We start from the raw sequence: 92,539 nt of genomic DNA, 5'->3' as shown, positions 1-92,539 counted from the left end.
CTGACGGTAGCGTTCGAGAAACCCGCCAAGCGACTGGCGGTCGTTCTTCACCCGGCCGGAGCGCAGCGTCTTGCCACCGCTGTCCTGGACCACCAGGTGGCTGTAGGATTTGTGATAGTCGACGCCGATATGATAATCATAAGAGGCAGTCATGCTTCCAACTCCCTTGTTGAGATCCGCAAAACCCCAACAGGATAAGCCGAAAGGCCGGAAGTGTGACTGTCCCTCAATCATTCGCAGTGATCCGTTCTCTCCGGAGGCGACCTCTTTCATGTCACCTCCCTTACAAATTAGCTTCCAGGGTGCGCGCTCGCATCGCGCCTACGTCGCGACCGGTCGGCGTCGAGCTCAAATACAGTCGACGAACGGCGGCGAACGCAAGAGGCCGCGTACGAAATCGCCCATATCGTCTTTGTATGACAGTATTTATTAAGGGAGCAGGTGAGGCTCGCCCGAGCTATAGTCTCGGGCGGAGACCAAAAGGACTCAGGCCGCCAATATGGTGATCCCATGGGCGTTGGCTGCGGCATTCATGCGGTCCCGCGTTTCCGCTGACGGCGCCGCCTTCGGCGGTTCCTGCGAGCCAGCTGCCTCCAGAAATTCCACCATGTCGCTGTCGACGATAGCCGAGAAGATGGCGGCCTGATGGCCGGGATTGGAGTAGGCGTGCGGCTGGTTCGCCTCGATGCGGACGATGTCGCCGGCCGTCGCCTCGAACTCGTCGATGCCGTTCTCCGTCGCGCGGCGGATCGTCAGCCGACCCTCGATGATCCTGAAGACCTCGGGACTGGCGTGGCGGTGCAGCGGCGTCCGGCTGCCCGCCGGCACGGTAATGTCGAAGATGTTGAGCCAGGCTCCTTGCAGACGAGCCCGTCGCTCGATCCGATCGCCCAGCACGAAGAACACCTTCGCGCTCGCCTGGGCAGGCGCTTTTACAAATGAGTTGGACATCATGTCTCGCTTTTCTTTTTCTTGGCGGCGAGCCCGTTAGACCTTTCCAAGGTCAATGGCAACTGGCTTCAAGTCCGTCGTGGTTGGCGTTTTCAGCGTCGGCCGGCATATGGGCAATGATCCTGTCGGCATCAAGATGGTGCGGCGTATCGCCCCTTTGCGGCTCTCTTCGTCCGAGAGCGGCCACATGTCCAGCATAGCTGGCGGAGTATCAGCGACGAGCCGGGCCAGATGTTCGGGACCGTCACACCTGGAGGCTGCGAGCAGCTGTTCATCGACATCGAAGCACTCAATGCCGATACGCCCGAGAAAATTGCAGTGATCGAGGCGCGCCTGGGGATCATCAACGATGTGACGCTGGCCCTCAATTTGGCGAGCGTGAAGCAAGGATAGGTTACCGGCACGGCATTGGCGCGCCTACCGTTTAAGGCTGCAGCACTCTCCTGGCCCTCGCTCTGCGCCGCCAGAATGCGTTTGGCGACTTCCCCCAAAGCCTTTGCATTGTCCTTGGCGATGGACGCCGCGATGGCCTGCAGCGCTGCAATATGAATCGCAACCACAGTAACGCTACAAACTGCAGCACTCGTTTTGATTGAAGTCGGTTGCGGTCGAGCCGTCAGAACTGCGTGATGACACTGATCCCGACTCCTTCGGCCTGATCCAGCGTCATCAAGCCCGGGATCGCCTCTTGAAGCGTGATGCGCCGGCCGATTAGCTTCTGTGGCGCGATCTTGCCTGACGTCAGCATCGACAGCATCGCATCGTAGCGCCAGGCCTGCATGCCGTGGCTGCCGTAGATCTCCAGCTCGTGGCCGATCACCTGCGCCATCGGGATCTGCGGTGCCGCATATTCGCCGACCATGAGGCCGACCTGCACATGCCGCCCGCGCCGGCGCAGGTTCTTGATCGAGTTGAAGCAGGTGACGGGGTGGCCGAGCGCGTCGATCGAGACATGCGCGCCACCCTTGGTGATCTCGCGAACCGCTTCCGCCACATCGGCGACGCTCTTCGCATTGATCGTCGCCACCGCGCCGCAGTCGCGCGCGAAGGCGAGCTTCTCGTCGGAGAGATCGATACCGATGGCGTTGGCGCCAAGCGCCGTTGCGATCATGATCGCCGATAGGCCGACGCCCCCGCAGCCGTGAATGGCGATCCATTCGCCGGGACCGGTGCGCGCCTGGTCGGCAACGGCGCGAAACGACGTCGCAAAGCGGCAGCCGAGGCTTGCCGCCGTCGCATCATCGATGCTGTCGGGAAGGTGCACGAGGTTGGTGTCGGCATAATCGATCGCCACGTATTCCGCAAACGAACCCCAATGCGTGAAGCCGGGCTGGAACTGGTTCGGGCAGACCTGCTGGTTGCCGGAATGGCATTCGCCGCAATGGCCGCAGCCGGACACGAAGGGTACGGTCACGCGATCGCCGACCTTGAAGCGCGCGACGCCCTTGCCGGTTGCGACGACCTTGCCGGCCAGTTCATGGCCCGGCACATGCGGCAGCTTGATATCAGGATCATGGCCCATCCAGCCGTGCCAGTCGCTGCGGCAGAGCCCGGTCGCGCCGACGGCAATGACCACGCCATCCTCGCTGGGCGTGGGGTCGGGCAGGGCGCGAATTTCGGGAGCCTTCTCAAAGGCGTCGTAGAACATGGCTTTCATCGATTTTACTCCCTATCAGCCGCAGCGATTCCAACGGATGATGCCACGCCGTGGGTGTCGCATCCAATCGCGCCATCCATGATTTTCCGTGATATACCCATCGATGGCGCGCAAGGGATCGCGCACGAATATTACGCCCTGGAAAGCCTCGTCGCCATTTTCTTGCGTAGGGTTCCAGGCCGCGGATTTCCGCTTGACCGGCTCTTCGCGCGGGGATTTTGCTCTTCGGACTTTTCAAGGAGAATGCCCATGGCCGTCGACACATCGCCCCGTTCAACCACCTGGACCTACGTCGAGGGAGAGTGGCTCACTGGCAATCCGCCGCTGATCGGGCCGACCTCGCATGCCATGTGGCTGGCCTCGACGGTCTTCGATGGGGCGCGTTGGTTCGACGGCATCGCGCCGGATCTCGACCGGCATTGCCAGCGCGTCAATCGCTCGGCGATCAACATGGGCCTGAAGCCCGTCAAGACCGCTGAGGAGATCGAGGCGCTTGCCTGGGAAGGCATCAAGAGGTTCGACGGCAAGACGCCTGTTTACATCAAGCCGATGTATTGGGGCGAGCATGGTTCAGCCGGCAGCGTCGTCACCGTCGACGGTGAATCCACCCGCTTCGCCCTTTGCCTGTTCGAAGCCCCGCTCGGCAACAATGCGCCGAATTCGCTGACCGTCTCGCCCTATCGCCGCCCGTCGCCGGAAACGGCGATGACGGATGCCAAGGCCGGCTCGCTCTATCCGAACAGCGGCCGCGCCATTGCCGAGGCCAAAAGCCGTGGTTTCGACAATGCGCTGATGCGCGACATGAACGGCAACGTTGCGGAAACGGCGTCCTCCAACATCTTCATGGTCAAGGACGGCATCGTCTCGACGCCGATCGCCAACCGCACCTTCCTTGCCGGCATCACCCGCGCCCGCGTCATCGGCCTGCTGCGCAAGGCGGGTTTCGAAGTTCGGGAAGTGACGCTCTCGGTCGAGGATTTCATGAACGCCGACGAGATCTTCACGACGGGCAATTACTCCAAGGTCGTTGGCGTCAATCGCCTCGATGGCCGCGACTTCCAGCAAGGGCCGGTCACGCGCAAGGCGCTCGAACTTTATATGGATTGGGCCTTCGGCCGCAGCGAAAGCGACAGCTAAGTCTGTTGCCTCGGATCTGAATAGAATGGCCGCGCTTGCCGCGGCCATTCGCTCGGCTGTAGGGAGGAGAGCCGACATCTCTTTGTTCGAACGACCGAGAAGCCCGCGTCATGATCGTGCGCCCCCGTCCCAGCCTGCTCAAACTGTTCTTCATTATCCGCGGCTCGATCATCAAGCAGGTTTTTCCGCAGATCCTGCTGACCGGCTTCCTGTCCTCGCTCGTGGTTCTCGTCCACAGCGTCTGGCCGGGTGTCCTGCCGGTTTTCAGCGGTGCGCCTTTCGCGCTTCTCGGCATCGCGATCTCCATCTTCCTCGGCTTCCGCAACAACGCCTGCTATGACCGCTGGTGGGAGGCGCGCAAGCAGTGGGGACAGATGATCTTTTCGGCGCGTCACTTCGCGCGGCAGACGCTGATCCTCGAAACGGCGCATGGCGAGGCCGGGGCCGAAGCGCGCAGACGCCTGGTCACGCTCGTCATCGCCTTCATCCAGTCGCTGGTGCCGCATCTGCGTGCTGGCAGTGGCCGCGAAAAGGTCGAACGCCTGCTGTCGCCTGAGCTGAAAGCCCGCTATCACGCGAGCCGCACGCCGCCGGAGGCGATTTCGCTGGAAATTTCCCGGGAGCTTGCCGATCTGCGTGCCAAGGACATGCTGTCAGACATCTCCTATCAGATACTCGACAAGACACTCGGAGAGCTGACGCTGGCGCAGGCCTCCTGTGAGCGTATCCGCTGGACACCGGTGCCGTTCGGCTACACGCTGCTGCTGCACCGCACGGCGCACCTCTTCTGCCTGCTGTTGCCGTTCGGCTTCGACGACGTCCTCGGCTGGTTCATGCCGTTTGCGACGGCGCTGGTCGCCTACACCTTCTTCGGCCTCGATGCGCTCGGCGACGAGCTGGAAGCGCCCTTCGGCAACCAGCCGAATGCGCTGCCGATCGGCGCCCTTGCCGACACGATCGAGATCAATCTGCGCGAAGCGCTGGGAGAGACCGACCTGCCGCCTCTCCCGGTGCCGGTGGACTACCTTTTGATGTAAGCTCTCCGGCCTCCGTAGCGCTGAAAGAAGTCAGGGCAGGACAGGCGTGCCGGTCCGGTTGGCGGCGGCCAGATAGACCTCTGGGGCGAAAAAGACGCCGTCCTGTTCGAAGGCCAGCAGTTGCTCGGCTCGTAGCGCTTCTCTCACCCTTGGCCGTTCGCCAACCCGCTTCATGAAAGCGGAAAGCGCCGGCCATTGTCTGAGGTCGATAGCGATCCATGGTGACCAGTTCAGGCAGACGAAGAGATAGGCATCGGCTACGGTGAAATTCTCGCCGGTCAGGTAGGCCCCCCTCATGCGTTTATTCAGCCATTCCAACCGTTTGAGGATGAGGGCGTGGATGGACTCGTGCGCGCCTCCATAAGCCGCATCGAAAAACATAACCATCGGCTTGTGCAACTCGGAGCTTATGAAGTTCAGGTAGGATTGCACCTGGCTGCGCTCGAAGGTACCCGCTGCTGGCAGCATCGATGTCCCCTCAGGCGCGGTCTCGGCAAGAAACTGGGCGATGACAGGCCCCTCGGTCAACACCTTGCCATCGTCGAGTATCAGGGCCGGCACATAGCCGTTGCCGTTGATGGAAAGGTAGTCGTTGCCATTCTCTGCCCGGTGGTTCGCGGGGTCGACGGCGATCAGTTCCACATCGATTTCAAGTTCGCGGCAAACGATATGCGGCGAGAGCGAACAAGCGGCAGCGCGCATGTAAAGTTTCATCGGATTTCCTCCTCCGCAGACCGGCATTGACGTGCCGGTATCAATTCATTGGACATTTGTACTGTTTCGCATAAAAATAAATCAGTCAAGAATTTAATGCGAAGAGGTACAAAAATATGAAGGATGAGAAAAAACGGGGCCGACCGCGCGCTTTTGATACGAGTGCGGCGATCGGCAAGGCGCGTGAGGTTTTCTGGGATCGGGGATTTTCCGCGGCGTCGCTGGACAATCTGAGCGCTGCCACGAGCCTCAACCGGCCGAGCCTTTACAATGCCTTCGGCGACAAGGAGGATCTCTATCTGGATGCGCTGGAGGGCTACCGGATGGACAGCATGGTTGTCCTCGAGGAGGCGCTGGATGCGTCCTTGCCGGTGCGCGAGAATCTGGCGCGGATCTACGATCGCGCGCTTGCGACCTACCTTCACGGCGATACGGCGGCGCGCGGCTGCTTCTTGATCAGCACCGCGGCCGTCGAGGCCATCCAGCACGAGCGCGTGCGCGACGTGCTGGGCCGCAGCCTCGCCGATTTCGACCGCGCTATAGAGGAACGCCTCGTTCTTGCGGTTGAACGCGGAGAGCTGCCGGACAAGACCGATCCGAAGGCATTGGCCCGGTTGGCCTCGGCGATCATGCACTCGCTGGCCGTGCGGGCGCGCGCCGGGGAAACCCGGGAGGCGCTGGAAGCACTGGCGCGCTCCGGCGTAGAGCTTATCTGCGGCGCGCCGTAACGGCATTGTGCGGCCGCACGAGCCAGGCGTAGGCGGCGCCGGCGATCAGCAGCACGCAGGTTCCGAGGAAAACCGCCCGCATGCCGATATGGCCGCCGACGAAACCGCCGAGCACGGGACCGGCGACCTGACCGACATATTGCGAGGAGACCGACAGTCCGAGGATGCTGCCGGCCGCACTGTCCGGGACATTATGGCGGATGACCGCGGAGATGCAGGGCAGAAGCCCGCCGAGCGCGATCCCCATCAGGAAGCGCAGGATGATCAGCTGCCAGGAACTGGTCACGAATGCCTGCGGGATCAGCAGCAGGCCGGCGACGGCAAGGGCGCCCGCAATGACCGGCCAGTGGCCGATCCGGTCGGCAAGCTTGCCGAGGCGCGAGGCCGACAGGATGCTGCCGAGCGCTGCCGCGGACATGACGATGCCTGCTATCATCGTCACCCTGCCGGGATCTTCCGCCAGCTGCGCGACGTAGACGGTGATGATCGGCTCGATCGACATGTTGGCGAGCATCAGCAGCATGCCGGTGGCGAGCATCGCAATGACGGGACCCTTGTCGCGGATCGAGGCCCAGCCGCCGCTTGCCTTCGCGGTCTGCTTGCGGGCAGGGGACTTCTCTTCCTTGATTAGGAAGGTGGTTGCAAGGAACGCCAGGAAAATCATCCCACCGGCGGCGAGGAAGGTGTTGCGGATGCCGATCAACGGCGGCAGCGCGCCGCCGATCAGCGGCCCGACGAGGTTGCCGGCCATGATGCCGGAGGCGAGCACGCCGAGCGCCCATGCGGATCGATCCTTCGGCGTCTGCGTCGCGACCAGCACCATCGAGCCGGAGGAGTAGCCGCCCGCAAGGCCGACGAACAGGCGCAACGCCATCAGCTGCCAGACGTTGTCAGCCATGCCCATCAGCGAGATCGCGACCGTCATCCCGGCGCTGGCGCGCACCAGCATCAACTTGCGCCCGTAGATATCGCCAAGCCGGCCCCAGAGCGGCGCCACGAAGGCGGCGGCCAGAAAGGTCGCGCCATAGGCGATGCCCGACCACTGCACGATCGCCGCGTGGTTACTGACCCCAAGCTCCTCGACATAGAGGGGCAGGAAGGGCAGCAGCAGCGTCATCGCGACAATCGTCGTGAAGGAGCCGAGCAGCGAAATGACCAGATTACGCTTCCAGTAGATCGAGCCGCTCTCGACAACGGCTGCGTCCCATTTGGTATCGGTCATTTCGTGGCCTTTGCATTGATCGTATAGGTCAGTTCAGCCGCGCCGGAGGCAAGGATATGTCCCTTTGCGGCGGCAAGAAAATCGGCGCGGGTGAAGGCGTCGGGTAGCGTGAGCCTGTCGATATCGAGCGCATAGACCGTTACGCGGTAGCGATGGATGCGGAGATCGTTCCACGGTGGGCACGCGCCCATATAGCCGCCGTAGGGACCATCCTTCAAGAACCCAGCGAAACCATTCTGGCCGCGGCGGCCATGCTCGGTCATCTCCAGTGGCAATCCGCCCGGCGGCAAGCCGTCGCCATCGGCTCCTTCGGCGAGCTTTGTGACCGTGGCCGGGATGTCCGCAAGGATCCAGTGCGTGAATTCCATCCGGGGCAGGTCGTACGCGATCACCGTTCCGTCCTTGTTGAGCAGCGAGAGGTCTTGCGGCACATCCGGATCGGTCATGGTAAGCGCATAGGACCGCGTGCCCGCCGGTCGCTTCGACCAGGAGAAGGCCGGGCTCTTGTTCTTGCCAGCCGCCGCCTTGCCGCCGGCCGCGATGCAGGAAGCGTTCTCCTCCGGCAATGTGCCGCCCTTGCCGCTCTCGAAGGTGACCTTCAAGTCCGCGGCGAGGGTCGGCACAGCGCCGAGAGCAAGAATGAGGGTCGCTGCCGTTATCGTTTTACGCATGAGCGTGTCTCCTTTTCGATGAGACAGCTCTAACAATCGCGGTGATCGCCTGATGCGCAGAAACGCTCAAAGAATTGTCGGAAAAGCTCAAACATTTGCCACATGCTGTCTGGCCCGCATGCGCTCGGCGAAGCGTCGCGGCGAACGATAGCCGGCCGCAAGCGCCGCCTCGCGGAGCGAAACGCCTTCCTCCGAGAGCAGCGTTGCAGCAAGGTCCACGCGCACCTCGGTCAGCAGGTCGCGCAAGGACGTCGATTCCGCCGTCAGCCGGCGCCGCAACGTCGCGTTGCTGGTGCCTAGTTCGGCGGCGATCGCATGGGCGGTCCAGGACTTGTCCGGTTGCCAGCGGATAAGCGAGCGTACGGCGTCGCTCGTTGTCTTCGACTTGACCGGCAGGACGCCGCGCATGCCAAGCACCGTCAACACCTCCATCACGCGATGTTCTATCAGCAGGGCAGGCAGCGTCCCGCTCGTCAGGCCCTCGCCGGCATGGTGGATCGCGGCAGCAAGGACCGTGTCGAGCGGCAAATCGATCGGCCGAACCGCCCGCTGCGGCGGGAACGAACGCGCCGCCCGCGCGACAAGTTCGTCGGGGAAGCCGATGAAGATCGCCCGGTAGACGCCGCTGGTAGGATCGGGGTCATTGACGACATCGCCGCGCCAACCGCCGGGCAGGACCAGAACGGTGCCCGCGCCAAAGCGCATCTGCCGTCCCATGGTCACGAGTTCCTTCGAACCCTCGACGATGACCACGATCGACGCGCGCGGAAACGCGCAGCCGGCGATGCGTTCGCGCTCGCGTGTCACGAAAGTAAAGAGCGTGGAGAACTGCTCCGCCACCTCAGGCAGCGCCCGCGGGCGGTTGTCCTTGGCGGCAAGCTTCTGCAGCCGCTCCAATATGGTTTGCGCTTCCGACATGCGATCGTCCGTCGTCGATGATGGCGATGATCTTGAACCATCGCCGGAGACTTTCCAAGCCGCCAGTGGTGCCGCAGTTGCCGCAATGGGCTTGAGATGCTATAAATCCGATTGCAAAATGCAATCGGACTTTGGGGCGAGGCCACTGACGCCGAAAGGATTTGTGCCATGGACACCCTGCAAACATCGCGCGAGCAGACCGTTCGCGGGCTCTACGATGCCTATCTTCAGGGCCGCAAGGATATCGCGGCCGGGATGATGACGGAGGACTTCACCTTCTCCAGCCCGCGCGACGATCACATTGATCGCGTTGCCTATTTCAGCCGTTGCTGGCCCGAGCCGCCGCCATTCCGCGATATCGAGATCGAGCACCTTGAGATCGCGGACGACGAGGCCGTGATACGCTACCGGGCCGAAAAGCATGACGGCGGGGCATTCCGCAACATGGAGGTCATGCGGTTCAGGGGCGACAGGATCGCCTCGGTGGACGTCTATTTCGGTCGCAACGTCTAGAACATGCCCCCCCAAAGGGGACCGGGGCCGAGGCATCGGCAAAAGGGAAAACAGAACGCGGTAGCAGGCCCGCGCCAAACGTCCTGGTCTTGCCGCCGAACACGATATTGGCGATCCGCGACGGAGCGTCGTCAGTCTGTCGTTCTCTCTCGGCCCGCTCTCCAAATCCGGTACCGGATTTCCACGTCGACGGGTGCAAACACCACGAGGGGAAGCCTGCTGTTGTATCGCAAGAGCGGCTCGTCCGAGCTCCGCACGAACGTTTTCTTCTTGGTATTATCCGGGCACGCCATCCGCGTACTCGCGACCACGCCAACTCCGGTAACGACGTAGTAGTCATATCCCCAGCCATCGACCGTGCGCTTCTCCAGCTGGGAGCCAAAGGTATGTCGATTGCAGTCCACCAACTCGGTTCGACCGACGATCACGCCAACCCGGCGCGCATCTTCGTCGGAACGCTTCGCCAGGAAGATAACGTGTCGTTGCTGGCCCGCTGGCGCCTCGGGAAATGCCTTCAACTCGTCCCGCGCCTGACGGGGCTCCGCCGCAGAAGCCCCACTCACCGCAAGCGACAGAAAAACCAGAACTGAAATTGAGTATTTCGCAGCTTTACCCGCCCAAAATGAAGTTGCCATTTTTCACCCTTTTGCCCGCAATGGTGGTCGAGGTTGGGTTGCCGATAGAGCTATCGCTTTCACTTGACGCCCGTCCAGCTTGATGCCCCAGACCAAGTGCCCGTAGATTATCCAGAAAGGCCATGTTAGCGTCGGGTTGTATTTCAGCGCCTTGAGATGGAAAAAGCAATGTTTCGTTTAGGCCGGAAGTATAATCGCTTAGCGTCATCGGCGAGTTGCGGATGTGCAAACCCCGAGCTCCACAGGGTCTCGAGCCACCTCCGGATTACTCTCGCAGAAGTTTTCTGAAGACTGTCGGTTCGGCCGCGATAGCGGCAGGCCTACCCGGTCTGGCAAGCGCGCAGTCCTCGCCCCCGCAAAAGCTGATGCTGCGACAGGCTCGTCTGTTTGACGGCAAGACAACTACCCTGCGAGATTCGGTCCAGATACTGATCGAAGGCAATGGTAGTGTCGTCCATTGACGCGAACGGCAATCCTCCGCCCGCCGACGCGACCGTCATCGACTGCGCTGGCAGCGTCGTGATGCCGGGCCTGATCGATGCCCATTGGCATTCGATCTTTGCCGCGGTGCCATTGAACGTACTTCTTGCAGGTGATCCCGGTATAATTTACGCCGCGTCGACTGCCGAAGCAGACCGGACCCTCATGCGCGGGTTCACCACCGTGAGAGACCTGGGCGGGCCCGTCTTCACCTTCAAACAGGCAATCGACACCGGCATCATTCCGGGTCCCCGCATCTTTCCTGCGGGGGCAATGATCACCACGTCCGGGGGGCACTGCGACCTCAGGATGCCGTAGGAAATACCCGCGAAAGATGGCCAACTCAGTGTCGGCGAATTGCTTGGCGCCTCGGCGATCGTCGATGATATCGGCTCCCTGAAGCGGCGCGTCCGCGAGCAACTCCTGCAGGGCGCGTCCCATATCAAACTGGTGGGCGGCGGCGGTGTCTCCTCGCCTCGCAGCCCTCTCGACATGACGACGTTCAGTGAAGATGAGATCCGGGCCGCCGTCGAGGTGGCCAGGGATTGGAACACCTATGTCACGATCCACGCTTACGCTCCCCGTACCGTGCAGCGCGCTATCGCGGGGGGCGTCGCCTGCGTCGAGCACGCCCATTTGATGGATGAGGTCACGGCAAGAATGTTCGCGGACAAGAACGTCTGGCTGAGCACCCAGCCGTTTCTGAGCATGGAAGCGTCGCAAACGGGTCCGGGTGTTGAGCGCGTCAAACAACTCTTTGCCGGCACGCCGAAGGTGTACGACTACGCCAAGAAGTACGGCATCAAGCTTGCCTGGGGATCGGATGTCCTCTTCTCGCCGCAGCTGACGCCCCGTCAAAACATCATGCTGACCCATTTGTCCAACTGGTTCAGCAATGCCGACGCGCTGATGATGGCAACTTCGGTCAATGCCGAGCTGCTCGCTCTTTCAAATTTGCGAACACCCTATGCGGGGAAACTCGGGGTTATCGAAGAAGGGGCACTCGCGGATGTGCTGGTATGGAACGGAAATCCGCTTGACGATCTTCGATTGATCGAAGCGCCGGAAAAGAATTTGTCCGTCATCGTCAAGGATGGCCGTGTCCACAAGAACCTACTGTAGTCACGCCACATCGGCGGCGGAGAGTTTGCGCGTATCACTCGCCTCCGTTCTAGGCCGATTTGCGCCGCCACAAGCAGACATCGTACCATTTATGTATGCAGGTCACTCGCGTAGCTATTGCTACGCCCGATTTCGGGCCGGCTCGCTCGCTCTGGAAAAAATGAGTTACAGAGGTGCAGCATAATTTGGATATCTTGCTTGGTGTACTCTGCAATTCGCTATCAAGGCCATCCCTATGCTTTTTCACTCGCTCAGCGGCGTCCTCCGGAGACTTTCCAATCTCAATGAGGCCATTCTTTCCTTTCTCGTACAGGAAGTTCGCCTCTGAGGTATGAAAGGCTTCGGCGTCCGAAAAACCTGTTTTCCTGTAGACTTCGGCCAGCTTCATATGGACGGCCGCGCAATAGAAGAATTGATATTTGGCAAAACGACGCTTGTGTTCTTGCGCGGCCGAGACGGCTGGCAAGATAATTAGAAATACTGCAAGCAACCGAAATTTCACATCGCCTCTCGACGCGCAAAAGTGGAACGGCCCGACGCGGCCGAGACCAGATGTCAACGCCCGCTGCGCGAGTTTGTCGCTTGAACCTTAACTTTCGATTGCGATTGAGGCGTGGCTTTTGTCTGATGCACGTGGCGCGTTTGATGGCCGCAAAGGGCCGAAAGGCGACGCCGATACGGACATCTCTTTCGCGCTACAAGGGGACGTGTCGCCGTCGCAGACTTCTGAAGCCTCGCACTCCACCCGATTGCACCGTGAACATAGCGAGTGGTGCCGTGGCGTGATAGGTGTTGGACTTGGATCAAGCCCAGCATTCACCTGAACTCCTAGCAAAGGACAAATGCCATGGGAGACCAGAAGCGCCCGCTCCAACCAGGGGAATACGCTCCCGCCTTCGCACTTCCGTCGGCAAATCAAAAAGGAACGGTCTCACTCGCGAGCCTCCACGGTCACCCTTTTCTGATCGCCTTCTTCCGCGGGCTGCACTGCCCGTTCTGCCGGCGTCAGGTGGGACAACTCGGTAGTCTACAGCCTGCCCTGCGCGCCGCGGGGGTGGAAACAGTTGCCGTGATCAACACGCCGGTAGAGCGCGCCCGCATATATTTCGAGCACCGGCCGACGCCGGCCGTGCTCCTATGTGACGAGGATTGCTCGACGCACCGGGCCTTCGGCGTGCCGCACGGTGAGTTCCTGCCCGAGGGCAGCGGCGAGAAACCAGTATGGCCCTATCGGGCAAGCATGGAGCAATTCGAGGCCGCTCGCATTAACCCGACGGGTGAATTGCCGGAAGCGTTACACCCGATGGCGGCCAACGCCTTACTCAACGCCCAAGACGGCTTCGAGCTTACTGAAATCGATCATGCCATCTTCGCAAGCCACCCCACACAGCTTGTCGGGCACTTCCTCATCGACGGCGATGGCATCGTTCGCTGGGTGCAGATTGAAGCGCGCGTCGGGCCTGACAGCCTCTGCATCTTTCCAAACGCGGCGGAAATGCTTGCCGCTGCCAGCAGCCTCCGACGCTGAAGGCGTTGCATCTCCGACATTCGTCACGCATTTGCGCCGCTACCGGACACCTCATGGTCGCAAGGCAAGCTCGCCGAGGTGACTGCGGACCCATTTCACCTCCTCTGAGGCGGTGCGGCGGAAGTGCCTTTTGAAGTCGCGGCTGAATTGGGCTGGGCTGAGGTAACCAACCGACAGAGCGGCCTCTGCGATCGTTTTTTCCTGGCGCGCCATGATCAGCCTTGCTTCGTGAAGCCGCATCGCTTTGACGTATTGCATCGGGCTGCTGCCTGTCAGCGCCTTGAAATGTGCGTGATAGGAGGGGACGCTCATGCCCGCTTCCTGTGCGAGCGCCGTCACTGAAATCTCCAAGCTGTAGGTTTCGCGCAATCGGGCGAGGCTTTGGACGATCTTGCCGGAGGTGCCTTTCTGCTGTAGCGCCGCAATCATCTGTGCGCCCTGCGGGCCGACGAGGATGCGATAGTGCAATTCGCGCAAGATGCCCGCGCCCAGAACCACCATCTCCATGGGATCGTTGAGCACTCGCAACAGGCGTAGCACGACATCCTCGATGTCGGGCTCCATTCTGCTGGACATAAGACTTCTCGCCGCGGTGCCTGTCGGTCCGGAACGCCGTGCCTCGACGTCCGAGGCGATCTCGGCCGCGAGCTGCATGTCGAATTCGAGATAGACCGCAAGCAGGGGGCATTCTGCGCTGGCGACGGATTCCATCCGGAACGGAACCGGGACCGAGACCGCCAGATAATGCTCCTCGTCGTAGAGATAGACCTCGCCTTCAAGCATTCCCTGCTTGCGACCCTGCAGCACGAAAACCGCACCAGGCTTGTAGAGGACGGGTATGTCGTGGAGGACCTCTTCGGTCCTGAGGATGCGGACGCCGTGAAGCCCCGTCGGATTGTAGCCGTGACGCGGGGCGAGGCGTCCGGCCAGTTCCACAAGCTCCCGGCGCCTTGATGGCGCACCCTTCGCATTTATAGGATTTGGCAAGACATTCATAGTTTCCGCAATCGATGAACCTGTACGGAAAGATTATCAGTCAAATGATCATCACCAATCAAGAAGAGATTGTCCACCATGTCACAGAAGACTTTCTTCATCACAGGCGCGAATTCCGGGTTCGGCCTGGCAGTCGCGACGGCAGCCAGCGAACAGGGACATACCGTCATTGGCACCGTCCGCTCCGAAGCCTCGCAAGCAGGGCTTGCGGAACGCCTGCCGGCGGTCCGTTCCGTCCTTTGCGACGTGACCGAATTCGACAGGATACCGGACGTCGTCGAGCAGGCTGAGAAAGACCACGGCCCGGTCGACGTCCTGATCAACAATGCCGGTTACGGTCACGAAGGGCTCCTCGAGGAGTCGCCGCTCGACGAAATGCGTCGTCAGTTCGACGTGAACGTCTTCGGCGCCGTTGCGGTTGCCAAGGCTTTCCTGCCGCGGTTTCGCGAGAGGCGCCGCGGGTTCATCGTCAATGTCACGTCGATGGGCGGCATGATCACCATGCCCGGCATCGCCTATTACTGCGGCAGCAAGTTCGCGCTTCAGGGAATATCGGAGGTGATGCGTACGGAAATGGCGCCGTTCGGCGTCCACGTCACCGCACTCTGCCCCGGCTCGTTCCGGACCGACTGGGCCGGCCGCTCGATGGTAAGGACTGAGCGGTCCATCGACGACTACGACGCGCTGTTCGATCCGATCCGAGAAGCGCGGCAAGCAAAGAGCGGCAAGCAGCTTGGCGATCCCAACAAACTCGCGGCAGCCGTGCTTAGCCTCATCGAGTCTGCCAATCCTCCACCGCAACTCCTGCTTGGAAGCGATGCGCTCAAACTCGTGTCTGACAGGATCGAGTGCCTGCAGCAGGAGATTGAGGCTTGGAAATCCGTCACGGTCTCCACCGACGGGCAATAGCGCAATGACAAAGGTGGCCGCGGTTCGAATTTCCGATCACGCGGTCTGCCGCTCTCCTCATACTGAGGAGCGTTTCGAGCCGTAAGCAGTCGTTGTTGGCACTCGTTGCGTGTTGCCGAGAACAAGGCGCGGCAAGAGAATCGGAAGATCGCCACGTGCTTTAGGGCATTGGCAGGCTGCCTATTTCGTCTTCCTGGACACCACCCCCACAGCCGGCGCTACCAGCGCGAATTCCTTCATCTCGTCGGGAGACAGGTAGTAGAGCCTGTCGGGGGGCGTTTCCATGGCGTGGATCCAGAGGTCCGGCTTGATTCCCATGTCGTCGAGATGTCGGGTGATATCGGCGGTGGTGCGTTGGGCTTCGGACATGGCGAGATCAGGCGACAGCTTCTCCCTGGTGGCGTTGAAGACCTGATGTACGCCGATGACAGCATCCTTGTCGGCCGTACGGACGACGCCGCCGGCCATGACGATCGGGCAGGAGGAAACACAAAGCGCGCCGCTGGCGACGCTGGTCGCGATCTTGCGTTCGCGGATAACCGTGGAGATGGCGATCGCGTCGCCAATCGATCCGCCCGGCGAATCGAGCGCGACTGTTTTGACGTACTCGCCACGGGCCCGGATTTCGGCGTCAAAGCGTGCGGCCGCGCCGGGTTCGATCGTGCCCTGCGCAAGGAGCACGCCGTCCGCCCGCAGTTCGAAGCGGATCGGCCTCATCAGGACCTCGGGGTCCGCGGTGATCTCGGCAGGTGCGTTTTGGGGTTTGCCCTGCGTGAGAGCCGGCGGAAGCATGGGCAGGGCACCCGGCGTAAGTGGATCGGAGGCCGGACTGTTGGGACTGTCGGAGCTGATTTCATGCCAGTCTATCACCACGAAGACGGCGGCTGCGGCGAGGAGAGCGTGGAAGGCATGCCGCATCAGCGTGCCGTCATCGGCGGAGAGCACGTAGTCCTTCAACCTTTGCCCCGCCGTTTCCAGTCTCATGCCGGCGGTCCTTTGCGTGGTCCTTTGCCTGACAGGTCGAAGCTCGCGACATTCGACTGGTCCGCCGCTTCACTGCGCTCTGCAGCATCCATGGCGGCCTCGACGTCGGCACCCTGCTGCTGGATCTCACGCCTCACTTCCAGGGCCTGCAACAGTTCGGCCGCGGTAATCCGTTCGGCGAAGGGCAGGCGCTGCTCCTGCTGGCGCAGCGTCGAGTGGACGATCGACAGCATGAAGATCAGCACCGCCGGCAAGATATCGATCGAGATGGCGCCGGCCCAGCTGGGGATGAAGTCGCCGGCGTAGCGCAGCACCGCTTCGGCCGAGGAGAGTGGAACGAACCGCCGTTCGGACACCGGCTTGCGCTCGAGGATCTGGTCGGCTGCCTGTGAGAGCACCTTCGATTGCGCCGCGACGGAGGATCGGATCGTTTCCATCACCTGGTCTTGCCGGGTGACAAGATCCGCCTCGCGTCCATCCGCCACCGGAGCGATGAAGCCGAGCGACAGGTCTTCCGCCGCGCGCTTGACCGACGGCGCGATCGAGGTCTGCTCCAGCGAGGTGATGACGCCGGAAAGCCCGACGACTTCGGCAGCGAACTGATCGGCGCGCGGATTGATCGCGCCCGGCGCCGACACCAGCGTCCGCATCGTCTCGAGATGCTTGCGGCCCGCGTCGAAGAGCGTCGTCACCCGTTCGCGCGAGGCGTTGATGCCGTTTTCGAGCTCGGTCAGCTGCGAGGCCATCTGCGACAGGAGCTGCACGACGCTGCCGGCCCCGGTCGTACCTGTCAGCGCGCCGGTCTCGCGTTCCTGGTCGGCGAGGCGCTGGAACCGTTCCTGCGTGCGCTGGATGTCGGGCAGCAGGCTCTGGGCGGCAAGCGCGTTCTGATGCGCCTGGTCGAGATCGGCCGTGTAGTCTTCCAGCGTTTCGGCCAGATGCTGTTCGAGCGCCGCGGAACCCGCCAGCGCGGCCGCGTTGAGCCAGCTCGACATGGCGATGATCATCGCGCAGCCGAGCGCCATGACACCAAGCATGGCCGTCCGCCCGCCTGTACTGGTCACGTGCGGATAAAAACGGGCCATGTAGGTCCAGAAGGCGTAGATCGCCACCGAGACGGCGCTGGAATAGATGAGCGCCGCGAAGAACACGGCGGTTGCCGATCCGTCGAGGATGCTCCGCACGCCGAGATAGGTGTAGACGCCGGAGGCGAGCGCCAGGATCGCGAACGCGAACCGGGTCATGGTCTCGACGGATTCGATGCCTTCCTGCAAGCGATGCGACGTGCCGAGCGCCATGGTCTCCTCCGGGCCAATGCATGCCTTCCGAAAGCGCGCAGCCGTTCGAGGCAAGGACATGCACATGAACAAAGACCCAAGGCAGGTCGCGTAAGTCTTTGTTCACGCGATCGGCCTTAGCCCTTTAAGAAACCAATATAATACCGGCAAAAGCAAGGCTTGGCATCAGGCCGAAGCCTGACGCCGTCAAGCCTTATTCGGCGGGCGTGCTGTCGGCCGACGGCGCACGCAACGACTTTTCGGAGATGTCGATCATCGGTGTGAAGCCTGCCGCCGGCATGCGGACTTCGTCGCGTTCCTCGAGGGCGGCGGTGGGGACCACGACGCCCGGCCGTTCGCTGCGTGCGACTTCGAGCTGGCCGGTCAGGATGGCGCGCTCGGCGCGCAACTGCCGGATCTCCGACTTGGCAATCTCCAGGCTGGTGCGCAGCTGGCCGATTTCGTAGCGATCGGAATCCATGCGCGTATCGATGTCGCGGCGCAGCGCATCGGCATCCCGGTCGCGGCGCACGCGCAGGCTCTCCGCCTCACGCAGCTTCAGCGTCAGCTCGTTGGTCTGCGTGGCGAGTTCGCGGCGGGCGGACTCGCTCTCGGCGCCGGTCGTGCGTGCGCGCTGCAGTTCCTCGGCAAGGCGCTCCGAGCGGGAGAGGGCGGTGACGAGTTCCGATTTGACGCGCTTGAGATCGGCGCGGGCTGCCTGCAGTTCCTCATCCGTCATCTTGTTGCGGCCGTTTGCCGTGACGAGTAGCTTCTCCACGAGTTCGGCCTTGGAGCCGATCGCCTCGTGCTTCGTCGTCAGGTGGGCGATCTCGAGCGCCGAGGAGGCCTGCAGGGTCTCGTGCTCGACTTCGAGCCGCTTGTGGCGCTCCTCGAAGAGGGCGAGGTCCTGCTTCAGGCTCGCAACGGCCATCTGCAGGTTGCGCACCTGGGCTTCCTGTTCGATGAGGCTGGATTTCAGATGGCTGCGTTCCTCGTTGAGACGGGCCATTTCGCGCGCCTGGGTGCCGTTTTCGCGGCGCGAGGTTTCGATGAGCAGCTGGTGCGCCGTCGTCTCGTTGTCGAGCTTTTCGCGGGTGGCCGAGAGTTCGCGGCTGCGCTGGTCGAGCTCCGTCTGAGCGCGCTTCAGGAGTGTCGAGGCTTCATCGAATTGGATGGCGCGATCCGTCAGTTCACGTTCGGCATCGAGCAGCCGGTTTTCGATGATCGTGAATTCTTCGCGCGTGACCTGATGCACGCTCTGCAGCCTTGTCAGCTCGTCGCGGAAGGCGTCGATCTCGGAGCGAAGCTGCGCGTTGTCGGCGTAAAAAGCCTTGTTCTCGGCAGTCAGGCGAAGATTGTCCTGGTCAGCCTTTTGACGCGCATGGCTTTCGTAGTCGAGAAGCGAGCTGATGCGCGCGCATTCGGCGCGGAGCGCACCGGTCTCGTTCAGCGACTGGCTGTGAGTGCCGAGCAGCGAGGAAACGCGCTCCTGCAGCGATGTGAGGCTCGACAGCAGGTCTTCCGACGTCCGCTGGTTTTCCTCCAGTGCGGAACCGAAAGCAGCGAAATCGTTGACGTCAGGGATAGCATAGCGCAGCGGCTCTTCGGCGGCCGGGCGATGATCCGCTATCGAAGCGGGTCGGTATCCTGTTGTCGACAGCGACTTGCCGCCGTCTTCTGCGCGACGAAAAAAACTCATGACCATGACTTATGCCCCAAAAGTACTGTCAAAACGCCGGCGAAATATGGATTTCAGCTAATTAAGCGAACCTATCGAAAATTGCCTTGATTCCGTACACGCATGCTGTGCGTGCATCTAGAAACGGCGGCGCGGTCGCTGTCAAAATACGCAAGATGACAATCAACAGGTTTGAGGGGCCGACTTGTGACATTCGCGCAACAGCCGCCTGGCGACCTTATTCCTCAGGGAGAATCCGCATGCCGTCCGTCTCAAGCTCGCTGCCGAGTTCGACACTTTTCGTCTGCTTGTCGTAGACGCAAAAGTAGCTAACGAAGCCGTTCGCGCCCTTCGGTTTGCCGGTTACAAGGGCGATGCCGTAGTGCTCGCTGCCGAACGGATCGACGACCGCATGTGGAAACTCGATCGAGGCGCGCGCCGCCTGTTTGCACTTGGCTTCAACCTCGGACGCGAACTCCTGCCAGGCGTCGCCTGAGGAGGCGCGGGCGGTTCCCGCCGCAGCGATTGCCATGGCAAGTATGCAAAAGCGGATTTTATTCCTCTGCATCTGAAAAGCCCGTCTTCCAGCTGTTGTAAAACTCGCCCATGATCAGCGATTTAGGGCTGCAAAGCCAAGTGCTTGGCGAAGGCAATTTTTCCTCTCTGCCCGTCTTTTTTGATATTTCGCAGGTTGCCTCTCCATGCTTGCGCTCCTATGTTCCGCCTCACCTGCCGATTACGCAAACTATTGCCAAGAGGAGACCCACAATGGCTTTCGAATTGCCCGAACTTCCCTATGACTACGAAGCGCTCCAGCCCTTCATGTCGAAGGAAACCCTGGAATTCCATCACGACAAGCACCACAAGGCTTACGTCGACAACGGCAACAAGCTCGCGGCAGAGGCAGGCCTTTCCGATCTCTCCCTCGAAGACGTCGTGAAGAAGTCGTTCGGCACCAATGCCGGCCTCTTCAACAATGCTGCCCAGCACTATAACCACGTCCACTTCTGGAAGTGGATGAAGAAGGGCGGCGGCGGCAACAAGCTGCCGAGCAAGCTCGAAGCTGCCATCAATTCCGACCTCGGCGGCTACGACAAGTTCAAGGCCGATTTCATCGCTGCCGGCACGACCCAGTTCGGCTCGGGCTGGGCATGGGTTTCCGTCAAGAATGGCAAGCTCGAAATCTCCAAGACCCCGAACGGCGAAAACCCGCTCGTTCACGGCGCGACCCCGATCCTCGGCGTCGACGTATGGGAACACTCCTATTACATCGACTACCGCAACGCGCGTCCGAAGTACCTGGAAGCTTTCGTCGATAGCCTGATCAACTGGGACTACGTCCTGGAGCGCTACGAAGCCGCAGCGAAGTAATCGGCTCGCACAAAAAAAGATGTCAGCACCCGGCGCCTCGAAACGCCGGGTGTTTTTGTTTTCGATGACTGTCACAAGCTTGTCATGCCGCGCGCCTAAAGCGCTGACATGACATCCTTTTCCGATCTTCCCATTCTCCGTTTCGGCGTCGTCGCAGATTCGCAATATGCGGCGAGGGAGCCGCATGTCGGAATGAACCGCGACTATGCCAGAAGCCTTGCCAAGCTCTCCGCGGCGGTTGAGGTTTTCAATGGCGAGGAACTGAGCTTCGTCATCACGCTCGGCGACATCATCGATCGGGACTTCGAGAGCTTCGACGACATCCTCCCCGTCTACGACCGCCTGAGACACGAAAATTTCTTCCTGCTCGGCAATCATGATTTTTCCGTCGCAGCCGATCGGTTGGCCGATGTCGCCGCCCGCGTCGGTCTGGCATCGACTTACTACAGCTTCGCCAGGCAGGGGTGGCGGTTCATCGTTCTCGATGGCAACGAGGTCAGCACCTTTGCGCCGCCGGAAGGGCATCCCTATCGGGACATAGCCGCCCGTCGGCTCGCCGAGCTTAGGGCAGCCGGCGCCATCAACGCGCAGGAGTGGAACGCCATGCCGAGCGACGAGCAGGTCGCCTGGCTTTCCGACCAGATTAACAAAGCCCGTGCTGCAGGCGAGCGGGTTATCGTCATGAACCATTACCCCGTCTATCCGCCGAACGCGCACGACTGCTGGGACCGCGAGCGCATCATCACTCTTCTGACGGCGCACGAACATGTCGCGGCCTACTTCAGTGGCCACAACCACGCCGGCAATTTCGGCACGCTCGAGGGATGCCATTTCCTCAATTTCAAGGGGATGGTCGATACCGAGACCGAGAATACCTTCGCTATCGTGGAAATCTGGGCCGACCGCATCGAAGTTCACGGTTTCGGCCGTGAGGACAGCCGGACGCTGAAGCTCCGCTAGGCTGCCGCCAATCGTTGCCTGGATAGGGCCGGCAAAGGGTGCCGCCTTCAACCCATCGGTAGGGCTTGCTGCACCTGCTGTGCTATCTCGCTTCGATCCATCGCGCTCAAAAGGCCGTCCTTTGTGTCGCAGCCATCTTGGAAAAGATCGAAGAGCGTTGAGGCGGCTCGGCAGCCTTCGAGGCTATTCGGGTCTTTCTTGTGCAGGTAGCACCACTCCGAAAGAGCCTCGAACACGACATTGATGTCATCTGTAAAGGAGATCACGTTTGATAGGTCTGTCATTTCATTCGATGCTCCGCTCAGGCAGAAGCACGAAACTCCCAAGCGGCCGTTGCCAACAGATGCCGACCGATCATGGATGATACTGCCTGCGACGCAGCATGGCTATTAATTAAGACATAGCGGGCCTCCACCAAACGCGCTGGCCTCAGAAGTCCGGGGGAATTGATCTGATCTCTCGCAGATAATGTGCGATTGGCGCCAGTTCGACGACGCTAGGCATGCTTTGGACGATGTCCTCCGGTTGGCACCACGGATAGGGGAGCGATGTGATCCAATCCATGACCGCTCCCAAATGATCCGCCGAAATGATCTCCATCCGATCGATGCTAATGACTAGCCTTTGGACAAGACCTTGGGTGTCGGAAAAGTACCAATCGTAGCGGCCGCAGCCAATTCGGATGTCTCCGTTATTCTTCGCCGACATGCCGACGAGCCAATGGCATGGAAAATGGCGTCGATTGGCGTCTGTGGGGCGCGCCAGGCAGAAAGTATAGACATTTTCGAAGTCGTTCGCGAAACGCCGGCAGAGAATCTGTTCGATCTCAGGCAGGCCCTTGGCTGAACTTGGAAAGGAGATGGCGTCGGTCTTGACCACCATCTCCAGCGCAATATCCTCGGCGAAGGCGTGGCGCATCAGGAACGGCCGGTTCCCGTCTTTCGCATGGAAGTACGCACTGACGGCTTCGAACGGACTTGGCATGGCGTAACCTCCGCAATAGACCCGCATCACCCTATCCTATTTTGCTGTTACGGTGGGCGACGGAGGCGCGGTCGTGGTCGTGATAACAATCCCGTCGCCCATTCAATCCGAAGCGGACTTTTTGGAGGCTGGACTTTAGCGTCTGGCTTTCCATTTCCCTTCGATCGAAACCCATCGAAACGTGCCTCGGCCATTGAAGATTGCGACCTACAACGTCAACGGCGTGAACGGACGCCTCGAGATCCTTCTTCGCTGGCTGAAGGAGGACAAGCCCGACGTCGTGTGCCTGCAGGAACTGAAGACGGAAGACGCCCGGTTTCCACGCGGTGCGCTCGAGCGGGCCGGCTACGGCGCAATCTGGCACGGACAAAAGAGCTGGAACGGCGTCGCGATCCTATCCAGGGGCTCGACGCCGATACTGACGCGGCGCGGTCTTCGGAGCAATCCTGATGACACGCACAGCCGCTACATTGAGGCAGCGATCGACGGCATCCTTGTCGGGTGCCTCTATCTTCCGAATGGAAATCCGGCCCCTGGCCCGAAGTTCGATTACAAGCTCCGTTGGTTCCGACGGCTGCACGAATATGCAGCCGAATTGCGCGACCTCGAAATTCCGGCCGTTTTGGCTGGTGACTTCAACGTCATGCCGACGGAAATCGACGTCTACAAGCCGGAGCGCTGGCTGGATGACGCCTTGTTCCGGCCGGAGGTTCGCAAGGCCTATGCCGATCTGGTCGCACAAGGCTGGACCGACGCCGTAAGGCACCTGCATCCGAACGAGCGCATCTATACCTTCTGGAAGTACTGGCGAAACTCCTTCGAACGCGACGCGGGTCTCCGGATCGACCATTTCCTGCTCAGCCCGATGATCGCCCCATGGCTCAAGTCGGCGAGCGTGCGCAGGAAGCCCAGGAGCTGGGAACATACGAGCGACCATGCGCCAGTGATGATCGAGCTTGAGGTTCCCAAGCGCGAAGACGACGCGTGAACACGAGCGATGAAACTGGAAGGAACGCAAGATGGATGCCGACCTCGATACGATGTCGCACAACGAATTGATCACGGAGGCGAAGCGCCTCCGCGACGCGATCAGAAAACACCGCGACGCCACAGGTCACGACCTCTGTTGGCATCATCCTCAGCTCTGGGAAATGCTGCCGGAAAAGCTCAATCCTGACATCGCGGTGCCTCCCTGGCCGAAGTTCCTCCGAGGTTGCGTCCGCTATCGTGAGAGTTTGGATCGGCAGAAGCCTGACGCCCCTGTCCTGGACGAAGAGTTCGAAACCTGATCCGCGCCAACTTCACCGACCGTGAAACTCGGGCAAAGCGGAGAGCACTGGCGCGCACCTTTCATCCACTCAGGCGGTTGCGGTGGCTGGCGTGTTCATCCACTCGCTCGTCCAGAGCTGCCGCAACCGGTCGCCTTCGCCTCGGAAATAGGCGTCTGCCGCTTCGCAATGCTCCACACGATCGCTGCGGAAATTGCGGATTGCCTGACGCAGCTCGCACCAGGCGACAATGTTGGCGGTCTGCGAGTAATAGATGAGGGCGATCGGCTGGATCCTGCGCTCCGTCGCGCGGCCGAGTTCGTCGCGGTAGTCAAGTTGCAGCTTCTGTTCGTCGCGGATGGCGCGACGAACCAGACCAAGATCGAGCCCGACAGGAGATTGGGCAACCGATCCCCAGGCGTAGAGCGCTTTTCGTTCCATCGCCTGGCGCAGCGGCGCAGGCACGGCGCCTGTTATCTTCTGGTTGACACCCTTGGCCGCCTGCTTGAGTTCCTCGTCGCCGGTTCGATCGAGCAAAGCCAGCGACAAGACGATGGCCTCCATTTCCTCGACCGAGAACATCAGCGGCGGCAGGTCGAAGCCCGGCCGCATGATGTAGCCGATGCCCCGGCCGCCCTCGATCGGAACCCGCATCGCCTGCAAGGCGGCGATGTCGCGATAGATCGAGCGCACGGTCACCTCAAGCGTCTCCGCCATGGCCGCCGCCGTCATCGGTCTGGTCGCCAATCGCAGGATCTGGATGATCTCGAAAAGCCGTGAGGCCTTGCGCATTTTTCGCCTCCGTTGGTCCAGGCTCCTGACAATACACTGTCAGTTGGGCAGTCGTATAGCTTTCCCTATCGAATTGAAAATCAACACGGTCTTGGAAATCGACCTTGAATTGGATAGCGGGCAACTGACATGACTTACAGCGAAAATCTCTGGCTCTACTTCACCCTTCTCTTCGGCATCATCATTGTCCCGGGAATGGACATGCTGTTCGTGCTGGCCAACTCCCTGAGCGGCGGCAGGCGCACGGGCATTGCTGCGACCGCCGGCATCGTGGCGGGCGGGGCGGTGCATTCGCTCTATGGCGCTATCGGTGTCGGTGTGCTCGCCGTCCTCCTGCCGACCCTGTTCAACCCGCTGCTCTTTGCCGGCGCCGCTTACATGGCCTGGATCGGCTTCACGCTGATTCGCAGTTCGATCACCGTGGAGACCGTCGGGGCGGGCGGTCTGGGCTCGGGCTGGCGGGCATTCCGCCAGGGCGCGGCGACCTGCCTGATGAATCCCAAGGCCTATCTCTTCATGATCGCCGTCTACCCGCAATTCCTGAAGCCGATCTATGGACCGATCTGGGCGCAGGGCCTGGTCATGGGCTTTATGACGATGGCGACCCAAGCGGCTGTCTATGGCACTCTAGCGCTGACAGCGGCGCGAAGCCGCACTTTGCTGGTGTCCAATCCCAAGGCGACGATCCTCGTCGGACGGGTCGCAGGCGCCCTTCTGATCGCCGTCTCAATACTGACGGCATGGCATGGCTGGCGCGTGTCCCTATGAGGAGGGCGCCGCCACCTGACGGTCCATCTTTCCTGATGTCTCACCCACTTGTTACTTTTTTGGTCTGAAAAATTTGCAATGATGCCGCCCGTCCAGCGAAGCCGGGGCTTTGAGGACCTTTGGTAATCAAACAGGAGTGCAGACATGAGACTGAAAGCTATAACCGCGGCAGTGCTCATCGCCGGTCTGGGGGTGATAGGCGTTGCGATTGCAGCGGAGGACGGCACGCACGAAGCACGTTCTGCGCTGATGAAGAAGGTCGGGGGCGCGGCAGGGGCAATGACAGCGATCGCCAAGGGCGAGAAGCCTTATGACGCGGAAGCGGTGAAGGCTGCCCTGATGACGATCTCGGAAACGGCAAAGGTTTTCCCGGATCAATTCAAGCCAGGCACCGAAACCGGGGATAAGGCAGCAAGTCCGAAGATCTGGGAAGATCACGAGGATTTCAAGGCTCGTGCGGCGAAGCTTTCAGCGGATGCCGACAAGGTTCTCGCCCAGCTTCCGACCGACGCAGCCGGAGTCGGCGGCGCCCTGAAGACGCTTGGCGGCAACTGCGGCGGCTGTCATGAGAAATTCAGAATAAAGACCGAATAGCGATCCAGGCATTTTGCTCGAACGATCCGTGCCAGCCTTGCCGCCGGTGCGGATCGTTTTATGTTTTCCGCAAAGCGGTTGGCAACAGGAGCGGTGAATGATCCGCAGGTTCGTCCGGTATTTGCTCTGTCTCGTCGGTGTATTCGTCATTGGCGGGGCGGTCTTCTATTTCATCACCGCGCCCACCGCGCTCCCCGAAAGCCACTGGGCCAACCTCGGCGACCCCGACCTGAAGAACGGCGAGATGGTCTTCTGGACGGGTGGCTGCGTCAGTTGCCACGCCGCGCCGGGATCGGAGGGCGATGCCAAGCTCACCTTGTCGGGCGGCCTGGCGTTGAAGAGCCCCTTTGGCACATTCCACGTGCCCAACATCTCGCCCGATGAGAGGGCGGGTATCGGGACATGGACGCTGGCGCAGTTCGGCAATGCGATGAAGCGTGGCGTCTCGCCGAACGGACAGCATCTCTATCCGGCCTTTCCCTACAATTCCTATGCCCGGATCAGCGACAAGGACATCAACGATCTCTTCGGCTATCTGAAGACGCTGCCGAAGAGCGGGAACGTCGCCCCGCCGCACGACTTGCCTTTCCCTTATAACATCCGGCTGGCGTTGGGCGGCTGGAAGTTCCTCTATTTCAACGACGAGCCGCGCGTCGTGCTCGCGGCCAATGTCGACGACAAGGTCAAGCGCGGCCAGTATCTGGTCGAAGGCGCCGGCCACTGCGGCGAATGCCACACGCCGCGCGATCGGCTTGGCGGCTTCGTGGCAAACACCTGGCTGTCGGGAGCACCGAATCCGGAAGGCCGGGGCCGCATCCCTAACATTACGCCAGGCTCGAAGACCGTCGGCTCATGGAGCCAGGACGATATCGCCAACTATCTGGAAACCGGCTTCACGCCCGACTTCGATACGGCAGGCGGCTCGATGGCGGAGGTGCAGCGCAACCTCGCTCGTCTGCCGAAGCCGGAGCTCGAGGCGATCGCAGCTTACCTGAAGGCGGTTCCGAGCCATTAATATTAGCGATATCTCAAAAATGCCGCATTGCAGCACTCCACTCGGCTCCACGCACTGGAATGCCCTGTGGCGAACCCCGGTTCGCTTTCCGAACGACGCCCAAGAACGTCTTCCGAAAGGACAGCCGCATGCATGTTACGTCGGTCAACTCTGCGGATGATCTCGAAACTGTTGCCCGCAAGGGCGGCAAATTGCGGCGCATGGTCGCCCGGTTGCCGACCTACATGGCCGACATCCGCGAAAATCCTTCCTGGCTGCCGATGTTCCTGCTGGCGCGCACCGTCCCGGCGCGCAAGGTGCATTGGCTGACCGCGCGGCGCAGCAATGGTGCGATCGAGAATCTGCCGACGCTCTTCAAGGGCGTGAATCATGCAGATGCCGTCGCGTCGCTGCGGCGCGACGGGATATTTCCGAACCTGAGCCTACCCGAGGCGATCACCCGTGAAATCGCCAGCTTTGCAGGCGCGACCCCATGCTTTGGAAATTTCGATCGCAAGATCGAGTTCCTGGCGTCCGATCACCGAGCCGTGGAGCAGCAATGGGGGCGGCCGATCCTGAGCGGCCACCATTTCGAGCGAGCGCTTGATTGCCCAGCCGTTCGTGCTGTCCAGCGCGATCCGGTTCTGTCGGAGATTGCGCGCTGCTATCTCGGTGCGCAGGCCCGGCTGATCACCACCCGCACCTGGTGGAGTTTTCCGACGAGAGCAAGCGAAGCCGACCGCAGCCTGGCATCGCTCGACAAGTATCACTTCGATCTCGATGACTGGCGGATGCTGAAGTTCTTTTTCTATCTCGTCGATGTCGACGAGGGCACCGGTCCGCATGTCTATGTCAGGGGCAGCCACAACAAGCGGCGCCTCAAGCACCAGTTGACCCTTCTGGTCGGCCACCCCGCGCACGAGATCCTCGAATTCTACGGCAAGGAGAGCGTGATGACGCTGACCGGCGCGGCCGGCTTCGGCTTCGCCGAGGATCCCTTCGGTTTTCATCTGGGCACGGTTGCCAAGACGAAGCCGCGTCTGATGATGGAGGTGGGCTTCGGTGTTTCCAAGCCCTCACGCCGCCGCTTCCACGGTGAGCCGGTCCTTCGATAAGACAAGCGGCGCGTCGGCCTAGGCCGCCTTCGGCTGGTGCTCGGCGCCGAACATCAGGACATATTGATCGAGGTCGTCGCCTGCGTGCCCGAGGGCGCGGTAGATTTCAGCAGCAAAGGTCATCGGTGCCGATCCCGGCGCCGTCACCAGCTTTCCGGCGCGCACTGCCTGCGGGCTGTCCTTGTAGTGCGCCTGGCCGGCATAGCCCGGCGCGCTGGCGATGAAGTCGGCGGCGTTGCTGGTATGGTCGGTCGCATTCAATGCTCCGGCGCGCGCAAGCGCCAGAGTCGCGCCGCAGATTCCTGCCACGAGCTTGCCATGCGTAGTGAAGTCGTCGATCACAGGCTTCAGATCGGGTGCCTTTTCCGTTTCCCAGATCGTGCCCCCACACAGCACCAGCCCGTCGAAGGCATTGGCATGCAGGTTTTCCGCGACGGTGTCGGACGCAACGCGCATGCCGCCCATCGAGCGCACCTCAGCGCCGTCGGGCGTTGCGATCACCACGTCGAAGCCGAAATAGGAGCGCGCGGAGGCCGTCAGTTGGGCGACCTCCCAGTCGGCGAATCCATCGGTGAGGACGATTGCAAGTCGGGTCATCCGTTTCTCCTTGCAGGCTGTCCGGGGCGATCAATGCCGCTCATGCCAAAGCTTGCATATAGCGCATGCCGGTGACCGGGCGAGGCACGAAGTCCATATTCTCGTAGAAGCGATGGGCCTGTACATTGCCGGTGGCGGCGCTGACTGAGAGATAGCCGCAGCCTGCACTGCGGGCCGTGTCGCGGGCGCGGTTGACGAGATGCTGACCGACGCCATGGCCGCGATGGCCGTCCCGCACGAAGAGATGATGCAGATCCATGCCGCGAGCACCGTCCTGCGCCCTGTAGAGCGGCACAAGAATGGCGTAGCCGATCAGGCCTTCATCGCTTTCGGCAACCAGGGCGCTGATCCATGGAACCGGACCGAACAGGTCACGCTCGAGCTGCTCCGGGCTCGAGGCGGCCGGATCGCCGTGGTACTTGGCGAGCAGGCCGATCATTTCGTTGAGTTCGGGCAGGTCACGCGGCTTGGCGGCGCGGATATTGATCACCGGCGGGCGGATCAATGAGATTTCGGTGTCTTCGATTTCAAGCATGGTCTTCGCGTCCTTGTGTGGTGTTCTGCCGTCAGGACGCTGCCGATACAACAAAGCCGCCTGACGGCGGCTTGTTGACAATATGATCTGTCCGGCCGCCCCTTACAGGTACAGCCAAAAATACGAGCTGGTGATGTGCGCGTTCTTGATCATGTGTTGATAGATCATCCAGAACGCGGTGTTTGTCAATGGGTTTTATGAGCTCGCGCTTGGAAGCGAACAGCGTTGCCTGACGCAGCCGTCCGATCGCTCGGTCACCGACATCGAGAGCTAGATCGGCAAGTGTCATGCCGATCTGTAAGCCGCCGCTGATCGCTCTTGGCGCCGAAATCGCGAGGCCGTTGATATCGCTTTTCATCTCAGGGATACTTGTATATAGGGTACCCCCCTATGCTAAATGGATAAGCTTATGTCCCACACCACGCACCAGAAGAAGAAGCTGCTGGCTCGCGTCAGCCGTCTGAAAGGCCAACTGGAGGCCGTCGAGCGCGCGCTGGAGGCGGAGCGACCCTGCGGAGAGATCTTGCAGCTGCTTGCCTCGATCCGCGGCGCCCTGAACGGCCTGACCGGTGAAGTGCTGGACGACCACCTTCACGAGCATGTCCTGCATGCCGCCGATGAGAAGGCCCGGATGGAGGCCGTCGAGGAAATATCCGAAGTTCTGCGAACCTACATTCGCTGAGATAACCGACATGAGGAGCGTGCGATGGCCGCACAGACCCAAACACTTGAGCACGACCACGTTTTCCTGGGTGCCGACCACGACCGCAACGCCCGGCGCGTTTGGTTCGTCATTGCGCTCACCGCCGTCATGATGGTGGTCGAGATCGGCGCCGGAACCTACTACGGCTCCATGGCGCTGGTCGCCGATGGCTGGCACATGTCGACGCACGCGAGTGCGCTGCTGATCTCGGCGGTTGCCTATCTCTATGCCCGCCGTCAGGCGCACAATCCGCGCTTCACCTTCGGCACCGGCAAGCTCGGCGATCTCGCGGGCTTTGCCAGCGCCATCATTCTGATGCTGATTGCGCTCCTGATGGCCTGGGAGAGCTTCCTGCGCATCACCCATCCCGTGCAGATCAGTTTCGCCCAGGCGATCGGCGTCGCTGTCGTCGGTCTGTTGGTCAATCTGGCGAGCGCCTGGCTCCTGAAGGACGACCATCATGGCCACAGCCATGGTCATTCCCACCATCACGAGCATCACCATCACGGCGATCATGCCCACCATGGCGACCATGCACATTCCGCACATGCCTCGGACAACAACATGCGCGCCGCCTACGTCCATGTCATCGCGGATGCGCTGACCTCGGTACTTGCCATCGCCGCACTGCTGTTCGGCAGCCTCTACGGTTGGCTCTGGCTTGATCCGCTGATGGGCATCGTCGGGGGCCTTATCATCGCCCAGTGGTCGTGGGGCCTGATGCGGTCGTCCGGCCGCGTGCTGCTCGATGTCGTGCCGCAGGAGGCAGATCTACAGGACGAGATCCGTTCGGCGCTGGAAACGGGCGGCGAGCGGATCACCGATCTCCATGTCTGGCAGGTCGGTCCCGGCCACCACGCCGCGATCGTCGCTCTGGTGACGCCACAGGTGGAAAGTCCTGCCTTCTACAAGGCAAAGCTCGGACCCGTTGCCGGCCTCTCGCATGTTACCGTCGAGGTCACGCAGTCCGCAGCCGCTTGACGCGACTCATCGGGGCCACAATCAGTCTCTAGCCAAGTGTTCGTTGATTTGAGGCAGAGGAATTTTCATGCGTGGCTTTTCGATCCGTCGCCGGACCCTTCTCGGTTCGGCATTGCTTTCACCTGCCTTTCTCCTGCCGCGCGTTGCGTGGTCGGAAGACAGCGACGATGAAATCAACCGGCGGATGGACGCGCTCGAAAAGGCGATCGGCGGTCGCATCGGCGTGTCGGCGATCGACACGGAGACCAACATCTCCTTCGGTTACCGCGAGACCGAGCGCTTCCCCCTCTGCAGCACCTTCAAGGTCCTGGCTGCGGGGTTGGTGCTGGCGCGTGTCGACAAGGGACAGGAAAATCTCGAGCGGCGCGTCGTCTACGAGCAGGACAAGCTCGTCACCTATTCGCCGGAAACGGAAAAGCACGTCGGCGGCGAGGGCATGAGCATCGGCGAACTCTGCGAGGCGGCGATCACACTGAGCGATAACACGGCAGGCAACCTGCTGCTGGAGAGCTTCGGCGGACCGGCCGAGTTGACCAAATGGCTGCGCACGCTCGGCGATCGATCGACGCGGCTCGACCGCTGGGAAACGGCGCTCAACGTAGCCAAGGACGGCGACCCGCAGGATACGACCACGCCGGACGCGATGGTCGACACACTCGGCAACCTGACGCTGGGCTCGGCCCTGTCGGAACCGTCGCGTGACAAGCTGGTGGCGTGGATGGTGGCGAACACGACAGGCGGCGCGCGGCTGCGCGCCGGCCTGCCGGACACGTGGAAGATCGGCGACAAGACGGGCACCGGAAACAACGGCAGCGCTGCCGATATCGCCGTCGTCTGGCCGCCCGGACACGGTGCGATCCTGGTCGCGGCTTACGTGACGCAGGCCAAGGCGCCGGTCTCCGAGATCAACCCTGTCTTCGCCGAGGTCGGAAAGATCGTGGCCGATATGGTCGGATAGCGCTTTCTTCTCAAAGAGATGCTACGGAAACGTGAATCTCCGTCGCATCGATCTGAATCAGTTTGTGAAGGCTTCATCGCTGAACTGAAGCGTTGTGCCAGGCAGGTTTCGTGAAATGTGTCGCCACTGGTCCTTTGGCAACTCAACATGACCGCTTTGCGCCGAAAGCAGCCGCCCTGTTGTCGCCTATCGCCATACTCACGCGATCGTTGCGAGCAGATCCTCCACCGAGGCAGCGCGGACGAAGGACTGCGCCGCCGCGGCAAGATCAGGGTCCAGAGTAACCAATGCGTCCGCTTGGAGCTGCGCGACGGCGATGTATTCGGCACAATAGGTATTCGTCCATTCGAGTTTGCTGGCGATGTTCCACGCGTACCGCTGCAACACGCGGTCGCCGAGCAGTCGAATTCTCAGACCGCGAAGATAGTCCAGCTGATCGTCAGCTTCCCTCTTGTCCAGATCGCCATTACGAACCGCCGAGTAGAGGCGGGCCAATACCTGGGATCGCAAGAGCGTCGGGGCAACCAAGTTGTGGCTGTCAGGGACCTCTGCGGCGTTCTTCGCGAGCAGGAGCGCAGCGTCTGCCGCGATCGCAAACCGCTTCTTCATCACGATCTTCCCTCCCTGGACATTGATGCGGATCCAGCTTGTGCGGTTAGATCATCCTCCCTCCAGTACCGACAGCAAAAAATGCCCCAATCCGTCATCGAGCCCGCTCTGCCGCCTTCTGGTCGTCAGAAACGGTCCGCCGGATCGACCGGCTTGCAAAGCGCGACTACGCCAGCTCCGCATCTAGGCACCGATGATCGTGTCGGTGCTCGGCTGGTCCTTGCTGTCGCCGTCGCCGGTCAGCTGCCGCTTCAGCTCGTCGGCAATCTGCTTTTCGATGGCCTCGCGCTGTTCTGGCGCCATCGCCTTGAGATCGTCCTCGGTCAGGCCGAGCCGCTGAAGGACCTGGTCGCGGATCCGCTCCGCCGGAGTCTGGTCGGCGAGATCGGTAAACTCGGAGACAACAGCGTCATGGCGTGCTTTCGCGGGATCTTCGGTGCCGTCCATGGTCACGGTGGCGCTACTCTGCAGCGCCCACATCGTGCTGGAGATCGACGTCGGCGTGCTGCTTGGCTGCAGTGCCGCGCCGCTCTGGCGAACGCTGAGTTCGATATCACCCGTCTGTTGCTTGTTGCGTTGGCCGGATTGGCTGAAGAGGTTGCTCAGTCCATAGGTGCTGGAAATGCTGCTGCCGATCTTCATGAAAATTCTCCTTTGAGCAATGCGCGGAGAATGGCGCGGCAGTCCTGCCCGGAGCTTGTGTCGGCGGGCTCGGATGGCCGGGACAAGTGGCGGCCATCCAATGGGTCTCGAGGCGTCAGGGCAGGGCGTAGCCGATCACATAGTCACCGGCCTTGGTGCCGACCGAGCCATGTCCGCCGGCGACGATGACGACGAACTGCTTGTTGTCGCTGGTCGTATAGGTCATCGGCGTCGCCTGGCCGCCGGCCGGCAGACGGGCCTGCCATAGTTGTTGGCCGTTGGTGACATCGTAGGCTCGCAGGTAGTTGTCGACGGCAGCCCCGAGGAAGGCGACCCCGCCCTTGGTTAGCATCGGGCCACCGATGCCGGGTACGCCGACCTTGAACGGCAGCGGCAGCGGCGTCATGTCGTGCACGGTGCCGTTCTTCAGCTTGTAGGCGATCTTGCCGGTGAGGAGATCGACGCCGGCGACGTAGCCCCATGGCGGCGCCTGGCAGGGGACCTTGAGCGGTCCGAGGAACGGTCCCATGAATACCCCGTAGGGTGCGCCGTCGTTGCGGTTGAGGCCCTGTTCGCTCCCTTTCTCATCCTGCCCCTTCGGCGGGATGTCGGAGGCGGGAACCAGCCGCGAGGTGAAGGCAAGATAGGTCGGCATGCCGAACATGATCTGCCGCTCCGGGTTGACAGCAACGCTGCCCCAATTGAAGGTGCCGAAATTGCCGGGGTAGATGATCGAGCCCACGAGCGAAGGCGGTGTATATCGCCCTTCATATTTGTATCGGTGGAAATCGATGCGGCAGGCGAGCTGGTCGAGCAGAGTCACCCCCCACATGTCCTTCTCCTGCAGCGGCGGCGGCGAGAAGGTGAGGTCGGAGATCGGCTGCATCGGCGACGTATGATCCTCAGGGATGGCACCTGATGGCGCGGGGATTTCCTTGAAGGGAATGATCGGCTCACCGGTACGACGGTCAAGCACGTAGATGTCGCCCTGCTTGGTCGGGCCTACCAGCGCCGGCACGACGGTCCCATCGGGCTTCTTCATGTCGAAGAGCACCGGCTGGGCCGGCACGTCCATGTCCCAGAGATCGTGATGGACGAACTGTTGAACCCATTTCAGCTGCCCGGTGTTGATGTCGAGCGCGACGATCGAGGAGGAGAATTTCTCGACGTTCTCGCTTCTGTTCATACCGAGCTGGTCCGGCACCTGGTTGCCGAGCGGGATGTAGACCATGCCGAGCCCGTCATCGACGCTGAAGACCGACCAGCTGTTCGGAGAGTTGGTCGTATAGGTCCGGCCTTGGGGCAGGGGGGTTGTCACATCGGGATTGCCGGAGTCCCAGTTCCAGATCAGAGCACCTGAATTGATGTCGAATGCGCGGATGACGCCGGACTGCTCTTGCGTCGAATAGTTGTCGTTGACGGCCCCGCCGATGATCAGCTTGCCGGCGACCGCGACCGGCGGCGAGGTCGAATAGTAGTAGCCGGCCGGATTGTACTTCATGCCCTGCTCAAGATGCAGCACACCCTGATCCGCAAAGCTCGTGCAGACCTTTCCGTCGAGCGCATCGAGAGCGATCAGCCGCGCATCCGAGGTCGGCAGGTAGACCCGATCGACGCAGGGCTGGCCGGCGGCCGTCGCCGTATCGTGGTAATAGGTGACGCCGCGGCAGGTCTGGTGCTGCCGGTCAGGGTTCATGCCGGAATTGGCGTCGTATTTCCATTTTTCCTTGCCGGTCGTCGCGTCGAGCGCGATCGCCCAGTTATGCGGCGTGCAGAGGTAGAGCGTGTCGCCCACTTTGAGAGGTGTCACCTGGTAGGTCGTTTCGCCGACATCATCGGGTCGCTTCACGTCACCGGTCTGATAACGCCAGACCTCCTTGAGATCCTTGACGTTGCTAACATTGATCTGGTCGAGCGGCGAGTAGCGCTGGCCGAATGGGGTGCGGCCATACTGGTGCCATTCGCCGTCCTGAACGGTGCCGCCGAATGTCGTCGTGCCGGAAGCCTCGGTCGGCAGGTTGCCGTGCAGGTCATGCGGGTCCGTCGTCATCGAGAAGCTCGCAACGGCTATGGCGATCAGCACCGGAATGGTTAGCGGCCAGTGGCTGGCCCCGTAGGACGTCCCGGTCGGACTCTGGAAGCCGAGGGGCCGACGGATCCAGGGCGTCAGCAGCCACAGTCCGAGCAGGATGATCAGACCGCCGCGCGGGCCGAGTTGCCACCAATCGAAACCGACCTCCCAGATCGCCCAAACAAGCGCAACGATGATCAGAGCCGCGTGGACCCACAGGGCGGCTGCACGACGCAGCAGAAGCAGGACGGCGGTGATGAGAAACATCGCACCGGCGAAGAGGTAAAAGAAGCTGCCGCCAAGGATGATGAGCCAAAGCCCGCCGCCGACCAGGGCAAGGCCGAGGAGCATGAAAAGAACGGAGGTAATGACGATTACTACCATTATGGGGAACTCCCGCTAAGGTTAGCCGGGTGCGGTCAGGCGCGAAAAATGCCTTCTAATCAGCGAGATAGAGCGGTCGCAATGGGCGTCAACTGCGACCATAGGTGTCAGAGGGGATAGGTTTGCATCCGATCACGTGCCGCAGAAGGTCTGCAGCACACGTTCTTCCGGCTTCGGCGGCTCCATGTAGGCCGCAAAGTCCGGTTGGTCGTCATACGGCTTGGCGAGAACGGCAAGCAACGCCTCGAACAGCGAAAAGTCGGCATCCTCGACGGCGGCGTTGATCGCCTGCTCGATGCGGTGGTTGCGCGGAATGAAGGCGGGATTGACAGAGCGCATGGCCGCCCTGCGCTCGGCCTCGGTCCGGCCCTCGTCACGGGTCAGGCGGTCGCGCCAGCGGGCAAGCCATTCGCGCGCCCCATCCGGTTCCCGGAAAGCCGAGAGGAACAGTGCCTCGCCATCTCCTGGACCGACGGCGTCGGAAAGGCGGCGGAAGGCGAGGGTAAGGTCGGCCTGGCTTGCCTGCATCGCGGCAAGCAGCGATTGAATAAGGTCCAGATCGCCGTCTTCGACGGTCGATAGGCCGATCTTCTCGCGCATGCCGCGCAGCCAGTGGATCTGGAAGCGCTCGCCATATTGCTGGATCACGCTGTTGGCGAGCTCGACGGCCTTTTCCGCATCCGCATCAAAGAGCGGCAACAGGGTTTCGCCAAGCCGTGCCAGGTTCCATTGGCCGATGCCGGGCTGATTGGCATAGGCATAGCGGCCGCCCTGGTCAATCGAGGAAAAGACCGTGCCGGGATGGTATTCGTCCATGAAGGCGCAGGGGCCGAAATCGATCGTCTCGCCCGAAATGGTCATGTTGTCGGTATTCATGACGCCGTGGATGAAGCCGATATGCAGCCACCTGGCGATCAAGGCCGCCTGCCGCTCGCAGACGGTCTCGTAGAGCGCGAGGTAGGGATTGTCCCTGTCCTTGAGTTCCGGATAGTGCCGGTCGATCACATAATCGGCCAGCGCCCGAACGCCGTCGGTATCGCCCCGCGCGGTGAAGAACTGGAACGTGCCGACGCGAATGTGGCTTGCGGCAACACGGGTAAACACTGCACCTGGCAGAATGTTCTCGCGATAAACGGGCTGCCCGGTCGAAACGGCGGCCAGCGCGCGGGTTGCCGGGACGCCGAGCGCATACATTGCTTCGCTGACGATATATTCCCGAAGCACCGGGCCGAGCGCGGCACGGCCATCGCCGCGGCGGGAATAGGCGGTCTGGCCCGCACCCTTCAGCTGGATGTCCCAGCGCTGGCCGTTTCGGTCGATCACCTCGCCAAGCAGGATCGCCCGCCCGTCGCCGAGCAATGGCACGAAGGAGCCGAACTGGTGCCCTGCATAGGCCATCGCCAGCGGATCGGCGCCTTCAGGCACGAGGTTGCCCGAAAAGATCGCCGCGCCGTCGCGCTTCAGCGCCTCGACATCGAGGCCGAGTTCTTCCGCAAGCGGTTCGTTCAGCTTGATCAGCCACGGCTCGGCGGCCTGCGAGGGCGCCTGGCGCGTAAAGAATTGCTGTGGCAACCGCGCATAGCTGTTGTCGAAGGCGAAGGGCCGCGAAGGGGATGCATTCTGAGCAAGGGTCATATGCTTTAGGTAGGGCTCCGGCACGCATGACGCAAGCCGGGAGCCCTTGCTCCGAGCTTGCGGCTGGTCGTGCGACGCTCCAGTAGCCCAGCCATTCCCGGATGGCACGGCTGCCTTTCCATATAAGCATAACGACGCCACATTTGCGGGCGTATACAAGGATCTCTAATCCCCTTTTGGCATCACGCCATACCATACCGCGGCCATCGCTTCCGCGCCGGCCACGCCATTGCGAGTGATCCCTGACGATGTCGGATCAGATCTATCAGGCGGCTGCCGTCGGGCGCGCCAAGCCCAATTTCCGCGTGGTAGCGATGATCGTGGCGAGCGCCATGTTTATGGAGCAGCTCGACGCCACCGTTCTGGCGACGGCGCTGCCGACCATGGCACGCGATTTCGGCGTCAGCGCCCCGTCGATGAGCATCGCGCTGACTTCCTACCTTCTCAGCCTGGCGATTTTCATTCCGGCAAGCGGCCTGATTGCCGATCGCTTCGGCTCGCGCACCGTTTTCCGCTCGGCGATCGCCGTCTTCGTGACAGGCTCCATCTTCTGCGCGCTGTCGCCCAATCTCCTCTGTCTCGTGCTGGCGCGACTGCTGCAGGGCCTTGGCGGCGCGATGATGCTGCCGGTCGGGCGCCTCGTGCTGCTCCGCAGCGTCTCCCGCAAGGACATGGTCAACGCCATGTCGTGGCTGCTGGTGCCGGCGCTGATCGGCCCGATCCTCGGCCCTCCGGTTGGCGGCCTGATCGTCACCTATCTCGACTGGCGCTGGATCTTCTACATCAACGTGCCGATCGGCATCATCGGCTTCACCCTGGTCTCGATCTTCATCGAGGACTTCAAGGGCGAGGCGAAGCGCCCGTTCGATACGGTTGGTTTCATTCTCTCCGGTATTGCGCTCGGCTCGCTGTTGTTCGGTTTTGAAAGCTCGAGCCGTCCGGGCGAGGGTGCGTTCTCGCTGTTCCTCATCGCGGTCGGTCTGCTCTTCGGCGTAGCCTATCTCAAGCACGCCCGCCGCCACCCGGCGCCGATCATGGACTTTTCGCTGATGAAGGTGTCGAGCTTCGGCACGTCGGTCATTGCCGGTTCGCTGACCCGTATCACGCAGGGCGCGCAGCCCTTCCTGCTGCCGCTCTATTTCCAGCTCGGTTTCGGACTGTCGGCGGCCAAGGCCGGCCAGCTCGTCACCGCAGCGGCCCTCGGCTCGATGGCGATGAAGGCCGTCGCACCCAGCGTACTGCGCCGTTTCGGCTTCCGCAGCAGCCTGGTCGCGAACGGCATCATTGCCACCTGCGGCTATGCCCTCTGCGCCGCCTTCCGGCCCGACTGGCCGCTGGGGCTGATCTTCGCGATCCTCGTCATGTGCGGCTTCTTCATGTCGTTCCAGTTCACGGCCTACAACACGGTGGCCTACGATGAGATCGACCGCGATCGCATGAGCTCGGCCACCAGCTTCTACACGACGTTCCAGCAGCTGATGCTGTCGCTCGGCATCTGCGTCGGCGCGCTGGCGCTCCACACGTCGATGACGGTCAACGGCAGCGAGACGCCGGAGCTCCACGATTTCTCCGCCGCCTTCCTTTTCGTCACCGCGATCTCGATCACGGCGACCTACTGGAACCTGCGCTTTTCGCGCAGCGCCGGCGCCGACATCAGCGGTCATAACGCCGGCAAGGCTGCGCACACCGCAGAACACTGACCGCGACGCGGCAGAGAACTGACCGTCACGCGGCACTCGGAAGCGCCGGCAGGCAAGCCTCGCAGATCGCGGCAACATGCCGGTGATCGGTGCCGCAGCAGCCGCCGACGATCCTGATTTGCGGCATTCTCTGCATCAGCTCCCTGTACCGCTGCCCGAGATCGACCGGATCGCCGGCATCCAGCGTTTCGCTGTCGTCCAGTTCTGCATGGCTCATGCGCGAGGCATTTGCCCGCAGCCCATGAATGCGTTTTGTCCATCCCGCGCGATGATCCAGCGCCTCGGCAAAATGCGTCGGATGCGCGCAATTGATCATGTAATAGGCCACCGAACCGCCCGTCGCCGCATCCGTCGTCTCGATTACCTCCTGCATGCTGCGCCCGGTCACCAGCTTGCCGTCGGTCTCGACCGTGAAGGAGATAACGCAGGGCATATCCCGGGCCGAGGCCGCCCGGGCGATACCGATTGCCTCGTCGATGTTGTTCAGCGTGACGGCGGAGATCATGTCCGCATCGCTCTCGGCAAAGCTGCTGATCTGGACGCTGTGATAATCCTCGGCTTCGGCCGCGTTCATCCGGCCGGCCTTGTACCCATCGCCGCGTGGTCCCATCGCGCCGCTGAGCACGATCGGCCGCCCCGGCTCCTCGTGCCGCTCGCGCAATCCCGCAAGCAGGGCAATGCTTTGAACGTTTGCGTCATGCAGCGCATCCGGCGTGTAACCCAGCTTTTCCGCCCAATCGGGGCTCGCCCTCCATGTCGGGCTGTCGAGAATGAAGCCGGCGCCATGCTTGCGGGCGATGTCGAGGTAACGGCGATAGTAGGCGCGCAGCCGGTCGCGGCCTTCTTCTGAAGCCATCATCACGAAGGATGCGAAGTGCGGCAGCTGCAGCCCGTCATGAAAGATGAAGGTCGTTTCCATGCCGCCGTCGGTGACGAATGCGCCGCCCTTGAGTTGCGGCAGGCTGTGTCTGTACTTGGCCATGACAATCCCTCTATGTGCAAGCAATTCTCACGAACAAGTTCTCCGCTTCCGGGCTGCGAAACTAGACGACTTGCGGTATAGTTGGGCATCGCATGATGTTTGCCTTTGATTTCAGCCGCTTCCGCGGGGCGGATGACAAAAGGCCTCCATATAGACCAGAGCTGGCGGGCAAAAACCGTACCGGCGGTACAGGGAATTTGATGCGCAAGGGCGAGGAGACCAGAACCCGCATCCTGGATGTGGCCGAGACTGCCGTCCTGCAGAAGGGCTTCGGCGGCACCTCGATCGAAGAGCTGATCGCCGAGACCGGCATCACCAAGAGCGGCTTCTTCTACCACTTCCGGGACAAGAACGCGCTCGCCAAGGCGCTGCTCGAGCGGTACATCGAAAACGACGAACGAATCTACGACGAGATATTCACCCGCGCCCGCGAGCTGACCGAAGATCCGCTGCAATCCTTCATGCTCGGTCTGAAGCTGCTTGCCGAACTGCTGTCCGACCTGCCGAACGGCCATCCGGGCTGCCTCGTGGCCACGGTCTGCTACTATGAACGCCTGTTCGACCGCGACATCCAGGAAATCAACAAGCAGGCGGTGCTCGCCTGGCGACGGCGGTTCCGCGGCATGTTCGAGGAGATCATGGTGGTCTACACGCCGCGCGAACCGATCGAGATCGACCAACTGGCCGACATGGTTTCGACGGTGCTCGAGGGCGGCATCGTCCTGTCGAAGGCGTTGAAGGAACCGCAGGGGCTCGCCGACCAGGTTCTCGTGCTGCGCAGCTTCGTGAAGCTGCTGTTTCAGCCGCAGATCGTTCGCCAGTGATCCGGCCTAGCGGTCGTCTTCCATGGCAGCCGCCATCTCGGCGAGCTTGCGCACGGTATTGAGATTGCGCGCCGTTCCTGGTTTCAAGGCCGGCAGCTTGAGCTTCGATTTGCCGGAGCCAACAGGGAAGTGGACATAGATTTCGCGCCCGGCGAGAACGGCCTCTTCGCCATCGGGGGCCACCATCTTGTCCAGCGCATCATCAGGTGCCGCTTCCGGTAGGAAGCTTACCAGGAGATAGTTGGGCTTGGCATCGGGGAAGGGCGCGTTGGCGGCAATCGCTTCCAACTCCTTGCGGCTGCGCAGCATCACGCCGGGTTTCTTGCCGAGCAGCTTTCCCAGCGCGTCGTCCAGCTTCTGCTCGACCTCGACCTCTGCTGCATCGGCGCGAAACAGCACGTTGCCGCTCTGGATGTAGGTCTTCACGTCGCTGAAGCCGAGCTCTTCGCAGACCGCCTTCAGCTCCGCCATGGGCAGCTTGCCCGTGCCGCCGACATTGATCGCCCTCAGGAGCGCCACATAGACCGTCACGGGCTCCTCCAGCCGATTATATCTTGCCCGCGACCTTGATCGCGAAAGCATATTCGAAGGCGATCTCCTCGAGGCGCTGGAAGCGTCCCGAAGCGCCGCCATGGCCGGCATCCATGTTGGTCTTCAACAGGATCGGTGCCGAGCCGGTGGTCTTTTCGCGCAGCCGCGCCGCCCACTTTGCCGGCTCCCAATAGGTGACGCGCGGATCGGTGAGGCCGCCGAGCGCCAGGATCGGCGGATAGGCCTTGGCGCCGACATTGTCGTAGGGCGAATAGGCGGCGATCTGCTCGTAGTCTTCCTTGCTCTCGATCGGGTTGCCCCATTCCGGCCATTCCGGCGGGGTCAGCGGTAGCGTGTCGTCGAGCATGGTGTTCAGCACGTCGACGAAGGGAACGGCGGCGATCAGGCCGGCGAACTTTTCCGGCGCCATGTTGGCAACGGCGCCCATCAGCATGCCACCGGCCGAGCCGCCCTCGGCGATGATGTTGGCATAGGAGGTGAACTTCTCCTGATTCAGATAGTCAGCGGCGGCAATGAAGTCCTTGAAGGTGTTGGTCTTCTTTTCCATCTTGCCGTCTTCGTACCAGGCAAAGCCCTTGTCCTTGCCGCCGCGGATATGGGCGATGGCATAGACGAAGCCGCGATCGGCGAGCGACAGGCAGTTGGTGTTGAAGCCGGCCGGAATGGTGATGCCGTAGGCGCCGTAGCCGTAGAGCAGGCAGGGTGCCGAACCGTCGAGCGGCGTGTCCTTGCGATAGAGCAGGGTGACGGGCACCTGTTCGCCATCCCACGCGGGCGCGAACACGCGGCGGGTGACGTAATCGTCCGGATTGTGGCCCGAGGGCACCTCCTGGGTCTTCAACAGCGTGCGCTCGCGCGTCACCATGTTGTAGTCGTAGAGCTGCGACGGCGTCGTCATCGAGGAATAGGAGAAACGGATGACGTCGGTGTCGTATTCCGCGGCCCCCTGCAGCCCGAGCGAATAGGCCTCTTCGGCAAAGGCGATCGCGTGTTCCTCGCCGGTGCGACGGTCACGGATGATTATCTGCGGCAGGCCGTCCTTGCGCTCCAGCCAGAGCAGGTGGCGGGCATAGGCCATGTGGCTGATGATCAAGGTTCCCGGCTTGTGCGGCACGACCTCGCGCCAGTTCGCCTTGCCCGGGTTTTCAACCGGCGCTTCCATAATCTTGAAATCCTTGGCGTCGCCGTCATTGGTCAGGATGTAGAAGACGTCGCCGCCTTCCGTCATCGAATATTCGATGCCTTCCTCGCGCGCGGCGACCAGCTTCGGCTCGGCCGTCAGGTCCTTGGTGGACAGCAGGCGGTATTCCGAGGTCTCGTGATCGTGGATGTCGATGTAGATGAAGTCGTCGAGCAGCGAACCGCCGACGCCCATGAAAAAGCCCGCATCCTTTTCCTCATAAACCAGCCGGTCTTCAGATTGAGGCGTGCCAAGAATGTGGTGGAACACCTTCGACGGGCGGTGGTTCTCATCGAGAGCAGAATAGAAGAAGCTCTTGCCATCGGGCGCCCAGACGCCGCCGCCGCCGGTGTTCCCGATCACGTCGGCCAGGTCCTCGCCAGTCGCAAGGTCGCGCACGCGCAGCGTATAGAACTCAGAACCCTTGTCGTCGTAACCCCAGATGCCACGGCTGTGGTCGGTCGAGTGATCGAGGCCGGCGAGCCTGAAATAGGCCTTGCCCGCGGCCTCCTTGTCGCCGTCGAGCAGAACGGTGCGGATAGCCTCGTCCTTGACGGCGCCGTTACGCGGAATCCGGAAATAGCGAGGCTGTTCGCCGCCGGTCACGAAGAAGGTACCGTAGGCGTAGTCGCCGTCCTTCATCGGCACGGAGCTGTCGTCTTCCTTGATGCGGCCGCGCATCTCCGAAAACAGCGTCTTCTGCAGCACCTTTGTGTCTTCCATGGCCGCGTTCATGTAGACGTTTTCGGCTTCCAGATGTTGGCGGATCGCGGGATCGAGGATCGCGGGATCCTTGAACATCGCCTGCCAGTTGTCGGCGCGCAGCCAGGCATAGTCGTCGGTGCGGGTGATGCCGTGGCGCGTATCGGAGATCGGCTTCTTGGCGGCGACGGGTGGGTTCGGCAGGTTCTTGAAGACGGTCAAGGAAAGCTCCGGAAACGTGATGTCAGGTGGGCAAGAGATAGAGAGGCGGATGCCTGGGATCAAGCGCCCAAGACGGCCCTGTGGCAAAACCGAAGGAATGCTCACGTTGCCTTGATGTCACCACATTGTTTAAGAAAGTCCGCTATGCCACCCGGAATTCGCCCCTCGTACGACCGTCAAAACCACGGTTCTCCACAGGCGATTCCGGAATGAGAATGCAAAGGAATCCCACCGTAATGCCAAAACGTCTCGTGTTGCTTCTGTCCGCATTTAGCCTTGCTTTTCCAGCCTTCGCAGTCGATCCCGCCATCAAGAAGCAACTCGAAAAGCTCGATCCCGCGACCCGCCTCGAACAGAGCTGTGACACGGAGGCGATGAGCCGAATCAACAAGGACGAGACCGGCTACAAGCCCGACAAGGTCATCGCCTACACGTTCAAGGATCCCGTTCCGAGCGACGACAGGCTGGAGGCGCCAGGCGCGGTCTTCCGCAGCAAGGGCGACTGGTATCATCTCTCCTACACCTGCATTACCGGCCCGCAGCACATCAATGTCCGCGATCTGCAATACAAGATTGGTGAAAAGGTCCCGCGCGAGAAGTGGGAAAAATATTACCTCTATGATTGATCGCGGCGCGCGCCGTGAGTTGCCTTTCTGAAGCCTTAGTCCTCAGGCATCAGAATTGCCGCTGAAGCCGGCGGCGAATCGCAGCAGCGACCGCAGGCGGCATCAAACCACATGGCGCCTGAACGCGGTGTGCATTATGCAGCGCTTGAACCAAGAACGGCTTCTCTTTGGCATGAATCGTATTCTTCTCGTTTCGGCGTTGCTGATCGCATCCGCCTCGATTGTGTCCGCTGCCGCTCCTCCGCCGGAGGAAGCGCCGGTCGTCACCGCGCCCTCGAAGGTCGTGCAGGCCCCCAAGATGGCAGCAGGGCCGAAGCTGGTTGAGCCGCATCTGCGCATTGCCCGGTCGGGCATCAAGGGTCACGCGCGGGTGGCGCTGACTTTTGACGCTTGCATGGGTCAGGCCGACGACCGCATCCTCTCGGTGCTGGTCCAGGAGCGCATTCCCGCGACCATTTTCGTCACTGCGCGCTGGCTGAAGCACAATCCGCAGGCGCTGCAGGTCTTCCTTGAGAATCCCGATCTGTTCGAACTCGAGAACCACGGTCAGAATCACGTTCCAGCCGTCGACAAGCCGGTCTCGATCTATGGCATCGCGTCCGCGGGCTCGCCCGAGGCCGTGCGGCAGGAAGTGCAGGGCGGTGCCGATGCGATGCTCGCAGCCGGTATTGCCCCGCCGCACTGGTTCCGCGGCTCGACCGCCAAATACGACCTCTCCGCCATCGCCCAGATTCGCGACATGGGGTACCGCATCGCCGGTTACTCGGTGAATGGAGACGGCGGCTCGCTGCTCGGCGCCGCTGTCACGGAAAAGCGCATTGCATCGGCCAAAGACGGCGACGTCGTGATCTCCCACATCAACCAGCCGACCCACGCCGCCGGCGAGGGCGTCGCCAAGGCGATCGTCGATCTCATGGCCAAGGGTGTCGAATTCGTCCGGCTGCAGGATGTCGAGGACACCGGCGACGACCGGACGACGCAGTGAGCTAGCCACGGGCGCTCTGTAGCGTTTCCTCACTCACGTTCGAGGGTAGGGGCACGTCGGGCGCGTCGCGATCCAGCGCGAAATCATCAAACCAGTCGCGGTACCCTCCGCCGATCAGTGCGCCGATAACCTGTGTCGCAAGATAGGAGAAGGTGATGCCGTTGCCGCCATAGCCATAGGCGGCGTAGACTTGTGGCATCGAGGGAACCGGACCGATCAGCGGTAGGCCGTCCGACGTCTCCCCGAACGTGCCGCACCATGCCGTCGCGACGCGGGTGTCGGCGCTGGACCAGAGCCGCTTCATCTTCTCCCGGATCGTCATGATCTTTTCGGCGAGCTTGGCGTCGCGGGCCGCGGGGTCGACGGTGTCGTCATCCTCGCCGCCAGCGATGATCCGCCCATCAGGCGTCGTGCGCATGTAGAGATAGGGGTGGCTGTCTTCCCAGATCAGCACCTGATCGCGCCAGAGCGCTGCCGGATCCTGCGGTATCGTCGCCAGCGCCCAGCTCGATGTCATCCGGTGCTGTTTCGGCATATCGATGCCCGGCATGGCGTAGCCGGTGGCGAGCACCGCCGTTTTCGCCTCGATGACGAACGCACCGTCTGTTTCGGCGCTGACCCGCCCGCCTTCGCTATGTAGCTTGGTGACCGAGGCGCTGATCAGGCGCGCGCCTTGCTTCACGGCAATGTCCAGCAGACCCCAGGTCAGGAGCAGCGGATCGGCCTCCGCCGAGCCGCGCGACAGGATGCCCCCATCGCGGTCGACTTCGAACTCGGTAAAGAGATCGCAATGTTCCAGATACCGGCTTGGCAGTCCGGCACGACGACGCAGCTCGACCTCCCTGCGAAGATCGCCCGCGCCCTCCTGGTTATTGGCGAGGAACAGCGATTGCCGGGGAAGCAGGTTGCAGGCGATCCGGTGGGCGACGATCAGCTTGGAGAGACCGGTGACCGAGGCTGCGCTCCGCCTGTAGATGCCGGCGGCGCGTTCGAAGCCATGGAAACGCTCGAGTTCGCTGAGCGTTCGGTCTATCTCCCACTGCAGCATGGCGGTGCTCACTGCCGTGCTGCCGAGACCCGGCGTCTCGCGGTCGACGATGACCACGGAAAGACCTCGTTCCGCGAGGTGCTGGCCCATCAGCGCGCCGGTAATCCCGCCGCCGATCACCATGGCGTCGACTTTGAGATTGTCCTGAAGTGGCTGGTAATTGGGCTTTGTTCCTGCGTGGCTCCAAGGGGAGGTGCCGCTCTTCAGCCGGTTCTGGCTGGAATCTGCAAGATCGATTTCTGCCATCTGACGCTTCTTACCTCAATTATTTCGGCAATTGCGGTTGCAGTCTCTCTTCGATGAAAAGTTCATCGACGATGGTCATGACAATCAGCGATAGTGGTAGTGCCAGCATAGCACCAACTGCGCCCCACATCCAAGTCCAGAACAAGATCGCCAGAAACACCACGAAGGGATTGATTTCCAGGCGCTTTCCCATGACCGCCGGGAAGATCAGGTTTTCCATGACGAGGTGGACGATGAAGAATGCCGCCGCTGGCATAAGGCCCACCACGATGCCGTCATGCGTGATGATCCCCGCGATGGCGACCGCCAGCGTCATCATCGTAATGCCGAGATAGGGGATGAAGCTCGACAGGAACGCGAAGAAGCCCCAGAGCACCGGCGCCGACAGGCCGCCTACATAGGCGATCACCATCATCACGAGGCCAAGGCAGACGTAGATCAGCGACGCCGTCGCAAAATAAAATCCGAGAACCTGTTCCACGCCGTTGATCACGCGGATGGCGGCAAGCCGCTGCGAGCGCGACCGGAACACCATAATGATGGATTTGCGCAACGTCACCCGTCCGGCAAGGAAAAGCAGCAACGCGGCGAAGAAGATCAACGCCTGCACGAGGGCAGGGGTGAGATTGGTGCTGACGAGATGCACGACGTTGCCAGTGTTCTCCAGAAGCTTCTCACTCGACATTGGTCCGGTCTGGAAAGTCTCCGGCGTAATGTGCAGCCACTTGATGCGCTCGAGATAGGGCATGAGGCGGTTGAAGGTCTTCTCGACGAAGGCCGGGCCCTCGTTGACGAGCCTTGTCACCGGTCCGGCAAGCGAATTGGCGAGAAGCGCGATCACAAGCGCAACCGCAGTAGACAGGATGACCGCATTGGTGATGCGCGGCACGCCGAGCTTGCTGAGCTTTTCCGCCAGCAGCCCAAGGATCATGCCGACGACGACGGCGAGCGTCACCGGAATGAGGATCAACGACATCATGTAGATGGCCGATAGTGCAAGCACTCCAAAGATACCGATGACGGCCCAGGCCATGCTGACATCAAGCCCGTCCTTCTCCAGGCGACGCATCGGCGCTTGTGGCATCTCCTCCGTGTCCTGGGTCAGTTTTTCTGCCCAGGCGCTGACGGGAGTCGTGCCCACTGTCATTTTGCTGGCCTGCTTGCGGATGCCGTTGGCAATTCCCATCGATAGACGATCCCCGGAAGCCCAGTTGCTTCGCGACGGAAACGCGCGGAACCCCTTCAGGTTCCTAAGGTCAGGCAGACAGGGTCAGGCCGATGCCCCAGGGATCATGCAGGAAGACACCGCCATTGCGCGTTTCACTCTTGATCTCCAGTTCGTCGAGCTTGGTGACAGCTTTTTTGAGCGCTTCCTTGTCGTTGAAGCGTAGCGTGTAGTCGGAAAGGCCCGTCATGCCCTCGGCGCGGGTGCCGGCGCCGCGGCTGTTCCAGATGTTGGCGGCGACATGGTGATGGTAGTCGCCGGTCGCAAAGAAGCTGGCGCCGGGATAGCGCGCCATCAGCTTCAGGCCAAGAATATCGCGGTAGAAGGTGTCTGCTTCCGGAATGTTGCCGACCTGCAGGTGGATGTGGCCGATTGCCGTTCCGTCGGCCATTCCGTTCCAGGCATCGTTGGGTGCGCTGTTGTAGAGCGATTGCAGATCGAGGCGAAGCGTCGCCATTTCCACCTGACCGTCCGGCTGGAATTTCCATTGGTCGTGGGAACGGTCGGCATAGATCTCGATGCCGTTGCCTTCCGGATCGGAGAGATAGATGGCCTCGCTGACGAGGTGATCGGATGCGCCATCCAGGACGACATTGTTGTGCGCCGCGTGGCGCAGCCAGCGGGCGAGCTCGGTGCGGCTGGGCATCAGGAAGGCCGTATGGAAAAGGCCGGCTGCGTTGCGCGGTGCGACACGCACATCCTTGCCTGTCGTCAGCGTCAGAAGCGGCGTGCCGTCGACACCGAGGATTTCGCCGCTCGCGCTTTTCTCGATGACATTAAGGCCAAGCATCGATTGATAGAAATTGGAAACCAGCGGCAGGTCGGTGACGACGAGATGCGACTGATCGACATAGGCAGGACGGGTCAGGGCGTAGGACGTTTCAGTGGTCATGGGCGTATCTCCTGCCTTGGATGGGGGAGGCATACCGGCGGTAGCGGCGAAAGCGCCGCCCGTAGCAATACCAAGGAATTTGCGCCGGTTCATGTGCCTCAGAGGTTCCCTTGGTCGCTGTACTTGATCCCTATATGGCGCATTCTGATTGTTCACAGAAGATCCGATTTTGACGATTCAGCGTTCGATGCCTGTTGACAAGAATCCATCCTGATCTTGATCTTGATCAAAGCGCCTTATTTATCTCTTGAGAGGATGTGGCCGTAAGAAACGGCAGCGCTGGAGGGCCTGAATGTACAAGAGAATCATCGTTCCGATAGAAATAGGCGGGTTGGACAGGGGCGAAAAGGCGCTCCGCAAGGCATCCACGCTCCTTGAAAAAGGTGGCGAGATCATTTTGCTCAACGTTGTCGAGGACGTTCCCACCTATGTCGCGATCGATCTGCCGCCCGAGCTGCGGCAAAACGCGATCGACGATGCCGAACAGAAACTCGGCATGCTGATCCGCACGAGCGGCATACCGGCAATGATCGAGATCGGTCACGGCCGCCCCGCCCACAGTATCCTCGCTGCCGCCGAAGCGCATGATGCGGATCTGATCATCGTCGCCTCGCACATTCCCGACTTCAGCAACTACTTCATCGGTGCCACCGCCGACCGCGTCGTCAGGCATGCCAAATGCTCGGTGCTGGTCGATAGGCAGCGCTGAGAAGAACAACGGCAAAAGACCGATGGAGGAATATCCATGACCGACACGCAGACCTACGAGCAGATCCTACGCAACCGCCAGCGCGAGCTTCTATCGCGGCTGAGTCGCATCGACGTTGATCTCGGGCGCACCAAGGAGCAGGACAGCGACGACCGCGCGATCGAGAGCGAGAACGACGAAGTGCTGGAGGGGCTTGGCCAGGCCGGCCAGGAAGAGCTGCGCGCCATCGACGCAGCCCTCGATCGGATCACGAAAGGCACGTATGGCACCTGCGTCCGCTGCGGCGAGCCGATTTCGAAGAAGCGTCTCGGCGCCGTACCCTATGCCCCGCTCTGTGAAGACTGCATGAGCTGAGAGGCTCTCAGTCATTAAGGTGGCATGTCATCAAGGGTGGCCCATTTTCAGGCTACCCTTCTGCCTTCCACCTGTGTATCTCCACGCCGAAGCCAGAGCGTCCAAAGCTCACGAAGATGTAACGGCGTGCCATCGCTGTTGTGTTGCCTGCACACCGTTTCGGTGCGACGATCGGTTGGAAAGGTGAGGGGTTTCCCGGCATGACAGAGTTCAACGGCATCCGCTGGGCTTACGACAAATATGAGCTGATCGCCGATGGGGTCGTCCATGGCATTGGGCTTGCTTTCGCGCTCATCGGCGCGACCGTTCTGATCTTTTACGCCACTCTCTGGAGTTCCAATGGCGAACTCGCGGCGGCATGGATCTACAGCGTCGGCCTCGTGCTGACGATCGGCATCTCCTTCTCCTATAACGCCTGGCCGGTTTCGCGAACGAAGTGGTTCCTTCGCCGGCTCGATCACTCCTCGATTTTCATCCTGATCGCCGCCACCTACACACCCTTCCTGGAGCGTGGCGCCGACAGTCCGCTGCTGTTCGGGATGCTCATCGGCATCTGGGCGATCGCGGGGCTCGGCATCTTCCTGAAGTGCGCCCTTCCAGGCCGCTTCGACAAGGTTGCCATCCTTCTCTACCTCGGCATGGGGTGGAGCGGCATCTTCGTGGCCGGGCCGGTGGCGGAGCGCATCCCCTTTGTATCGATGCTCCTGATCCTCATCGGCGGGATCATCTATTCCCTCGGTGTCATCTTCCACGTCTGGGAGAAGCTGCGCTTCCAGAACGCCATCTGGCACGGCTTCGTGGTCGCCGCGGCGGCCGTGCACTACTCGGCGGTGCTCACCTGCTTCAGCATGGCAGGCTCCGGGGTCTGATCAGCCGGCCTGCGTGTCCATTTCGATCAATTCTCTGCTATCGCGAATGATCGCTTTCGTCCCGTCATTTCGTTGGTTTACAACGCTGAATGCCGGGCGTATGCCGCTTCCCGGAACCGAACTGAAACTGGACTTGATATGAACCACGCCGTTCTCGTGCGCGATGCCACCGAAGCCGACCTCCCGGCAATCCGCGATATTTATAATCACGCTGTCGAGCATACGACCGCCATCTGGAACGAAACGCTGGTTGATCTCGACAACCGCATCGAGTGGTTCAAGGCCCGCAAGGCAAAGAGCTTCCCGGTCATCGTTGCGGAGAAGGATGGCAAGGTCACAGGCTATGCCTCCTATGGTGACTGGCGAGCCTTCGACGGCTACCGCCACACGGTCGAACACTCAGTCTATGTCGACAAGGATTGCCGCGGCGCGGGGATCGGCGAATTGCTGATGCGGGCGCTGATCGAGCGTGCCGCCGAGGCCAACATCCACGTGATGATCGCCGGCATCGAGGCGGCAAACGCTGCGTCCATCAAACTGCACGAAAAGCTTGGTTTCCGCGTTGCCGGCACCTTCTCGGAGGTCGGCACGAAGTTCGGCCGCTGGCTCGATCTGACTTGCATGGAGCTTAGGGTCACGAAGTGAGCCTCATCGTTCTCACTGGCGCTTCCGGATCGGGCAAGACGGCGATTTCCAAGGCGATCGCCGCTCGGTTCGCTGGTGAAATCGACGTCTACCATTTCGATGACATCGGCGTTCCCCCGCTCTCGCGGATGGCGGCGGACTACGGCTCGCCAGCCGGATGGCAGCGGGCCATGACCTTCAAGTGGTTTGAGAGCCTCGCGGAGGCACAGCACTCCGGCCGAAATCAGTTGCTCGAAGGCCAGATGCGCCTTGCATTTCTAGAAGAAGCGGCAACAGCAACAGGCATTGCCTATTTGCCGCTGCTGGCCGACTGCGATGACGAAACACGAACGCATCGCCTGGCGGTCGAACGCCGGCAGCCAGAGCTTGCCAACACCGAAATGATGATCTGGGCATCCTTCCTCCGCCGCGAGGCCGTGGCAAAGAAATGCGCGATATTGGATACGTCCCGCTTGTCGCTGGATGAAAGCGTCCAGGCGGTCGTCGAACGCTTCTAAGCAGCTCGGACGGGAGCTTTTATTTCTCCGGCTCGAACACCATCGCGTGGCCGTTGATGCAGTAGCGCAGGCCGGTCGGCGGCGGACCATCGGGGAAGACATGCCCCAGATGGGCATCGCAAGTGCCGCAGCGGATCTCCGTGCGGACCATGCCGTAGGTCGTATCGCGGAGTTCGGTCACCGCGTCGGGTGAGACAGCTTCGAAATAGCTCGGCCATCCGCAACCGGCATCAAACTTCGTGTCTGAGCGGAACAGCGGTGCATTGCAGCCGACGCAACGATAGAGCCCGGTTTCGAACGAATCCCAATAGGGGCCGGTAAAGGCACGCTCGGTGCCATGCTGGCGGGTGATCCGGTATTGCTCGGGAGTCAGCTGTTCCTTCCACTCCGCGTCGGTCTTGTGAACTTTGGCGATTGTCGTATCGGCCATGGCTTGTTCCTTTCGCGCCGGGGGGCGGCTTTGATTTTCGACAGCAATGTGGTGCGAAAGGTCGCATGGATCAAGGGATGCCGAGCACGTCAAAGCGTCATCCCGTTCCGGCGAAAACGGCGATGCCGTTGATATTTCGTCGATAAACCGATCGCCCCGGAGGTTTGAGGCGCCCTGGACAGAGTCTGTGACTATCGCTTCAATAGACGCTTCGAAGATACTGCAAGGGGCTGACCGACCCGAGATGATCCGTTCCCTGTGAGTATCCTGCCGCTGCCGGTTGCTCCCGGTCGAACAAGACTTGTGACCGCGCTCCTGTTCTCGTAAACCTGACGGACTTCCGGCTTTCACCGGCTCGACGAAGCACTGCCAGCAGAGGAGGGTACATGGCCGGTGTCACGGCTTTGACATTTGCGGCCTTGTGTCTGCCACTTCTCGGCGCCGTTCTCGCTCCCTTTCTCGTTCGCGTCCTTGGGGCGAACGCCGCTTGGCTCTTGGCGCTTGCGCCGCTTTTGGCCTTTGCGCACTTCGCCAGCCTGCTGCCGGTCATAGCGGGCGGCGAGATGATAACAGGCGGCTATGCCTGGGTGCCGAGCTTCGACCTCCGCTTTTCCTGGCTGCTCGACGGTCTTTCGCTGACCTTCGCGCTGCTGATTACCGGGATCGGCACGCTGATCGTCCTCTATTCGGGCGGATACCTGAAGGGGCATCCGGATCAGGGGCGCTTCTTCTCCTTTATCTTCCTGTTCATGGGCGCCATGCTCGGCCTCGTCGTCTCGGACAGCCTGCTGATGCTCTTCATCTTCTGGGAACTGACGTCGATTACCTCCTTCCTCTTGATCGGGTTCGACCACGAGCGCGAGGCAGCGCGTCGCGCCGCCCTGCAGGCGCTCGTCGTTACCGGCGGTGGCGGCCTGCTGCTGCTGGCGGGCCTGCTCCTGATCTGGAGCACGACAAACGCGACTGATTTGTCGACGCTGCTGCTATCCGGCGATCTGCTGCGTGGCAATCCATATTATCTGGCGATCCTGATCCTCATCCTCTGTGGCGCCTTTACCAAATCGGCGCAATTTCCGTTTCACTTCTGGCTGCCGAACGCGATGGAGGCGCCGACGCCGGTCTCGGCCTACCTGCATTCGGCAACGATGGTGAAGGCGGGCGTCTATCTCCTGATGCGCCTCAATCCCGTCATGGGCGGGACACCGGCCTGGGAGACCTTGCTGCCGCTCTTCGGCGGCGTGACGCTGGTCGTCGGCACGCTGCTTGCGATCCGCCAGACCGATCTCAAGCTGCAACTCGCCTATACGACCGTTTCCTCGCTTGGCCTTCTCGTGCTGTTGACCGGCTTCGGCGCGCCCTATGCCATCGAGGCCGCGGCGCTCTACCTCATGGCGCATTCGCTCTTCAAGGGTGCGCTGTTCATGGTTGCTGGCATCATCGACCATGAGACCGGCACGCGCGACATCACCAGACTGCGCGGCTTGAAAGCGGCGATGCCGCTGACCTTTGCGGCAGCACTCGCCGCGGCTATTTCCATGGGCGGTCTGCCGCCGTTCTTCGGCTTCCTCGCCAAGGAAGAGATTTACGCCGCGCTGGCACATGCGGACCCGCGATCGATTGTCTTTACGCTGGTTGCGGTCGGAGGTAATGCGCTGATGTTCGCGGTCGGCTTCGCTGTGGCGCTAAAGCCGTTTCTCGGACCGGTTCTTGCAACGCCCAAGCACCCGCATGACGCACCGCCGTTGCTGTGGGTCGGTCCTGTCTTGCTGGTGCTATTGGGCCTGATGACTGCGGTGTTCTCCGCAACGGCGCACCATTACATCTCGTCTCCAACGGCATCCGCCATCCGTGGATCGGCGAGCGTGCTCGAGATTTCCCTTATCCCGCATGTCGGCCTGCCGCTGCTTCTGTCCGCTCTTACGATTGCGCTAGGCACGCTCGCTTATTGGCGGATAGACCAGGCGCGTCTGGCCATGGCGACGGTACTGCGCAAGCTAGGACCGGGACCGGATCGTGGCTTCGATTACTTCATCGTGGGTCTGATTAGATTATCGATGCGCGTAACGCGGTTCGTCCAGCCGGGGCGACTTGAACTCTACATCACCTGCACCTTCCTCTGCCTTGCCGCAATCCTGCTCGTTCCCCTCTGGCTATATGGCGAAATGCCGACGCTGCCTGTCTGGCCACGGCAGGTGCAGATCCACGAATGGGCCATCTTCCTGCTCGCCGTTCTTGGCCTGTTCAGCGTTGTCATTGCGCGCGACCGGCTGACGGCGATCGTCTCGCTTGGCATCCAGGGTTTCTCCGTCGCCATCATCTTCCTGCTGTTCGGCGCGCCCGACCTGTCCTTCACGCAGTTCATGGTGGAGACCCTATCGGTCGTGATCCTGGCGCTTGTCATGACCCGCCTTCAATTGTCGCCGACCGATCGGCGGCCGCTCGGCCAGAAGATGTTCGACGGCTGTATCGCGATCGCCTGCGGCTCTGGCTTCGCGCTGCTTCTGATGAAAGCCACGCAGGGGCCGTTCAACAATGCGCTGACGGAGTTCTTCAACACTTACTCAAAGACCATCGCGCACGGCGCCAACGTCGTGAACGTCATCATCGTCGATTTCCGCGGCACCGATACGCTAGGCGAGATCGCGGTCGTCGCCATCACCGGCCTTGCGATCCTCGCCCTCATTCGCATCCGCGCGCAGACTGAGCGCAAGCTTGCCGAAAACGATCCTGACGCGCCCGAGGATCTGGGAGTCGAGCGCCCATGAACACGCTGATCTTCCGCACGATCACGCCGGTGTTGACGGCTCTGATGCTGCTCTTTTCCGTCTTTGTGCTCCTGCGCGGCCACAACGAGCCGGGCGGCGGCTTCATCGGCGGGTTGATTGCCGCCTCGGCGCTGGCGATCTTCGGCATTGCCCGCGGCGTCGGCGCCGTGCGCCGCGCCATCGTCTTCCATCCCCTGGCGATATCAGGGGCCGGACTGTTGATGTCCTGCTCCGCCGGTCTGCTGTCGGTCGTCTTTGCCGTGCCGTTCATGACCGGGCTGTGGATCTATCCAGAGATAGCCGGTGTCGAGGTACCGCTCTCGACCGTCATGCTCTTCGATATCGGGGTCTACCTGGTGGTCGTCGGTGCCATCACCTCGATCGCGCTGGCGCTTGAGGAAAGGGAGATCGAGTGATGGAGCCGCTGTTTGCGATCCTCGTCGGCCTGTTCTTCGCCGCCGCGATCTATTTGATGCTGTCGAAATTCTCGATCCGGATCATGCTCGGGATCGCCGTCCTCGGCAACGCGGTGAACCTGTTGCTGTTTACCGCAGGACGTTTGACGCGCGAGGTGCCGCCGATCATCGCGGCAAACCTCGATACGCTCCCTAACGGCGCCGCCAATCCGCTGCCGCAGGCGCTGATCCTGACGGCGATCGTCATTTCGTTTTCCTTCCTCGCCTTCCTGCTGGTGCTGACCTATCGCGCCTATCAGGAAATCGGCACCGACAACACCGACGAAATGCGTGTCGCCGAACCCGTCGATCCACCGCTGCCGCCGATGGGGTACTAGATGGCGGCTCCGGTAAGCACGATCACCGATCTCTCGGCTGCGATGGTCACGGCACCTGTACCGCTCGCCAACTGGCTCGTCATTGCGCCCGTGGCGCTCTGTATTACATTCGGCGCCGCGCTGCTGATGATGCGCGGTTCGCTGCGGCTGCAGGCGCAGGTCGCCATTCCGGGCCTCGCTGGTCTGGTGTTGCTGGATGCCGCGCTATTGGCAAAGGTCGTCGCGGATGGTCCGCTGACCATGGTCATGGGGCGTTGGCTTCCGCCGTTCGGGATCGCCTTCACCGTCGATCTCTTCGGCGCTCTGATGGCCCTGGCCGCCGCCATCGCCGCGCTTGCCGGCGGCCTCTTCGCACTGAAGGACGTCACCGAAAGCGGCCGCCGATACGGTTTCTTTCCCTTCCTTTTGCTTCTGATGGCAGGCGTTTCCGGCGCGTTCCTGACAGGCGACGTCTTCAACCTCTATGTCTGGTTCGAGGTGCTTCTCATTTCGTCCTTCGGGATGTTGATCCTCGGCTCCGAGCGCGGGCAGATCGACGGGGCCATGAAATATGCGGTGCTGAACCTGATCGGCACGACGCTGTTCCTGATCTCGGTCGGCATCGTCTACGCTGTCTTCGGCACGCTCAACATGGCCGATATCGCTGGCAAGGTGGAGAGTGTGCGCGACACCGCGCCGCTGATGACCCTGTCGGCCCTCTTGCTGCTGGCCTTTGCCATGAAGGCCGCTGCCTTTCCTGTCAATTTCTGGCTGCCGGCCTCCTATCATACGCCGCGCATCGTCGTGTCGGCACTGTTTGCCGGTCTGCTGACCAAGGTCGGCGTCTACGCCCTCATTCGCGTCATGGTCATGCTGCTGCCGATCGAGCGCGAACAATTGAGCCTTCTGATTGCGGCGGTGGGGGCAGCGACCATCGTCGTCGGCGCGCTTGGGGCGCTGGCGCAGGACGATATCCGCAAGCTCCTCGGCTATGTCGTGATCTCGGGTATCGGCAACATGCTGGTCGGCATAGGGCTAGGCACGCCCGGCGGCCTGTCCGGCGCGATCTTCTACGCGCTGCATTCGATGGTGCTGATGACGGCGCTCTATCTTCTCGCCGGGCAGGCTGCCGCCCTTGCCGGCGGTTTCTCGCTGACCGCGCTCGGCGGCCTCTATCGCAAGAGCGGCGGTTTTGCCGCGTTCTCTTTCATCCTCTTCGTCGCCGCGTGTGGGTTGCCGCCCTTTTCCGGCTTCTGGCCGAAGGTGATTTTGGTCAGAGCATCGATCGACGTCGGCGCCTGGTGGCTGGCCGCCGCGATCCTGATCGGCGGCTTCCTGCTGACGGTCGTATTCGGACGCGTCTTCCTGCTCGCCTACTGGCGACCGGCAACGGCACCGCAGGCGGCAGTGTCAATCAGCTGGCAGGCGGGGCTGCCGCTTTTCATCCTGACAGCTATTGTCGTTGCTTTCGGCATCCTGCCCGAACAGCTGCTGGACATGGCGCAGGCTGCGGCGACCGGCCTCATCGATCCGACAGCTTATCTGCAGTCGGTCTTCCCGGATGGAGGGATGCCATGATCGCCCTGCTGCTGAACGTGCTGCTCGCCATTGCCTGGGCGACCGTTACCGGCAGCGCGTCGCCGCACAACCTCCTCTTCGGCTTTGCGATCGGCGCCCTGTGCTTGTCCATCATCCGCGAACCCTATGGCAGCCGGGGATATCTTCGCCGGTCCTTCGCGATCGTGCGGCTTGCCCTTCTGTTTCTCAAGGAGTTGGCGATCTCGGCCTGGAAGGTCGCCGTCACGGTGCTGACGCCCAACATGCGGCTACAACCCGGCATCTTCGCCTTTCCGCTGACCGTCGACCGCGATTTCGAGATCACGCTTCTAGCCAACATGATCACCCTGACGCCGGGCACGCTGTCGGTCGATGTCTCCGACGATCGCAAGACGCTTTACGTGCATGCGCTGGATTGCGCCGATCCCGAGGCGACCAAGCGCGATATCGCCAACGGTTTCGAGCGCCGGATCATGGAGGCATTTCGATGATCTCCCCGTTTGCCATCATGTCCACGGCCGCCGCGGTTGCCCTGGTCATCCTCGGGGTTGCCTTTCTCCTCGCGGGATGGCGGGTCCTCGTCGGGCCGACGCTGCCCGACAGGATCCTGGCGCTCGATACACTGTCAGGCACGGCAATCGGCTTCATCGCCGTATTGGCGGTCAAGACGGGCTTCAGCCTCTATATCGACATCGCCATTTCGCTGGGACTCGTCGCCTTTCTGGCAACGGTCGCCTTCGCGCGTTTCGTGATGTCGCGCGCTCCTGTCGCGGAACGGCACAGCGAAAAAAAGGCGCGTGCCCCGAAAAAGCCCAAAGTCGCGGCCAAACGCAGCGACAAGAATGGCAGGAAGGGCAAGAAATGATGGACTATGCGATAGCGCTCGTTGTCGCTTTCCTTTTGCTGGCCGGTTCGTTGTTTGCGCTCGTTGCCGCACTCGGCGTCGTGCGGTTGCCGGATCTCTACACGCGCATGCACGCCGCTTCCAAGGCTGGAACGGTCGGTTCCGGCATGCTCCTTTTCGCCGCCGGTGTCGCCGCGGGCGAGGTTTCGGTCTTTGCGCGGGCGCTCGCCGGTTTCGTCTTCTTCCTGCTGACGGCGCCGGTCGCGGCGCACCTCCTTGCCAAGGCCGCGCACCAGTCTGGATACCGCCTCGGCCCCCAATCGGTGCGCGATGACCTCGCCAAAAGATGAGAGCGCTTCCGATTCAGTATTTTAAGTTGATTTTTGCACCCTTTTGCAGATTTCTTAATGGTTAATGTTTGGGTTTGTGGCAGGCAATTCTTGCGAAATAGACATTTTTCGGTAGATATATATGAAATAATAATTGGCGTTTTCGTAAAACGGTGATAATTGGTGATCAAGTAGAGTTCTGATATTGAATTAGAATCACGTTGCTTATTTCCTCGTTGGCTTTGGATTTCAGTGTTTAATTGAGGAAGTAGGCTGCGTGGTAGCGTACTAATTCGAAATCGGGCAGTATAAGAACGGGTTTCGGCCTCAGGAATCTAGGGGTGGATTTCAGTTTTTCGAAACAGGTTGCCGTAGCCTGGGTTTTTTGCTGTTGGCTCTACGATGACGGTCTTGGCTGACGAGGCTTAGACCTTTGGAGCATTGAAACAGGAGAAACGTATTATGACGGATACTGCAGCCGGTAGCGGGCCGGAGTTGCTGGTCGAGCTCACCGCAGATATTGTTGCCGCCTATGTCAGCAACCACGTGGTCCCGGTTGGCGATCTCGCTAACCTGATTTCTGACGTGCATTCGGCACTTAGCAATACGTCGACGCCGCAAGCTGCAACGGCGGTTGTCGAGAAGCAGAAGCCGGCTGTATCGGTGCGTAAATCCGTTCAGGATGAACAGATCACATGCCTGGAGTGCGGCGGAAACTTCAAGTCGCTCAAGCGTCACCTGATGACCCACCACAATCTCTCGCCGGAAGAATACCGCGAGAAATGGGAGCTCCCCGTCGACTACCCGATGGTAGCGCCCGCCTATGCCGAAGCGCGCTCGCGCCTCGCAAAGGAAATGGGGCTCGGCCAGCGTCGCAAGCGCGGCCGCGGCTGATCGTTGCCAAGGATTTGATCCTGTAGAGCCGGGCGGAAGCCCGGCTTTTGTGTTTTTGGTCGGGGAAGAAATGGGGAAAATAATCCTACTTGTTTTCGCCTGTTAAAGAAAATGAACAATGTGATCAGCAGAAAGTTGCGCCGTCGCGCTTTTGTTCGTACTCGCAGCCGTGTAGAACATAGGAATTAGCTCCTATTTGTAGGAGTGTTCATATGCCGATTGCCAATTTCACTTTGCCAGGCGCCTCCGCGCCATCCTTTCCCGAGGCGGCAAAGGCGCCAAGCGCGGCCTCTGGTTATGCCGCGCCTCCCGCGACAGTGTCTGTGTCGTGTGCCGCATTTGCGCACAGATCACCACCGAGATGGTCATGCTTGCCAGCCATCGGATCCAGATGCGTCGGGACCGGCGCCGCACGCTCTGCCATATCAGGCAGATCGCTATGTATGTTTGCCATGTCGCCCTTCAGATCCCGCTTTATGAGATCGCCGCAGCCTTCGGCCGTGACCGTACGACAGTTGGCCATGCCTGCCACGTGGTCGAGGATCGCCGCGACGATCCAGCGTTCGACGAATTCGTCGCGGTCGTCGAGCGGACCGTCACGTCTGTATTTCGTTCGAACGGAGTGCTCGGCAATGAGTGATGCGAACAGAGCCATGGTAAAACTTCTGAGGTTTCTGGCACGTGGCCAGGCGCGGGAGCAGGCATGCGAGGGTTCTGCCCGGTCGCTGCAGTCAGATGACGCCTCGCATCACATCGTTTCCGAGGGTCTGCTGGCCGAGGCCGTGTCTGCCGGGCTGGTCCGCCGGGCAGGCGGGCGGAACGGCTTATGTCCGGCCGCACGCTCCTATCTCAGGCGTGCCGCCTCCATGAGGGAGGAAGCCTTCATCGAGCAGCACGGCGCAATCGGCCATGCCGTGGCAGATGTGGACGGCGGCCCGCAGCCCTTCGGATCAACCGGGAGGACTCGCCGCTTTCAAGCCTTGTGCGACTGAAGGAGAGGAGTGGCCGGCCATTCCTCCCGAATGAGGCGCTTGCAGCCGGGGAAAGGTTGCTTGCCGGTTTCACGCGCGGCCAGCTGCAGCCGCGCATCACTGCCTCCTGGGAACCGCAACAGGCAAGCCGTGCGAAAGGAGAACGCGGCGGCATGGCGGACCTTGCCGATAGCGCCATCGCCGCCCGCGTCGCGGTCAATCGTGCGCTGGAAGCGATGGGACCGGAACTTGCCGGCGTGGCGCTTGATGTCTGCTGCTTCATGAAGGGGTTGGAGACCGTCGAGCGCGAGCGCCAATGGCCGGCGCGTTCGGCCAAACTGATGCTGCGCACGGCCCTGATCGCGCTCTCCCGGCATTACAAGCCGCCGGCGCCCTCGCGCCGATCGCGCGTGGAGCATTGGGGTGCGGAGGGCTACAGGCCCGAACTCTATTCGTGATGAGGCGGGTGGTTGCTTAGGCCACCGCGCGTACGCGGGCTTCCTCGCGGATGCGGTTGACCATCGAGCGCAGGCCGTTGGCGCGCTGCGAGGAGAGATGCTCGACGAGGCCGATCTTCGAGAATACGTCGAAGGCGTCAAGGGCCGCGATCTCCGATGCCGTCTTGCCGGAATAGGTTGCAAGAACGATGGCCACGAGCCCGCGCACGATATGCGCGTCGGAGTCGCCCTCGAAGGTCATGACGGGATTGTCCGCATCCCCCGTGGTGTGCGTTACGAGCCAGACCTGGCTGGCGCAGCCCATCACCTTGTTGGCCGATGTCTTCTTGTCGTCGGGAAGGTCCGGAAGCGCCTTTCCGAGCTCGATCACATAGCGATAGCGATCTTCCCAGTCGTCGAGGAAGGAGAAGTCGTCAATGATCTGCTCGAGGGACGTCATGTATTGTGGCCTTTCGTTATCAGGTTTCATATAGGTGAAACGCGGCCAGATTTGAACCATTAAAAAGAAACGCCGCGGAGGATGGGCATCCTCGCGGCGCAGCAAAAGCTGGAAATAACAGGGCAGGCACGTCAGGCACGGGACATTCCGCGGCTTGCGGATCTCCGGTGCAAGCTTGGTTGCGGGAAATCCCGCGGAATTCTCAGGTGGCCGGACGCGGCGTCGGCAGCGGAATGGTGCCCGTCGTCACGGTGTCGGAAAGGCTTTCATCGCCGTCGTCAACCGGCGGGCGATAGGGCATCGGCTGGTTCAGCGCTGCGGTGCGTTCCTGTGCCTCGGCCTGAGCCTCGGCATGGGAGGGCGCAAGTGCCGCGACGGGAGTGATCGGCGCATTGGGTGCGACAGCAGGCTTGGCGGCGTTGTCGTCACCGAAACGGCTGTCCAGCAGCTCATAGGCGACACGGGCGCCTTCGAGGGCCCGGTGGCCGAGCGCGGCCATGGTCTCCGCACCCTTGACGCAGACCTCCGGCCTCTCGCCGCACATGCCTGTCACGTAGTCATAGGCGCCTGTCGCCGCGACAAAGGCGTCGGAAAACTGCAATGTCGGCTGCGAGCTGGTCGAGCTCTCGCCGCTGAAGAACGACAGCAACACGAGCACAAGCCCGAACCAGAATGATCCTTTGATCAGAAACCACATCGTCGTTGCCATCCTGTTTTCCCGTTCGGTCTTACCGCCGAATCGGTCCGGTCTTCCGGTGTGCTTGACCTTAGAGCGGAGTTGCGAATGCCAGTTTTCAAAACTCGTCGGCATTTGCCTCAAATTTAGTTCGAATTTTAATGAACGGGATTTGCACCGCATTTCGGTCAAATTGTAGCGACCGCTGTTAAGCATGTCATCGGCCTCCTCCTGTAATTGCAGGCAAACCTTGCGGCAGAGCTGCCACAAAGGTTAACGGCAAGCTGAAATGTGAGCGAAATCCGTCGCTTACCGCCCGTTAACCGTAAAAAACAAAGCCGCTTCCATATGTCCAAAAACGGGACATTTCGCTCTTCTGCGGTGTGGAGGCGGCTTTTCCCTTATCCTTTCCTTAAGCGCCCAAGGCCTATTGTCGGCCCTGGTAAAAAGCCTTTTTTGGGCGGGTATTGCGTGCGTGTAATGAGTAAGATCGCAGAGCGGGCGGCAGCCCTCGTGGACCGGGCGGTGGAAAGCTGGCTCTCCCGGACAGGAGGGGGCACAGCCGTGCGCCAGCGTGAATTGATGATCCTGCGCCGCTTGGCGCTGCTTTCGTCGGCGGCTCTCGTCGCGGTCCCCGTTGGGCTCTCTTCTGTGACCAGTCCTGCCATTGCGCTACCCGTCGGTGTCGCAACCGTCTGCGCGGCCTTCCTGTTTTCTGCGGTGGGCAGCATTGCCCTGTCGCGTCAGGGTACGGCAACAGCGCCGATTGCCGCGCCTGTCGCCGAAGACTTTTTCATGGAAGCAACCGCCGGTCTCGCCTTCTTCCTGGATCCGCAGGGCAACGTCACTGCCGTCGGCGGTCGTGACAAGCGCGAATATCTCGCCTGGATGCGTGATCCGATCGACAAGGGCTTTGTCGATCAGATACATGTCTCTGACCGCATCCTTTTCCTGCAGGCGCTGGATCAGCTTCGCCAGGGTGAGGCGACTGCCGCGGTCGATCTGCGGCTGGAGCGCCCTTCGGTTTCGCGTGACAACAGGCAGTTTGCCTACCTGCGTATGGATATGACCGCGCGGCAGGACGGCGAGGGCACGCTCTTCAGCGTGATTGCCCAGTTACGCGATGTCTCGGTGGAGCAGCAGTTACGGCAGGAGGCGCAGAACCGCGCCGCCGACGCCCGCTCGGCAAACGATGCAAAATCGCGGTTCCTTGCCGCCGTCAGCCACGAATTGCGCACACCGCTCAACGCCATCCTCGGCTTCTCCGACATCCTGCTCGGCGAGTATTTCGGCAAGCTCGAAAACGACCGCCAGCGGGAATATGTCGGCCTTGTCAGGGAATCCGGCGCGCACCTGCTCTCCGTCGTCAACACCATGCTCGACATGAGCAAGATCGAAGCGGGGCGCTATGAGCTTTGTCTCGAACCCTTCGACATTGCATCAGTCGTTCGTTCCTGCGAGGCCATGCTGGCGCTGCAGGCGAAGTCCAAGGGTGTATCGCTGACAAGCCGAGTGCAGCGCGGTCTCGACGAGGTCGTGGCCGATCAGCGCGCGATCCAGCAGATCCTGATCAATCTGGTTGGCAATGCCGTGAAATTCACCGATGCGGGCGGTGCGATCTCGATCGACGCGTCGATGCGCGACGGCATTCTGAGCCTCTGCGTGAGCGACACCGGCATCGGCATTCCCGGCGACAAGCTGGAAACGCTCGGCCAACCTTTTGTCCAGATCCAGAACGACTATAGCCGCCGATTCGAGGGAACGGGACTCGGCCTGTCGTTGGTGAAGGGCTTGGTGGCGCTGCATGGCGGCGACTTCGCAATCGCCAGCACGCCGGGCGCCGGTACGATCATTACGATTTCCATTGCAGCGGATGGCTCTGGCATTCCGGCTGTGGGTTCTGCCCGCAACGATCTTGTCGAGTTTCCGCCGCGACTGAAGGCTGTGCCGGCGCTAGCGGGCGTTTTGGAAGAGGGGCTTTTCGATGGCCGCGAGCAAGCGAAAATCGCCTAAGGGACGGAGAGGCCGACAGAAACGGCCGAGCCTCCTTCTCACAGGGGCAACCATGGTCGGCGGTATCGGGCTGCAGGGCGCAAGCGTGCTTGGCGGCGTGATCGGCCGCAACCCGTCGGTTGCCGGCGGTACGGCAGCCTTCCTTGTCATCTTCAGCTTCGTCGCCGCAAACGCGCTCTGGTATCAGCCAGGGGCGCATCCGCACCCGTTCCTGCGCACCCGCGATCCGCTCTTTCCGAATGTGCTCGGCGGTCGCCCGGTCATCGAGGAGCAAAGCGGGAATGTCACCACCTTCAAGATCCAGCGGCAGGACGAGGCCGACGTCACGCAGACCAATGCGACGCCGCCAGTCGCTCCCGGCGGGCAGCAGCCGAGCCAGATCGTCATGGACATCCAGACCGAACTGGTCCGGCGTGGCCTTTACAACGGCACTCCGGATGGGGTCATCGGCCCGCGCACCAGTGCGGCGATCCTCTTCTTCGAAGAAACCGTGGGCATGCCGCAGACGGGCGACGCAACGCCAGATGTGCTGGCAGCGCTCAGAACCGACTCGGTCGGCCCCTCGGCGATCCCGCTGGAAAAGCCGCGCGAAGACATCACCTCGAAGGCATCCGCCGAGGATCCTGTCGCCGCCGCCATCCGCAGCGCCGAAAAGAGTGTGAAGACCGCGCCGACACTTGCAAAGAAAGCCGCACCATCCGCGGAGTTGTCGACTGTGGATCTCGTCCTGAAGATCCAGAAGGGCCTCAGCAACATGGCCTACGCCAATGTCGGCGTTGACGGTGTGCCGGGAGAACAGACCCGCACCGCCATTCGCCACTTCCAGAAGCACTACAACCTTCCCGAGAATGGCGAGCCGAGCGAAGCGGTCTTGAAGAAGCTCAAGGAGATCGGCGCGCTCTGAAGCCCGGCAATGCCAAGCATTGCCGCTTGCCGTTTGTCTGCTATAGCTCGCCGATGAGATTACGCACCGATATTTTCGTCTCCGCCCTCCTGCGCCGGGTTTTTGCCAAAGGTGATTTTGCCGCTGTCGAGGCAAAGGGCGCCGACGAGGCGGGCGCCATCTTCATTCGCCAGCACTTCCGCGATGGTCTTGAGACGCTCTACGGCCCAGCGCCGCAAAGCCTCTTCGACGACGAGACGAGCGGGGAGCGCCTATTCGAGAAACGGCTGACGCGCGAAAAGCCTGATCGGGTCAGGGAAATGCTCGAGCGTGAGCGGAAGTTCGACCCGGACCTCTGGATCGTCGAGCTTGAAGCCGATGAGCTCGGGGATATCGTTCCGCTTGGCGACGGGCGCGAGAACCCGCTCTAGTCAAAGTCAGCGTGTACGGATGATGCGCCTGTCCTGGGCGGGCGGTTCCTCATGGGCGGCTTGCGCCGTTTCTGTTCCTTCGGGCAGGTAGGTATAGCTGTCGGCGCGGCGCCAGGCGTCGACGCGGGCGTTGCACTCTTCCAGATCGAGACTGTCCAGCACCATCCATGCGCGCGTGACGCCATGCTGCGGTTCCGCAAGGTGCGGGTAGAGCTTTTCGAGCACAAAGACGGCGTCGCGGAAGTCCAGGCCGAGACTGATGAGCGTGGTCGCCAGTTGCTGACCGGAGATATCGAGCATAATGCGCTCTGCAAGCCAGCGGCTTGCCGAAAGCCCGCTGGCAAGCGCCTTGGCAAAGAGCGCCGCTTCGCGATTGCGGGCAAAGCGGACGAGGAGTGCGGCCTGGATCGGCGACAGGTTACGCAGCCCGAGGCGATCGCCTTCCGGGCGGCTGACATGACGTGCCAACTCCCTGATTCTATTGCGTATCTCCTCTTCACTCGCGCGGCGCGCAGCAGCCTCGGCTTCCTCGAGGGAAGCCGGAACCGGCGGTTCGGATGGTACGATGCCAGTTTCGACCTCAGCCGGAGCTGCCAGACGCTGTTCCGCCTGACGCAGGCCGACCAGCGCGTCGATGACCCGCGGGGAAAGCGCATCCCGGCTGACGATCGCCTTCATGTGTGCGCTGCCCTGGGTGCGCGCAATGGTGATCAAGGTCTCGTCGTCGATCGCCGGCGAGGAGGTGAGGAACGGCGCTGCAATGTCGATCGACTGGCAGCCGACGAAAAGCGCGACGGCGGCTGGAATCTGCGGGCATTGGGAAAGGGCTGCCACGGCCTGACGCTTTGCCTCGAGAGAGGAGGCCTGGAACAGCGGCGTGAAGAGTTCGGCGAATTGGCGCAGTTCGGAGCGGGTTGGCGGCTGCAATTCCTCGAAGCTGCTGACGGTCGCCATGAGAACCACGTCCTTCTTCCGGCTGGCGGATGGGGCCTCTAGGTCTCGGAACCGGTCACGCACAAGAACACACCCTGGAAACGCAAAAAGGGATGTCGCAGGACTGGACGTGAAGGGACGCCCCTTACCCCACATAGGTTATGAACAAATCCTACATGGGCAGGGTTAACGCTTGCTAAAGACTTTATTCAATTTGTACCGAAAGGCTTCACCGTATGACGACCGCGGGACGGAGTGACTAAAGCCCTTTGTGTCCGCGCAGCGCCGCCAAAAGCCTCTCGGCGCTATTGTTCCCGGACTGAAAGAGGTCAAGCGCAGCGGACGCGGCCATCTGGGCTTCGGCGCTCTTGATGTCGATCCGCTTTTCCGCACACCACGCATCGAGGGCATGGCGCAGCACGTCAAGGTCCTCGGGAGAGAATGTCGAACCGATAAACAAAGACATTTTAACCCCTCCCTGTCCGCAATAAGCGGAAGACGGCGCCCCGCCGCCTGGCCACGGACCCGTGGCCGATGACACAACTTTACCGGTATTGGTGAGGATCGCAATTGATATTTTTGTGACGAGAAACCACGGAGCTGTGATGGGGCCGCCATCGCCGACACAACCTCCGTTAAGTATATGAATTAATGCTAATATCAGCGCGACATTGTCGGTTGAAACTTCTTATGAGAAGTTTGAAACCAAATGGGGACTCAGCGCGTTTATAAGACGTCGTGCAAATAGCTAACGTCCAGGCATGAAATTAATGATCTGTTAACTGTCGTATGTCTCAATTCGGGTATGAACGGCGATCGAGTGCTTCGGTCGTCCGGTTTCACATCACGGTATTTCAAACAGGTGCCGTGAGAAAGGCGCGAATGCCTCGGAGCCCGGTTTCGGGTTCTACAGGACGCGCTGGCTCGCATAGGCGGGCAGGGTGAGATTCCGCAGTTCATCCGTCTCGGGCCGTGCATGGAGACGAGAATGGCAATAGTCGTCGCATTGGCGGACCGTCTGTCTCAGACGCAACGCCGCAAGGGCAGGAAACCAGTCGAGGCACAGATCCTCCTTTTCACGGGCGTGCGTTACGAGCGCCTGACGGAAAGCTCGAAGCGTTCCCCGGCGCCTCGCATTTCGCGGGCAAAGAAATAGACTTATTGCTTCAATCCGAGGGGCCGGCATATTCGTCGCAGCCGGCCTCCGCGAGGAAGTTCCGCGCGGCTGCGTCGAAGCTCGCCTGGGGCGCCAATGTCCTCAGCACCACATAGCCTTCCGAACGCGTGCTTTCCACGAGAATGGTTTTCTGCAGGTCAGGCGGCAAAGCCTTGCGAAGCTCTGTCAACTGGATCGGCGTTCCGACCAGAATGTCGAGCGCTCCCCCCACAGACGTTCTGTCGTTCATGCTGAAGACCTCGTTCGAAGCCTCGTCATAGAGCGCGACAGACCAGAACGGCACATTGCCCTTGGCCGTCAGGCGGACCGGATTTTCCTCAATGTCGAACGAGCAGACAGCAGTGCGGACAAAAGGGTCATCGTTGGAAAGTCCCGCGGCATCGTCCGTCGACCCAAGCAGGTAGAACTTGTCGAGATCGCCCTCGGAGGCGACGCGGGTGGCGGCGTCCTTGCCGGTAAAGTGCGGCAGCGAAAGAATGATGACGAGGTGCAAGAGTGCCGCCCCGAAAAGTCCCGCGAGGATGGCAAACAGGATCCTAAGCATTGCCGCATCCGGTTTTCTGAAGCTTCGGCATCGCAAGGTCGATAACGCCGGAGCTGCCGGCTGTCGGGGTATCGAAGAGGGTCAGGACGAGTTGGAAGGTACCCGCCGCCGGCAGCGCTAGCCAGTTTCCCGGTCGGGCGTGCGCGGAAATGTCGATCGTGAAGCTGCTGTCGGGCTGCCGCAGCACCGTCCAGGAATTCAGCGCGCCGGGAAGCCCCGGTCGCAGCGAGGCAGGATTGCCGCTGTTGTCTGCGGTAAACAGCGTCCAGATGCGGGCGGGCGGCGTCTGCCCCGTGATACGGTAGCTGCAGCCGGCATTCAGCCGGTCGCCGGCGTCATCGACCTTGGCGGTAAACATCAGGCCTTCGGCGTTTCCGTAAAGCAGGCGTCCGGCACGCGCCCGGTGCGATTTCGCATAGGGGTCGGCGCTTTCGGTTTGTAGCTCGGGGAAGGCTTCCCAGGCGCCGAGCTTGATCGCGCCGAAGCCGGCCGTCGCATCCAGCGCGTAGAGCGAAATCATGATCCCGCCACCAAAGGCGATAATCAGAGTCATCGCTATGAAGAGAGGAAACCGAAACACTATGCGCCCTTGAGAAACAAATCAGTTGAAAGGGTTACCACTGATTCTAGCTAGGCGGAATGGTGCAGGGCGGTATCGGCGGCATATCCCGGCCAAAACGGATCAACGCTGGACCATTCGAAAGGCCGACTGATTTTCGATAGCTGGATCAGCGTCCAGACTTTTGGCATCAAGCGATTTTCAAAGATCGGCGCCCGCCGCGACGACTTTTCCGGAAGCTATCAGCGCCCGCACAGCTTCGTGCACTGCCTCCAAGCTCGTGTACCGCGGTGTGTAGCCCAGGCGGTTTCGGCTCTTTTCAATTGAGTGGCACGAGCTTCGGATCACGTGCCCACGACTGCTTTCGGCATACTCGCCGAGATCGGCAAACCATTCTTCAAAGGGCTTGTAAGCGATGCGCGGCTCCTTTCCGAACCAGCGATAAGCCGTTTCCGCGTAGCCCCGCAGGGTCAACGCTTGTTCCGATACCGTGTTGAAGACTTCGCCGATTGAAGCCGACCGGTTCTCGATCGCACACATGATCCAGCGAGCCACGTCATCAGCATGGACGTGATGGACCATTTCAAGTCCGAGGTTCGGCAAGACAAGTTCATCGCCACGGGCAATCAGCGAAAAGACTTCCGGATCCGCGTTTCCGATCGGGTTGATCGGATTCCAGCCTTCGCCGACGATATGGCCAGGACGGAAACAGGTCGCGGGAAAGCCGGTGACGTGCGCCTCCCGCGTGAGCCAGGCTTCGCACTCGGCCTTGCCCCTCCCGTAGGCGTCTATCGGATTGGGCGGATCGGTCTCGGTCGAGGGGATCGCAAAAAGGCGGCCATAGACCCAGATCGAGCTACAGAACAGGTAATGGCCAACCTTTCCTCGGAGGGCCTCCACCACGTGCCGTGTACTGGATAGGTCGAACGATATCATATCGACGACGATATCAGGCCTTAGATCTGCGATCTTGGCGCCGAACCGGCCGGCTTTCTCCTCGGCCGCGCGATCGAGCGCGACGTTCTCGATCTCACCCCATGCGTAGTGGGGGCGATAGGGTTTTGCTGTGCCACGGCTCACATTGACGACCTGATGGCCTCGCTCGACAAGCGCTGGCACCAGATAGCTTCCGACGTGGCCACTCCCTCCGATGATGACGATGCGTGACATGATCGGCCTCCCTCGCTCTACGAAGCAGTTGCTGCTGATGCCCTTAGTCGGCGCTCGCCACCTTTTGCGCGGCAAGCGGGGGCGCCGCCTTCAGCGCCTGGCCAAGGTCCTTGAGAATGTGCGTGGACTCGACCGAGAGCATCCGGGGCCGGACGAGGGGCGGCGGGCTGCCCTCCGCCGGCTTGGCGGCGGCGACCGTTTTTGCCGTCTTGTCGGGCGGCAGCGGCTGCGTGCCGGGGATCTGTCGAAGCGTGATGCCCTGGTGCGCATAGTCCATGGCACGCTTGAAGGTCATGGCCGGCAGCGAGCCACCGGTCATCTCGTTGGTCGAGGTATAGTCGTCGTTGCCAAACCAGACGGCGCACGTGTAGTTGCCGGTGTAGCCGATGAACCAGGCGTCGCGGTACGCCTGCGTCGTGCCCGTCTTGCCGGCTGTCAGAATGCCGTTGTCGAGCGCTGCCTTTCGCGCCGTTCCGACATAGGGGACGCGGGACAGCATCTGGTTCATGTAGGTGTCGGCCTTCTCGGAGAGCACCCGCTTGGCGGGCGGCTCGTCACGGTCGAAGTCGTAGAGGACGTCGCCGCCGTAATCGAGGACCTGCGTGATGCCGTGACGGCGCGACTGGTAGCCACCTGCCGGGAAGACGGCATAGGCGGTCGCCTGGTCGAGCACCGTCACCTCGGAGGTGCCGATCGGGATCGTCACGTCGTCGCGCACGGGCGACTCGACGCCGAGGTTCTTCGCCATGGCCCGGATCGGCTGGATGCCGAGCTTTTCCTTGGCAAGGCGCACCGGAATGGTGTTAATCGACTGGGCGATGGCGGTCGCAATGGTGACGCGGCCGGCGTACTTGTTGGCGTAGTTGCGAGGGGCCCAGTTGCCCCAGTAGATCGGCGCGTCGACGACGATGGTATCAGGCGTCATGCCGCTCTCCATCGCCACCGAATAGGTGTAGACCTTGAAGGATGAACCCGGCTGCCGCAGCGCCTTGGTGGCACGGTTGAATTGGCTTTCGCCGTAATCCCGGCCGCCGACCATGGCCCGCACCGCGCCGCCGTTTTCGATCACCACCATCGCGCCCTGTTTGGCGTGATAGCGCTCGCCATATTCGCGCAGCGACGTTTCCACTGAATCGTCGGCCGCGCTCTGCAGCCCCATGTCGATCGTGGTCCTGACGACGAGCGAATGCTGGGGGAAGCGCGGCGACAGGCGCATGACCTCGTCAAAGGCCCAGTCGAGGAAGAAATCGGGTGATTCCACCTGGTTGCGGTCGACGACCGTCGCCGGATTACGCCGGGCGGCGATCACCTGGCCCTCGGTCATCAGGCCGCTTTGCACAAGGTTGGTCAGCACCTCGTTGGCGCGACCGCGCGCCGCCGGCAGGTTGACGTGCGGCGCATATTTCGCCGGCGCCTTGAACAGGCCGGCGAGCATTGCGGATTCAGCCAGATTGACGTCGGTGATGCTCTTGCCGAAGTAGAACTGCGCCGCTGCGGCAGCGCCGAAGGTGCCACCGCCCATGTAGGCGCGGTCGAGATAGGTGGAGAGGATTTCCTTCTTGGAGAGGTTGGCTTCGAGCCACAGCGCCAGGAAGGCTTCCGTAATTTTTCGGTCGATCGAGCGTTCGTTGGAGAGGAACAGGTTCTTGGCGAGCTGCTGCGTCAATGTCGAGCCGCCCTGTACAACTTCGCCGGCCTGGGCGTTGGTAACAAGCGCGCGGAAGAGACCGATGACGTCGATGCCGAAGTGATCGAAGAAGCGCCGGTCCTCGGTCGCAAGCACTGATTTGATCAGCGCGTCGGGCAGTTCGTCGATAGGCACGGAGTTCTGGTGGATGACGCCGCGATGGCCGATGACGTTGCCATAGCGATCCAGGAAGGTGACGGCGTAGTCGCCGCGATTGCGCCAATCTTCCTTGGTAGCTTCAAAGGCAGGCTGGGCGAGGGCGAGCATCAGGACGGCGCCGACGGAACCCCATGTCAGGCCTTCGCCGGCCAGTTCGAAGACAATGCGCTTCCAGCCGCGAACGCGGAAGCGGCGGAAGAAGATGGTGATGTCTTCCCAGATTTCGGCCGAGCGAAAACCGGCATTCCAGATGGTCGAATCGATCCACGAGTCGATCTTCAAAAGCAGGTGGCGTTGCTTGCGCGGCCGTTTTTCTGGATTGTCCGGATCCGTCACGTCTTATATTCCCGCCCGATCAGTCACTTCGACGTCGGAGGAACCTGACGCCGGACTATGGCAAATCTGCCGACAGTGCCCCGGAGTAACCGGAGCTTGGTGAATCATTGGTTGATTTGGCTGACAAGAACAAGAGAAATGGAAGCTCTCACGCGATTTTGCACGGAGCTGTTGCAAGAACGGAATGATGGAAGAAGTACCCTTCTGGAAGACGAAGACGCTCGCCGAGATGACGACGACCGAATGGGAGAGCGTATGCGACGGCTGCGGCCTCTGTTGTCTCAACAAGCTCGAGGAGTGGGATAGCGGCGACATCTACTTCACCTCGATCCGCTGCAAGCTGCTCGACGACCACAGCTGTCGCTGTTCCTCCTACGAGAACCGCTGGGATTTCGTGCCCGATTGCGTCCAGCTCACCAAGGAAAACGTCGACGAGATCGCTTGGCTGCCGCCGACCTGCGGCTACCGGCTGATCAACGAGGGGCGCGATCTTTACTGGTGGCATCCCCTGATTTCTGGCGATCCCGAGACTGTCCATGCCGCCGGCATTTCGGCGCGCGGCCGGACGATCGACGAAACCGAGGTCAAGGTCGACGACTTTGAGGATTATGTGGTGGATTGGCCGCTGACAGTGGGCGACGAGGCGCAGGCCCAGCAGCCGGAGGCGGCTAAGTAGTCGCTGGTTGAGCGACCGTCTCAAGGAATTCTCTCAGCTCAGCGCGAACATAGTCTTCGATCGAGCCTTGCGGCTCGAAGCCCCACCAGAGCAGGCAGCCCTGCCACTGCGACAGCATCAGCCGTCCGAGCGGCGTTTTGCCTTGGGCGCCGAGGGATCGGTCGAGCGCTGCCGCCAGTGTCTTTCCCCAGGCAGACCCACGAGCACGCAAGGCCGGGTCGCGCAGATCTTCCCGCAGTACCAGCAGGCCTTCAGCGTAGGACGCGGCATCGTCGCCGTAATCCCTGGAAAGGCCGGCGAGCAGGTTGATGGCGCCTTCGGGTGTCTCGGGAAGAGACTGGATCTGCCGGGCCGTCTCCATGTCCAGCCGGTCCCAGGCGCGCAGCAGGCAGGCCCGCAGCATTGCAGCCTTGGTGCCGAAGCGCTGTACCAGCGTCGAGCCGGAAAGGCCGCTGATCTTCGCCACCGTGCCGAAGCTTGCCGCGTCAGGACCTTCCGCATGGACGAGGCCGAGCACCATGTCGAGAAGCTGTTCGTCGGAAAGCGTACGGGGTCGCGGCATGAAAATTCCTCTTGTGTTCGCGACGAATATGAACGAACGTTCGTTTATATTCAAGTGCAATGGCGAACACCCGTTGCGCCTGGTCCAGCGTGGAGGACAAGCACGTGACAGCAGCCCTTTCAGGAAAGATCGCCCTTGTGGCCGGAGGCACGCGCGGCGCAGGTCGCGGGATCGCCTTGGAACTCGGGGCCGCCGGGGCAACGGTCTACGTTACCGGTCGCACGACGCGGGAGAAGCAATCGGAGTATGGCCGCCCGGAGACGATCGAGGAGACCGCCGAGATGGTAACCGCTGCGGGCGGCGAGGGGATCGCGGTTCGCGTCGATCATACCATGCCTTCGGAAGTCGAGGTACTGGTCGAAAGGATCCGCCGCGAACAGGGCCGGCTCGATATCCTGGTCAACGATATCTGGGGCGGCGAACATCTTACGGAATGGAACAAGCCGGTCTGGGAGCACTCGCTCGACAAGGGGCTGCACATGCTGCGGCTGGCGATCGACACCCATCTGATCACCGCGCATTTCGCGCTGGCGCTGATGATCGAGCGCCCCGGCGGGCTGCTGGTCGAACTGACCGACGGCACGGCCGAATACAACGCCACGCATTACCGCCTCTGCCCCTATTACGACCTCGTCAAGACGGGCGCCATCCGCATGGCCTGGGCGCATGCCAAGGATCTTGCGCCGCATGACGCGACGGCTGTGGCGCTGACGCCCGGCTGGATGCGCTCGGAAATGATGCTCGATATCTTCAATGTGCGAGAGGAGAACTGGCGCGACGCGACGTCCGTGCAGCCGCATTTCATCATCTCCGAGACACCGCGCTTCACGGGCCGGGCGGTGGCAGCCGTTGCCGCCGATCCAGAACGCGTCCGCTGGAGCGGCCAGTCGCTGTCGAGCGGCGGGCTCGCCAAGATCTACGGCTTTGACGATGTGGACGGCTCGCGGCCGGACTGCTGGCGCTACATGGACGAGGTCATGGACGCAGGCAAAGCCGCCGACGCTACCGGCTATCGTTGATTCGATCTAGCCGGATGGAATGACAACGAATTGTCTTTGCAGGGTTTTTGGCGCGGCGTTCTGCCATGACTTGCGCACGAGGCCATGCACGAGTTCGTCGCTCGCCTTGCCGTAGAAAAGCCGGGTCGAGCCGCGCAGTCCCCAGCCGCCCGGCACCGCGGCCGTGTCGTCGGCCGCCACCGCCAGCGTCATGTGTTGCTGGTCGGGCGTCAGGCGGACGACGCAATAGTCTTGTTCCGGCATCGTCAGGAATATCTTGCTGCGCACGCGAAAATCGCGCGTGCCATGATGCGCGCTCTCGACCGCCTCCGGCAAGCTGAGCGCAAAGGAAATGAGCTCTTCCTGGTTCATGGCGATAAAATTAGCACATGCTGATGGATGTGGACCAATCAGAAAAACTCAAGCAGTCCGGTGGCTTTGAAAAATGTTCACCTGATAGGAAAATAATCCTTGATGACGTGACGGTCGTTTGATAGGGTTATGGCATAGTCGGAAAGTTGCGGGCGCGGCGGAGTGCCGAGGCAAAGCTTTTCGGATCTGAAAGCCGGGCGTTCGACCCGGCTTTTGTGTTTCTGGCCGTCAGGGAGAACTGGTCGCCCGAGAGGGTCCCGATGATCGATATCGAGAGTTTCGAACCGGAGCTGTATGGCTACTGGCCACAGAGGCGTGCCTATGGCGATGCCCTGCAGCTTGAAGCGGATGACGCCGAGGCGAGGGCGGCGGCTGAGGCCTACTTCCTTGAGATCAAGTCCGGTCCGGCCGCGCCCGCCGAGGAGTTGCGGGTGCTGCTCAACGAGATGACGGCGGAGATGCGCGACCAGTTCAGCGCCTTCCGCGAATTGCGGCGGGCCGCGGAAGCGGAGTCCGCAGGCGGCGACGAGGCGGCGGCAAAGCTCGCGCTGGCCGACCTGAAGGCGGCGACCGATGCCATGTCGCTGATTGTGCGGACGCTGGAGAAGGTCGATCAGCTGCAGCGGCAGATCGCGCGCGATCGCGAGCTGGCCGCGGAAGAGAACGACGCTGCGATGGGGCTTGAAGATGCGAAGAAGCGGTTTCTTGAGCGCATCGCTGGCGAGCGCCGAACTGCGCATCGCCTTGGTGGCCGAAACGCTCGGCGATGCGCGCGAGGTAATAATCGACTGCGTCTCCGGCATCTGCCGCATCGCGCGGCGGGGATGTCCGGAGTTCGAGATTTCGCGGCGCAGGCTGGTCTGGCCGAACGGCGCGGTGGCGCAGATCTTCTCGTCGGAAGATCCGGAAAGCCTGCGCGGCCCGCAGTTTCATTTCGCCTGGTGCGATGAGCTGGCGAAATGGAAGCACGGGCAGGAGACCTGGGACATGCTGCAATTCGGCTTGCGCCTCGGCGGTCATCCGCGCCAGCTGGTGACGACGACGCCGCGGCCGGTGCCACTGCTGAAGGAATTGATTGCTGACGCAGGTACGCGGCTGACGCGGATCAGCACGCTTGCCAACGCTGCCAATCTGGCGCCGGGCTTCATCGATGCGCGGAAGCATCGCTACGGCGGCACGCGGCTCGGGCGTCAGGAACTCGATGCCGAGCTGATAGAGGATCGCGAAGATGCGCTCTGGCGGCGCGAGATGATCGAGGCAGCCACGATCCGCTTCACGGGTGAGTTGAGGCGGGTCGTCGTTGCGGTCGATCCGCCGGCGGCGGCCGGTGCGCAGTCCTGCTGCGGCATTGCTGGGTTGGAGGCGTCGGGGCGAGCGGTGGTGCTTGCCGATTGTTCGGTCCAGGGCGCAAGCCCGGCCGGCTGGGCGAGTGTGGTGGTGCGTGCCTACCGCCGCTTTTCGGCGGACCGGGTAGTGGCCGAAATCAACCTGGGTGGCGACATGGTGGCATCGATGCTGGAAAGCATCGACGAGAGCCTGCCGGTCTCGACCGTGCGCGCGACGCGCGGTAAGTACCTCAGGGCCGAACCGGTTGCCGCACTCTACGAACAGGGGCGCGTTGCCCATGCCGGGCGCTTCGTCGCGCTGGAAGACCAGATGTGCGACTTCGGCCCGGACGGGCTTTCATCCGGCCGTTCGCCCGACCCGCTGGATGCGCTGGTCTGGGCGCTGACGGTACTGATGCTGGAGGGATACGGAGAACCCCGGGTGAGGGGTGTCTGAAGACTAGCGTTGAGGTTGCTGTTGTGCTGGGCGTGGCGACTGCGGTTCCGGGCGAACTTGACGCCACTCGTTTTCGAGCTGGTCGACGACATGCTGGGGAATGGTCGGCTGATTGCTGTTGGCCGGCTGCTGCATGCTCTCCTCCGAGGCTGGATTTAACGGTGAGTTAATCACTGGCACGGCTTAAACTACGTGTAAATCAGGCGCTTAAACACTTTAAACGATTGAATTAATTTTAATCGATTGAGACGTAGAACGCCGTACCACTTTTTGAGGCTGGTATTATGGTTATCCACATCGACAGGCCCTTCTTTTTCAACACTGTGCGCCATGCGCTCTTTAAGGGAGGGCTTAATCAGCCGCAGGTGGAGGGCATGACCGCGATTCTCGATTTCTGGGAAGCGCGAATGGCTGAGGCCGATCCGCGCTGGCTCGCCTACATCATGGCGACCGCCTACCACGAGACGGCCTATACGATGCAGCCGGTGCGCGAGACGCTGGCGACGACCGACGCAAGGGCGATTGAGATCCTGGAAAATGCCTATGCGTCCGGCAAGCTCTCCTGGGTGAAGACGCCTTACTGGCGGCCAGACGAGGAGGGCAAGTGCTGGCTCGGCCGCGGCCTGGTGCAGCTCACCCACAAGCGCAATTACGAGGCGATGAGCTTGCTGACCGGCATTGATCTCGTGGCCGAGCCCGACCGGGCGATGGAGATGGACGCCGCCGTTTCGATCCTGATCGAAGGTATGGTCCAGGGCTCGTTCGCCACTCATAAGCTCGCCGACCACCTGAACGAGACGACGGAGGACTGGGTCAATGCGCGCCGCATCGTCAACGGTACGGACCGCGCGGAAAAGCTCGCCGGCTACGGCAAGACCTTCCTTGCGGCCATCCGTCGCGAACGGCCGGCAGGTGCGCTTGCGCGGTTGAAGGCCTGGCTCCTGCGTGCTATCGCGCGGGTCTTCGGCTAGACGCTCACAGGAGTTCCGCGTGATCCGCCACATCGTCTTCTTCACAGCGCCCGCGGACCAACTGGAAAAGGTGCGCGCCGGCCTGTCGATCCTGACGGCGATCCCGCACGCCCGCCTGCTGGAGATCGGCACCAACATCAAGACCGACCAGCTAGGCACCGATGTCGACCTCGTTGTCTACGGCGAGTTCGAGGACGAAGCTGCTCTTGCCGCCTACAAGGCGCATCCAGACTACCAGCGCTCCATCGACCTCGTGCGCCCGATCCGCGAAATGCGGATGGCGGCGGATTACGAGAGCAACACGGCTGTGAAGCGGCCCGTGCGCTGATGCTGCAGCCTGCCCTCCAGCGCGCCAGTTAGGGATGCGGTTGGACGGCAGGCCTAGCTGAGAGCGCTCTGCGCGGCGCAGATCCTGTCGACCAGAGCATCGAGTTCACCCTTCGGTGGGCGATTTTTGGCGAGGCGCTGCTTCAGGTGCATGATGGGCTCGGCGAGGATCTCATCCAGGCTTTCAGCACAGGTGAAGTCGCCTGCGACCTGCTTGACCTTCGAATTGTCGAAGATCGCAGTCCAGGCCTTGTCGCCGATCAAGGGACCTTCCCAGGCCGGACTATACTTGATCAGGGTGTCGGTCGGCACGTGAACGATCTTGGCCTCGACGCCGAGCAATCTGCCGATCGCCCTTTGGATATCGTTCCAGATATGCGCGCGGTCGGAGGTGATGTGGAAAACATCGCGAAGCGCCTCCTTCTTGCCGAAAAGCCTGACGAAAGGCACTGCGAAATCGACCGAGCGGGTCAGTGTCCAGGGCGTGTGGCCGTCGCCTGCCACGATGGTGGGCTCGCCGTCCAGCATGCGCCTTGCCATGATGTCGCTATCGCCCAACATCATCGGCACACCGGTGCGTACCGTGTGGCTGGGGCGGACGATCGTCCAGGCCAGGTTCTCGGATTTCTTGAGCAGTTCCTCGCAGGCAATCTTGGCCTGGCTGTAGGGCCAGTACGGATTGATCGCCGGTGTCTTCTCGGTAATCACATAGTGACGTGGCGGCTTCTCATAGACCGAGGCCGAGGAGATGAAAATGTACTGACCGCAATGCCCTCTAAACACCTCGATGTCGCGCCCAATCTGGTCGGGCGTGAAGGCGATGAACTGGCATACGACGTCAAAGTTGGCCCTGGCGAGATCCGCGTAGGCGTCCGATCCAAGTTCACCCACGATCGAGGTCACGCCTGCAGGCAAAGGGTCTTGTCTCAGGCCGCGGTTGAAAACGCTGACATCATGACCCTCGGCAACGGCGCGCTCGACGCATGGGTAAGAGATTTGGCCGGTGCCGCCAATGAAAAGGACTTTCAAAGCCATTTGGAAACCTCGGTATCTGACAGGCGGGATCTAGGGTCCCCTTCATAGCGTGAAAGGACCCGGGCGTCTCGCGTAAATCTGGCTAGGCTATGACGCCCCCAGACGGCAAGCGGGGAGGCCTGCATCTCCCGTCCCACTCTGACAAGCCATCGATAATGTGATGGGGAAAGCGGTATTGAATTTCTTCACGAATGTATGAGACGCATGCTATCTCAGCTGGGCTAGGAGCGATGCTGCATGGTTGTTGTGAGGGCTTTCGGGACGTCGTGCTTGGACGCGAAAAAGCGGGAAATCGAGCGTCTCGCGGCGCTGGAGCAGCTTGACCTCCTCGATACCCCGAAGGACGAAGGTTTCGAGCGCATCGTGCGGCTGATCAAGGAGATCTTCGCGGTCGAGATCGGCCTCGTGTCCCTCATCGACGCGCATCGGCAATGGTACAAGGCATGTTCTGGGCTGGCGGCGGACGAGGTTCCGCTCGAAGATACGTTCTGCCGTTACGTGGTCGACCATGAGGAACCGATTTTCGTACAGGATGCGACCCGCGATCCGCGGTTCGCGCACAACCCGGCCGTAACGGGAGAAAGCCACGTGCGGTTTTACGCCGGGGTGCCTTTGAAAACCAAGAGTGGCCACGTTATCGGAACGGTATGTGCGATCGATCGCCGCCCCAGATCGTTCGGGTCCAGGGATCTTTCTGTTCTCCACGAACTGGCGGGCGTGGCGATGGACCGGATCGAGCTGCTGCAGTCAGCCGCGACCGATAGCCTGACGGGCACGCTTACCCGCCGTGCCTTCCGGCAGGAGGCCGATCAACTTCTGTCGCTTGCCCTGAGACACCAGCATGACCTGTCCTGCATTGTTCTGGACATCGACCGCTTCAAGAGCGTCAACGACACCCATGGCCACGCCGCGGGGGATCAGGTGCTTCATGCGGTCACCGAAACCTGCAAGGCGAACCTGCGGGCGGGAGATCTGTTCGGCCGGCTCGGGGGAGAAGAATTTGCCATTCTCCTTCCGCATATCAATCGCGAAGAGGCGTTCGCTGTCGCCGAAAAGGTAAGGATGGCGATCGCGTCCCGGCCGATCCGAGGAGCTTTCGGCGACTTGAACGTGACAGCAAGTTTCGGCATTTCGGCGCTTTCGATCATCACCAGGGATATCGAGACGCTGTTGGCTCAGGCCGATGCCGCAATGTACCACGCCAAGCACAACGGTCGAAACCGATGCGTGTCGTGGAACTCTATCGGCGCCGATGGTCCGACTGGTTCGCGCCGTCGCGTCCTGAAAGCGGGGTCCATCATGTTCAACGACCGCCGCTCGACGATCGACTGCACCATACGCTCGCTCGGTACCGACAGCGCCGGGCTCTCCGTCTCCAATTCCGCTGGCATACCTGCGGAATTCGTCCTGATCATCAAGGGCGAGGGTTTCGAGACCAAGTGCCGGATCGTGGCGCAGGACCGGCAAACCATAGAAGTCGCCTTCAAGGCCTGATCGGGCTCCACCTGCGATTGGCTGTCGCCACGCCGCAGGCTTGCGAGTCCGCCTAACTCCGGGATACACCAACCATGAGATTGAGATCATTGCTGCCGTGGAACTCCGCGGCGGGTCGCAGGACCGTGCCCGAGAGGAAGGCCGCAGGTGGCTTCATGTCGCTTGCCGCAGGGGGGCGGGCGAGTTGGACGGGGCGCTCCTATGCGGCACTGTCGCGCGAGGGCTTCATGAAGAACCCGGTCGCACACCGCAGTGTCAGGCTAGTGGCGGAAGCCGCAGCCTCGGTGCCGTGGCTGCTCCACGAGGGCGATCATGAGCGGCCGGATCATGCCATCCTCTCGCTGCTCGGCCAGCCAAACGGACGCATGGGTCCCCGATTTCTTCGAGGCGCTCTATGGGCACCTGCTGCTGTCGGGCAATGCCTATGTCGAGCCGCTGATGGTCGGCGGAAATGTGCGTGAGCTGCACCTGCTGCGGCCTGATCGCATCGGTATCGTCGAGGGCGGGGATGTGTGGCCCGTGGCTTACGACTATCGCGCCGGCGGTTCCGTGCGCCGCTTTCCGGCGGAGACGGAGGGGCTGGGGCTGCTGCATTGAAGCTCTTCCATCCACTCGACATAATCTCGGTTTCCCGCCGCTTGCGGCGCCCAGGTTGGCGCTCGATCTCTCCAATGCGGCGGCGATACCTTTAACAAGGCGCTGCTCGACAATTCGGCCCGCCCGTCAGGCGCGCTGGTCTACCAGCCGAAGGAGGGCGGCAATCTCTCGCCCGACCAGTACGAGCGGCTGAAACAGGAACTCGACGAAGGCTATTCCGGCCCGATGCGCGCCGGACGCCCGCTACTCCTCGAAGGCGGGCTCGACTGGAAGTCGATGGGGCTGTCGCCGAAGGACATGGATTTCGTCGAGGCGCGCAACGGTGCTGCCCGCGACATCGCGCTTGCCTTCGGCGTGCCGCCGATGCAGCTCGGCATTCCCGGCGACAACACCTATGCCAATTACCAGGAGGCGAACCACGCCTTCTATCGGCTGACCGTGCTGCCGATGCTGACCCGCACCGCGGCCTCGCTTTCCGCCTGGCTCTCCGGACATTACGAAGACCGCCTGCGGCTTGAGCCCGATCTCTGCAAGGTGGCCGGGCTTGCGGCGGAACGCGATCAACTGTGGACAAGGTTGGGAAGCGCGGCGTTCGTCACGGACGAGGAGAAGCGCTAGGTGGTGGGGTATTGAAAGCCTGCGCCGGCGCATGAATCAAACTCTGAGCGCCTGGACTCAATGTTCGAGCAAACGCACCAAGCGATTCAAAAGATTCGCTGAAGTGCGAGGACGGCACCCCGAATACGGCGGCGCGAAGTCGTGACCGCCGGTCGGCTGTCGTTCTTCGCCAACCAAGGATCCCTGCGATGACAGACCTTTCCAACGATGCCGGGCTCTGGGCGACCAGGGCGCTCGGCGCGTCGGCGGGGCAGCGGTGTCGCTCGTCTATCTCCTGCCGAAAAGCCGACGGGAGGCTGCGAGCCGTTTCTTCACCGGCCTTGCCTGCGGGACGATCTTCGGCGGCCGACGGGTATCTGGATTGTCGAAAGGCTGGCGCTGGCGGATCGCCTCTCGGCCTCTGAGGTCGTGCTGTCCGGGTCGGCGGCGGCAGGCCTCTGTGCCTGGTGGGTCTCGGCATCCTATCGCGCCTCGCCGGACGATACGGCGCGCGCGGGCGCTAGCCGGAATAACAGTTTCCAACGAGGAGAATATCATGACCGCAAGCCGCGCGCTGGCGCGATCACCCATGGGCGCGGATACGCGCAAGTTCGCCAATCTGGAGCTGAGGGGGCTGAAGCGCGACGGCAGATTCTCCGGCTATGCCAGCGTCTTTGGCGAAGTCGATCTCGGCAAGGATGCCATCGAGCGCGGCGCCTTCCGCAAGTCGCTGGCTGAACGCGGGGCGGGCGGCGTGCGCATGCTCTTCCAGCATGACCCGGCAGAGCCGATCGGCCCCTGGAAGACCATCGAGGATAGCCGCGGTCTCTATGTGGAGGGCATGCTTGCCGTGGGTGTGGCCCGGGCGCGCGAGGTGCACTTCGACGAGTTCATGGAGACGTTCGAGGCCTTCAAGGACACCAACGACCGCCGCTTAGGCGAGATCGAGGAGAAGCTGACGGCCGATGTCGTCACCCGCGACAAGATGGACCGCATCAGCTGGGCGATGGACGAGCAGAAGAAGGTGCTCGACCAGCTGGCGCTGAAGAAGGCGCGGCCGCCGCTCGGACGTTTGCGACCTCGGGCATGGCGGCCGGCTGGGTGGCCGAAACGGCGGCCTGCCCGCAGACATCGAGCACCCAGCTTGCCACACTTTCCTTCCCGACGATGGAGCTCTACGCCATGCCGGCGGCGACATAAGCGCTGCTTGACGATGCCGCGGTTGATATCGAGGCTTGGATATCCAGCGAGGTCGATACCGTCTTTGCTGAGCAGGAGGGTACCGCCTCCGTCAACGGCGACGGCACCAACAAGCCGAAGGGCTTCCTTGCCTACACTACAGTCGCCGACAGCGCCTGGAGCTGCAGCAATCTCGGCTATATCGCGATGGATGCGGCCGGCGCCGGTGCTTCCGACACGCTGATCGATACGATCTATTCGCTGAAGGCGGGGCATCGGCCGAACGCCAACTTCGTCATGAACCGCAAGACGCAGGCCGAGGTCCGCAAGTTGAAGGATGGTGACGGCCGCTATCTCTGGCAGCCGCCGGCAACGGCAGGCGAGGCGGCTTCGCTCGTCGGCTTCCCTGTTGTCGAGGCCGAGGACATGCCCGATATCGCGGCCAACGCGCTGTCGATCGCCTTCGGGGACTTCCGCGCCGGCTATCTCGTCGTCGACCGCACCGGCGTGCGTGCTGCGCGATCCCTATTCCGCCAGGCCTTACGTGCTCTTCTACACAACCAAGCGAGTCGGCGGCGGAGTGCAGAATTTCGAGGCGATCAAGCTCATCAAGTTCGCCGTGAGTTGCTCGGGGCAAGGCGGGTGCGGCCACTATCCGTATCCGCCTGCCGAATATGCCTGCATCAAACCAATCCAGGATCGTCCATGACTTTTGCACTGATTACCCCACCTTCGGCGGAAGCGCTGACGCTTGCGGAAGTGAAGGCCCATCTGCGGCTTGATGACGGCAGCGAAGATGCGCTGCTGGCCTCGCTGATCAGCGTCGCCCGCGAACATCCGGAGCGCACGACGGGCCTCTGCCTGATCACCCAGGTCTGGCGCCTCCATCTTGGATCGTTACCTGAAGATCGCGTGATTCAGATTGCCAAGGGACCGGTGCAAGCGGTTGAAAGCCTGAGCATTTACGATGAGGTGGGCGAGGAAGTGGTCTTGCCCGCGGCCGGCCATGTGCTTGACGGTACTGCCCGGCCGGCGCGTCTGTGCTGGCTCGAAATTTGAACCCTGCCATTGCCGCAAGCGGCATCGAGATCGATTTTTCCGCCGGCTTCGGCGAGAGCCGTGCCGAGGTGCCCGACACACTGAAGCGGGCGATGCTGATGCATGTCGCCCAGATGTTCGCCTTCAGGGGCGCCGTCGCCGTCGAGGACCAGCCAGCAGACGTACCCGCTGGTTACGACCGATTGGTGGCGCCGTTCCTGATGCGGAGGCTCTGATGCGATCCGTCTTCTTCGATCCCGGCCAGATGACCGCGCGCTCGACCTGGAGGCGCCGGAAGAAGCGCCGGACGGGCAGGGTGGCGCGACCGTCACCTTTGCCGCAATTGCTTCCATGTGGGCGCGGATCGAGCCGGTGAGCGAAGTGCGCGAGGAGCGGGCGGGCGCGGATGTTTTCACGCTGACCCACCGTATCTGGCTGCGGTTCCGCAGCGACATCAGGGCCGGGATGCGGCTGCGCAAGGGCGATCGGCTGTTTGCCATCGGCACCTGGCGCGATCCGGATGAGACCGGCCGCTACCTCTGCTGCCCCTGCGAGGAAGAGGTACGATGAGCAATGCTCTTTCGATCACGCTCCGCGATCTGGCGGCGATCCTGGCGCGGCTAGCTAAAACTAACTAGAGATACCGCAGGTAATTTGCCGGCAAACGGAGGCGAGAGCCATGAGCGCAGCCAATGAACTGCTGACGGCTATCCATGCACGCCTGACCGGCGACGCAGAGCTTCTCGTCATGATCGGCGACGACGGTATCCGCGATCGGCTGGTGACCGGGCGAAAGCTTCCTTGCGTGCTGATCGGCGAACTCGTCAGCAACGACTATTCGACTTCGACCGAGAGAGGCGAGGAGCATCTCGTGTCGCTCGAAATCTGCTTCGACGTGGGTGGGCGAAGGCAGGCGCAGCTGGTGGCCTCGCGTCTCCACGCCCGGCTGCAGGACCTCGTCAGCCTGCTGCATCTCAGGACGCAGAGCCGCCGCGAACCGAAGACGAAGCTCTATATCGCCGAGTCGCGCGTTCGGGCTGTGACGGAGCCGCCGCTGCATAGCGGCGCAACCTAGGCCTCGAAGCGGCTCGTGGCGTCGCGGTCGCCTTCGTATCGTCTCGCCAGCGGAAACGACGGCAGCCACGACTCGCGGCGGATGGTCCAGAGTTCGTAAGTTGGCTGTAACTGGTTGGGAGCATCGAGCGATCCGAGGTTCACTTCGACCTCATCCCCGGAGCGCCCGAAAACCGGGGAGCCGCAGCGGGGGCAGAAGAACCGCCCGTCGTACTCACCTGTCTCGCCTTCGACCGTCACCGCATCCTGAGGAAAGATCGCGGATGCGTGAAAGAGTGCGCCATGATGCTTGCGGCAGTCGAGACAATGACAAATGCCGACCCGATAGGGGCGTCCAATAGCCACGAGGCGGACATTGCCGCAGCGGCAACCGCCAGTGAACCGGTCCATGTTGTTTCTCCTCCAAGATCAAGCGGTGGGCTGCTTATGAAGAAGATGGGACGGTGACCTGAAATGTCCCGCCCATCGCAGCAACTGCCTGCATCTCTCAGGCCGGTTCGTATACCCTGGTCGCTGCCTTGACCTGCGCAGCCAGCGTCAGCACGAAGCCGAGCGAGATGACGGCGAGCGCGGCGCATGTCGCGATTGCGGTTCCGGCACCGGCGCGATCGAGGATCGCCGTGAAGACGACGGGTGCGATGGCATTGGCGAGGTTCTGCGGCAGCGACAGGCGGGCTGATTGCAGCCCGAATTCGCGCGGCGAGAACAGGGCGAGCGGCAGCAGGGTGCGGGCAACGGTCATGACACCGGAGCCGAAGCCATAGAGCAGGATGAAGGTGACGAGCAGTGGCGTCGAGGGCGGGATCAGCAGCATCATCACGAAGCTTGAGACCATCAGGCTCACGCCCATTGCGGCGCTGAGGATCGGATTGCCGCGACGCCCGAGGAGCATATCCAGGATGCGGGCGGAAATGCCGATCACGCCGCGTGCCGAACCGAGCTGCAGCGCCAGCGCAGGCGAGGCGCCTGACTGACGCAGTATTTCGAGCAGCGATGGCGACACCCCGAAAGTCACGAAAGTCGATATCGTTGTTGCGGCGGCAATCAGCAGGAAGGCCTTGCGCTGTCCCGCAGGCGAAAGCGGCACCGGCGTTTCCTGTGCGGCGCTGCTGTCCGCAGTAAAGGCGATCGGCTTCGGCAGGGCGAAAATATGCAGCGGCAGGCAGACGAAAAACTGCAGCGCCGCGCAGATGAGAAACGTCATGCGCCAGCCGACGCTCGCGTTCAGCTGACTGAGGATCGGCCAGAAGATCGCGCTCGAAAGGCCGGTGAACAGCATGAGGATGGCAATCACCCGTTTGCTGTCAGGTCCGGCTCGCTCGACGACGGCGGTATAGGCCGGAGCGGAAAGACCGAAGGCGCCGCCGGCGCCGATCGCAATCCAGGCAAGTCCATAGAGGACGAGGCCGTGCGCGGCTGACAACAGCAGCAGGCCGATCGTGAAGGTAATCGACGCGGCGGCGAGCACGCGGGCGGCTCCATGCCGGGCGAGCAGGCGGCCCGTCGCAGGGCCGACAAGGGCGCTGACGACCATCATGATGCTCAACCCGCCGAAAACCACCTCGTTCGGCAAGCCGAGATCCGGCGCGATGACGCGCCCCATGACACCGAGCATGTCGAAGGTACTGCCCCAGCCAATCAGCTGGGTGACGGCAAGCACGGCAATCGTCTGCACCGAGCGCAGGGGGATGGATCGAGACATGGAGGGCTTTGACGCGAACGGGGTAGGGGCGGGCAAGGTCGTAGCAGCTTCGCCGGCTGGTTGAAAGTGACAAGTGGATGACACCAAGGGCGCTGGCTGCGCCTGTTTCCTCGAAGGGATCGGACAATGGTGGCGCAGAAGGGCAAGGACCTGCTCCTGAAGATATTCAACGGTACGGCTTACGAAACGGTGGCGGGGCCGTTCCAGGCGAGCGCGCTCGAATATTCCGGCCAGTATAATGGCAAGGTGATGTTCGAGCTGGCGCTGGAATCGGCCGGCGTCATCAGCTTCGAGGCGCTCTGATGCGGGCGGCGGGGGCAAGGGCGAACCGGCGCCGCGGCGAGATCGAGGCTGTCATCGATGGTGGACAGCGGATCCTCTGCCTCATGCTTGACGCGTTGGCGGAACTGGAGACAGCGTTCTCCGCGGAACAATCTCGTCGGTCTGGCCGAGCGCTTCTCGCGCGGACAGCTGAAGGCAGCCGACATGATCCGTATCATCGGCGCCGGTCGTCGCGGCGGCGTCGGAAAGTGCAGCTCCCTATTTTTCCAACCGAAGCTGAGCCGACACCATGCAGCGGCGTTTCCTGGAGGCGCATCACGCGTCGTGGAGGCCTGCGGGCACTGACGCCGCTTGCCCCCGTCCACATCAGATGCGCGCGCAACGACGATGGCGTGAAGGTCCCTGGATCCGGCGCGGGCGCGACAGCGCCTACAACTGGCTCGCCGCCGAAATTCCGCTGGATGAGCCGTTTGAACGCTACCGCGTCGAGATTATGGACGGTGACGCGGTTCTGAGAGTAAGCGAATCCGACAGGGCGGAGTGGGTTTATCCCACCGCTGACGAACTCGCCGATTTCGACCATCCGCAAAACAGCCTCAGCTTGCATGTTTGGCAACTTGGGGAACGTGTGTCGCTCGGCATTCCGGCGCACGCGACATGTGTTGTGTGAATTTCATCTTGAAGGAGAGAAAATGATAGATCTGAAGAATTGGTACAGTTCGAAGACCATTTGGGGCGCGCTGATTTCAATCGTCGCATCTGTGTTGCATTTTGCCAGTATCGACCTTGGTGCGACGGACAAGAGCCAGTTGGTCGACGCAGTCGTCAACATAGCTGGCGCACTCGGCGGCCTGCTCGCTGTTTTCGGGCGTGTCACCGCCAAGGCGACCATCAAGTCCGTTTCTTGAATCCGGCGCGGCGAGCGGAAAGCTTCGTTCGCCGACCGGACTTTCGAACACGCCTGGCGTGAATTCGGAATTGTTCTAAATATCAAGGATTACAAGGCATTCATTTGCCATTCAGGTCTCTTGAGTACATAGTCTGGGCCAAGTTAGTATCCATTGAAAGCATTGCACATGGCCTCTCCCTTGAGCGTCGCAGCGCTAGCCGCCGGGCTGGCGATAACGTCGCCCTCACCGGATAATCCGCGTACCCTGACGGTGCGTGTTGCAGGCGATTGCAGCGAGGCCGCGCGTGAGGTTGTGGAAAAAACGGGAGGTCAGCTCCTTTCCGTTCAGCCTGCTGGCGACAGCTGCATCATCACCGTCCTCGTCCAAGGCAACGGACAGCGCCCGCGTAAAGTGACCGTCAAGGTTCCGATGTAGGCAGAATCGCCCTATCTAGACGCCAAGAGATCAAGCGGAGCAAAGCGGACCGATGCGCATTCTGGTAGTCGAAGACGATGTCAACCTGAACCGGCAGCTCAGCGACACGTTGAAGGAAGCCGGTTACGTCGTCGATCAGGCCTTTGACGGCGAGGAGGGCCACTTCCTCGGCGATACCGAGCCTTATGACGCGATCATTCTCGATATCGGACTGCCTGAACTGGATGGCGTCACGGTGCTCGAAAAGTGGCGTGGCGCAGGTCGCGGCATGCCCGTGCTGATCCTGACGGCGCGCGACCGCTGGAGCGACAAGGTCGCGGGCATCGACGCCGGCGCGGATGACTACGTCACCAAGCCGTTCCATGTCGAGGAAGTGCTGGCACGCATCCGCGCCCTGATCCGCCGCGCGGCGGGGCATTCCTCGTCCGAGATCATCTGCGGCCCCGTGCGGCTCGATACCAAGAGCTCAAAGGCGACAGTCAATGGTGTGGCGCTGAAGCTGACCTCGCATGAGTACCGGCTGCTGTCCTATCTCATGCATCACATGGGGGAAGTGGTTTCGCGTACCGAGCTGGTCGAACATATGTACGATCAGGATTTCGACCGCGATTCCAATACGATCGAGGTTTTCGTCGGGCGCCTTCGCAAGAAGATGGGCGTCGATCTGATCGAAACGGTGCGCGGGCTCGGCTACCGCATCCAAGCGCCGAACAATGCGAATTAAATCGCTTACTGCACGCGTCCTGCTGCTGACCACGATCTGGTCGACTGTCGCGCTTGTCGTCATCGGGTTGCTGATCTCGACGCTCTACCGAAAGAGCGCGGAACGCGGCTTCCAGGACCTTTTGCGCGCCCAGCTCTATAACGTCGTCAATTCCGTTACGATCGGCGACCAAGGGGCGCTCAGCGGCAGCCCGCAACTTGGCGACCTGCGTTTTGCGCAGCCGAAGACGGGCTGGTATTGGGTCGTCGAACCACTCGGCACCTACACGGCGCCGCCGCTCGTGTCGCCCTCGCTGGGTTCCGCGTCGATCCCTGTACCCTCTGTTCTCGAAGCGCCCTTCGACAAGAATTATGAGCGCTACTATCAGGTGACGGATGCTGCGGGGAATCGGATCCAGGTTGCCGAGACCGAGGTCGTGCTGGATACTGACGGTCGCGCCGCCCGCTTCCGCGTGACCGGCAACGTCGATGTTGTCGAGAACGACGTTCGCAATTTCTCCCATAGCCTTTACCTGGCGCTCGCCGGCTTCGGTGTCGGCAGCCTGATCGTCAACGCACTGGCGATTCTCTACGGCCTCAAGCCGCTCGACAAGGCGCGCGCCGCGCTCGAGCGCATTCGCGCCGGCGAGAGCGAGCAGTTGAAGGGCGATTTTCCGCGCGAAATCCTGCCGCTCGCCAACGAGGTCAACGCGCTGATCGACAGCAATCGCCGCATTGTCGAGAGGGCGCGCATGCAGGTCGGCAACCTTGCCCACTCCCTGAAAACGCCGATTGCCGTGCTGCTCAACGAGGCGCGCGTGCTGGAACGCACGCACGGCGATCTCGTGCGCGGCCAGGCGGAGGCGATGCAAGGCCAGGTGCAGTCGTATCTGAACCGTGCCCGCATTGCGGCGCAACGCGAATCCGTGCTTGCCCGCACCGACGCCGAACCCGCTCTTGAGCGCCTGGTGCGCGTGATGCGGCGCTTGAACCCCGACAAGCAGTTTGAACTCACGGCGGCGCAGCCACATGTTGCGGTCGCCATGGAACAGCAGGACCTAGAAGAGATCGTCGGTAACCTTTTGGAGAACGCCGCCCGTTTCGCGGCGACCAAGGTTCGCGTTTCCGTCGCGGAAGCACCGGAGGAGGTCAAGGGCACGGAAGGCAGCGGGCGTCGCCACTGGGTCGAGCTCGTTGTCGAGGACGATGGGCCAGGGCTTGAGCAGGATCAGGTTCGCGAGGCGCTGAAGCGCGGCAAGCGGCTGGACGAAAGCAAACCGGGCACCGGCCTTGGACTTTCGATCGTGACGGAGATTTCCAACGAGTATCAGGGGCGGCTCGAATTGTCCCGCGGCGAATGGCAGGGATTGAAGGCCCGGCTTATTTTGCCTGGCATCACAAAGGATGTTGCGTGAGCATTTGCTTGATGTCACATAGACATAGGCGATTGCATAGCATGCTTTGCCTTATTGCCGACACGGCTTGGTGCGCGTGTGGCTGCGTAATTGACACCTAATTCTGGTTCGGCTGAATGATGCTACGTTCGCAAGGCATGATCGTTTCCTCGCTTCTTGTCGCCATCACGCTGTCAGCGTGCCAATCGACAAAAAGCGGTGGCTCCGGCGGTCTTTTCTCGAGGAAACCTCCTGCTTCGGCTACCTATATCGCGGCGTTGCAGGGCGGCATCATCGGTCGCAGCGGCGTGGATATCAGCGACAGCGACCTCCAGCGCGCCCTGGAAGCCGAGTATCGCGCGCTGGAAAGTGCTGCAGTCGGACAGCCTGTTGTCTGGAGCGGGCGCAATGTCAGCGGCAGGGTCGTCGCGTCTGCACCCTACCAGGTCGGCTCGCAGAACTGCCGTCAGTATACCCATAGCGTGACGATCGGCGGCAAGGAAACGGTGGCGCGCGGTTCCGCCTGCCGAAACGATAATGGCAGTTGGTCGCCCCTCGGCTGAGCGACGGCAGAATTAACTGCTCGGGCCATGTTGCGGCCAAACGCCTCAAATAATCGTCATTGCGGCTTTGCTTGTTGGAATAGATGTTCGCTTCGAGTATTTGGCATCTATGCTTTTCTGGATTCTTGTGGCCGCTCTGACGGCCGCCGTCGCTGCCGTTCTGCTTTACCCGCTTCTGCGTGACACGAGAGCGATCGATGACGCGCATGCCGGGGAGGCTGCCGTCTATCGCGATCAGTTGCGGGAACTCGATCGCGATCTCTCTGGTGGGCTGATTTCAGAGGATGAGGCCGATTACGCGCGAGCCGAAATTGGCCGGCGCCTGATCACTGTCTCGGCCGCGCCGGTCACCGATCGCAAGGCCTCGAAACATCACCGTCTTTCCGAGGCGTTCGTACTGCTGCTCCTGCCGATGGTGGGGCTCTGTCTTTACATTTTTGTTGGGCGACCCGATTTGCCGTCGCAGCCGCTGCAAGCCAGACTTGAGAATCCCGGCAACGATATGGCGATCCTGGTCGCCAAGGCCGAGCGGCACCTGGCGCAAAATCCCGATGACGGCAAGGGCTGGGACGTCCTGGCACCGATATACTTCAACACTATGCGTGTCGCCGATGCCGAGAATGCTTATCGCCGCGCGATCCGTCTGCTCGGGCCGAGCCCGGTGCGGCTGGACGGCCTTGCCGAGACGCTGATGGCGATCTCGGACGGTGTGGTCACCGAAGATGCGCGCAAGGTGTTGGAGCAGTCGCTTCAGCTAGATCCCGACAATCCGAAGGCCCGGTTCTACATTGCGCTTAGCATGGAGCAGGCTGGTCAGGCAGCAGAGGCCAAGGTCGCCTTCGAGGCGCTCGCGAAGCAATCGCCGGCCGACGCGCCCTGGTTGCCGCTGGTCGCCGAACACATTGCGAAGAATGGCGGCGCGCCGCCGAGCGGTGCCGCGCGCGTGCCAGGCAATCCGACGCAGGCTGAGGTTGCCGCTGCGGAGAGCATGAGTCCGGGCGACCGGCAACAGATGATCCGCGGCATGGTGGAGAGCCTTGATGCCAAGCTGACCCAGGACCCGAACAATCTGGAAGGCTGGCTACGGCTTGTCCGCTCTTATGTCGTATTGAAAGACACGGATCGCGCAGTTGCGGCTCTGAAGCGCGGACTGGCAACGTTTCCGGCCAGCAGCGGACAAGGCAAGCAACTCCTTGCGCTGGCGCAAGAACTTGGCATTGCGATGGATGGCGGCGTGTCGCCGAGCGGCGCCGCGAGCGCGCCCGGTAATCCCACCCAGGCTGAGGTTGCCGCAGGCGAGAGCATGAGTGCCGGTGACCAGCAACAGATGATCCGCGGCATGGTGGAAAGCCTTGATGCCAAGCTTACCCAGGACCCGAACAATCTGGAAGGCTGGCTGCGGCTTGTGCGTTCTTATGCCGTATTGAACGAAAAGGCGCACGCGGTCGACGCGTTGCGGCGCGGGCTAGCGGTCTTCCCTGCGACGGGCGAGCAAGGCAAGCAACTGCTGGCGCTGGCGCGAGAGCTCGACATTGCGACAGAAGGAATGACGGAATGACGCGCAAGCAAAAGCGCCTGGCGGTGATCGGTGGCGGCATGAGCTTCATCATTGCCGCGGTGCTGCTCGTCATGTTCGCCTTCAGCCAGTCGGTGGCCTATTTCTATATGCCTGCGGATATCGCCAAGAACCCAGTGCCGCCTGGAACGCGCATACGTCTCGGTGGCCTGGTGGGCGAGGGCAGCATTGTGCGCGGGGGGGGATCGACGGTGCAGTTTGCGGTGACCGATGCGACCGGCGATCTGGTCAGGGTACGATATACCGGCATTCTTCCCGATCTCTTTCGCGAGGGCCAGGGCGTGGTGACCGAGGGGCGTTTCGAAACGGGCAGCGACGTCTTTACCGCCGATACGGTGTTGGCCAAGCACGACGAGAAATACATGCCGAAGGAAGTCGCCGACAAGCTGAAGGCCCAAGGGCTTTGGAAGGAAGGAGAGGCGGTGCAATGATCATCGAGATCGGCCACTATGCCCTGATCCTGGCGCTGGCGACGGCGCTCGTGGTCTCCGTCGTGCCGGTGATCGGTGCAAGGCGCCTCGACCGTGCGATGATGGATCTGGCTTCGGTCGGGTCCCTGGCGATGTTCGCGCTGGTGGCGTTCTCCTTCGGAGTTCTGACCTACGCCCACGTCGTCTCCGACTTCTCTGTCGCCAACGTCTGGGAGAACTCCCATTCGCTTGTGCCGCTGCTGTTCAAGTTGTCAGGCGTCTGGGGCAATCACGAGGGCTCGATGATGCTCTGGCTGCTGATCCTGGTGCTGTTCAGCGCCCTGGTCGCGCTCTTCGGACGGAATTTGCCCGATACGCTGCGGGCAAACGTGCTCGCCGTGCAGGCCTGGATATCGGTCGCCTTCATCCTGTTCATCCTGCTGACCTCCAATCCCTTCATGCGGCTGGATCCGGCCCCGG

At 61.7% G+C, this 92,539-nt stretch carries 100 protein-coding genes and 11 pseudogenes; 67 read left to right on the top strand and 44 right to left on the bottom strand.

Going from position 1 to position 92,539, the window contains the following annotated elements:
* Both RHIBUN_RS37415 and RHIBUN_RS0121155 read right to left on the bottom strand, forming a co-directional pair.
* A pseudogene (locus tag RHIBUN_RS37415) lies at nucleotides 1-234 on the bottom strand (IS110 family transposase); the annotation flags it as partial.
* A gap of 252 nt (nucleotides 235-486) precedes the next feature.
* A complete protein-coding gene (locus RHIBUN_RS0121155; protein WP_025661079.1) occupies nucleotides 487-954 on the bottom strand; it encodes a cupin domain-containing protein in 468 nt (155 codons plus the stop codon).
* Nucleotides 955-1,134: 180 nt separating this feature from the next.
* On the opposite strand from RHIBUN_RS0121155, the pseudogene RHIBUN_RS33705 reads away from it, so the two are divergent.
* A pseudogene (locus tag RHIBUN_RS33705) lies at nucleotides 1,135-1,344 on the top strand (cupin domain-containing protein); the annotation flags it as partial.
* Nucleotides 1,345-1,567: 223 nt separating this feature from the next.
* On the opposite strand, the gene RHIBUN_RS0121140 reads toward RHIBUN_RS33705, so the two are convergent.
* Nucleotides 1,568-2,608 (bottom strand): zinc-dependent alcohol dehydrogenase family protein, encoded by a 1,041-nt coding sequence (locus RHIBUN_RS0121140; RefSeq protein WP_025661078.1) that lies wholly within the window; start codon nucleotides 2,606-2,608, stop codon nucleotides 1,568-1,570.
* A gap of 249 nt (nucleotides 2,609-2,857) precedes the next feature.
* On the opposite strand from RHIBUN_RS0121140, the gene RHIBUN_RS0121135 reads away from it, so the two are divergent.
* On the top strand, nucleotides 2,858-3,745 hold the full coding sequence (locus RHIBUN_RS0121135) for a branched-chain amino acid aminotransferase (protein WP_025661077.1): 888 nt from the start codon (nucleotides 2,858-2,860) through the stop codon (nucleotides 3,743-3,745).
* 110 nt (nucleotides 3,746-3,855) lie between these two features.
* Nucleotides 3,856-4,782, top strand: a complete 927-nt coding sequence (locus tag RHIBUN_RS0121130) for a bestrophin family protein (RefSeq protein WP_025661076.1) — start codon at nucleotides 3,856-3,858, stop codon at nucleotides 4,780-4,782.
* Between the two features lie 30 nt (nucleotides 4,783-4,812).
* On the opposite strand, the gene RHIBUN_RS0121125 is transcribed toward RHIBUN_RS0121130, so the two are convergent.
* Nucleotides 4,813-5,496, bottom strand: a complete 684-nt coding sequence (locus RHIBUN_RS0121125; RefSeq protein ID WP_025661075.1) for a glutathione S-transferase N-terminal domain-containing protein — start codon at nucleotides 5,494-5,496, stop codon at nucleotides 4,813-4,815.
* A 116-nt stretch (nucleotides 5,497-5,612) separates the two neighbouring features.
* Between RHIBUN_RS0121125 and RHIBUN_RS0121120 the strand changes: the two genes are divergently transcribed.
* Complete coding sequence (locus RHIBUN_RS0121120; RefSeq protein WP_025661074.1) at nucleotides 5,613-6,224, top strand: TetR/AcrR family transcriptional regulator; 612 nt, start codon at nucleotides 5,613-5,615, stop codon at nucleotides 6,222-6,224.
* On the opposite strand, the gene RHIBUN_RS0121115 is transcribed toward RHIBUN_RS0121120, so the two are convergent.
* The 3 genes from RHIBUN_RS0121115 to RHIBUN_RS0121105 form a co-directional block, all read right to left on the bottom strand.
* Nucleotides 6,205-7,446: a multidrug efflux MFS transporter gene (locus RHIBUN_RS0121115; protein WP_025661073.1), complete on the bottom strand. Its 1,242-nt coding sequence runs from the start codon at nucleotides 7,444-7,446 to the stop codon at nucleotides 6,205-6,207. The genes RHIBUN_RS0121120 and RHIBUN_RS0121115 overlap by 20 nt on opposite strands.
* On the bottom strand, nucleotides 7,443-8,117 hold the full coding sequence (locus tag RHIBUN_RS0121110) for a YbhB/YbcL family Raf kinase inhibitor-like protein (protein ID WP_025661072.1): 675 nt from the start codon (nucleotides 8,115-8,117) through the stop codon (nucleotides 7,443-7,445). Before RHIBUN_RS0121110 ends, RHIBUN_RS0121115 begins: the two co-directional genes overlap by 4 nt.
* Before the next feature lie 87 nt (nucleotides 8,118-8,204).
* Nucleotides 8,205-9,035, bottom strand: coding sequence for a helix-turn-helix domain-containing protein (locus tag RHIBUN_RS0121105; RefSeq protein WP_025661071.1), 831 nt, complete (start codon nucleotides 9,033-9,035; stop codon nucleotides 8,205-8,207).
* A gap of 168 nt (nucleotides 9,036-9,203) precedes the next feature.
* Between RHIBUN_RS0121105 and RHIBUN_RS0121100 the strand changes: the two genes are divergently transcribed.
* Nucleotides 9,204-9,548, top strand: a complete 345-nt coding sequence (locus RHIBUN_RS0121100) for a nuclear transport factor 2 family protein (protein WP_025661070.1) — start codon at nucleotides 9,204-9,206, stop codon at nucleotides 9,546-9,548.
* 131 nt (nucleotides 9,549-9,679) lie between these two features.
* On the opposite strand, the gene eco is transcribed toward RHIBUN_RS0121100, so the two are convergent.
* Complete coding sequence (gene eco, locus RHIBUN_RS0121095; RefSeq protein ID WP_025661069.1) at nucleotides 9,680-10,183, bottom strand: serine protease inhibitor ecotin; 504 nt, start codon at nucleotides 10,181-10,183, stop codon at nucleotides 9,680-9,682.
* A gap of 168 nt (nucleotides 10,184-10,351) precedes the next feature.
* On the opposite strand from eco, the pseudogene RHIBUN_RS33700 reads away from it, so the two are divergent.
* Nucleotides 10,352-11,785 (top strand): annotated as a pseudogene (locus RHIBUN_RS33700) (amidohydrolase family protein).
* A gap of 49 nt (nucleotides 11,786-11,834) precedes the next feature.
* Here RHIBUN_RS33700 and RHIBUN_RS0121085 read toward each other — a convergent pair.
* Nucleotides 11,835-12,344: a hypothetical protein gene (locus tag RHIBUN_RS0121085; protein ID WP_156932734.1), complete on the bottom strand. Its 510-nt coding sequence runs from the start codon at nucleotides 12,342-12,344 to the stop codon at nucleotides 11,835-11,837.
* 288 nt (nucleotides 12,345-12,632) lie between these two features.
* Between RHIBUN_RS0121085 and RHIBUN_RS0121080 the strand changes: the two genes are divergently transcribed.
* Nucleotides 12,633-13,313: a peroxiredoxin-like family protein gene (locus tag RHIBUN_RS0121080; RefSeq protein ID WP_025661067.1), complete on the top strand. Its 681-nt coding sequence runs from the start codon at nucleotides 12,633-12,635 to the stop codon at nucleotides 13,311-13,313.
* A gap of 51 nt (nucleotides 13,314-13,364) precedes the next feature.
* Here the strand turns inward: RHIBUN_RS0121080 and RHIBUN_RS0121075 are convergent, their stop codons facing one another.
* The gene (locus RHIBUN_RS0121075) at nucleotides 13,365-14,309 is read right to left on the bottom strand and encodes an AraC family transcriptional regulator (protein WP_025661066.1); all 945 of its coding nucleotides are present in this window, start codon (nucleotides 14,307-14,309) and stop codon (nucleotides 13,365-13,367) included.
* 78 nt (nucleotides 14,310-14,387) lie between these two features.
* Here RHIBUN_RS0121075 and RHIBUN_RS0121070 point away from each other — a divergent pair, with 78 nt between their 5' ends.
* On the top strand, nucleotides 14,388-15,218 hold the full coding sequence (locus RHIBUN_RS0121070) for an oxidoreductase (protein ID WP_025661065.1): 831 nt from the start codon (nucleotides 14,388-14,390) through the stop codon (nucleotides 15,216-15,218).
* 180 nt (nucleotides 15,219-15,398) lie between these two features.
* On the opposite strand, the gene RHIBUN_RS0121065 is transcribed toward RHIBUN_RS0121070, so the two are convergent.
* From RHIBUN_RS0121065 to RHIBUN_RS0121050, 4 genes are all read right to left on the bottom strand, one after another.
* Nucleotides 15,399-16,202: a hypothetical protein gene (locus tag RHIBUN_RS0121065; protein ID WP_025661064.1), complete on the bottom strand. Its 804-nt coding sequence runs from the start codon at nucleotides 16,200-16,202 to the stop codon at nucleotides 15,399-15,401.
* Nucleotides 16,199-17,500, bottom strand: a complete 1,302-nt coding sequence (locus RHIBUN_RS0121060; RefSeq protein ID WP_018116222.1) for a hypothetical protein — start codon at nucleotides 17,498-17,500, stop codon at nucleotides 16,199-16,201. The genes RHIBUN_RS0121065 and RHIBUN_RS0121060 overlap by 4 nt, the downstream gene beginning before the upstream one ends.
* Before the next feature lie 193 nt (nucleotides 17,501-17,693).
* A complete protein-coding gene (locus RHIBUN_RS0121055; RefSeq protein WP_025661063.1) occupies nucleotides 17,694-19,184 on the bottom strand; it encodes a hypothetical protein in 1,491 nt (496 codons plus the stop codon).
* Nucleotides 19,185-19,395: 211 nt separating this feature from the next.
* Entirely contained in the window at nucleotides 19,396-19,725 is a 330-nt protein-coding gene (locus RHIBUN_RS0121050) for a hypothetical protein (RefSeq protein ID WP_025661062.1), read from the bottom strand.
* A 200-nt stretch (nucleotides 19,726-19,925) separates the two neighbouring features.
* Between RHIBUN_RS0121050 and RHIBUN_RS0121045 the strand changes: the two genes are divergently transcribed.
* Nucleotides 19,926-20,528, top strand: a complete 603-nt coding sequence (locus RHIBUN_RS0121045; protein WP_018116360.1) for a superoxide dismutase — start codon at nucleotides 19,926-19,928, stop codon at nucleotides 20,526-20,528.
* A 108-nt stretch (nucleotides 20,529-20,636) separates the two neighbouring features.
* Nucleotides 20,637-21,488 carry a metallophosphoesterase gene (locus RHIBUN_RS0121040; RefSeq protein ID WP_025661061.1) on the top strand — a complete coding sequence of 284 codons (852 nt, stop codon included), beginning with the start codon at nucleotides 20,637-20,639 and terminating at the stop codon, nucleotides 21,486-21,488.
* A gap of 47 nt (nucleotides 21,489-21,535) precedes the next feature.
* Here the strand turns inward: RHIBUN_RS0121040 and RHIBUN_RS0121035 are convergent, their stop codons facing one another.
* Both RHIBUN_RS0121035 and RHIBUN_RS0121030 read right to left on the bottom strand, forming a co-directional pair.
* Nucleotides 21,536-21,772, bottom strand: coding sequence for a hypothetical protein (locus RHIBUN_RS0121035; RefSeq protein WP_018116356.1), 237 nt, complete (start codon nucleotides 21,770-21,772; stop codon nucleotides 21,536-21,538).
* 145 nt (nucleotides 21,773-21,917) lie between these two features.
* Nucleotides 21,918-22,472, bottom strand: a complete 555-nt coding sequence (locus RHIBUN_RS0121030) for a hypothetical protein (protein ID WP_025661060.1) — start codon at nucleotides 22,470-22,472, stop codon at nucleotides 21,918-21,920.
* 193 nt (nucleotides 22,473-22,665) lie between these two features.
* On the opposite strand from RHIBUN_RS0121030, the gene xth reads away from it, so the two are divergent.
* Nucleotides 22,666-23,460: an exodeoxyribonuclease III gene (gene xth, locus RHIBUN_RS0121025; RefSeq protein WP_025661059.1), complete on the top strand. Its 795-nt coding sequence runs from the start codon at nucleotides 22,666-22,668 to the stop codon at nucleotides 23,458-23,460.
* A 31-nt stretch (nucleotides 23,461-23,491) separates the two neighbouring features.
* Nucleotides 23,492-23,761, top strand: coding sequence for a hypothetical protein (locus RHIBUN_RS0121020; RefSeq protein ID WP_018116353.1), 270 nt, complete (start codon nucleotides 23,492-23,494; stop codon nucleotides 23,759-23,761).
* Between the two features lie 69 nt (nucleotides 23,762-23,830).
* Here the strand turns inward: RHIBUN_RS0121020 and RHIBUN_RS0121015 are convergent, their stop codons facing one another.
* Nucleotides 23,831-24,532, bottom strand: a complete 702-nt coding sequence (locus RHIBUN_RS0121015) for a YafY family protein (RefSeq protein WP_025661058.1) — start codon at nucleotides 24,530-24,532, stop codon at nucleotides 23,831-23,833.
* A gap of 129 nt (nucleotides 24,533-24,661) precedes the next feature.
* Here RHIBUN_RS0121015 and RHIBUN_RS0121010 point away from each other — a divergent pair, with 129 nt between their 5' ends.
* From RHIBUN_RS0121010 to RHIBUN_RS0120995, 4 genes are all read left to right on the top strand, one after another.
* A complete protein-coding gene (locus RHIBUN_RS0121010; RefSeq protein WP_018116351.1) occupies nucleotides 24,662-25,300 on the top strand; it encodes a LysE family translocator in 639 nt (212 codons plus the stop codon).
* 144 nt (nucleotides 25,301-25,444) lie between these two features.
* Complete coding sequence (locus tag RHIBUN_RS0121005) at nucleotides 25,445-25,894, top strand: cytochrome c (RefSeq protein WP_018116350.1); 450 nt, start codon at nucleotides 25,445-25,447, stop codon at nucleotides 25,892-25,894.
* A gap of 97 nt (nucleotides 25,895-25,991) precedes the next feature.
* Nucleotides 25,992-26,909, top strand: coding sequence for a cytochrome c (locus tag RHIBUN_RS0121000; RefSeq protein WP_025661057.1), 918 nt, complete (start codon nucleotides 25,992-25,994; stop codon nucleotides 26,907-26,909).
* A gap of 128 nt (nucleotides 26,910-27,037) precedes the next feature.
* Nucleotides 27,038-28,003: a hypothetical protein gene (locus RHIBUN_RS0120995; protein ID WP_025661056.1), complete on the top strand. Its 966-nt coding sequence runs from the start codon at nucleotides 27,038-27,040 to the stop codon at nucleotides 28,001-28,003.
* A gap of 18 nt (nucleotides 28,004-28,021) precedes the next feature.
* Here RHIBUN_RS0120995 and RHIBUN_RS0120990 read toward each other — a convergent pair whose 3' ends face one another.
* From RHIBUN_RS0120990 to RHIBUN_RS0120980, 3 genes are read right to left on the bottom strand one after another with little or no spacing between them, the layout of a single operon-like run.
* Nucleotides 28,022-28,600 carry a type 1 glutamine amidotransferase family protein gene (locus tag RHIBUN_RS0120990; protein ID WP_018859477.1) on the bottom strand — a complete coding sequence of 193 codons (579 nt, stop codon included), beginning with the start codon at nucleotides 28,598-28,600 and terminating at the stop codon, nucleotides 28,022-28,024.
* 40 nt (nucleotides 28,601-28,640) lie between these two features.
* Entirely contained in the window at nucleotides 28,641-29,135 is a 495-nt protein-coding gene (locus RHIBUN_RS0120985; protein ID WP_025661055.1) for a GNAT family N-acetyltransferase, read from the bottom strand.
* Between the two features lie 31 nt (nucleotides 29,136-29,166).
* Complete coding sequence (locus tag RHIBUN_RS0120980) at nucleotides 29,167-29,493, bottom strand: hypothetical protein (RefSeq protein ID WP_018116572.1); 327 nt, start codon at nucleotides 29,491-29,493, stop codon at nucleotides 29,167-29,169.
* A 51-nt stretch (nucleotides 29,494-29,544) separates the two neighbouring features.
* On the opposite strand from RHIBUN_RS0120980, the gene dmeR reads away from it, so the two are divergent.
* The 3 genes from dmeR (at nucleotide 29,545) to bla (ending at nucleotide 31,777) form a co-directional block, all read left to right on the top strand.
* Nucleotides 29,545-29,817: a Ni(II)/Co(II)-sensing transcriptional repressor DmeR gene (dmeR, locus tag RHIBUN_RS0120975; RefSeq protein ID WP_018116571.1), complete on the top strand. Its 273-nt coding sequence runs from the start codon at nucleotides 29,545-29,547 to the stop codon at nucleotides 29,815-29,817.
* Nucleotides 29,818-29,841: 24 nt separating this feature from the next.
* Nucleotides 29,842-30,819: a CDF family Co(II)/Ni(II) efflux transporter DmeF gene (dmeF, locus tag RHIBUN_RS0120970; protein ID WP_025661054.1), complete on the top strand. Its 978-nt coding sequence runs from the start codon at nucleotides 29,842-29,844 to the stop codon at nucleotides 30,817-30,819.
* Between the two features lie 67 nt (nucleotides 30,820-30,886).
* Nucleotides 30,887-31,777, top strand: a complete 891-nt coding sequence (gene bla, locus RHIBUN_RS0120965; RefSeq protein ID WP_025661053.1) for a class A beta-lactamase — start codon at nucleotides 30,887-30,889, stop codon at nucleotides 31,775-31,777.
* 198 nt (nucleotides 31,778-31,975) lie between these two features.
* Here the strand turns inward: bla and RHIBUN_RS0120960 are convergent, their stop codons facing one another.
* The 4 genes from RHIBUN_RS0120960 to RHIBUN_RS0120945 all read right to left on the bottom strand — a co-directional run bounded on the left by RHIBUN_RS0120960 (nucleotide 31,976) and on the right by RHIBUN_RS0120945 (nucleotide 37,118).
* Nucleotides 31,976-32,386 carry a hypothetical protein gene (locus RHIBUN_RS0120960; protein ID WP_025661052.1) on the bottom strand — a complete coding sequence of 137 codons (411 nt, stop codon included), beginning with the start codon at nucleotides 32,384-32,386 and terminating at the stop codon, nucleotides 31,976-31,978.
* Nucleotides 32,387-32,569: 183 nt separating this feature from the next.
* Nucleotides 32,570-33,028, bottom strand: coding sequence for a hypothetical protein (locus RHIBUN_RS0120955; protein ID WP_025661051.1), 459 nt, complete (start codon nucleotides 33,026-33,028; stop codon nucleotides 32,570-32,572).
* Between the two features lie 115 nt (nucleotides 33,029-33,143).
* Nucleotides 33,144-35,483, bottom strand: coding sequence for a glucose/quinate/shikimate family membrane-bound PQQ-dependent dehydrogenase (locus RHIBUN_RS0120950; RefSeq protein WP_025661050.1), 2,340 nt, complete (start codon nucleotides 35,481-35,483; stop codon nucleotides 33,144-33,146).
* Between the two features lie 132 nt (nucleotides 35,484-35,615).
* Entirely contained in the window at nucleotides 35,616-37,118 is a 1,503-nt protein-coding gene (locus tag RHIBUN_RS0120945; protein WP_025661049.1) for a protein adenylyltransferase SelO, read from the bottom strand.
* A 248-nt stretch (nucleotides 37,119-37,366) separates the two neighbouring features.
* Between RHIBUN_RS0120945 and RHIBUN_RS0120940 the strand changes: the two genes are divergently transcribed.
* Nucleotides 37,367-38,818, top strand: coding sequence for a DHA2 family efflux MFS transporter permease subunit (locus RHIBUN_RS0120940; protein WP_025661048.1), 1,452 nt, complete (start codon nucleotides 37,367-37,369; stop codon nucleotides 38,816-38,818).
* Between the two features lie 25 nt (nucleotides 38,819-38,843).
* On the opposite strand, the gene RHIBUN_RS0120935 is transcribed toward RHIBUN_RS0120940, so the two are convergent.
* Nucleotides 38,844-39,800, bottom strand: a complete 957-nt coding sequence (locus RHIBUN_RS0120935; RefSeq protein WP_018116564.1) for a homocysteine S-methyltransferase family protein — start codon at nucleotides 39,798-39,800, stop codon at nucleotides 38,844-38,846.
* 200 nt (nucleotides 39,801-40,000) lie between these two features.
* Between RHIBUN_RS0120935 and RHIBUN_RS0120930 the strand changes: the two genes are divergently transcribed.
* Nucleotides 40,001-40,624, top strand: coding sequence for a TetR/AcrR family transcriptional regulator (locus RHIBUN_RS0120930; protein ID WP_025661047.1), 624 nt, complete (start codon nucleotides 40,001-40,003; stop codon nucleotides 40,622-40,624).
* Between the two features lie 6 nt (nucleotides 40,625-40,630).
* Here RHIBUN_RS0120930 and RHIBUN_RS0120925 read toward each other — a convergent pair whose 3' ends face one another.
* Together RHIBUN_RS0120925 and RHIBUN_RS0120920 are read right to left on the bottom strand one after the other, a co-directional pair.
* On the bottom strand, nucleotides 40,631-41,155 hold the full coding sequence (locus tag RHIBUN_RS0120925) for a DUF1697 domain-containing protein (RefSeq protein WP_018116562.1): 525 nt from the start codon (nucleotides 41,153-41,155) through the stop codon (nucleotides 40,631-40,633).
* A 16-nt stretch (nucleotides 41,156-41,171) separates the two neighbouring features.
* Nucleotides 41,172-43,280, bottom strand: a complete 2,109-nt coding sequence (locus RHIBUN_RS0120920) for a S9 family peptidase (protein WP_025661046.1) — start codon at nucleotides 43,278-43,280, stop codon at nucleotides 41,172-41,174.
* A 236-nt stretch (nucleotides 43,281-43,516) separates the two neighbouring features.
* Between RHIBUN_RS0120920 and RHIBUN_RS0120915 the strand changes: the two genes are divergently transcribed.
* The gene (locus tag RHIBUN_RS0120915; protein WP_018116560.1) at nucleotides 43,517-43,906 is read left to right on the top strand and encodes a DUF930 domain-containing protein; all 390 of its coding nucleotides are present in this window, start codon (nucleotides 43,517-43,519) and stop codon (nucleotides 43,904-43,906) included.
* A 172-nt stretch (nucleotides 43,907-44,078) separates the two neighbouring features.
* Nucleotides 44,079-44,891 (top strand): polysaccharide deacetylase family protein, encoded by an 813-nt coding sequence (locus RHIBUN_RS0120910; RefSeq protein WP_025661045.1) that lies wholly within the window; start codon nucleotides 44,079-44,081, stop codon nucleotides 44,889-44,891.
* Between the two features lies 1 nt (nucleotide 44,892).
* Here RHIBUN_RS0120910 and RHIBUN_RS0120905 read toward each other — a convergent pair whose 3' ends face one another.
* The 3 genes from RHIBUN_RS0120905 to RHIBUN_RS0120895 all read right to left on the bottom strand — a co-directional run bounded on the left by RHIBUN_RS0120905 (nucleotide 44,893) and on the right by RHIBUN_RS0120895 (nucleotide 48,302).
* Nucleotides 44,893-46,185: an FAD-dependent oxidoreductase gene (locus RHIBUN_RS0120905; RefSeq protein ID WP_025661044.1), complete on the bottom strand. Its 1,293-nt coding sequence runs from the start codon at nucleotides 46,183-46,185 to the stop codon at nucleotides 44,893-44,895.
* A gap of 19 nt (nucleotides 46,186-46,204) precedes the next feature.
* Nucleotides 46,205-47,371, bottom strand: a complete 1,167-nt coding sequence (locus tag RHIBUN_RS0120900; RefSeq protein ID WP_025661043.1) for an AI-2E family transporter — start codon at nucleotides 47,369-47,371, stop codon at nucleotides 46,205-46,207.
* A gap of 70 nt (nucleotides 47,372-47,441) precedes the next feature.
* Entirely contained in the window at nucleotides 47,442-48,302 is an 861-nt protein-coding gene (locus tag RHIBUN_RS0120895) for a VOC family protein (protein ID WP_025661042.1), read from the bottom strand.
* A 292-nt stretch (nucleotides 48,303-48,594) separates the two neighbouring features.
* On the opposite strand from RHIBUN_RS0120895, the gene RHIBUN_RS0120890 reads away from it, so the two are divergent.
* From RHIBUN_RS0120890 to RHIBUN_RS0120870, 5 genes are all read left to right on the top strand, one after another.
* Nucleotides 48,595-49,011: a universal stress protein gene (locus tag RHIBUN_RS0120890; RefSeq protein ID WP_018116555.1), complete on the top strand. Its 417-nt coding sequence runs from the start codon at nucleotides 48,595-48,597 to the stop codon at nucleotides 49,009-49,011.
* Between the two features lie 36 nt (nucleotides 49,012-49,047).
* Nucleotides 49,048-49,365 carry a TraR/DksA family transcriptional regulator gene (locus RHIBUN_RS0120885; RefSeq protein ID WP_018116554.1) on the top strand — a complete coding sequence of 106 codons (318 nt, stop codon included), beginning with the start codon at nucleotides 49,048-49,050 and terminating at the stop codon, nucleotides 49,363-49,365.
* A gap of 200 nt (nucleotides 49,366-49,565) precedes the next feature.
* Entirely contained in the window at nucleotides 49,566-50,234 is a 669-nt protein-coding gene (locus tag RHIBUN_RS0120880; RefSeq protein WP_018859461.1) for a hemolysin III family protein, read from the top strand.
* 138 nt (nucleotides 50,235-50,372) lie between these two features.
* Nucleotides 50,373-50,879, top strand: a complete 507-nt coding sequence (locus RHIBUN_RS0120875; protein WP_025661041.1) for a GNAT family N-acetyltransferase — start codon at nucleotides 50,373-50,375, stop codon at nucleotides 50,877-50,879.
* Complete coding sequence (locus RHIBUN_RS0120870) at nucleotides 50,876-51,376, top strand: hypothetical protein (protein ID WP_018116551.1); 501 nt, start codon at nucleotides 50,876-50,878, stop codon at nucleotides 51,374-51,376. The genes RHIBUN_RS0120875 and RHIBUN_RS0120870 overlap by 4 nt, the downstream gene beginning before the upstream one ends.
* Before the next feature lie 19 nt (nucleotides 51,377-51,395).
* Here the strand turns inward: RHIBUN_RS0120870 and msrB are convergent, their stop codons facing one another.
* Nucleotides 51,396-51,806 (bottom strand): peptide-methionine (R)-S-oxide reductase MsrB, encoded by a 411-nt coding sequence (gene msrB, locus RHIBUN_RS0120865; protein WP_018116550.1) that lies wholly within the window; start codon nucleotides 51,804-51,806, stop codon nucleotides 51,396-51,398.
* A gap of 386 nt (nucleotides 51,807-52,192) precedes the next feature.
* Here msrB and RHIBUN_RS0120860 point away from each other — a divergent pair, with 386 nt between their 5' ends.
* From RHIBUN_RS0120860 to RHIBUN_RS38035, 11 genes are all read left to right on the top strand, one after another.
* Nucleotides 52,193-54,571: a putative monovalent cation/H+ antiporter subunit A gene (locus tag RHIBUN_RS0120860; protein ID WP_025661040.1), complete on the top strand. Its 2,379-nt coding sequence runs from the start codon at nucleotides 52,193-52,195 to the stop codon at nucleotides 54,569-54,571.
* Nucleotides 54,568-54,987, top strand: a complete 420-nt coding sequence (locus tag RHIBUN_RS0120855) for a Na(+)/H(+) antiporter subunit B (protein WP_025661039.1) — start codon at nucleotides 54,568-54,570, stop codon at nucleotides 54,985-54,987. Before RHIBUN_RS0120860 ends, RHIBUN_RS0120855 begins: the two co-directional genes overlap by 4 nt.
* Nucleotides 54,987-55,364 carry a Na+/H+ antiporter subunit C gene (locus tag RHIBUN_RS0120850; protein WP_025661038.1) on the top strand — a complete coding sequence of 126 codons (378 nt, stop codon included), beginning with the start codon at nucleotides 54,987-54,989 and terminating at the stop codon, nucleotides 55,362-55,364. The genes RHIBUN_RS0120855 and RHIBUN_RS0120850 overlap by 1 nt, the downstream gene beginning before the upstream one ends.
* Nucleotides 55,365-56,921 (top strand): Na+/H+ antiporter subunit D, encoded by a 1,557-nt coding sequence (locus RHIBUN_RS0120845; protein WP_025661037.1) that lies wholly within the window; start codon nucleotides 55,365-55,367, stop codon nucleotides 56,919-56,921.
* Complete coding sequence (locus tag RHIBUN_RS0120840) at nucleotides 56,918-57,391, top strand: Na+/H+ antiporter subunit E (RefSeq protein WP_025661036.1); 474 nt, start codon at nucleotides 56,918-56,920, stop codon at nucleotides 57,389-57,391. The genes RHIBUN_RS0120845 and RHIBUN_RS0120840 overlap by 4 nt, the downstream gene beginning before the upstream one ends.
* On the top strand, nucleotides 57,388-57,765 hold the full coding sequence (locus RHIBUN_RS0120835; RefSeq protein ID WP_025661035.1) for a cation:proton antiporter: 378 nt from the start codon (nucleotides 57,388-57,390) through the stop codon (nucleotides 57,763-57,765). Before RHIBUN_RS0120840 ends, RHIBUN_RS0120835 begins: the two co-directional genes overlap by 4 nt.
* Nucleotides 57,762-58,094 carry a monovalent cation/H(+) antiporter subunit G gene (mnhG, locus tag RHIBUN_RS0120830; protein WP_025661034.1) on the top strand — a complete coding sequence of 111 codons (333 nt, stop codon included), beginning with the start codon at nucleotides 57,762-57,764 and terminating at the stop codon, nucleotides 58,092-58,094. The genes RHIBUN_RS0120835 and mnhG overlap by 4 nt, the downstream gene beginning before the upstream one ends.
* Nucleotides 58,095-58,535: 441 nt before the next feature.
* Nucleotides 58,536-58,967 (top strand): MucR family transcriptional regulator, encoded by a 432-nt coding sequence (locus RHIBUN_RS0120825; RefSeq protein ID WP_018859452.1) that lies wholly within the window; start codon nucleotides 58,536-58,538, stop codon nucleotides 58,965-58,967.
* 361 nt (nucleotides 58,968-59,328) lie between these two features.
* Nucleotides 59,329-59,607 (top strand): helix-turn-helix domain-containing protein, encoded by a 279-nt coding sequence (locus tag RHIBUN_RS35550; RefSeq protein WP_062371595.1) that lies wholly within the window; start codon nucleotides 59,329-59,331, stop codon nucleotides 59,605-59,607.
* Complete coding sequence (locus RHIBUN_RS38040) at nucleotides 59,600-59,959, top strand: hypothetical protein (RefSeq protein WP_348625990.1); 360 nt, start codon at nucleotides 59,600-59,602, stop codon at nucleotides 59,957-59,959. Before RHIBUN_RS35550 ends, RHIBUN_RS38040 begins: the two co-directional genes overlap by 8 nt.
* Nucleotides 59,950-60,396, top strand: coding sequence for a DUF6456 domain-containing protein (locus tag RHIBUN_RS38035; RefSeq protein ID WP_348625989.1), 447 nt, complete (start codon nucleotides 59,950-59,952; stop codon nucleotides 60,394-60,396). The genes RHIBUN_RS38040 and RHIBUN_RS38035 overlap by 10 nt, the downstream gene beginning before the upstream one ends.
* Nucleotides 60,397-60,412: 16 nt before the next feature.
* Here RHIBUN_RS38035 and RHIBUN_RS0120810 read toward each other — a convergent pair whose 3' ends face one another.
* On the bottom strand, nucleotides 60,413-60,835 hold the full coding sequence (locus RHIBUN_RS0120810; RefSeq protein ID WP_025661032.1) for a SufE family protein: 423 nt from the start codon (nucleotides 60,833-60,835) through the stop codon (nucleotides 60,413-60,415).
* Nucleotides 60,836-61,037: 202 nt separating this feature from the next.
* Nucleotides 61,038-61,532 (bottom strand): DUF5330 domain-containing protein, encoded by a 495-nt coding sequence (locus RHIBUN_RS0120805; RefSeq protein WP_025661031.1) that lies wholly within the window; start codon nucleotides 61,530-61,532, stop codon nucleotides 61,038-61,040.
* 459 nt (nucleotides 61,533-61,991) lie between these two features.
* Here RHIBUN_RS0120805 and RHIBUN_RS0120800 point away from each other — a divergent pair, with 459 nt between their 5' ends.
* From RHIBUN_RS0120800 to RHIBUN_RS0120790, 3 genes are read left to right on the top strand one after another with little or no spacing between them, the layout of a single operon-like run.
* Nucleotides 61,992-63,524, top strand: coding sequence for a HAMP domain-containing sensor histidine kinase (locus RHIBUN_RS0120800; protein ID WP_037217279.1), 1,533 nt, complete (start codon nucleotides 61,992-61,994; stop codon nucleotides 63,522-63,524).
* The gene (locus RHIBUN_RS0120795; protein WP_025661029.1) at nucleotides 63,496-64,428 is read left to right on the top strand and encodes a peptidoglycan-binding domain-containing protein; all 933 of its coding nucleotides are present in this window, start codon (nucleotides 63,496-63,498) and stop codon (nucleotides 64,426-64,428) included. Before RHIBUN_RS0120800 ends, RHIBUN_RS0120795 begins: the two co-directional genes overlap by 29 nt.
* Nucleotides 64,429-64,481: 53 nt before the next feature.
* Complete coding sequence (locus tag RHIBUN_RS0120790; protein WP_025661028.1) at nucleotides 64,482-64,838, top strand: DUF1491 family protein; 357 nt, start codon at nucleotides 64,482-64,484, stop codon at nucleotides 64,836-64,838.
* Between the two features lie 6 nt (nucleotides 64,839-64,844).
* Here RHIBUN_RS0120790 and RHIBUN_RS0120785 read toward each other — a convergent pair whose 3' ends face one another.
* Nucleotides 64,845-65,855: a DUF2336 domain-containing protein gene (locus RHIBUN_RS0120785; RefSeq protein WP_025661027.1), complete on the bottom strand. Its 1,011-nt coding sequence runs from the start codon at nucleotides 65,853-65,855 to the stop codon at nucleotides 64,845-64,847.
* A gap of 175 nt (nucleotides 65,856-66,030) precedes the next feature.
* Entirely contained in the window at nucleotides 66,031-66,237 is a 207-nt protein-coding gene (locus RHIBUN_RS0120780) for a hypothetical protein (RefSeq protein WP_025661026.1), read from the bottom strand.
* Nucleotides 66,238-66,759: 522 nt separating this feature from the next.
* On the opposite strand from RHIBUN_RS0120780, the gene RHIBUN_RS36915 reads away from it, so the two are divergent.
* Nucleotides 66,760-66,927, top strand: coding sequence for a hypothetical protein (locus RHIBUN_RS36915; protein WP_018860035.1), 168 nt, complete (start codon nucleotides 66,760-66,762; stop codon nucleotides 66,925-66,927).
* 10 nt (nucleotides 66,928-66,937) lie between these two features.
* Here the strand turns inward: RHIBUN_RS36915 and RHIBUN_RS0120770 are convergent, their stop codons facing one another.
* The 4 genes from RHIBUN_RS0120770 to RHIBUN_RS0120750 all read right to left on the bottom strand — a co-directional run bounded on the left by RHIBUN_RS0120770 (nucleotide 66,938) and on the right by RHIBUN_RS0120750 (nucleotide 71,403).
* Nucleotides 66,938-67,492, bottom strand: a complete 555-nt coding sequence (locus RHIBUN_RS0120770) for a DUF1254 domain-containing protein (protein ID WP_025661025.1) — start codon at nucleotides 67,490-67,492, stop codon at nucleotides 66,938-66,940.
* Nucleotides 67,485-68,072, bottom strand: a complete 588-nt coding sequence (locus tag RHIBUN_RS0120765) for a DUF1214 domain-containing protein (RefSeq protein WP_025661024.1) — start codon at nucleotides 68,070-68,072, stop codon at nucleotides 67,485-67,487. The genes RHIBUN_RS0120770 and RHIBUN_RS0120765 overlap by 8 nt, the downstream gene beginning before the upstream one ends.
* A 180-nt stretch (nucleotides 68,073-68,252) precedes the next feature.
* Entirely contained in the window at nucleotides 68,253-69,221 is a 969-nt protein-coding gene (locus tag RHIBUN_RS0120755) for an NAD-dependent epimerase/dehydratase family protein (protein WP_025661023.1), read from the bottom strand.
* A gap of 43 nt (nucleotides 69,222-69,264) precedes the next feature.
* On the bottom strand, nucleotides 69,265-71,403 hold the full coding sequence (locus RHIBUN_RS0120750; RefSeq protein WP_018860040.1) for a transglycosylase domain-containing protein: 2,139 nt from the start codon (nucleotides 71,401-71,403) through the stop codon (nucleotides 69,265-69,267).
* A 187-nt stretch (nucleotides 71,404-71,590) separates the two neighbouring features.
* Here RHIBUN_RS0120750 and RHIBUN_RS0120745 point away from each other — a divergent pair, with 187 nt between their 5' ends.
* Nucleotides 71,591-72,079, top strand: coding sequence for a YcgN family cysteine cluster protein (locus tag RHIBUN_RS0120745; protein ID WP_025661022.1), 489 nt, complete (start codon nucleotides 71,591-71,593; stop codon nucleotides 72,077-72,079).
* Here the strand turns inward: RHIBUN_RS0120745 and RHIBUN_RS0120740 are convergent.
* Nucleotides 72,072-72,641 (bottom strand): TetR family transcriptional regulator, encoded by a 570-nt coding sequence (locus tag RHIBUN_RS0120740; protein WP_025661021.1) that lies wholly within the window; start codon nucleotides 72,639-72,641, stop codon nucleotides 72,072-72,074. The two genes, RHIBUN_RS0120745 and RHIBUN_RS0120740, sit on opposite strands and share 8 nt — an antisense overlap.
* 104 nt (nucleotides 72,642-72,745) lie before the next feature.
* Here RHIBUN_RS0120740 and RHIBUN_RS0120735 point away from each other — a divergent pair, with 104 nt between their 5' ends.
* A complete protein-coding gene (locus tag RHIBUN_RS0120735; protein ID WP_025661020.1) occupies nucleotides 72,746-73,660 on the top strand; it encodes an SDR family oxidoreductase in 915 nt (304 codons plus the stop codon).
* Between the two features lie 6 nt (nucleotides 73,661-73,666).
* On the opposite strand, the gene RHIBUN_RS0120730 is transcribed toward RHIBUN_RS0120735, so the two are convergent.
* A complete protein-coding gene (locus tag RHIBUN_RS0120730; RefSeq protein ID WP_025661019.1) occupies nucleotides 73,667-74,011 on the bottom strand; it encodes an MmcQ/YjbR family DNA-binding protein in 345 nt (114 codons plus the stop codon).
* 705 nt (nucleotides 74,012-74,716) lie between these two features.
* Here RHIBUN_RS0120730 and RHIBUN_RS0120720 point away from each other — a divergent pair.
* From RHIBUN_RS0120720 to RHIBUN_RS0120705, 3 genes are all read left to right on the top strand, one after another.
* Nucleotides 74,717-75,793 (top strand): terminase family protein, encoded by a 1,077-nt coding sequence (locus RHIBUN_RS0120720; RefSeq protein ID WP_025661017.1) that lies wholly within the window; start codon nucleotides 74,717-74,719, stop codon nucleotides 75,791-75,793.
* Between the two features lie 284 nt (nucleotides 75,794-76,077).
* The gene (locus tag RHIBUN_RS0120710; RefSeq protein WP_025661016.1) at nucleotides 76,078-76,764 is read left to right on the top strand and encodes a chitinase; all 687 of its coding nucleotides are present in this window, start codon (nucleotides 76,078-76,080) and stop codon (nucleotides 76,762-76,764) included.
* 19 nt (nucleotides 76,765-76,783) lie between these two features.
* On the top strand, nucleotides 76,784-77,092 hold the full coding sequence (locus tag RHIBUN_RS0120705) for a Dabb family protein (protein WP_025661015.1): 309 nt from the start codon (nucleotides 76,784-76,786) through the stop codon (nucleotides 77,090-77,092).
* A 53-nt stretch (nucleotides 77,093-77,145) separates the two neighbouring features.
* Here the strand turns inward: RHIBUN_RS0120705 and RHIBUN_RS0120700 are convergent, their stop codons facing one another.
* A complete protein-coding gene (locus tag RHIBUN_RS0120700) occupies nucleotides 77,146-78,126 on the bottom strand; it encodes an SDR family oxidoreductase (RefSeq protein WP_025661014.1) in 981 nt (326 codons plus the stop codon).
* A gap of 237 nt (nucleotides 78,127-78,363) precedes the next feature.
* Between RHIBUN_RS0120700 and RHIBUN_RS0120695 the strand changes: the two genes are divergently transcribed.
* The 8 genes and pseudogenes from RHIBUN_RS0120695 (at nucleotide 78,364) to RHIBUN_RS0120665 (ending at nucleotide 84,106) form a co-directional block, all read left to right on the top strand.
* Nucleotides 78,364-79,620 (top strand): sensor domain-containing diguanylate cyclase, encoded by a 1,257-nt coding sequence (locus RHIBUN_RS0120695; RefSeq protein ID WP_025661013.1) that lies wholly within the window; start codon nucleotides 78,364-78,366, stop codon nucleotides 79,618-79,620.
* Nucleotides 79,621-79,694: 74 nt separating this feature from the next.
* Nucleotides 79,695-80,835: pseudogene (locus RHIBUN_RS33685) on the top strand (phage portal protein).
* A 324-nt stretch (nucleotides 80,836-81,159) separates the two neighbouring features.
* Nucleotides 81,160-81,552, top strand: a complete 393-nt coding sequence (locus tag RHIBUN_RS37405; RefSeq protein WP_245271698.1) for a DUF6107 family protein — start codon at nucleotides 81,160-81,162, stop codon at nucleotides 81,550-81,552.
* Nucleotides 81,434-81,694 (top strand): annotated as a pseudogene (locus RHIBUN_RS36910) (HK97 family phage prohead protease); the annotation flags it as partial. The gene RHIBUN_RS37405 and the pseudogene RHIBUN_RS36910, both read left to right, overlap by 119 nt.
* 12 nt (nucleotides 81,695-81,706) lie before the next feature.
* A pseudogene (locus RHIBUN_RS33675) lies at nucleotides 81,707-82,618 on the top strand (phage major capsid protein); the annotation flags it as partial.
* An 80-nt stretch (nucleotides 82,619-82,698) separates the two neighbouring features.
* A pseudogene (locus RHIBUN_RS38030) lies at nucleotides 82,699-83,267 on the top strand (phage head-tail connector protein).
* Nucleotides 83,267-83,601 (top strand): annotated as a pseudogene (locus RHIBUN_RS33665) (phage head closure protein). Before RHIBUN_RS38030 ends, RHIBUN_RS33665 begins: the two co-directional pseudogenes overlap by 1 nt.
* Nucleotides 83,602-83,710: 109 nt before the next feature.
* Nucleotides 83,711-84,106, top strand: a complete 396-nt coding sequence (locus RHIBUN_RS0120665) for a DUF3168 domain-containing protein (RefSeq protein ID WP_025661009.1) — start codon at nucleotides 83,711-83,713, stop codon at nucleotides 84,104-84,106.
* Here RHIBUN_RS0120665 and RHIBUN_RS0120660 read toward each other — a convergent pair.
* Together RHIBUN_RS0120660 and RHIBUN_RS0120655 are read right to left on the bottom strand one after the other, a co-directional pair.
* Entirely contained in the window at nucleotides 84,103-84,495 is a 393-nt protein-coding gene (locus RHIBUN_RS0120660; protein ID WP_025661008.1) for a GFA family protein, read from the bottom strand. The two genes, RHIBUN_RS0120665 and RHIBUN_RS0120660, sit on opposite strands and share 4 nt — an antisense overlap.
* A gap of 97 nt (nucleotides 84,496-84,592) precedes the next feature.
* A complete protein-coding gene (locus RHIBUN_RS0120655; RefSeq protein WP_025661007.1) occupies nucleotides 84,593-85,807 on the bottom strand; it encodes an MFS transporter in 1,215 nt (404 codons plus the stop codon).
* Between the two features lie 126 nt (nucleotides 85,808-85,933).
* Between RHIBUN_RS0120655 and RHIBUN_RS36905 the strand changes: the two genes are divergently transcribed.
* From RHIBUN_RS36905 to RHIBUN_RS33650, 11 genes and pseudogenes are all read left to right on the top strand, one after another.
* The gene (locus RHIBUN_RS36905; protein WP_167354913.1) at nucleotides 85,934-86,110 is read left to right on the top strand and encodes a phage tail tube protein; all 177 of its coding nucleotides are present in this window, start codon (nucleotides 85,934-85,936) and stop codon (nucleotides 86,108-86,110) included.
* Nucleotides 86,110-86,326, top strand: a pseudogene (locus RHIBUN_RS37390) (gene transfer agent family protein); the annotation flags it as partial. The gene RHIBUN_RS36905 and the pseudogene RHIBUN_RS37390, both read left to right, overlap by 1 nt.
* A gap of 52 nt (nucleotides 86,327-86,378) precedes the next feature.
* The gene (locus RHIBUN_RS0120640) at nucleotides 86,379-86,759 is read left to right on the top strand and encodes a hypothetical protein (RefSeq protein WP_156932732.1); all 381 of its coding nucleotides are present in this window, start codon (nucleotides 86,379-86,381) and stop codon (nucleotides 86,757-86,759) included.
* A gap of 22 nt (nucleotides 86,760-86,781) precedes the next feature.
* Nucleotides 86,782-86,997 carry a hypothetical protein gene (locus RHIBUN_RS0120635; protein ID WP_025661004.1) on the top strand — a complete coding sequence of 72 codons (216 nt, stop codon included), beginning with the start codon at nucleotides 86,782-86,784 and terminating at the stop codon, nucleotides 86,995-86,997.
* A 168-nt stretch (nucleotides 86,998-87,165) separates the two neighbouring features.
* The gene (locus RHIBUN_RS0120630) at nucleotides 87,166-87,414 is read left to right on the top strand and encodes a hypothetical protein (RefSeq protein ID WP_018860059.1); all 249 of its coding nucleotides are present in this window, start codon (nucleotides 87,166-87,168) and stop codon (nucleotides 87,412-87,414) included.
* 52 nt (nucleotides 87,415-87,466) lie between these two features.
* Nucleotides 87,467-88,138: a response regulator transcription factor gene (locus tag RHIBUN_RS0120625; protein ID WP_018860060.1), complete on the top strand. Its 672-nt coding sequence runs from the start codon at nucleotides 87,467-87,469 to the stop codon at nucleotides 88,136-88,138.
* The gene (locus tag RHIBUN_RS0120620) at nucleotides 88,128-89,531 is read left to right on the top strand and encodes a HAMP domain-containing sensor histidine kinase (RefSeq protein ID WP_018860061.1); all 1,404 of its coding nucleotides are present in this window, start codon (nucleotides 88,128-88,130) and stop codon (nucleotides 89,529-89,531) included. The genes RHIBUN_RS0120625 and RHIBUN_RS0120620 overlap by 11 nt, the downstream gene beginning before the upstream one ends.
* Nucleotides 89,532-89,647: 116 nt before the next feature.
* A complete protein-coding gene (locus tag RHIBUN_RS0120615) occupies nucleotides 89,648-90,073 on the top strand; it encodes a membrane protein (protein WP_025661003.1) in 426 nt (141 codons plus the stop codon).
* Nucleotides 90,074-90,182: 109 nt separating this feature from the next.
* Nucleotides 90,183-91,304, top strand: a pseudogene (gene ccmI / locus RHIBUN_RS33655) (c-type cytochrome biogenesis protein CcmI); the annotation flags it as partial.
* Between the two features lie 323 nt (nucleotides 91,305-91,627).
* Nucleotides 91,628-92,080, top strand: a complete 453-nt coding sequence (ccmE, locus tag RHIBUN_RS0120605) for a cytochrome c maturation protein CcmE (RefSeq protein WP_025661001.1) — start codon at nucleotides 91,628-91,630, stop codon at nucleotides 92,078-92,080.
* Nucleotides 92,077-92,539: pseudogene (locus RHIBUN_RS33650) on the top strand (heme lyase NrfEFG subunit NrfE); the annotation flags it as partial. The gene ccmE and the pseudogene RHIBUN_RS33650, both read left to right, overlap by 4 nt.

The organism is Rhizobium sp. IBUN (assembly GCF_000510625.1).
Lineage (GTDB): Bacteria > Pseudomonadota > Alphaproteobacteria > Rhizobiales > Rhizobiaceae > Rhizobium > Rhizobium altiplani.
Note: the sequence above shows the minus strand (reverse complement) of the source record. Positions and strands in the feature narration are given on the sequence as shown.

Bases quoted from the DNA above. Each gene is read 5' to 3' on its own strand.
- RHIBUN_RS0120620 (WP_018860061.1), top strand. From the start codon at position 88,128: ATGCGAATTAAATCGCTTACTGCACGCGTCCTGCTGCTGACCACGATC.
- RHIBUN_RS0120615 (WP_025661003.1), top strand. From the start codon at position 89,648: ATGATGCTACGTTCGCAAGGCATGATCGTTTCCTCGCTTCTTGTCGCC.
- RHIBUN_RS0120790 (WP_025661028.1), top strand. From the start codon at position 64,482: ATGAGATTACGCACCGATATTTTCGTCTCCGCCCTCCTGCGCCGGGTT.
- dmeR (WP_018116571.1), top strand. From the start codon at position 29,545: ATGTCCCACACCACGCACCAGAAGAAGAAGCTGCTGGCTCGCGTCAGC.
- RHIBUN_RS0120930 (WP_025661047.1), top strand. From the start codon at position 40,001: ATGCGCAAGGGCGAGGAGACCAGAACCCGCATCCTGGATGTGGCCGAG.
- RHIBUN_RS0121075 (WP_025661066.1), bottom strand. From the start codon at position 14,309: ATGAATGTCTTGCCAAATCCTATAAATGCGAAGGGTGCGCCATCAAGG.
- RHIBUN_RS0121110 (WP_025661072.1), bottom strand. From the start codon at position 8,117: ATGCGTAAAACGATAACGGCAGCGACCCTCATTCTTGCTCTCGGCGCT.
- RHIBUN_RS36905 (WP_167354913.1), top strand. From the start codon at position 85,934: ATGGTGGCGCAGAAGGGCAAGGACCTGCTCCTGAAGATATTCAACGGT.
- RHIBUN_RS0120745 (WP_025661022.1), top strand. From the start codon at position 71,591: ATGGAAGAAGTACCCTTCTGGAAGACGAAGACGCTCGCCGAGATGACG.
- RHIBUN_RS0120980 (WP_018116572.1), bottom strand. From the start codon at position 29,493: ATGAAAAGCGATATCAACGGCCTCGCGATTTCGGCGCCAAGAGCGATC.
- RHIBUN_RS0121040 (WP_025661061.1), top strand. From the start codon at position 20,637: ATGACATCCTTTTCCGATCTTCCCATTCTCCGTTTCGGCGTCGTCGCA.
- bla (WP_025661053.1), top strand. From the start codon at position 30,887: ATGCGTGGCTTTTCGATCCGTCGCCGGACCCTTCTCGGTTCGGCATTG.
- RHIBUN_RS0120800 (WP_037217279.1), top strand. From the start codon at position 61,992: ATGAGTAAGATCGCAGAGCGGGCGGCAGCCCTCGTGGACCGGGCGGTG.
- eco (WP_025661069.1), bottom strand. From the start codon at position 10,183: ATGGCAACTTCATTTTGGGCGGGTAAAGCTGCGAAATACTCAATTTCA.
- RHIBUN_RS0121080 (WP_025661067.1), top strand. From the start codon at position 12,633: ATGGGAGACCAGAAGCGCCCGCTCCAACCAGGGGAATACGCTCCCGCC.
- RHIBUN_RS0121035 (WP_018116356.1), bottom strand. From the start codon at position 21,772: ATGACAGACCTATCAAACGTGATCTCCTTTACAGATGACATCAATGTC.
- RHIBUN_RS0120755 (WP_025661023.1), bottom strand. From the start codon at position 69,221: ATGTCACGCATCGTCATCATCGGAGGGAGTGGCCACGTCGGAAGCTAT.
- RHIBUN_RS0121055 (WP_025661063.1), bottom strand. From the start codon at position 19,184: ATGGTCATGAGTTTTTTTCGTCGCGCAGAAGACGGCGGCAAGTCGCTG.
- RHIBUN_RS0120730 (WP_025661019.1), bottom strand. From the start codon at position 74,011: ATGAACCAGGAAGAGCTCATTTCCTTTGCGCTCAGCTTGCCGGAGGCG.
- RHIBUN_RS0121010 (WP_018116351.1), top strand. From the start codon at position 24,662: ATGACTTACAGCGAAAATCTCTGGCTCTACTTCACCCTTCTCTTCGGC.
- RHIBUN_RS35550 (WP_062371595.1), top strand. From the start codon at position 59,329: ATGGTCATGCTTGCCAGCCATCGGATCCAGATGCGTCGGGACCGGCGC.
- RHIBUN_RS0120995 (WP_025661056.1), top strand. From the start codon at position 27,038: ATGCATGTTACGTCGGTCAACTCTGCGGATGATCTCGAAACTGTTGCC.
- RHIBUN_RS0120850 (WP_025661038.1), top strand. From the start codon at position 54,987: ATGGAGCCGCTGTTTGCGATCCTCGTCGGCCTGTTCTTCGCCGCCGCG.
- RHIBUN_RS0120825 (WP_018859452.1), top strand. From the start codon at position 58,536: ATGACGGATACTGCAGCCGGTAGCGGGCCGGAGTTGCTGGTCGAGCTC.
- RHIBUN_RS0120695 (WP_025661013.1), top strand. From the start codon at position 78,364: ATGGTTGTTGTGAGGGCTTTCGGGACGTCGTGCTTGGACGCGAAAAAG.
- RHIBUN_RS0120780 (WP_025661026.1), bottom strand. From the start codon at position 66,237: ATGTCTTTGTTTATCGGTTCGACATTCTCTCCCGAGGACCTTGACGTG.
- RHIBUN_RS0121130 (WP_025661076.1), top strand. From the start codon at position 3,856: ATGATCGTGCGCCCCCGTCCCAGCCTGCTCAAACTGTTCTTCATTATC.
- RHIBUN_RS0120960 (WP_025661052.1), bottom strand. From the start codon at position 32,386: ATGAAGAAGCGGTTTGCGATCGCGGCAGACGCTGCGCTCCTGCTCGCG.
- RHIBUN_RS0120625 (WP_018860060.1), top strand. From the start codon at position 87,467: ATGCGCATTCTGGTAGTCGAAGACGATGTCAACCTGAACCGGCAGCTC.
- RHIBUN_RS0121140 (WP_025661078.1), bottom strand. From the start codon at position 2,608: ATGAAAGCCATGTTCTACGACGCCTTTGAGAAGGCTCCCGAAATTCGC.
- RHIBUN_RS0120880 (WP_018859461.1), top strand. From the start codon at position 49,566: ATGACAGAGTTCAACGGCATCCGCTGGGCTTACGACAAATATGAGCTG.
- RHIBUN_RS0120855 (WP_025661039.1), top strand. From the start codon at position 54,568: ATGAACACGCTGATCTTCCGCACGATCACGCCGGTGTTGACGGCTCTG.
- RHIBUN_RS0121115 (WP_025661073.1), bottom strand. From the start codon at position 7,446: ATGACCGATACCAAATGGGACGCAGCCGTTGTCGAGAGCGGCTCGATC.
- RHIBUN_RS0121100 (WP_025661070.1), top strand. From the start codon at position 9,204: ATGGACACCCTGCAAACATCGCGCGAGCAGACCGTTCGCGGGCTCTAC.
- RHIBUN_RS0121065 (WP_025661064.1), bottom strand. From the start codon at position 16,202: ATGAGACTGGAAACGGCGGGGCAAAGGTTGAAGGACTACGTGCTCTCC.
- RHIBUN_RS0120770 (WP_025661025.1), bottom strand. From the start codon at position 67,492: ATGCTTAGGATCCTGTTTGCCATCCTCGCGGGACTTTTCGGGGCGGCA.
- RHIBUN_RS0120845 (WP_025661037.1), top strand. From the start codon at position 55,365: ATGGCGGCTCCGGTAAGCACGATCACCGATCTCTCGGCTGCGATGGTC.
- msrB (WP_018116550.1), bottom strand. From the start codon at position 51,806: ATGGCCGATACGACAATCGCCAAAGTTCACAAGACCGACGCGGAGTGG.
- RHIBUN_RS0120840 (WP_025661036.1), top strand. From the start codon at position 56,918: ATGATCGCCCTGCTGCTGAACGTGCTGCTCGCCATTGCCTGGGCGACC.
- RHIBUN_RS0120835 (WP_025661035.1), top strand. From the start codon at position 57,388: ATGATCTCCCCGTTTGCCATCATGTCCACGGCCGCCGCGGTTGCCCTG.
- RHIBUN_RS0120635 (WP_025661004.1), top strand. From the start codon at position 86,782: ATGATAGATCTGAAGAATTGGTACAGTTCGAAGACCATTTGGGGCGCG.
- RHIBUN_RS0120985 (WP_025661055.1), bottom strand. From the start codon at position 29,135: ATGCTTGAAATCGAAGACACCGAAATCTCATTGATCCGCCCGCCGGTG.
- RHIBUN_RS0120860 (WP_025661040.1), top strand. From the start codon at position 52,193: ATGGCCGGTGTCACGGCTTTGACATTTGCGGCCTTGTGTCTGCCACTT.
- RHIBUN_RS0120665 (WP_025661009.1), top strand. From the start codon at position 83,711: ATGAGCGCAGCCAATGAACTGCTGACGGCTATCCATGCACGCCTGACC.
- RHIBUN_RS0121015 (WP_025661058.1), bottom strand. From the start codon at position 24,532: ATGCGCAAGGCCTCACGGCTTTTCGAGATCATCCAGATCCTGCGATTG.
- RHIBUN_RS0121005 (WP_018116350.1), top strand. From the start codon at position 25,445: ATGAGACTGAAAGCTATAACCGCGGCAGTGCTCATCGCCGGTCTGGGG.
- RHIBUN_RS0121050 (WP_025661062.1), bottom strand. From the start codon at position 19,725: ATGCAGAGGAATAAAATCCGCTTTTGCATACTTGCCATGGCAATCGCT.
- RHIBUN_RS0120875 (WP_025661041.1), top strand. From the start codon at position 50,373: ATGAACCACGCCGTTCTCGTGCGCGATGCCACCGAAGCCGACCTCCCG.
- RHIBUN_RS0120895 (WP_025661042.1), bottom strand. From the start codon at position 48,302: ATGACCACTGAAACGTCCTACGCCCTGACCCGTCCTGCCTATGTCGAT.
- RHIBUN_RS0120700 (WP_025661014.1), bottom strand. From the start codon at position 78,126: ATGGCTTTGAAAGTCCTTTTCATTGGCGGCACCGGCCAAATCTCTTAC.
- RHIBUN_RS0120935 (WP_018116564.1), bottom strand. From the start codon at position 39,800: ATGGCCAAGTACAGACACAGCCTGCCGCAACTCAAGGGCGGCGCATTC.
- RHIBUN_RS0120900 (WP_025661043.1), bottom strand. From the start codon at position 47,371: ATGGGAATTGCCAACGGCATCCGCAAGCAGGCCAGCAAAATGACAGTG.
- RHIBUN_RS0121070 (WP_025661065.1), top strand. From the start codon at position 14,388: ATGTCACAGAAGACTTTCTTCATCACAGGCGCGAATTCCGGGTTCGGC.
- RHIBUN_RS0121120 (WP_025661074.1), top strand. From the start codon at position 5,613: ATGAAGGATGAGAAAAAACGGGGCCGACCGCGCGCTTTTGATACGAGT.
- RHIBUN_RS0120915 (WP_018116560.1), top strand. From the start codon at position 43,517: ATGCCAAAACGTCTCGTGTTGCTTCTGTCCGCATTTAGCCTTGCTTTT.
- RHIBUN_RS0121105 (WP_025661071.1), bottom strand. From the start codon at position 9,035: ATGTCGGAAGCGCAAACCATATTGGAGCGGCTGCAGAAGCTTGCCGCC.
- RHIBUN_RS0120660 (WP_025661008.1), bottom strand. From the start codon at position 84,495: ATGGACCGGTTCACTGGCGGTTGCCGCTGCGGCAATGTCCGCCTCGTG.
- RHIBUN_RS0120710 (WP_025661016.1), top strand. From the start codon at position 76,078: ATGGTTATCCACATCGACAGGCCCTTCTTTTTCAACACTGTGCGCCAT.
- RHIBUN_RS0120955 (WP_025661051.1), bottom strand. From the start codon at position 33,028: ATGAAGATCGGCAGCAGCATTTCCAGCACCTATGGACTGAGCAACCTC.
- RHIBUN_RS0120945 (WP_025661049.1), bottom strand. From the start codon at position 37,118: ATGACCCTTGCTCAGAATGCATCCCCTTCGCGGCCCTTCGCCTTCGAC.
- RHIBUN_RS0120905 (WP_025661044.1), bottom strand. From the start codon at position 46,185: ATGGCAGAAATCGATCTTGCAGATTCCAGCCAGAACCGGCTGAAGAGC.
- RHIBUN_RS0120805 (WP_025661031.1), bottom strand. From the start codon at position 61,532: ATGTGGTTTCTGATCAAAGGATCATTCTGGTTCGGGCTTGTGCTCGTG.
- RHIBUN_RS0120630 (WP_018860059.1), top strand. From the start codon at position 87,166: ATGGCCTCTCCCTTGAGCGTCGCAGCGCTAGCCGCCGGGCTGGCGATA.
- RHIBUN_RS0120940 (WP_025661048.1), top strand. From the start codon at position 37,367: ATGTCGGATCAGATCTATCAGGCGGCTGCCGTCGGGCGCGCCAAGCCC.
- RHIBUN_RS36915 (WP_018860035.1), top strand. From the start codon at position 66,760: ATGGCAATAGTCGTCGCATTGGCGGACCGTCTGTCTCAGACGCAACGC.
- mnhG (WP_025661034.1), top strand. From the start codon at position 57,762: ATGATGGACTATGCGATAGCGCTCGTTGTCGCTTTCCTTTTGCTGGCC.
- RHIBUN_RS0120910 (WP_025661045.1), top strand. From the start codon at position 44,079: ATGAATCGTATTCTTCTCGTTTCGGCGTTGCTGATCGCATCCGCCTCG.
- dmeF (WP_025661054.1), top strand. From the start codon at position 29,842: ATGGCCGCACAGACCCAAACACTTGAGCACGACCACGTTTTCCTGGGT.
- RHIBUN_RS0120890 (WP_018116555.1), top strand. From the start codon at position 48,595: ATGTACAAGAGAATCATCGTTCCGATAGAAATAGGCGGGTTGGACAGG.
- RHIBUN_RS38040 (WP_348625990.1), top strand. From the start codon at position 59,600: ATGAGTGATGCGAACAGAGCCATGGTAAAACTTCTGAGGTTTCTGGCA.
- RHIBUN_RS0120740 (WP_025661021.1), bottom strand. From the start codon at position 72,641: ATGCCGCGACCCCGTACGCTTTCCGACGAACAGCTTCTCGACATGGTG.
- RHIBUN_RS0120640 (WP_156932732.1), top strand. From the start codon at position 86,379: ATGCAGCGGCGTTTCCTGGAGGCGCATCACGCGTCGTGGAGGCCTGCG.
- RHIBUN_RS0120655 (WP_025661007.1), bottom strand. From the start codon at position 85,807: ATGTCTCGATCCATCCCCCTGCGCTCGGTGCAGACGATTGCCGTGCTT.
- RHIBUN_RS0121135 (WP_025661077.1), top strand. From the start codon at position 2,858: ATGGCCGTCGACACATCGCCCCGTTCAACCACCTGGACCTACGTCGAG.
- RHIBUN_RS0121030 (WP_025661060.1), bottom strand. From the start codon at position 22,472: ATGCCAAGTCCGTTCGAAGCCGTCAGTGCGTACTTCCATGCGAAAGAC.
- RHIBUN_RS0121000 (WP_025661057.1), top strand. From the start codon at position 25,992: ATGATCCGCAGGTTCGTCCGGTATTTGCTCTGTCTCGTCGGTGTATTC.
- RHIBUN_RS0120810 (WP_025661032.1), bottom strand. From the start codon at position 60,835: ATGACGTCCCTCGAGCAGATCATTGACGACTTCTCCTTCCTCGACGAC.
- ccmE (WP_025661001.1), top strand. From the start codon at position 91,628: ATGACGCGCAAGCAAAAGCGCCTGGCGGTGATCGGTGGCGGCATGAGC.
- RHIBUN_RS0120885 (WP_018116554.1), top strand. From the start codon at position 49,048: ATGACCGACACGCAGACCTACGAGCAGATCCTACGCAACCGCCAGCGC.
- RHIBUN_RS0120795 (WP_025661029.1), top strand. From the start codon at position 63,496: ATGGCCGCGAGCAAGCGAAAATCGCCTAAGGGACGGAGAGGCCGACAG.
- RHIBUN_RS0120950 (WP_025661050.1), bottom strand. From the start codon at position 35,483: ATGGTAGTAATCGTCATTACCTCCGTTCTTTTCATGCTCCTCGGCCTT.
- RHIBUN_RS0120990 (WP_018859477.1), bottom strand. From the start codon at position 28,600: ATGACCCGACTTGCAATCGTCCTCACCGATGGATTCGCCGACTGGGAG.
- RHIBUN_RS0121125 (WP_025661075.1), bottom strand. From the start codon at position 5,496: ATGAAACTTTACATGCGCGCTGCCGCTTGTTCGCTCTCGCCGCATATC.
- RHIBUN_RS0121020 (WP_018116353.1), top strand. From the start codon at position 23,492: ATGGATGCCGACCTCGATACGATGTCGCACAACGAATTGATCACGGAG.
- RHIBUN_RS0121045 (WP_018116360.1), top strand. From the start codon at position 19,926: ATGGCTTTCGAATTGCCCGAACTTCCCTATGACTACGAAGCGCTCCAG.
- RHIBUN_RS0121060 (WP_018116222.1), bottom strand. From the start codon at position 17,500: ATGGCGCTCGGCACGTCGCATCGCTTGCAGGAAGGCATCGAATCCGTC.
- RHIBUN_RS0121155 (WP_025661079.1), bottom strand. From the start codon at position 954: ATGATGTCCAACTCATTTGTAAAAGCGCCTGCCCAGGCGAGCGCGAAG.